The organism is Hymenobacter sp. 5516J-16 (assembly GCF_022919335.1).
In the GTDB taxonomy this organism is placed as follows: domain Bacteria; phylum Bacteroidota; class Bacteroidia; order Cytophagales; family Hymenobacteraceae; genus Hymenobacter; species Hymenobacter sublimis.
This window is the reverse complement of the sequence record NZ_CP095058.1, coordinates 2,373,827-2,457,500: the sequence shown is the minus strand read 5'-3', so window position 1 is coordinate 2,457,500 and position 83,674 is coordinate 2,373,827. Positions and strand designations below refer to the sequence as shown.

Below are 83,674 nucleotides of genomic sequence, written 5' to 3'. Positions count from 1 at the left end.
AGCCGCACCGCGTGTTCGCTCAGGCCCCACCGCGTTTCGGTTTGGGAGTGCAAAAGTGGCGCTTCGAATCTAGTTATCCAAACCCTGCCCACACTTTTTTCGTTTAAGCCCCCTCTTTTCAAACAAAGCTGTACTTAGACGACAGTTAAGCAAACACTTAGCGATTGAGAATTTGTTCCAACAGAATGCAAAAAGGCTTCTACCTAAAGTAGAAGCCTTTTAAAACAAGTTCAAGGCTGTTGTTCAGGGGCGATATGTGTCCACGTATTGCTGCACCTCCTTGATGCTGGACTGGTATTGCAGAGCCTCGTACACCCGGTAAAAGTTCTGGCGGTCAGCTACCCGAGTGTACATGTACTTAGCTAGTTCTATTCGATTACGATCAAATGTCATTGAAGCCACAAATCGACGAGCATCATCAGCGGGTATGCTGGCTTCACGTAAGGCTTCCCGGATAATAGCCAACTTATTATCGTCGAAAGATTGCCGTTGTACGGTCTGCCATAGTGCATCGACTTCTTGCGGAGCCATTACATAGGAGTCCGCGGAATACCCATCACTACCGCGAGGATACCTAGGCTCATTGCCATAGTCAGGTAGTGGAGTTGGTGGAGTGACAGGGGGATAATTGCCTCTAGGCCCGTTGCCATAGCCTCCGCGGGTGATAGGGAAGGCAGATACTTTCCTTAATACTGGCGGATACCCGTTACGGGCTACCAGCACAAAACTAGTTTCGAGGCCTCCATCTAAGAATACTTGCGTGCGATAGGCAATACTGCGGCCATATCCGGTGGGAATTAGAAACTCAGCTTGGTGGAAGCCTGGAGCAAGTCGGTCGAGGGAGATATGCTGGGCACCGACGCGGGTAAGAGCCCGGCCATCAAAAATCAGTTGAAATAGCATGCCGCGCTCCGCAGTAAAATTAGCATTGGCGGGAGCCGCCTGTGCGTAAGCAGCCAGCAGTAGGAACAGCACAGTACAGAATAGTAAAGTCTTTTTCATGGCAGTAGCAGTAAGCTGGTCCGAAGTGTAACCTGCTACTGCCAAAGCCAAGGATTATGCCAACTCTCCACTTATTATATATAGGAGTTGCCTAGTGCCTATTCAGATGTACCCTAGTAGTGCGTTTAGAGCACACTTGCTTAGCGTGAACACGAAAAAGCCCGAGTTACTACAGTAACTCGAGCTTTTATAGTTTTTTACCTTGTCTACTCAGCTATTCGGGTGACTTTGAATTCCGTCCGGCGGTTACGCTGGTAGTCTTCCTCTGTTTTCGCGCCTTTGACTACGGGTAAGGATTCGCCGTAGCCTTTAGCTGTAATACGGGATTTATCGATGCCTTTTGACACGATATATGCTACCGCTGACTCAGCCCGACGCTGGGAAAGAGCCAGGTTGTAGGCATCCTTACCACGGGAGTCAGTGTGGGAGCTCAGCTCAATGGTGATTTTAGGATTGTCGTTGAGGGTTTGCACTAGCTTGTCCAACTCCACTGCCGCGTCCGAACGAATATCTGCCTTGTCGTAGTCGTAGAAGATGTTGTCGACTACAATGGCTTTGTTTTTCACGATTTTCGTGAGCGTCAGGGTCACGGGCACTCGTACGTCGTTCATCAGATCTGGCAGGGCATCTTGGGCCGGCCGCTTGCCTATGGTGCTTAGCGTATTGCGGGCAGCAAAGTAACCCGGCCGATCAGCTATTAGGGAATAGCTAGCAGTAGCAGTGTCGAGCCGCATGCTGAACTTGCCATCGGCAGCAGTTGTCACTTCCTGTAATTTCTGCCCGTTGCTGCCGTATAGGGTTACGGTTTCGTTGGCAATAGGAGCTGTTTGCCCGGTTCGGTCGTTGCGCTCTACCAGCGTACCGTCGGCGTAGAAGGTTACGTACTTATATGGCCGCTCCCGAAACAAATAAAGGTCGTCGGAGCCTTTGCCACCAGCACGGTTTGAAGCGAATACGCCTACCCGCTGACCAGTGAAAAAGGGCGCGAAATCGTCGCCGTTACTGTTAATAGGTGCACCCAGGTTGGCAACTTTGCCTTTCTGCACCTTGAATATGTCGAGCTTACCAAAGCCGGGATGCCCGTCGGAGGAGAAATACAAGGTGCCGTCCGGAGCAATGGCGGGGAAGTTCTCGTTACCGGGCGTATTGATTTGGTCGCCCAGGTTTTCGGGAGAAGAAAAGCGGCCGGGGCTTTCCATAGTCGACTTATAAAGGTCGTTGCCGCCGAGGCCCCTTTGCGCGTGGAAGTGAAGTAAAGCGTTTGGCCATCGGGCGAGAAGACCGGCGAGAACTCATCGGCAGTGCTGCTGTTTACACCGCGCAGAATTTCGGGCTCACTCCATGCGCCGTTCTTATAGTAAGAAGCCCAGAGGTCAACGCTGAGGTAGCCTTTCTTGGACCCGTCGTTGGAGCGGGCGAATACCATCATCTTGCCATCGGGCGAGTAGGTTGCGCTGGCTTCATGACGGTCTTCGGAATTGAAGATGGACTCAAGCTTCCGAACCGTGCCGCCCGTAAGCTTCTGCTCATCTTCAAATTTGATGGCGTACAGGTCATTGAACCCTTCCCCATTGCCTTGGAACACTTTGCCCTCACGGCCAGAAGCAAATACCAGCTCCTTGGTTTCGGGCATGCGCGTGGCGCTGAACTCAGCTGCCGACGTGTTTATCTGATCCAGAGGAGTTACTTCATCATTGGTGCGCATGGCCAGCAAGGCCGTAGAGGCTCGGGCCGTACGGGCGGCTGCTTCCGCCTGCTCGGCTAGGGTGCGGTTGCTACCCGCCTGGGCGTAGGCCTCGAATTGGGTGGCTGCTTCCTCGGTTTTGCCGGAGGCCCGCAGGGCCTGCGCGTAGCGGAAACCTGCATCCGGGGCCTTGGCTTTGCCATCCAGCGCTGCCTTATAATATGGTTCAGCTAACTCAAGGCGGTTGGAAAGGCGGTAGGACTCGGCAATGCGGTAGTTCGATTGCGCGATGTTCCGGCCCTTGGTCACATCCTTTTTATATAAGGCAATAGCGGTTTCGTACTCGCCCTGGGTAAAGCGCTTATCGGCTTTGCTTACGCTGCCAGACGTGGCGCAGCCAGTAAGCAACGCGGCCGAAGTAGCTACGGCACCTAGTAGGATATAGGTTTTCATGAAGGACAGGAATGGGATGGGTACGATACCAAAACGAATAACGAACATTTTGGTGTCAAGTATATCAAGATACAACCAGTAGCGGGAAAATCCGCTTAGGAAACGACCGGCTGAAAGTAGCGTGCCAGCCAAGTAGAAGCTGCCGGCGCGGGCCAGGCCGCACGCAGCTGCCCTACCGTGCTAATAGTGTTATCGAAGTACAAGGTAGTAGCCTGTATAGTACCAGTGGCTACGGCCGAACGAAGCTCCCGACGATCCAGCAGCAGTAGCTGCTCTGACCCCAGAAACGCCAGCTTCGATTTATCTAGTAGCTGCAGGCCTAGTTCCTCCTCTATGCTACGCACAAAGCGTACGGAAGCATCAATGGAGCAGCCACTGGCGTCTGCTACGGCTTCATTGAGGCCAATTACTAAGAACTGGCGGTGCAGTATATCAGCTGATGCGGCTAGCGTGCGGCCGTGGCTGGTCCAATCGGCTGCAAACTGGCGCAGAGCGGGCTGTAGAGCCGTTAGTTCAGCGTCAGTAAACGGGCGGTTTGCTTGGTAAATCCAGAGGCGAGCCGAAGCAGGCAATTCATCAAACGGTACGTACATACTAAAATTCACAAGAGAACGACATCAGCAAACCGCTTAGCAACTGCTACGCTGCGTTGGGCTGGTATAGCTACAAAGAAACAGCCCGCCCGGAAGTTCCGGCGGGGCTGTGTTACTACGTGTCCGCAGGCACGAATAACTTTCTACGCATTAAGTCCTTCGGCCGAGGCAATTAGTTCGGCTAAGTCAAAGACCTGCACATCGGCTTCGCGCTCCTTGTTCTTTACGCCGTCTGCCATCATAGTCATGCAGAAGGGGCAGGCTACGGCAATAACGCTACCGCCGTGGTTAGAGCCCGCCGGCAGTGCTGGCGCTGTGCTTTCTGCGCCTTGCAGGTTGCGGAGCACTTCAGCGTTACCATCGAGCGTAGCTAAGGCTTCCTCCGCGCGCTCAACGTTTACATCCTTTTTGCCTGGTTCCGGCTCTTTCCACATCTGCGCCCCGCCAGCCCCGCAGCAGAGGCCATTGGTTTTGCAGCGCTTCATTTCCAGCAGGTCGGCGTCCAGCACTTCCAGTACAGCACGCGGGGCCTCGTAAATGTTGTTGGCCCGGCCTAGGTAGCAGGAATCATGGAAGGTAATGCGGCGCCCCTTGAACGACTCCCCTCCTTCGGCCGTGACCTTGCCTTCGTTGATAAGCTGCTGCAGGAAGGTGCTATGATGGATTACTTCGTACTCACCACCCAAGGCGGGGTACTCGTTTTTAATCGTGTTAAAGCAATGCGGGCAAGCCGTTACTACCTTCTTGATGCCGTAGCCATTGAGGGTAGTAATGTTCTGCATGGCCTGCATCTGGAACAGAAACTCGTTGCCGGCGCGCTTAGCCGGGTCGCCGGTGCAGGACTCTTCCATACCCAGCACGGCGTAGTTTACGCCCACATGTTCCAGAATGCGGACGAAAGCCCGCGTTACCCGCTTATATCGGTCATCGAAGGCACCGGCGCAGCCTACCCAGAACAATACTTCCGGAGTTTCGCCCCGGGCTGCCAGATCGGCCATCATCGGTACGTTGATTTGACGTTTTTCCATTAGAAACTAGAAGTGAGAAGCCAGGAGCTAGAAGCTACTACCGACTCTCAAAGGTAAATTGAAGGTAGAAAAGAGGGAAGCGTAGCACCATGCGTTAGCGCTGGGCTACCACAGCCTTATCGGTCACGAACAGATCATCGGCCCAGTTAAAGCGGTCGGAGGGCGAGAAGGCCCAAGGTGCACCGTTGTTCTCGATGTTGCTGAACATCACGTTCAGGGAGTTTGGGGCCGCCGACTCTTCCAGCACTAGGAAGCGGCGCATTTCCACGATGCTTTCCAAGGGGTTGATATTTACTGGGCAGGCTTCTACGCAGGCATTGCAGGTGGTGCAGGCCCATAACTCTTCGGGCGTCACGTAGCCGCGCAGCAGGGTGTGGTTTTCCTTATCCAGCTGTTCCTGCTCGCTGTGTTTAGCCTCTTTGCCGTACAGGTTCGGGCTAAAAATCAGGGGCGAATTGTACTTCTCCTCCACCCGGTCGCGGGTGTCCATGATGATCTTACGCGGGGAGAGCAGCTTGCCAGTGAGATTGGCGGGGCACACGGAAGTGCAGCGGCCGCACTCCGTGCAGGAATACGCGTTCAGCAGATTGGTCCAAGCCAGATCGTCCACGTCCTTGGCCCCGAAAGGGGTAGGCGCCGCCGCCGAGCCGTCGGGACCCACTGCGGGAGCCGGTACTTGATAACTGGGGTCCATCATGGCTTTTACCTCATGGGTGATGCTCTCTACATTCGAGAACTGTCCCTGCGGCACCAGGCGTGAAAAGTACACGTTGGGAAAGGCCATGATGATGTGGAAGTGCTTGGAGCTAGGTAGGTAGTTCAGGAAGAGCAGAATACCCACAATGTGTGCCCACCACCCAATGCGCTCCAGTACGTGCAGCGCGGCCGGACTATTGGGCAGCAAGCCAGTTAGGAACTGACTAACGGGGTAAGCGCCCGGCAGGTCCGCACCGTGTAGTTTTAGGTCGGCGGCATTCATCGTGAACAGAGCCGTCATGAGAATTACCTCGATGTAGAGAATAACGTCGGCATCGAGGCGGGGCCAGGCCCGCATTTCGGGACCCGTAAAGCGGCGGACGCCCTTCACGTTGCGGCGCCACCAAAAGGCTGCTACGGCCAGAATAACCAGAGCACCCAGCACCTCGTTGGTGGCGGTAAGTGCCGAGTACAGCGGGCCTAAGAACTGCAGAAAACGGTGAGTGCCGAAGATGCCATCTACCAGTATTTCAATGACTTCAATGTTAATAACAATGAAGCCGACGTAGACAATCAGGTGCAGAATGGCCGGCGTGAGCCGCTTGAACATCTTCTGCTGGCCAAAAGCTACGAGCAGCGTTTTCCACAGCCGCTCGTTCACATTGCCACTCATATCCCGGTCGCGCCCGACCAGAATATTGGCGCGAATCTTCCGCGCCTGCCAGAAGAACAGGCCGAAGCCCGCTACTGCTACCAGCAGGAAAAGAATGTTTTGAAAGGAAAAGTGCACGGGAATTGGGTAGGTTTGGGTTTAGGCCGAAATATACTCGTTATGCATAACAAATTATAGAATTTGCCTGCCTACTTTCCGGCTGAAATATTTTTTCAGATACGATTTGCAGGTTAAAAATGGTTTACTACTTTTGTGCTCCCCAACGGCTACAACGCCTCTGGGGACCTAAGAGCTGGTAATGTAGCTCAGTTGGTAGAGCACAGCACTGAAAATGCTGGTGTCGTTGGTTCGATTCCAATCATTACCACAGAAAACGCCCTTCATGCTACATGAAGGGCGTTTTTGTTTTTATTTCAGCCGCTTAGTTCCAGTAAGAAGCTGGCTTGTCCGTGGCTGGCCAACTCAGGGGCGCTCGGCCGCCGTGCTGCCGAAAAAACTCTTCTACCTGCAGCCGTAACCCGATTGGGTCGTCGGTTTCTAGCTCCGCTACAATATGGTCTGGGGCGGACAAATGACGCTCAGTGCTCAGCAGGTAGCCCGGCTCCTGCACCCAAGAGTAGGCATAAAGCCTCGCGCCATCGGAGGCAGCCGACTGATGCAGATAACGAACATCAGTAGCGGGAATGAACGAGGCCTCCAGAGCGCCCATTGGGTAATCCCAGGACCAGTAAAGCGAGAGACGAACGAACCCAAGCTGACACAGGTAGGCTTCTTTAAGGTCTGAGGCAAGCATAAAACACTAGCGCTAGCAACGGGCAAGATTACCCTAGCTACTAGCAGCAAGTTGCACCACAACCCAACGATGGAAAAGGACCAAACTGCAGTCGTTGTGACTTCGTTTTTGTCCGTCAGGTGGTCATGATATCGTTTGCTAGTCTTCCCTAGCGGTTATTACATGGCTGTTATTCTACTGTGTTTGTGACATCAGATAGAGTAAGAATTATGGCCTGCTCACTGGGTTTGGCAGTAGCCTCCCTCCCACTTTCAGCAAACAAATTGCCAGGGGCTAGGGGATTTTGTTCATTATGGCTATTCTTCCGGCGGATTCTGTACTCGCTGGCTTCACCTGTTTTTCTGACTATGGACACTGCCGCTCAGTTGCGGGCCGAGCGCCTGCCCACTACCATTTACGCTGACTCTGAACAGGCATCGGTAGCGGTGGCCCAGCAGATTGCCGCGCTAGTTCGGCAGAGGGCCGCCGAGGGGCGCATGTGCGTGCTAGGATTGGCAACTGGCTCCACCCCTACTCGCCTATATGAAGAGTTGGTGCGGCTGCACCAGCAAGAAGGGCTGAGCTTTCGGAACGTCATCAGCTTCAACCTCGATGAATATTACCCGATGGCTCCGGACTCCTTGCAGAGCTACGTGCGCTTTATGCGGGAGTACTTATTCGACCACTTGGACATACAGCCCGAGAACATCCACATCCCCGACGGAACGGTGCCACAGGAGCAGGTAGCGGAGTTCTGTCGGCGGTACGAGGAACAGATTCGCGCGGCGGGCGGCATCGACTTGCAAGTGCTGGGCATTGGTCGCACGGGGCACATTGGCTTTAACGAGCCCGGCTCGGGGCCACCTCCCGGACCCGCCTTATTACCCTCGACCACATTACCCGCACTGACGCCGCCTCTGACTTCTACGGGGAAGAAAACGTGCCCCGGCGTGCCATTACCATGGGGGTAGGCACCATTCTGGAAGCCCGCCATATTGTGCTGCTGGCCTGGGGCGAAGGCAAGGCGGCCGTGGTAAAACGGATGGTAGAAGGCGACCCGACGGACTCAGTGCCCGCCACCTACCTGCAGCAGCACCCCCACGTGCAGGTAGTGCTGGATGAGGCCGCCAGCGCCGAGTTGACCCGAGTAAAAACGCCGTGGCTGGTGGGTAGCGCCCTAAACTGGCAAGATGCTGCTACTGTGCGCAAAGCCGTAACGTGGCTGGCCCGCACCCTGCAAAAACCCATTCTGAAGCTTACAGACGAAGAGTACAACGAGAACGGCCTGTCCACTCTACTAGCAGAATCGGGGCTGGCGTATGACATCAACATTCGCGTGTTCCGGCAGCTGCAGCGCACCATTACGGGCTGGCCGGGCGGCAAACCCAACGCCGACGATACCGACCGGCCCGAGCGGGCTACCCCCTTCCCGAAGCGGGTACTTATCTTTTCGCCCCACCCCGACGACGACGTTATTTCCATGGGCGGCACGCTACTGCGGCTGGTAGACCAGGGCCATGAGGTGCACGTAGCGTATCAGACCTCGGGCAACATTGCCGTATTTGATGATGAGGCTATCCGGTTTGCGGAGTTCGTGGCTGACTACGACGAAGCCTTCCGGCTTGATGAGCAGCCGGCCGAAACGCTATACCGCCGGGTAGCCGATTTTCTGCACCAGAAACACCCTGGACAGGTAGACTCGGAAGAGGTGCAGCGGATTAAGGGCCTGATTCGGCGGGGCGAGGCCAAGAGTGCCTGCCGCTACGCCGGCGTCCCGGCTCAGAACGCGCACTTCCTGGATTTGCCTTTTTATGAAACCGGCCGAGTTCGTAAAAAGCCCATAGGAGAAGAAGACATTCGCCTGACCATCGACCTGCTCCAGCGTCTGCAACCCCAGCAGATTTACGCCGCCGGCGACCTTTCCGACCCGCACGGAACGCACCGAGTGTGCTTGGCTGCTATTTTTGAGGCCATCCGACGTCTGCAGGCAGCGGAAACGGCCTGGCTCTCCGACTGCCGGGTGTGGCTGTACCGCGGGGCCTGGCAGGAGTGGGACATCGACCAGATTGAAATGGCCGTTCCGCTTTCGCCCCAGGAGCTTACCCGCAAGCGTCGGGCTATTTTTAAGCACCAGTCGCAAAAAGACCGGCCGCTGTTTCCGGGAGCCGATCAGCGGGAATTCTGGCAGCGGGCCGAGGAGCGCAACCGCACCACCGCCCGACTCTACGACCAGTTGGGCTTGCCGGAATACGAGGCAATTGAAGCCTTTGTCCGTTGGAAGTTTGAGCTAATGCCTCATCAGGAACCGGAAAAGGGCAACAAGTAGAACCCATTGCCGCTGCTACGTCGGTGCTAGGTTATGCCGCTGGCTGCCTACGCCACGTTAGGGTAAGTATGAGGTAACTCACGGCTACCGTAGGGCGGCATCAGTTGCTTTATCAAGCTGGGCCAAGTACTTTTAACTAAAGTATTCTCATGGCTGCCGCTACCCCCGCCACCGAAGAGTTAGTACAACGCATGGCTGCCGACGACCGGCAGGCTTTTGCGCTGTTCTTTACCCGCTACCACGGCAAGCTGGTTACGTTTGCTACCCTCTACGTCCGGTCGAGAGAGTTGGCGGAGGAGGCGGTTTCGGATGTGTTTCTAAAGCTATGGCAGAAGCGGGCGGCGCTGGTTGAGGTAAAGAACCTCAACAGCTACCTCTACATTGCTGTTAAAAATCAGGCGCTGAACTACCTGCAGAAAGCCGAAAACCAGCCGAGCCTAGCCCTGGACGAAGTGCCCACGGCCCTGACCGTAGAGCTGATGACGCCTGAGCGGGAGCTGCTAACCTCGGAGCTACAGGCGGAAATTCAGCGGGCTGTAGATAAGCTACCCCCCAGTGCAAAATCATTTTCCGCCTGATTCGGGAAGATGGCCTCAGGTACAAGGAAGTAGCCGACATCATGGGTATTTCCGTCAAAACAATTGAGGTGCAGATGGGCATTGCCATCAAAAAAATCAGCGTAGAACTGCAGGATTATCTGCGCATGCGTTCCTCAGCTTCTGCTTCGGCGGCTAACCGCGTACTGCGCATTGCCCTGAGCTTGCTGCCGCTGTTGCTTAGCGCCTAGGGTAGCAACTCACCGGCGCGTTGGCAGGCGAAGCAGCCCGCTCTTTATAGCGTTGTTAAATTTTAAGGGTATCCTTTTAAGGGGATTCTCTGGTATTTATGTCTCTACACTATACAGGGGTTACCTAACCCATAGCGAGTACATGGAGCTTTCCGCACTACACGAACTTATTGGCAAAGAGCTAGCAGGCGAGCTTTCGGGCGCCGAGGGCGAAGTGCTGCACGCCTGGCTGGCCCAGGCCACTGCCGAAGAGCGTCTGGTGTACGAGGAAACCAAGCGCTACTGGCACACTCCCGCTCCTGCCACCGTAACGGCCGCTGATACGGCTGCCGCCCTGGAGCAGCTGCTAACTCATATTGACGCGGCCGAAGCGCAACCCCAACCCCGCATTATCTCCTGGCAGCCAACCTCGTCCGCGCCGTGGTGGCGCACGCGGGCAGCAGCGGCCCTTGCGGCGTTGGTAGTAGCAGGTGGGGCGGTTTTTAGCTACTGGAGTTTCCAGCGTGCCACTCCCGAAACGGGTATTCCTCTCGCTTTCGAAGAAAAAACAACGGCTCGCGGTGCTTCCGCTAAAGTGCTACTGGCGGATGGTACGGCCGTGTGGCTGAACGCCGACAGCCACCTCTGGTTCCCGAAGTCTTTCGAAGGAGCTCAGCGGGAGGTGTACCTGGAGGGTGAGGCTTTTTTTGAGGTGACTCCTAATAAGCGGCAGCCATTCGTTATTCACTTGGGGGCGGAACAGGTGCGCGTGCTGGGTACCTCTTTCAATGTCAAGGCCTACCAGGAAGACGAAACCATGGAAACGGCCGTTGTCACCGGCCGGGTAGCTTTTATCCGGAGTGGCGCTGAGGACGCTACCTCCTCCGACACCTTATATATAACTCCTGACCAACGGGCGGTCTACTCAAAAAGCACGGCTGCTCTGCGCCGGGAAACCATCAACAGCCAGGATTATGCCGCTTGGAGCCGGGGCGGATTCGTGTTTCAGAGCACTTCGCTGGCAGAAGTGGCCCGCACTCTGGAACGCCACTACGATGTGAAAGTGCAGTTTGCCAACGAGCAGCTGCGCCACTGCCGGCTTACTGGCCGATTCCGCGACCAAACTCTGCGCGAGGTAGTGAGCGTATTGGCCCTAACGGGAAGTTTTGGATTTGAACTGACCGATGACCAGCTTCTGATTACTGGCCCGGGCTGCGAGCCTACCTTGACGGCACCTGCCGTTGCGCCTTCCTTATAATACAGGAAGCAGTGTATATTAGAGGGCTTAATTTCCACCCTCGGTATTCGCGTTTTTGGTTGCATGAAGTATCGGCTTCAGTCCTGCGTGGCCTGTGCACGGCTTGGAACGAGAGCAGAATACAGCGCTTATGCAAAGCTGGTAGTGCTGGCAGGGCTACTAACCTTTGCAGTGCCAGGGCGGGCCCAAACATCCATCCCGCCAACAACTTCTCCGCTGGTCACCATTCAAACCCACGGGCGCGACCTGCCAACGGTTCTGCGGGAAATTGAGCGGCAAAGCGCCTACACCTTTGTGTATAGTGATGGTCAGGCCCGCAGGCAGCTACCAGCCCTCACCTTTACAAAAGTCCCACTGGAGCAGGTACTGCACCAACTCTTACCCCCGCTTGGGCTGAGCTACCGCACAGTAGGCCAGCAGATTATTCTGATTCCGCGGGTAGTCCCTGCTACCAGCAGCCCGGCGGCGGTTCCCCCGAGCGTAGCGCGGGGCTATACGGTGCAGGGCCGCGTTACGGCCCGCAATACTGCCACGGCCCTGCCCGGCGCCAGCATCCTGATTAAAGGCACTACCAGAGGCACCATTGCTTCCGCTGAAGGGCAGTTTTCTTTGGCGCTCGGCCCCGCTGATACCGTGTTGGTAGTCTCTTCCTTGGGATTTATCAGCCAGGAAGTACGTTTCCGCGGCAGAGGGCGGCTGGAGGTTGCCTTGCCGGAAGACACCCGCACCTTGGCCGAGGTAGTAGTAACTGGCTACGGCCTGGAGCGGGAGCGTAAATCGTTGGGTTACTCCGTGCAAGAGGCGCAGGCGGCGCAATTGGTGGAATCACGGGAGCCGAATTTTATCAACTCCGTTAGTGGCAAGTTGGCGGGCGTGCAGGTAAGCCGTAGCGGCTCCGGGCCCATGGGTTCTACCAACATCATCATTCGGGGTTACACCTCCCTTACCCGCGACAGTCGGCCGCTGGTGGTGGTGGACGGGGTGCCCATTGACAACCGAAACCCGCTCCAAGCCACGCGCTTCGGCGGCTACGACTCCGGCGACGGACTATCAGCCGTTAATCCGGAAGACCTGGAAAGTGTATCGGTGCTGAAAGGCGGCAATGCGGCGGCTCTGTACGGCAACCGGGCCGCCAACGGGGTCCTCGTTCTGACCACCAAAAAAGGCAAGCCCGGCCTGGGCCTGACCGTCAGCTCCACTACTACCTTCGACCGGGCTCAGGTACTCACGGAGTACCAAAACGAGTACGGCCAGGGCACCCAGGGCCGGTTTCTGGTTGATGCTGCCGGCAAACCGCTGCTAACCCCGGAAGGGTACCCGCAGGTAGAGGAAGCACTGGAAACCATCGGGAGCTGGGGGCCTCGGATGCAGGGCCAGCTGGTACGGCACTGGAATGGGAAGGTACAACCCTTTGTGTCCCAACCACATAACATCCAGGATTTCTTTCAGCTGGGTTACACTACGGCCAACAACGTCGCCCTTTCTATGGGCACTGACCGCTCCACCCTGCGCATATCGGTGGCCGACCTGCGCAACCGGGGCACTTATCCCAACAGCCGCCTGGCCCGCAACTTCCTAACGTTGCGGGGCACCCACCAGCTAACGAGCCGACTATCCGTTGATCTGAAGGCCAGCTACATTTACTCCCGCAACTTCAACCGTCCCACGCTCGGCGCCAACCCCGACAACGTGATGGTGCAGTTCCAGCATCTGCCCCGCAGTACTGATGTGGACGACCTCCGCCCCTTCCGCGACCCGCTGACGTTGCAACCTGTGCTCTGGAACCAGAACTCCGGCGCGGCATTTCGTACCACCATGCGCCAGAATCCGTTCTGGGCGGCCTACCTCAATACCAACCAGGCGATTCAGCACCGGGCCAACGGCTCCATATCGGCGCGCTACGACTTCACCGATTGGCTGTGGTTGCAGCTACGGGCCGGCACCGACTTTTATGCTTCCGACGTGGGCTACCGCTACGCTAGCTATACTGCTTGGAATACTACCGCCGTGCCCGACCGGGGCGGGGTAGCGCAAAGCCGGCTCACGATGCGGGAAGACAACTTCGACTTTATCCTGAGTGGCACTCGTCGGCTGGGCCCACGCTGGAACCTAACCAGCCAAGCCTTCGGTAGCCTGCTGCAGAAGCGCAACGAAACCACGGGAAGCACTGGCCAGGGCCTGCTCGTGCCCAACGTGTTTACCCTGGCAAATGCGGCCAGCAAAACGCCCGTGTACTCCTTTTCCCGCTACGAGGTGCAGTCCTTATTCGGGCGTAGCTTGCTGGCCTACCGCGAGGCCGTGTTTCTGGAAGTTACCGGCCGCAACGATTGGGATTCTACCCTGCCAGCCGGTAGTTGGTCGTACTTCTACCCGAGCACGTCCCTGTCCGCGGCCTACACCGATTTGTTGGGCTGGCATTCCCGCTGGCTTACGCTGGGCAAGCTGCGAGCCTCCTGGGCCAAAGTGGGCAAGGGCGCGGGCCCCTACGAGTTGGCCACGCAGTACGATTTGGGCTCGGGCGTGCCAAACGCTCCTGGCGTGGGCTCATCTCACCTGGGTCAACCCTTTGCCAACCTGCAAGATCAACTAGCCTTGCTTCGGCTGAAGCCGCAGATTACCCGCTCGGTGGAGTTGGGTTCCGAAATGCGTTTTGGCCGCAACCGAGCCAGCCTAGATGTTACCGTATACCGCACCAACACGTTTAATCAGGTTACCAGCGTGCCGGTTTCAGCTACGTCCGGCTTCCGGACCCAGCTTATCAACGCGGGCAACATTCAGAACCAGGGGTGGAGGTAGTGGCCGCTGCTACCCCGCTTCCCACCGCCAGCCGCCTGCGCTGGGATGTCAGCCTGAACTGGGCCGCGAACCGCTCCAAAGTAGTGCAGCTAAACGAAGGCGGCACTACCTACCAGCTGGGCACCGAGTCCAACAACGTGGCCATAGTGGCGCAGGTAGGCCGGCCCTTCGGTGACATTGTCGGCCCCCGCCTCCAACGTGCCCCCGACGGACAGCTGCTGGTTGGCCCCGACGGCCTACCCGTAGCACCTAGCCCAACTTTGGCTAGGCTGGGCAACTTCCAGCCTAGCTGGTTTGGCGGTATAACCAATCGGTTCAGCTACAAAAACCTAACTCTCAGCACCTTGCTCGATGCCCGGTGGGGCGGGCAGATTTATTCGGTTTCGCAGCAGCAGGCGGCTTTGTTTGGCAACGCCCGCGCCACGGTGGCAGGCCGCGCCGGCTGGTATGCCTCCGAAGAAGCTCGGGAAGCCGCTAACGTTAGCCCGGCAAATTGGACTGCTACGGGCGGCGTGCTGGTGGAAGGCGTGATCCGCAACCCCGACAACACCTACACACCGAGTCGGCGCTATGTGAACCCGCAGGCGTATTGGGCCCGGCTTTCCACCGCTGCTGAGCCGTTCGTATACGATGCTAGCTTCATCAAAATTCGGGAGGTAGCCGTTACGTACCGGTTGCCCGTGCCCCTGCTAGCCCGCCTTGGCAAACTCAAGGGCGGCAGCGTGGCCGTTGTTGGGCGCAACCTGGGCTTTCTGAAGCGTGCCACGGAAGGATTTGACCCAGAATCGGCGTACAACCTTTCCCGGGCCCAGGGGCTGGAATCGGGCGGCTATCCTAACAGCCGAACGCTGGGATATTATCTTACCCTCGATTTTTAACCAGCAGCTTTTTCGGTTATGCTACCCCGCGGCCTTTCCCGACACTTCTTTCTTGCCTGGGGGCTAGGCATGGTGTTAGCGGCCGGCGCAACGAGTGGCTGCACGGACCGGTTTGCGGAAATCAACACGGACCCCACCAAAACCGGGGCCGCCTCCGCCGATATGTTGTTTGCCCGCGCCCTTAAGTACGGGGCGCTCTACGACAACGACCAGCAAGTAGGTGAACACCTGCACGCCAACATGTGGGTGCAGTACTTTGCCAACTCTACTCCAGGTTTCGTGACGGACCGGTACGAGAGTAATGACCAGTGGGCCACTACCTTCTGGAATGATTTCTACTCGGGCTATGGCATGGACCTGCAGGAAGCTATCCGCCAGGTGCAAGGCAAGCCCGCTGACGTGAACAAGCTGAGCCAGGCGCGAATTTGGCGGGTTTTCCTGTTTCAGCGCATGACGGATTACTGGGGCGACGTGCCCTACTTCTCCGCCTTTCAAGGAGCCACCGACCAGCTGCGCCCGTCCTACGACGACCAGCGGGCCATTTACGCCGATTTTCTGCGGGAGCTGAAAGCCGCCGCTACGGCCCTCGACGATGCCCAAACCAGTGCTTACGGCCCCGCCGACTTACTGTACGCCAACCCAGCAGTTGCCTTCCCTACTCCGACGGTGGCCGCCGCCAACCAGCGGTGGCGTCACTTTGCCAACTCCCTGCGGCTCCGCGTGGCCCTGCGCCTCAGCAAAGCCGACCCCTATCTGGCCGAGCTGCACGTGCGGGAGGCCCTAGCCGCCGGCGTAATGGAAAGCAACGAGGAATCGGCCATTATGCGGAACACGGGCGGCAGCATCCGGATTAACCAGAACCCGCTGGCCGTGGTGCTAGGCTTCGGCGACAGTCGAGTGAGTGCCACACTTATTGACTACCTAAGCCGCTACCACGATCCTCGACTGCTCATTTTCGCTGACCCCGTTTCGGCTACCAACTCGGCGCGGGTGGGGTTGCCCAACGGCCTTTCCACCGTGGAGCTGACCCAACGCCAGTACAATCCCGCCAACTTTTCCAAGGGTGGGGCCCGCTACCGTTCCATCACCAACGACCAAAACCTGCTTACCTACGCGGAAGTCTGCTTTCTGCGAGCCGAGGCCTGCCTGCGGGGCTGGGACGTGGGGTCGGCCCAACGGTGGTACGAAACCGGCGTGCGCGAAGCCCTTGCCCTGGCTGGCATCTCTGAGCCGAATGTTGCCACGAGCTATTTGCAGGAGCCGGAGGTACGCTTCGTGGCAAGTACCGGTCTTCAGCAGATCATGACCCAGAAGTGGCTTTCTTTATTCGGGCACAATGGCTTTGAGGCCTACTCGGAATACCGCCGCACGGGCTTTCCGGTGCTGCGCCCCATTGCGGGCCTAGGCGAAACCAACGGGCAAGTACCTCGGCGTCTGCGCTATCCGCAGTCGGAGCAGCGCCTCAACGCAGCCGCCTACCAAGCCGCCATCAGCCGCCAAGGCCCCGACCTAATGACCACGCGCGTGTGGTGGGATAAATAAATTTCAAATTTCTAGAGCTGGACTTAGGGGGTAGTGTTCCGTGGCCCGTCTTCTATCTGAAAGCCTACCCTGCCTTCCCGAGCGCAATTATTGGGCATTGTGTGTGCAGTGCAACTAGAAGTCAATTTCTACCCATTATTCCTAGTGAACAAAAACCCTCTCCGGACGCGGAGGGGTTTTTGCTTTTCTACTTCGGGCAAGATGTGGCCCGTGCCTGCTCTGCGAAACGGTAGCCCTGTACCACAGCCCGGCGGAAAAACTCGCAGGCTTCCGCAGTGTTGCCTTCCTGCTGCGCAATGCGCCCCAGCAGAAAATATACTTGCCCCTGATTAGGGTAGGAAGCCAGTACCTGCCAGTAGTCGGCGCGGGCGGCCCGCAGGTCATGCTCCTTGAAGTTGGCCAAGCCCCGGTACAGCAGCAGCCGGGCTCCAATGAAGGCAGGCTCCTGGCGAGCGTGTCGTAAGCCCGCAGTGAAGTCGCGGCGGGCGGCAGAATAGCGGTGCGAGAAAAGTAGCGCCTCCCCGCGCAATAGCCGGGCGTGCGCCAAGGTAGAATCCTGAGCTAGCGCCTGCTGGGTAGTAGCTTTTACTAGATCTGGCCGCTGTAGGGCCCGGTAGCACAAGCTTAACCGCAACAAAAGCTCCGCGCGCTGGCGTGGACTTTCGGCCGTTGCTAGTGCCGCTTTATAGTCCGTAACGGCCGCCAAGGGATTATGATAGAACAACTCCTCTATTTCTGCCCGGCGGCGCAGGGCCGCCGCGTAGTCGGGCCGGAAGCGCAGAGCATCAGAAAAGAAGCTATGAGCAGCGCTCCACTCCCGGCGAGTGTAGGCTTCTAGGCCGCGCTGGTAGTTGCTGGTGGCCGTCAGGCGATACATGGAAATACGCACGGCCAGTACGAACAATACAATACCCCCTATCACCAATAAAATCAGGCGCAAGTCGTGGCGCGTGAACTTGGGACGCTGCTTGGGAATGGTACGATAATGCCGCTCATGAGAACCCGCCGGCCGCCGGGTCCGGACGGGAGCCGGCGGTGGCATAGGCACCCCGTAAATGTGTTGGCCCTGATTGCGAAACTGCTGTTGCCGCCGCGCTTCCTCGGCCCGACGAGCCGCTACCTGGAGCTGAAAGTCATATTGAGCCCGGCGGCCCGGGTCGCCGAGTACTCGGTACGCCGCTGCTGCTGCCTTGAATAACTCCTCGTATAAGGGGCTGCCGCCGTGCTTATCCGGGTGGTATTTCACGGCCAGCTGCTTGTAAGCCAGCTTTATTTCCCGGGCCGTAGCCGTGGTAGCAACGCCCAGTACCTGGTAGTGATTTTGGCTCAACCTATGACATTATATAGTAAAAGTACGTCAATTTTCAGACACGCTACTAGGTTTTCCGTAAGAAAGGGCTATCTGCAAAACTGGCTCCGGCGTGGTTTTCAGACTTATGCACCCGTAACATTGTTCCTCGCAAAAATTCTCCCCTATGGGCCTGTTCTCCACTGAAGATGACGCCACCAAAACGCCCCGCACGGATAATCTGATGGGCAACGTGATGGGCTACCTGGATACCCGCATTGATCTGGTGCGCCTGGAAACTCAAGAAAAAGTAAAAACGGCCTTTGTTGGCACCCTGCACGGGGTAGCACTGGCTACTATTGGGCTACTATTTTTTCTGTTTCTGAACATATTTCTGGGGCTTCTGCTCAACGACGTTCTGGACAGCCCGTATTGGGGCTTCGGTATTGTGGCCGGCTTTTATCTGGTGCTGCTCGTCGTCTTTGTAATAGGCGTTGATAAAAAGCTTTTCCAGGGCCTAGCCGACAAGCTCCTGAACAATACCATTTATAAATCTGACAAACGCCAAGCCTAACCCATCGTATGGCCGATCTGCATAACCCGCTGTTTGAGGACGAAAAGGAGTTTCTGGAGCGCCAGAAGCTGGAATATGAGCGCGCCCTGATGGGCGACGTGGAAGGCATCAAGGCCAAAACGCAGGAAGTCAGCAAGTACGTAGCCATTGGTGCTGGCGTACTCGGTGGCATCTGGCTGCTATCGAAGGCTTTTGGCGGAAAAAAAAAACACGCCGACCTCCACAACGAGGATGATTACGCCCGCCACCTAAGAAACGGCAATAGCCGCCCTCGTCGTTCGCAGGCCTCTACGGCCGTGGACACGGCCGTAGCAGATGATCTGGGCTTTGGCACGGGTCATCATCACTACGACCGTGGTCGTAAGCAGCCTTACTCAGAACGCGCCCACATCGCGCCCGATGTGTACCACACGGATAATGATCCGTTTCAGCCCCTGGGTTTTGATGAGCCGGCGCCTCGTCGTTCTGTGCCAGCTCCGCGTCCGGCCAATCATCAAGGGGAGGCTTCTTCGGTCTTGGCTTCGGCAGTAAAAGCCTTTATGCAGTCAGATACTGGCAAGATGCTGATAGCACAGGCATCGGCGGTGCTGATGGCCTATGTAGCCAAGAAAGCCAGCGAGTATTTACCAATCATCAAAAATCCCGACCTTGCGTCTTCGGCTACGGTTCACACTGAACCAGAAACCCGGGACATTGAATTTACCTACCACCACGACGACGCGGATGCGCCTCACCAGCCTGTATGATGCCCTAAGCAAACGCCGGATTCACGGCCAGAAGTCTCTGGCCGTGTTGCTGGACCCCGATAACCTGGATGAAGTCAGCTGCCGGCAGTTGCTAGAGCTTAGTGAACAGCATACCGTAGAATACTTTTTTGTGGGTGGCAGCTTGGTGATGAACTCTCGCCAGGCTGCCCTCATTCGTTTTATCAAGAGCCGTTCCAGCATTCCGGTTCTGCTTTTTCCCAGCCATAGCCTGCATCTGGATGACCAAGCCGACGGTATTCTTCTGCTGTCTTTAATTTCCGGGCGCAACCCTGACTTCTTGATTGGTCAGCACGTTATTGCCGCGCCGCTGCTGCGCCAGAGCAATTTGCAGATTCTACCAACAGGTTATATGCTCGTGGATACGGGCCGCCAAACCACGGCCAGCTATATCAGTGGCACTACCCCCTTGCCCCACGACAAACCAGGTATTGCGGCCTGCACGGCCATGGCAGGTGAACAGCTTGGCCTCCGTCTCATGTACCTGGATGGGGGTAGTGGCGCCCTATACCCGTAGCCCCAGCCATGATTCGGGCCGTGCGCCAAGCAGTAGATGTGCCTTTGATAGTGGGAGGTGGCATCAACACCACGGAGAAGGCCCAGGCCGCACTAGCCGCTGGCGCTGATGTCATTGTGGTAGGAAACCAAATTGAAAAATCGCCGGAGTTTCTGGCCGAGATGTCGAAAATTGTGCGCAGCTTCAACAGTGTTGCCACCAAAACCGTGTAGCTCCAAGACACCATAGTAGTTACACTCAGCTACACCTAGCAAAGCAAAAGGCACCCGATATCGGGTGCCTTTTGCTTTGCTAAAGAAGTCTAGCGCAAGTTTAAGCCAAGGCTAATACGCTGCTAGATGTTCATAGCTGACTCACGGCGGCGCATTTTGCCGGCCGGAATGCCAAACATCATTTTAAAACGGCGGCAGAAATAAGCGGTGTCCTTATAGCCTACCTCTTTACCAATGTCGCGGATACTCTTTTTGGTCGTGCGAAGCAGGAACACGGCGCGCTCCATGCGCTGGTACTCAATGTAGTCCTGAGGGTTAATACCCGTCAGCATCTTGAAGTACTGACCCACGTAATCCTCGCTCACATTAGCTACACCCGAGAGGACCTTGTTCGACAAGTCGCCGCCGATGTTTTCCTTAATGTAGTTGAATAGGTCGATGAGGCGCGGATCTTTGAAATAGGTGCTGTTGGTAGCCAGTTGCTCTACGAACATCTTGTTTTTCAAGATGTAGCGCACGATTTCCACCACAATGTTCTCGGTGTAAATCGTAATAAGACGCTCCCGGCCCGGCAATTCCTGCAGGCTTTCTTCTACTACCTTAATAACCAAGTTTGCCAGCTTGGAATTGCCCGTAATCAGGAAGGCAGGCACGTCCAGAGACGCGAAGAAGTTTACCGAGTCAAACACCTTGGCCTCAAAGCTCACAAAGGAGTGGCTTTCCTCGGCGTCACCAATCAGGTCGAGGTCGGAGTTAGAGTGGAAGAACTTGTCCTTATTCGTTATCAGGTCATCGTTGGTGATGCTCTTGCTGGATGGCTCACCGTACGTCACTTTCGTGGCCCGACCTCCCGGAATGAACAGCATTTCGCCCTCTTCCACTACCTGGTCCTCGTCGCCGAAAGAAACCCGGCCCTTATGCAGCAAAATAAGGTTGTTGCCCACATCGTAAGAATTGCGCACCGTAAAAGGCTGCTGCAATACCAGATTTTTCGCCTTGATGTACCGAACACCAAGCGACTCAATTACTTTATTATAATCTTCCATCTTCGACGGGTATTTTAAAACTCAGGTGTGGGTGGAGAAATAGTACCCCTGACTTATGTAATGCAAAATAACATATAAAAATTCACACAAACACAAAACCCAGCCTAAAAAAGGCTGGGTTTTGTGCAATACTTCTGACTTTTAGGCAATTCAAGTCTTACTTAAGAATTTCCCGAGAGATTACAATTTTCTGAATCTCAGAAGTTCCCTCATAAATCTGGGTGATTTTAGCGTCGCGCATCAGGCGCTCTACGTGGTATTCTTTCACGAAACCGTAGCCTCCGTGAATCTGCACGGCTTCCACGGAAGCATCCATGGCCGTTTTGGAAGCGAACAGCTTAGCCATAGCGCCTGACTTAGCGTAGTCCTGATGCGCGTCCTTGTCGTGGGCGGCTTGCAGGCACAACAGACGAGCAGCGTCAATGTTCGTGGCCATATCGGCCAGCTTAAATTGAATAGCCTGGTGCTGGGCAATTGGCACGCCGAAGGCTTTGCGCTCCTTTGAGTATTTCAACGCCAACTCATACGAGCCGGAAGCAATGCCCAAAGCTTGCGCGGCAATGCCAATCCGGCCGCCAGCCAGCACCTGCATGGCGAATTTGAAGCCGAAGCCATCTTCCCCGATGCGGTTTTCCTTGGGAACCTTCACATCATTGAACATGAGGGAACAGGTATCAGAACCGCGAATACCGAGCTTGTTTTCCTTCGGGCCGGTCTGGAAACCTTCCATGCCTTTCTCCACGATAAGCACATTAATGCCGCGGTGCTTTAGCTCGACGTTGGTTTGAGCAACTACCAGGTATACCGAAGCGGTAGTACCGTTGGTAATCCAGTTCTTGGTGCCGTTCAGCAGGTAGTAGTCCCCTTTGTCTTCAGCAGTGGTGCGCTGGCTGGTAGCATCGGAGCCAGCTTCCGGTTCGGAAAGAGCAAATGCGCCGATGATTTCGCCGGAGGTCAGGCGGGGCAGATACTTGCGCTTCTGCTCCTCCGTGCCGTACTTCTCCAGACCCCAGCATACCAGCGAGTTATTCACCGACATGATAACGGAGCAGGAGGCATCTACTTTGCTGATTTCCTCCATGGCCAGCACGTAGCTCACGGTATCCATGCCGCCGCCACCGTACTCGGGGCTAACCATCATGCCCAGGAAGCCCAGCTCGCCCATTTTTTTGATCTGCTCGGCGGGAAACTTTTGGTGATCATCCCGTTCGATGACGCCGGCCCACAATTCATTCTGGGCAAAGTCGCGGGCAGCGGCCTGAACGGCCAGTTGTTCTTCGGTGAGCTGAAAATCCATGCGGTATAATGGGTGGGGTGGGAAAAGCAAAGAAGTGTTACACAGCGGGGCGTAAATTCGCTGTCGGGCCTCAAAATTAACCGACAAGTTTGCAGATTACGCAGATGGCCCGCATTTTTTTAGTAGGCTAGCAGCATAAGGTATCCTGCTCGTTTTTTGTTTCCTCCCACGCCTAGTTTCTGCTACTGAATTACCAGAGCTTCAAGCGGCATTTCACCTACCGTCACTTACTGCTACGGCTTCGTACTGAGAGAATACTGCCTGGTTCAGAGTAATGAAGTATGAGAGCCGATAAGACACAAACAGCCGCCCTTTTGCAAGAGCGGCTGTTTGTGATGTAGAAGCGTTTTTAGCGTATGACCATCTATCGACGGTCGCGGCTACCTAGGAAAATGCTTACGTAGTAAAGCAGGGTAGCCAAGGAGCTGAGGGCTGCTACCACGTAAGTCATGGCGGCCCACCACAGAGCGTCTTTGGCCATGGCGTGTTCTTGCGGGGTCACGATGCCGCGCTTGTCAATCCAAGCCAGCGCCCGCTTGGAGGCGTCGAACTCAACCGGCAAGGTCACGAAGGAGAACAGCGTGGTCAGGGAGAATAGCACAATGCCTACCCCCAACGGAATGAGCGTTGTACGAATCATGAACACGCCAGCTAGCAGCACGAAAGGCATAAACTTCGATACGGCACTCAGGGCCGGCACCATGGCAGAGCGGAACTGCAGGGCGCTGTAGGCGGTGGCATGCTGTACGGCGTGGCCACATTCGTGGGCGGCTACGGCCGCGGCGGCGGCGCTGCGCTCCTCATACACGGCCTCGCTGAGGTTTACAGTTTTATCGGCAGGGTTATAGTGGTCGGTCAGGCGGCCTTCGGTGCTGATAACGCGCACGTCGGTAATGCCGTGGTCGGCGAGCATCAGCTCGGCAATCTGCCGGCCGGAAAGGCCCGACTGTAGTCCGATTTGAGCGTACTGGCTGAACTTGCTCCGTAGCCGCCACTGAATCAGCCAGCTGACTATCATAGCCAGAATGACGATAAAGTAGATGGGGCTTGAGTTGTAGTACATGGTAGTGATGGTTAGTGTGAGAGGCCTAAGCTGAGCTCTTCGACTAACGCACGGATGGCAACACCTGCCTCCTACCTCAGCCTTTCGCTCAGCTACTACCTAAAATTCGCTCGACGATGCGCGTGGTGCTGTAACCAGTTACCAGGGTACGGTTAGCACCTGCCCGCCGTTTCGTAACACTACTTCGTGGCCCACAATTCCACTGATCTGATAGTCGTCGCCCTTGACCAGAATATCGGGTTGGATGGCTTCTATCAGGTTCAGCGGGGTTTGCTCACCGAAGAGTACTACCGCATCCACAAACAAAAGGGAGGCCAACACCCGCGCTCGTGACACTTCGTCTTGCAGGGACGCCCCGGCTTTAAGCAACTTACGGAAGCATCAGTGTTTAACCCTACAACTAGGCGTTGGCCCAAGTGGCGGGCTTTCTCAAGGTAGTCGACGTGCCCCAAGTGGAGCAGGTCGAAGCACCCGTTTGTAAATACAACCTTCTCTCCGGCAGCTTTCCAAGCCGCTACCTGGTCTAGCAATTCTGGCAACGGCAGTATTTTATCTTTTGCCCACATGTACTTGCCGCGTTAGGTTAAGGCTACTTGCGGGGTAGCTTTTCCTGATTTGACCATGCTGGCCACAAAACTGATGCCGCCCATCAGCACTACCAGCAGGGTTTGGGAGCCGTGCACTACCAGCGCGTAAGCAATGCCGGCTTCTTTGCTGATGCCGTACACCAGCAACGTGCTTTGCACCATTAGGTGGAAGGCCCCGAAGCCGCCCTGCACCGGCGCCGCCATGCCAAAAGCCCCGAACGTCAGCACGGCCAATCCGGCGGCCGGCGTTAGGCCGGCCGTGGCTGGAAAGGCGAAGAAAGCTAGATAATCCATGAGGTAGTACACCAGCCAGGTGAAGGCCGTATGCAGCAGAAAGAGCCCAGGACTGCGCAACTTTCGCACACTAAATACGCCGTCGAGCATGCCCCGCACAAAGTTTTCGAGCTTTACAAATAGCGCGCGCTGCCGCAGCTTTTCCAGGTTGCGCAGTAACAAGTAGCCCGACAAAAGCAGCAACACCACTGTAATGGCCGCTAGCAGCAGCAATAGGTTCTTGTGCGCGGCCAAGGATTCGTACCGGTCGGAGAACAAGCTCACCACAAAGGCCCAAAACTTATGGAAATCCAGCAGAAGCGTCAGGCCCAGCAAGCTGGCCAGAATCAGTAAATCGATTACGCGTTCCGTAATAACGGCTCCTAGCGACACCTGCACCGGAACCCGGTCGGTGCGGTTGAGCACGGAGCACCGAATGACTTCACCCATGCGAGGTAGCACCAGATTAGCGAGGTAGCCTACCATCATAGCGTGGTACACCTGCCAGTAGCGCGGATTTTGTCCGCTGGCCTCCAACTGCATCTGCCAGCGGTGGGCCCGGCTGAAGTAACCTAGGGCTGAAAGCAATACCGTCAGGCCCAGCCAGCCGTAGTTAGCTTCACGCATGTATTGGCCCACCAATCTTAGCTCCTGACCACGCAGGGCGTACCACATCAATAACCCCGACAATACCAGCAGCAAGCCGTATTTCAGAACGTTCAGCAGTTGCTTCATGGCAGTAAATAGGTGAATGTCTGCTCCCCAAACAAGAAAACAGCTGGCGGGCCACGCGCGGAAGCCTGTTTATCTGGGGCTATTCCGGCACTGGTCCGCCAGCACTATTTCTGGGTAAAACCCAATTAACTAATGCGATTATGCTGATCTGGGAAGATAACCGTGGGCTTGTGAGCCCGCGCCTCCGCAAAGTCAATGAGGGCGTAAGAAATAATAATGATGATGTCGCCGACGGCTACGCGACGGGCGGCTGGACCGTTCAGGCAGATCATTCCGGAGCCTCGCTCGCCCTTAATGGTGTAGGTTTCGAACCGTTCCCCGTTGTTAACATTAACGATGGTCACCTTCTCATTTTCCACCATGTTGGCCGCATCCAGCAGGTCTTCATCAATAGTGATGCTGCCCACGTAGTGCAATTCCGCCTGCGTAACCTTTACGCGGTGAATCTTCGACTTGAGAATTTCGATGTGCATGGGTGAAAAAGCGGTGAATTTTGGGCCGCAAAGATAGTAAACCCACCTTGAAGCGCCGGGGTGCTACCCGCATCAAGGTTGGGTTACCACTACGTTATCAATCAGCCGAACGCCGCCCAGATGTGCTGCCACGCACACTGCTACCGTACGGCCCGGCTGCCACTGCTGCAGCGGCTGCAAGGTTTGCGCATCCACCAACTCCAGGTATTCCAGCTCAAGGCCGGGCGCGGAACTAAGCGAAGCACGAGCCGCCGTCCGGACCTCATCAACGGAAGCTTGCCCACTTAGCACCAGTTTTTGAGCCAGCTGCAGGGCCTGATATAAGCGCGGAGCCACGGCCCGGGCTGCCGCGTCCAAACGCCGGTTTCGCGACGACATAGCCAGTCCGTCGGCCTCCCGCACGGTAGGAAACGCCACTAGCTCCAGATCAAACGACAAATCCGCTATGAGCTGTCGTACAATAGCTACTTGCTGAAAGTCTTTCTGCCCAAAATACACCCGGTGGGGTCGGCTTAGGTGAAATAGTTTGCTCACTACCGTGGCTACCCCATTGAAGTGCCCCGGGCGGTGCGCCCCTTCCATTACATGCTCCAGGGGCCCAAAATCGAAACGTAGCACGCTGGGCTGCGGGTACATATCAGCGGCCGTAGGCAAGAACAACGCTGTGCAGCCCGCCGGAGCCAGCAGTGCGGCGTCGGCTTCGGGCAGGCGTGGGTACAGACGGAAGTCTTCGGGGTTATTGAACTGGGTAGGGTTCACGAAGATGCTGGCTATGACCACATCACACTCCTGGGCTGCCGCCCGCACCAGCTGCAAGTGGCCTTCGTGCAGGGCACCCATGGTGGGCACTAGGCCAATGCGCTTCCCTTCTCGCCGCCAAGTTTCGGTATGGGCTTGCAACGCAGCGACGGTATTCAGTATCTCCATAGAGTAAAAAGGCCCCTACGGCGAGTGGCCAGATGGGTTAGGTTGAAATTTCCCTCAAAAATGTTTAATTTTGTGCATCCCAAAGTGTTGCCCATTCCTAATCACCCCAACTGACTCTATATGTCCAAGTTGAGAATACTCTATGCTGCCACGGAAATCAACCCGTTTTTGCAGACCACCAAGGTAGCGGAGTTTTTGCGGCGGCTGCCGCAGGGAATGCAGGAAATGGGGATGGAAATCCGCATTTTCGTGCCCCGTTTCGGCATCATCAACGAACGTAAGAACCGCCTGCACGAGGTAGTGCGGCTCTCGGGCATCAACATTGCCGTGGGCGAGGACGAAAAGCCGCTCATCATTAAAGTGGCGTCTATTCCGAACGCTAAGTTGCAGGTATACTTTATCGACAACGAAGACTACTTCCACCGCAAGTCCGTGTTGGTTGACAAGAACGATAAGTTTCACGCCGATAATGACGAGCGGGCTATCTTCTTCTGCAAAGGGGTGCTAGAAACGGTAAAGAAGCTGGGCTGGGCACCTGACATTGTGCACTGCAATGACTGGATGACAGGCTTGATTCCGATGTATCTGAAGACGACCTACAAAAAGGACCCAATCTTCAAGGACGCCAAATCGGTGTTTACCATCTACAACAATGAGTTCGACCACAAGTTTGAGGGCGACATCATTGAGAAAGCCAAGATGCTGGACATTGAAGACGACATGCTGGCCGCACTGAAAACTGCCGACTTCGGCGGTTTCATTAAGGTAGGTATGGAGTATTCTGATACGGTAGTGAAATCAGACGAATCGTTCAGCGAAAACCTGAACACGCTGTTCACCGAGTACTCGACCAAGAAACAAATTGAGCAGGTTGGCGCCGACGACAATTTGCTGACTTCTTACTACGCCCTCTATAATGAATTGGCCAGCTAGCGCCAGCCGACTCGCTTCGGTTTCCCTTTTTGCCGTTTCCCTGCTGGGCCTCACAACCAGCTGCGAAGAAGCTAACGACCTTGGTCTGGAGCTACCCGGCACTTCGCCCATCAGCTCACAATTCCTTGACCTGCCGATTGCTACGTATACCGTACGGCAGCAGCCTGTTGAAACGGTTAACAGCAATCAAGTGCTGGTTGGTCGGCTGCGCGATACTAAGGTTGGCACCACTACTGCTCAGGCCTATCTAAACCTGCAGTACAACTCCTACTTGAGCCCAGCAGATTCCTTGCCCAGCAAATTCACAGGAGTTAAGCTGGATTCCGTGGTGCTTAGCATTGGTTTCGACAAGGTGTATGGCACTACGTCTCAGCCATTGCGGTTCGACTTGGGTGCACTCAATCAGCCACTGGACGACCGTACCGTATACAATTCGGCCTCCGCTGCTCCGGCTAGCAGTGTGTTGCTCACAAATCTTTCAGCTCCGCTTAACCGCGCTATCCAAGTTAAGCAGCGGACGGTGGCTTCTAGTACCACGGATACCACTACCCGCCTCATCACTACCACTGTGATAGATAGAGTATTGCGGGTGCGGCTGCTGAAATATGCAGCTACTACAGCGCTGGCAAACTCGGTTTTTACCGCCTTGCAGAGTGCTTCCTTTAACCAGGAGAAGCTGGATGCCGTCTGGAAAGGTATAGCTCTAACACCCTCCGCTGGATTCGCAGATAACATTGTAGCATTTAACCGCTCGTACAATTCTAGAGTGGTATTTTATTTCAGTGGCACAAATGCCAGCGGTTACAAGAGCAAGTTTCACTCTTACAGCGTAGTAGCGGGTCCCTTGCCTACCGATGCGCGCACTACCGGGCCGAAGTATTTCACCCAGCTCACCACTGACTTTTCTGGTACTGCCCTAGCAAGCCTGAGCTCAGCCGGTCAGCAGATTAACTCTACTGCTACCGATGGCTACACTTATCTACAGGATGGCACTGGGTTAGCTACCCGCCTGGAATTCCAAGGCCTAGAAACCCTCCTGAATAATAAGGAACAGGCAGTGAACCGGGCCGAGTTGCTGTTGCCAATCAAGCAGAACACCAATGGTCTGTTTCCTTACTTGGGGAACAGAGCTAACGAAAACGCTGGCAACAACCCTAGAGACAGGTCGGACCCTCGGATAAACAGCATACAGCTCTACGAGGTAGATGCCAGCAATCAACCCTTGACGCGCATTGTTGGAGCTACCAGCTACGAGCGGCTTGTGCAGGAGGAATTATCGAGCCAGAATGGACAGTCAATGGTAACCAGCGTAGGCAATCCGGCTGCAGCTAGGTTATACCCGAGCTATGATATGTTGGAGTACTACAGCATCCCGTTAACTGAATATCTGCAGGCCTACTTGCAAAATCGGTTGGACGGTGAGCGGCCTTCGGCCCTGCTGTTGTCTCCCATCCTGCGTGATAACCCCAACCTGACCTTGAACCGCGCTCAGCTCGATACGAAGGGAATTAAGCTCCGCGTATATTATTCTAAGCTTCGTTAAACAGCATTTTGTGCTGTAGGATCCTATCAACAAGGGCGGCACGGCTTTTGCCGATGCCGCCCGTTTTTAACTTTCATTTTCGGAAAGTTTCTGCTCTGTCACAATCAAACAACTTATGTGCGGAATTGTCGCTTACATTGGGCACCGTGAGGCCTGCCCCATCATCATCAAAGGCCTACGTCGCCTGGAATACCGTGGCTATGACTCAGCTGGCGTAGCCCTGCTGAATGGCCAACTCAGCGTTTACAAGAAAAAGGGCAAAGTAGCTGACCTCGAAGCCTATATTGCTGAGGTCGACACGCATGCTCATATTGGCATGGGCCACACCCGCTGGGCTACCCATGGTGAACCCAACGACGTAAATGCGCACCCGCACTACTCTACCTCAGAGCGGATTGCTATTATCCATAATGGCATCATTGAAAACTACGCCGCGCTAAAGCAGCACTTGCAGCAGCAAGGTCACGTGTTCCACTCTGACACGGACACTGAAGTGTTTGTCAATCTGATTGAGGAAATCCAGAAGCAGAATAGCTGCTCCCTGGAGGAAGCCGTCCGTTTGGCCCTGCACGAAGTAGTAGGTGCATATGCCATTGTGGTACTGAGTAAGGATAACCCCAACCAGCTAATTGCCGCCCGTAAAGGCTCACCGTTGGTAATTGGGGTAGGCGAAAATGAGTTCTTCCTCGCCTCCGATGCTACGCCCATCATTGAGTACACCAACGAAGTAATCTATGTAAACGATTACGAGTTGGCAGTAATTAAGGATGGTCAGCTGGAGATCCGCAGCAAGGAGGACGTAAAGCAGACCCCCTACATTCAGACCCTGGAGTTGGAGCTAGACCGCATTGAAAAAGGCGGCTACGAGCACTTCATGCTGAAGGAAATCTTCGAGCAGCCTCGCTCTATCCTTGATTCGATGCGGGGCCGCTTAGAACTGGAAGCTGGCCACTTAAACATGGGCGGCGTGCGCGCCTACGAACGGAAGTTTGTAAACGCGGACCGCATCATTATTGTAGCCTGCGGTACTTCTTGGCACGCGGGCTTGGTGGCTGAATACCTGCTGGAAGACCTAGCTCGTATTCCGGTAGAAGTAGAATACGCTTCAGAATTCCGTTACCGCAACCCCATTATCACGGAGCGCGACATCGTAATTGCTATTTCGCAGAGCGGTGAGACGGCAGATACGCTAGCCGCAATTGAGCTGGCAAAGAGCAAAGGCGCTACTATTTTCGGTATCTGCAACGTAGTGGGCAGCAGCATTGCCCGGGCTACTGATGCCGGTGCTTACACCCACGCGGGCCCCGAAATCGGGGTGGCTTCTACCAAGGCCTTCACGGCTCAAGTAACGGTACTGACGCTGCTGGCCATGATTGTGGGCCATAAACGCGGCACGCTCTCCGACACGAAGCTGCGGGAATTGATGATGGAGCTGAACACTATTCCGGCGAAAGTGGAAAAGGCGTTGCAGCTAGACACGGAAATCAAACAGATTTCTGAAATCTTCAAGGACGTTTCTAACTTCCTGTACCTGGGCCGCGGCTATAACTTCCCCGTGGCTTTGGAGGGAGCTCTGAAGCTAAAGGAAATCAGCTACATCCACGCCGAGGGATACCCCGCTGCGGAAATGAAGCACGGCCCGATTGCCTTGATCGACGAGAACATGCCGGTAGTTGTTATTGCAACCAAGGACAGCTCCTACGAAAAGGTAGTAAGCAACATTCAGGAGGTGAAAGCCCGCAAAGGCCGGATCATTGCCGTGGTAACGGAAGGCGACACGGTGATTCCAGAAATGGCGGAATTCACCATTGAAGTACCCGCTACAAGCGAAGTGCTGATGCCGTTGGTATCAGTAGTGCCGCTGCAGCTGCTCTCCTACCACATTGCCGTGCTACGTGGTTGCAATGTTGACCAGCCCCGTAACCTGGCTAAGTCGGTAACGGTAGAGTAACCGACACTGCTAAAATAGAAAAAGCCGCCTGGGTGTTCCTCGGGCGGCTTTTTCTGTTACTTCTATTCACTAGCCTACCTCAAATAGCTCCCGCGCAGGTGCATTCTTTTAAGTAAGGAACAAGGGTTGTAGCGTGGCTCGCGCGTGTCCTGGTACGCACCTTCCAGCGCTTCGTAGACGCGGCTCAAGCCTATTCTATTGGCCCGTGTTAGCAAGCCAGCCCCGCTTCCTGGTAGCAACTGGTTGACAGCTAAAACGGAGGCCGCTCCTTCCTGCAAGGCGTAACAGGCTTCATTGATGGCTTGACAGATGACCCGCGGGTTAGCAACCCCACCCGATCCTGCACTACGTGGCAGTGCGTGCCGAGCAGAGCACAAACTTCAGGAAGGGGAAGCAGGTCGGCGGCGCGGTAGGTGCTCACTTCCCAAACCGGCACATCAACAAACGTAGGTAGGCCGCAGAACCCGAACATGGGCCAAAAGGAAGGGCTTCGCCGTGGAAGAGCTGAGCTAAGCTACGGGTAGTAGTATTGTAAAAAAGAGGCTGCCGGGGTTGCTCGTAATGCAGCTCGGGCCAGTCGCGCAGGTCGAAAGCAACGTCCGCCGCTCCGAGGCGGGTGAGCAGGTCGGGCGCACCGGCCGGGCAGAAGTCATAGGTGGGCGCTGCCCCAAACTTGCGGCGAAATTCGGCCTCCACCTGCTGGCCTTCAACAATGAACAGATGCATCGTTTTTTCAGCTTACTTTGGCGTAAGATAGTCTCCTTTCCCCCGAATTTTCCGTTTTATGGCAAACACCATCGTTTATTCAGCCCAAGCTCCCGCTCCCATTGGCCCCTATAGCCAAGCCATTCAGGCCGGTAACACCGTGTATGTTTCGGGTCAGATTGCCCTTGACTCCGATACGGGCCAGCTCGTCGGTGACGGTGATGTGGTTCAGGAAACGCACCAAGTAATGCGCAACCTCCAGGCCGTGCTGGAAGCAGCCGGTTACACCCTACGCGACATTGTGAAGTGCAGCATCTTCGTGAAAGACCTCGGCAACTTTGGTTTGATCAACGAAATTTACGGTAGCTATTTTTCCGCCGATTATGCTCCGGCCCGCGAAACCGTGGAGGTAAGTCGCCTACCCAAAGATGTGCAGGTGGAAATTTCCTGCATTGCCGTCAAATAGTGCGCTCCTACGTGGTGCGTCAAGTTTATTAGCTCACTATCCTACTTGTTGACTTATGCGAGAGTTAGGGATTTTTCTGTTTCTGGCCGGGCTGGTAGCCATGCTAGCGCCGCTGCTGTTGCCGGCCAACTTTCGGTTCCCGCTACTGGACTGGATCAACAACTGGGGTCCTACCACGGCCTGGCTGATTCGGGTGGAGCGGTTGTGCTAGGCTAGTGCTCTGGCTACGCTTTAGAAATCAGGAATAAATGCGCCGGCCTACCTCTCGCAAAACAGTCAAACTTCATCATAAGCCTGCCTACTTTCCGCCGGAACGGGTGCTGACCCGCGCCCTCCCCCGGAACTGGTGGGCGAGCGGGAGTTTGAGAACTACCACTTCCTGAATTTTGACTTTAGCCAGAGCAATCTGGCCGGTCGGTTATTCAGTGAATGTCGGTTTGAGAACTGCAACCTGGCGGGTACGAGCTTGGCCAACACGTCCTTGCAGAATGTGGCCTTTGATGGCTGTAAGCTGCTGGGGTTGCCGTTTGAAGCCTGCCGCGACATGCTGTTCAGCGTCCACTTCGACCGGTGCCAGCTCGATTACGCGTCCTTCGCTGGCAAAGCCATGCCTAATACCCGATTCGTGGACTGCTCCCTCCGCGAGGCCAGCTTCACCCAGACCGATCTAACCGGGGCCCTGTTTCAAAATTGCCAGCTGGAACGGGCTGTATTTCTGCATACCACGCTTAGCGGAGCTGACTTCCGGACGGCGCACAACGTGCTGCTTGACCCCGAGGTAAATGAGCTAAAAGATGCCCGCTTTGCCCTACTCAGCTTGCCCGGACTCCTGGCCCGGCACGGTCTGATTATCGAGTAGAATACTGGCCTCGAAGGCTGATGAGCCCATCTTTTATCTACTTCCGAGGTCAATTTTATATCCCACGCCTCCCCGGCGAATTACCTACCTTTGCGGCGCGTTTCGGACCTGAATCGGGCGCAAATCAGCTGTTTGTATGGAAAGAGAAGTACGGGTGCGTTTCGCGCCCAGCCCCACCGGCCCGCTGCACATCGGCGGCGTGCGCACTGCGCTGTATAACTACCTGCTGGCCCGCAAGCTAGGCGGCAAGATGCTGCTGCGCATCGAAGACACCGACCAGAACCGGTTCGTACCCGGCGCCGAGGACTACATTCGTCAGAGCCTGGAGTGGTGCGGCATTGAGCTAGATGAAAGCCCTTGGAACGGCGGCCCCCACGCCCCCTACCGCCAGAGCGAGCGGAAGCCCATGTACCGGCAGTACGCCCAGCAACTCATTGACAGCGGCCACGCCTACTACGCCTTCGACACACCCGAAGAACTGGACGCCATGCGCGCCCGCCTCACGGCTGCCAAGGTACCTAACCCGCAGTATAACAGCATCACGCGCGCCCAGATGCGCAATTCCTTGACCCTACCGGCCGAGGAAGTGAAGCAGCTCCTGGAGGCCGGAGAGCAGTACGTTATCCGGCTGAAAGTGCCCCGTAAAGAAGAGGTTCGCTTCAACGACCTGATCCGCGGCTGGGTGGTAGTACACTCATCGAGCATTGATGACAAGGTGCTGATGAAGTCGGATGGTATGCCGACGTACCACCTGGCCAACATCGTGGATGACCACCTGATGGAAATCACCCACGTAATTCGAGGCGAGGAGTGGCTACCCTCGGCGCCTCTGCACGTGCTGCTTTACCGCTATTTGGGCTGGGAAACGACTATGCCAAACTTCGCCCACTTGCCCCTTCTGCTCAAGCCCGACGGCACAGGCAAGCTCAGCAAACGCGACGGTGACCGGCTGGGCTTCCCGGTATTTCCGCTGGAATGGCACGGCAAAGACGCCGAAACTGGTGAGCCAACCGTCAGCAGTGGCTACCGCGAATCGGGCTACCTGCCTGATGCCTTCATCAACTTCCTGGCTTTCCTGGGCTGGAATCCTGGCTCCCAGCAAGAGCTGTTCACGATGGACGAGTTGATCGAGGCCTTTTCGATTGAGCGCGTAAGCAAGTCGCCAGCCCGCTTCGACCAGAACAAGGTACGCTGGTACAATGAGCAGTATCTGCGGGCCAAGCCCGACGCTGAACTAGCCCAGTACCTGACGGAAAGCCTGCAGGGCCAGGGCATTACGGTGCCCGCCGACAAAGCTGAGCAGATAGCCGCCCTAGTGAAAGAGCGGGCTACTTTCCCGGCTGATTTGGCCCGGGAGGCGCAGCTGTTCTTCCAGCGTCCTACCACCTATGATGAGCAGGTAATCAGCAAGAAGTGGAACGCGCAAGTAGCCGGTGCCCTTGCCGAGTTTGCCAAACAGCTGCCCACCACCGCCGACGCTACCCCCGACGGCATTAAGGCCCTACTTACGCAGGTGCTGGAAGCCCAAGGCATCAAAATCGGCCAGGTACTGCAGGCTCTACGCGTGGCCGTCACGGGTGCTGGCGCTGGCCCCGACCTGATGCACATCATGAGCATTCTGGGCACCCAGGAAACGGCCGAGCGGATTGAGCAGGCCGTGGCCCAGCTACCGGCCGCTTAATCGGTTCAAGGCTTGTTATTAATTCTAAACGCTTGGCTGACGGCACGTTAGCCAAGCGTTTTTTCTCGCCCAAACGCCAGAAAAAGGACACTTGCTACCCATAGCTTCAACCGACGCCGGGGTGGGGCCGTACTACAGGGCTCAGGGTTGCCTGCCTGCGCTGGCGGCCTGTCGTTGAACTGACTTTAGCTGCCCGCATTATGGCCAAGAAACCCGTTAGCCCGAAAAAGAAAAAAGCCGACCCGGAGAAGAAAGCCCGCGTCCATAAGGAATTGGAAGGCTTTGAAATCAAGGTGAATCCCCTGGGCGAAATCACCTCTAACTACTCTATCGAGGACATTAACCAGTTCTTGAACCGCCACGTGCGCGACAAGAAACTCGTGAACCGCGACGGGCAGTTTGGCGAGAAAGAGGAGGAAGAGGATGATTTCCCGCTGGAAGAGGGAGCCCAGGAGCCCGAAGAATCGGATGAGGACTTCATGCGTCGCACGAGCAAGGAAGCCAAAAAGAAAGGCCCTAAAGCTGAAGCCGACCCCGAAGAGGAGTTAAGCAAAGAATCAGAAGACGAGTAAGCTGGCCCTTGCCAGATAGACAACAGGTCCTACCCTAGTAATGCAAGTACGCATTGCTGAAGGTAGGACCTGTTGTCTATCTGGTAAGGACGGCTACAGAGCGGTGTTAATTCGCGTTTTGCTATACTTGGGCAGTATTTCACCTCACCTTTCGTTTCGTTCCTATGCGCTCCCACGACGTTGACTACAAAATACTAGGCACTGATATTCAGGTGCTTGAAGTTGAGCTTGACCCCAACGAAACGGTCATTGCGGAAGCAGGAGCCATGGTGTACATGAGCGAGGCCATTGCTTTCGAAACCAAAATGGGCGACGGCTCGGAGCCTGAGCAGGGCTTCATGGGCAAGCTATTCTCGGCCGGTACCCGTCTGATTACCGGCGAATCGTTATTCATGACGCATTTCACCCACCGGGCGGCTACGGCAAGGCTCACGTGGCTTTTTCGGCGCCCTACCCTGGTACCATTATTCCCATTGATTTGGGCGAACTACCCCAAGGTCTGATTGTGCAGAAAGATGGGTTTCTGGCCGCGGCCCGGGGCACAAAGATGAACATTCACTTTAACCAGAAGCTGGGCGCGGGCTTTTTTGGTGGGGAAGGCTTTATTCTGCAAAAGCTTACCGGCGACGGCAAAGCCTTCATTCACGCCGGGGGCACCATCATTGAAAAGCGCCTTAACAACGAGCTGCTGCGCGTTGACACGGGGTGCGTAGTGGCTTTTGAGCCCGGCATTGATTTTAGCATCGCCCAGGCCGGGGGCTCAAATCAATGATATTTGGCGGAGAAGGTTTGCTGCTGGCCACCCTGCGCGGTACGGGCCGCGTGTGGCTACAATCCATGCCCGTCAAGAAACTGATTCAGGCATTGTCCCCTACCGGTGGCAACGGGCAAAAAGAAAGTGGCGGTGTATTCGGCAGGCTGGTAGGGGGCGTTCTAGACGAGTAAGCCGTTTTCCTACCTATAAGTACGCCCCCTGACCGGAAGTCACCTTCGGTCAGGGGGCGTGTTTAGTTTGTCTGAGCAATACGTTATTGGCTGGCAGTAGCGGCAATGACGCCCAGACTAGCCAGCAACGCGAGAACCAGCAGCCCCAGGAAGCCGGCAGTAACGCGCATTTTCCGTACGGATACGGTATCATCTTTTTTCAAGCTGCGACGACGACGGCTTTTGCCCGAGCGGTGCGTAGAAGAAGTAATGGCCGACATTAGGGATAGTGAAAGTTTAGGACAGAATTGATAAACGAATCTATAGCTACCCCTGTAAAAATTCTGGAGTACTCGACCATCTGTTTCGTGCGCCCGGTAAACAGTCGAGATTAGCAGCTGCATAACCAGCTAACAGAAGCACTTATACCCGAAATCCGACGAAGCTACTCCCTACGGCAACACGGCGCGGCAATGCCCGTGTTGGATAATTCTGGCTTAAGGCAATTTTGTTGTAGTTCCGGGATACGGCTGCCCAACTGGCGGTGCTATCTGCTTGCCATCCTGATACCATTCCGACGGCAGGGGCTGCCCATCTGGGGTGAAGCGCTGCCATTGGCCAAACCAGAAAAAGTGGGCTCCTGTGGGTTCAGCACGGTAGCGGGCCCGCCCACGCTTAGCGAGCCTCCCGTTGGGGTGGTAGTAAGCCAGCGTAACAAGCCCGTAGGGAAGCCGGTAAAACCGTTCCGTGTGCTCTAGCTGGCCGCTAGGGTTGTAATTGCGCCACAGGCCCACTGGAAGGCCGTGCCGGTAGCGTCCTCGGTTGGCCAAGTGCTTTTCCTCATTGTCGAAATACTCCCGCCAGGGCCCGTGCCGCTGCTCCCCGCCCCTATCATAGCGGTTACGTGACCAAAACCCTACTGGGCCGTGGCGCAGACTGGTGCAGGAACTGACCCCGAAGCCGGCTACCAGCAGCCCAAGTGGTGCGAACCACCTCACGCTATGGAGTAACAGGTAGGCAGCTATTCGCTTGCGGAAGTACATCGGAAGGGAAAAATGATGACTTCCGAATATAAACTATTTTTTTAGTTGATCAAGAATTTCGTCCAGCAGCTCTCGGGAATTGCTTAGCCGCGGCACTTTGTGCTGGCCGCCCAGTTTGCCCCTACCCGCTAGCCACCGCTCAAACGTGCCCGCGGGGGCCACGGTCAGTTCGGGGGGGTTAGCGCAAGGTTGCGGTGGCGCTTGGCGTCGTAGTCGGAGTTAAGCTGGCGCAGGGTGTGGTCGAGCACCTGCACAAACTGCGCGACATCGGCTGGGGGCTGAGTAAACTCCACTAGCCATTGGTGACTGCCGCGGGAAGCGCCATCCTGCGAGGAAAAGTAGATGGGCGCGGCCGTATAGTCGCGGACTGTGGTGCCGGTGGCCTGGCAGGCGGCGGCAATGGCGGCATCGGCGTTTTCTACTACTACTTCTTCCCCAAAGGCATTCAGAAAGTGCTTGGTTCGGCCGGAAATTCGGATGCGGTAGGGTGCCAGGCTGGTAAAGCGCACTGTGTCGCCGATTTTATAGCGCCACAAGCCCGCATTGGTACTAATGATGAGGGCGTAGGTTTTGCCTAGTTCCACGGCATCTAGGCCAATGGCTTGGGGCTTCTCTGCTTCCCACTGATCCGGGGGTAGAAACTCGTAGTAAATGCCGTGGTTGAGTAATAGCAGCAAGTCTTCGGAGTTGGGCTCGTCTTGGAGGGCTAGGTAGCCTTCGGAAGCGTTATAGATTTCCAGATAGTGCATCTGCGGGCTCGGAATTAGCTGCCGGAATAGCTCCCGGTAGGGCCCAAACGCTACCGCTCCGTGCAGAAACAGTCCTAGCTTTGGCCACACCTCCAGAATGGAACTGGCACTGGCCATTTCCGTCACGCGGCGCAGCAGCACAATCATCCAAGTGGGCACACCGGCCAGCACGCGCACGTCAGCGTGCAGTACGTGGCGGGCAATACGCTCAATCTTTTCCTCCCACTCATCTAGCAAAGCCAGCTCCAGGGCGGCGTGCGCACGAACTCCGCCCAGGCCGGCAGGTTCTGCATGATAACGGCCGAGACGTCGCCTACCCGCGAGCCAGCCTCCGACGAGCGGAACGGATTGGGGCCGTGAGTACCACCGAGCGAAAGGGTTTTGCCGCCCAAAATATTCACCTCGGGGTAGTAAAGCGTAGCTAGGGCTGTCATGTCGCGGCCGGCGCGGTAGTGGCCCTCCTGCAACGACTCGCGGGTGACGGGAATGTACTTGCTGCGGGCGTTGGTGGTGCCGCTGCTCTTGGCAAACCACTGCACTACCCCGGGCCAGAGCACGTTGGCCTCACCACGCAGCACCCGCTCAATTTCCGGGTACAGCTCTTCGTAGCTGCTAATGGGTACGCGCTGGGCAAACTCCCGGGCCGTCAGCCCTTCCCCAAAGCCGTAGCGCCGGCCCCATTCAGTAGCGCGCGCCGTGTGCAGCAACTCCCGCAACACCTGCTGCTGCACCTCGTGGGGGTACTGGCGGATGTGCTCCACTTGGGCCAGGCGTCGTTGAACGGCCCAGGTCAGAACGGTACTAATCACAGCGGGAGAATAGGTAAAAACATACGGTACTTGTGGGAAAGGGCTTGTCTCTACCCTTGCACGCCCCGGAAAGTTACCAGACTGCCACGAAATCTGTGGCGGAACCAGCGGAACCGAAAAAGGGCGAGGCACGGCCTCGCCCTTTCTGGCGGTGAAAGTAGCAGGGTTATTACCTGCTTCGCCGGTTAAATCTTACGCTTCAGCTCGAAGTTCTTGCCCAGGTACACGCGACGCACCATTTCATCTTCGGCCAGCTCCTCCGCGGTGCCGGCTTTCAACAGCTTGCCTTCGAAGAGTAGGTAGGCGCGGTCCACGATGGCCAACGTTGAGTTAACGTCGTGGTCGGTGATGAGGATGCCGATGTTCTTGTGCTTGAGCCGGGCCACAATGCTCTGAATTTCCTCGGTGGCAATGGGGTCAACACCGGCGAAAGGCTCATCCAGGAGCACAAACTTAGGGTCCACGGCTAGGGCGCGGGCAATTTCGGTGCGGCGCCGCTCGCCCCCGCTCAGCACCCGGCCCAGATTTTTACGCACGTGGGTGAGGCTGAATTCATTGAGCAGTTCCTCCACTTTGTCGCGCTGGGCCTGCTTGGGCATGTTGGTCATTTCCAGCACCGACAGCACGTTTTCCTCCACGCTCAAATCCCGAAAAACGGAGGCCTCCTGGGCCAGGTAGCCTACCCCCAGCCGCGCCCGCTGGTAAATGGGCATTTTGGTAATCTCCTGCTCATCCAGGAACACGCGGCCAGCATCGGGCTTCACCATGCCTACCGTCATGTAGAAGGAGGTAGTTTTGCCGGCCCCGTTCGGGCCCAGCAGCCCCACAATCTCGCCCTGCTCCACGTGCAGCGACATGTCGTTCACCACCGTGCGCGACTTGTATTTCTTGACCAGGTGTTCAGCTCGCAGAATCATGGGATAAAGGTACGCAGGGTGGCAAGTATTGGCTACAGGCTGGAGGCAGGTAGGCGCTTGTGGCCCTACCCCTTTAGCAGGGCATCTTGCAAGGCCTGCTGGGCGGGAGTTGGGGTTGGCACGGCCTCTACCAGGTTCTTTACTTCTACCTCAAACTCACGAGGGTAGCCTGGCGCTCTTGTTCGGGGCCGGTGGCGCCGTCGCGGAACTTCACGCGCACGGGGTCGGCGGTTTTGGGCTCCACCAGGGGCGCAGCAGCTTCTCGGCGTTCTGCATGGTCACGGCCTGTCCGTTCACGGCCACAATCACGTCGCCTTCTTTCAGCCCGAAAGCGTTTTCGTCGGCCTTGGTTTTCACGGCCCGGAACTGGTCTTTGCCCTGGTCGTAACCGAAGCCTAGGTTGCCAAAGGCTTTCACGCGGGTCTGGCCCACCGGCGCGTACACCCACCCGATTTTACCGAAGTATTCGGCCAGGGGTAGCGGTTCCTTGCCTACCACATAGCGGTCGAAGAAAGGCCGAAGCTCGGGGCTGGTCAGGGCCACGATTTCAGGAATAAGCTGGTTGTCTTCGAAGGAGCGGGTAGGGCCGTACTTCTCGCGCAAGGCCAGTAGCACGTCGCGTAGGGTTTGGCGGCCCTGGCTCAGCTCCCGAATGCGAATATCGAGCAGCAGCCCAAGCAGGGCCCCTTTTTCGTACACGTTCGGGTACATATCCTTGTAAGGAGCCTCCAGAATCCGGCGGCTCATTTCCGTGAACGACACATTCTCGAACTTGCTGGCGTTGTCAATTTTGGTTTTCATTCGTTCCCGAAACTCCACGGGGGTAATCAGGCCGCCACGCACCTGCACCAGCTGCGAAACGTACTCCGTAACGCCCTCATACAGCCACAGGTGCTGCGACATTTTGGGGTCACGGAAGTCAAACTCCCCTATTTCGCGGCTGTGGATGTTGAGCGGGGCCAGCATGTGCAAGAACTCGTGCGAGGCCACCTCCAGCACCATGCTGCGCAGGCGGTCCGGGTCGGGCATTTCGGGCAAGAAGTACAGGGAGGAGTAGCTGTGCTCCATGGCCCCGTAGCCGCCATTTTTACTGTTTAGCGGGGAGTTCAGGCCCGGAAAATAGAACAGAAACTGGTACTTCGGTACGGGCATTTTACCGAAGAACTTGGTGAGGGCCTCCGACATGGGCCGCAGCATCTGGCTGACTTCTGCGGCCTTTACCACGCCCGTTTCCGAAAGTACCGCCACCGAGATGCGCGCCCCGCCGGTGCTGAAACTGGCCGTATCGGGCTTGGCGTACAGGATGGGCCGTCGGCCAGGGTTACATAGTTGGGGGCCGTAAACACGTCCTTGGTAGCCGATTCGCGTCGCACATCAAGGGCAGTGGCCCCGTAGAGAGCTGCGGGTTTCAGGACGCTCACCTGGTAGGGCTCCATTTTGTAGCCTTCAAGGTAGCCGTAGAAGCCGTAGTGGTTGATGGTGAAGTTGCGGCCAGCCTCGATGTTGGTGCCGCCGGGCTGGAAAATGAACGAGTCGTCCTGTTTAGCATCCCAGGTATCGTCCACGAGGTATTCCAGGCGGGCTAGCTTTTTGGCGTCGTCAATTAGGAACAGGTTGGGGCCGCTGTTGCGTGTCTTCAAGCGCTTGCCTTGCTTGTCGAAGGCCTTAAAATCGGTTACGAAGCGGCCGTAATCCTTCTTGGAGTACGAGCCCGGCACTACCGACGGGATGACGTAGGTAGCCTGCTGCTCCTTAATAGCGGGCGTGTTGATTACGACCCGCACCCGGTCGTTCTGAACGTTCTGGAGGTCGAGATTAATTTGATAACCAATGGGCTGCTGGGCAGCGGCTCGGCTAAGAGTGACCAGACCGAGTCCGAGCGCCAGATAAATCGTTTTCATGGCAGATACATCAGGATGGAAGGCGACTAACGCCCGCACGAAGGTACGCATTGCGGTTCAGGCGTAATTTCGCGGCCACGCCGGTAGGGGAGGTAATGTCGCTTACCACGCCGCGCAGCTTACGTTGGCAACACTCGGGGCGCCGCCTGCCTTCTACCCCTGCCCGCGTCAAACCCGGAAACCTGCTCTCATGCGCTACCTCAAACACTATAGCCGCTACGTGCTGGCGTTGCTTTTCTTCGGGGCTGGCGTTTTGCACTTTCTCTCCCCCGGCCCGTTCATGCGCATTGTGCCGCCCTACCTACCCGCTCCCCTCCTACTGGTGTACCTAAGCGGGGCCGCAGAAATAGCCGGCGGACTTGGGTTATTGCTACCTGCCACCCGCCGCCTAGCCGGCTGGGGCTTAGTGCTGCTGCTGGTAGCGGTGTTTCCGGCCAATGTGTACATGCTACAAACTCACGGCGCTGGGCTGGCTGTACCGCTATGGGCGTTGTGGCTGCGCCTACCCCTGCAACTCGTGCTAATAGTCTGGGTGTGGAAGGTGAAGCAGTGAATGAGTGAGGTAGCTGTGTCATGGCGAGGCTGAGCCGAAGCCATCCTTCCTGCTCAACCTACTACTCCCAGCGAATATCCTTTATCCGCAGCTGCAGGTTTTTCGCGCCTCGGAACTCGTTCATTTCCACGGTATAGCAGACGCTAAATGGCTGGCCCTGCCGGATTTGTTCGTGGTACTCGCCGAGGCCGAATCCAATGGCGTCTACAGCGTGGCGGCCATCTTGGGTAAGGGTGAGTTTCAGGTGGGAGTTACCCACAATACGTGCCGAATCGGGGTAGCGTACACCTTTTCGGAGGCAAATACCGGGTTAGGGTTGCCGGGGCCGAAAGGCTCCATCTGGCTTAGCAGTCGGAAAAAGGATGGCGTAATATCCGTGAGCTGCAGCACATGGTCAATTTCCACGGGCGGAATCAGTTGCTCCGGTAGAATGCGGCCGGCCACAATGCGCTCAAACTTTTCGCGGAAAGCGGGCACGTTCTCTACGGGCAGCGTGAGGCCGGCGGCGTACATGTGCCCCCCAAATTGGTCCAGCAGCTCGGCGCATTCCTCAATGGCTTGGTGTACGTCAAACCCCACCACGGAGCGGGCTGAGCCAGTAGCCTTGCCGTTGCTTTCGGTGAGAATGATGGTGGGCCGGTAGTACTTATCGAGGCAGCGCGAGGCCACAATGCCTACTACGCCCTTGTGCCAATCTTGCTTGAAGAGGACGGTGGAGCTGGCCGTGCGCAGCAACGCATCCTGCTCAATCATTTCCAGAGCCTCCTTGGTAATACTGGTATCGAAGCCGCGGCGCTCCTGGTTGGTCTTGTCGACGACTCCGGCTTTTTCCTTGGCTTCGTCGGTGCTCTGGGCCAGGAGCATGGCCACGGAGCGCTTGGCATCACCCATGCGGCCGGCGGCATTGATGCGCGGCGCAAAGCCAAATACCAGGCTGCTGATGTTAAGCTCGGCTGTCTGTAGTCCTGCCAGTTCCCGTAGCGCGTCCAGGCCCGGGCGCTGGGGGCGCTGCCGGTCATTGATGAGACGCAGACCGTGATACGCTAGCGTGCGGTTTTCACCGTAAATGGGCACGATATCAGCGGCAATACTAACGGCTACTAGGTCCAGCAGCTCGTACAGGTCATCCTCAGGCCAGCCCTGGTGCTGGGTAAAGGCCTGCATCAGCTTAAAGCCTACCCCACACCCGACAGTTCTTTGAAGGGTAGGCGCAGTCGGCACGCTTGGGGTCCAGCACAGCCACGGCCGCCGGCAGTTCAGTACCGGGCAAGTGGTGGTCACAGATGATAAAGTCAATACCACGCTGGTTGGCGTAGGCGATTTTGTCCACGGCCTTCACCCCGCAGTCGAGGGCAATAATCAGCTCGTAGCCAAAATTAGCCGCAAAATCGATGCCCGCCTCCGACACCCCGTAGCCTTCCTTGTAGCGGTCTGGAATGTAGTAGTCCACCCGCTCAGGCCCGAAGTATTGCCGCAGGTAGCTGTACACTAGGGCCACGGAGGTTGTCCCATCCACGTCATAGTCGCCAAACACCAGTACCCGCTGGCCCAAGTGCAGGGCCTGCACCAGGCGCTCCACGGCGCGGTCCATGTCCCGCATGAGCAAGGGGTCGGGCAAGGAATCCAGACTGGGGCGAAAGTACGCGCGGGCCTCCTCGAAGCTGCAGACGTGGCGCTGGCACAGCAGAGAAATGATAGCCTCGTTGACGCGCAGGGCGTCGGCCAAATGCCGGACTTTTTCAGCGTCGGGCGCGGGCTTGCGAATCCATCGTTTTTCCATACTTATGCCAGGGCCACCGGGGGCTATATCTTCAAAAGTACAAAGAAAAATGGCGCCTCCTGCTGCCCCCATGGCCCAGCGGGGGCTAATATTTCCGGGCCTACCATACCGCCCGGAAGCCACCCAGCTGCATAACCCGCAAACGTTCAGATACTATCATTTTATTGGTCGGTCTTCACGGGCAACCACCAGAAACACCCCTCAAACGACTACTTACAGTGTAGCCATTTACCTTGCTTTACCTTTTATTAACGCACACTATATATAAAGCATCAAACTTTGGTTCTTACCCCAAAACCCTTGCTTTACATATCTTTTATATTTCAATGTGTGAAGCAATCAAACTACCTGCCTTGATTGCTCTAAAACGGCCCATACATGCGTCATTCCGAGGGGAGCGAGAGAATCCAGCTTGCCTATAAGAGGCTAACTCAGATTTTTCGCTCCCTCGGAATGACACGCAGGCTTTTTCAAGCAAGCTCAATTAACTACATCACCTCGAAGCTTGCGGAACCGCTTGCGCGCTTCGGCTACGTAAATGCTACCGGGGTATTTTACTAGCACTTGGTTGTAGAGCTGCTGAGCCTTGCTTACATCGCGCAGGTTCTCCTCCTGAATGCTGGCGGCTAGGAATAGGGCATCATCACTGAGCACGTCATACTTGGGGTTAGCTGTAATGCTTTCCAAGGCCGTAAGGGCCCCATTATAGTCGCCGGTGCGGCGCAGTAGCTGGGCTTTCAGGAGCCAGGCTTCATCCTGCAGGGCGTGGCCGGGGTATTTATGAAGTAGGCCGTCGAGGCCCCGTAGCGCCTCCGGAATCTTGTTCTGGAATACAAGCTGCTCCACTACCGCGTAGTCGCGCAGGGCCAGGCCAGCAGTATCCGTGGCCGTATTGTCGGTGATGAGCAGGCTGAGCTGCATGGCATCGTTGGCAATTTCGCGGCTGGTAGCTTGCTTGAGAATGTCCAGGTGACTTTGCGCCAGCTTAAAGTCGCCGGCGAAATAGCTCAGGCGCGCGTTGCGCAGCTTGGCATCGTAGCCCAGTGGGGTATCTTTGTGGGACTTCTCTACCTGTGAATACAGTAGGGTAGCTTCCCAGGGCTCAGCCCGCAGCAGGAAGATATCCGCTAGGTCAATCTTCGCCTGATCTACTACGTCGAGGCTGGCACGAGGCATTCCAATTACCTCATTCAGGAGTTTGATGGCACTTTCTTTTTCATCGAGCTGGAAGGCCAGCAGGGAAGCCATGCTGCGCAGCACCGGCGCCGTTTCTGGGGTGCGCCCCAGGTCCTGTAGTACCTGCTGGTAGTCTTGGAGTAAGCTGCGCAGCTGGGCTACGTTTACGGGGTAGGTAGTGCGCACTTGGTCCTCACGGGTTTGCACGAGGCGCTGCCGGGCCAGGGCGTAGTAGGGCCGGCCCCGGTACTCCCGCACCACGTAGTCGTAGCCCTGAATGGCGCTTTCGTAATCCTTGTTGCGGCGGGCAATTTCGGCCACTTCCAGCACCCGCTGCCCATCGGTACGGCCGCGGCGGTCCAGGGCCTTGGCTTGCACCAGGGCACCGGTAAAGTCGCGGCGCTGCACCTGCAGCCACAGTAGCAGCTCACTATACACGCCTCGCTCCGGGTTTTTCTGAACCATGCTCAGCAGCTCCTTTTCCAGGGCCGCGAAGTCTTTATCGTCCTGCAGGCTGTTCTGGAGCATGTTGCGCACGAAGGGTAGCTGCTGCTCATTATCCTGCACCAGACGCAGGGTTTCGCCCATCAGTTTATCGGTTTGGCCGCTTTGGGTGTAGAGCTGAATTAGCTGGGGCGCAAATTCCGTTTCGTTTTTCGCTAGCTCCCGCCCTCGTAAGTACACGCGGGCGGCCCAATCAGGTAGGGCTGCTTTCTGGAATTCCGTCGCTACGGGGGCTACCTGTGCACTAGTCAGCTGACTTACGACCCGCTCCCACTGCTTCTGGGCCGCGGGCTGGTCGCCGGACTTGGCGTATACCTGGCCCAGCGTCACGCCCAGGGTAAGGTCGTCGGGGCGCTGCCGTTGAGCCCGCTTCACCAGCTTTTCGGCGTCTTTGTCGCGCTTCAGGGCCTGGAGGGCGGCCAGGTAGTCGGGCAGGATATTCGGCGAGGTCTGCTCCTCGGTACGCAGGCGGCCAAACAGATAGGCGGCTTTTTCGTGCTCCCCGTGCGCTCATACTCGCGAGCCAGCTGCACCGCATTGTCTTCCGCTTGTTGAGCTACGGCTGGCCCAGCCAGCAGCAATAGCCCCGCCAGCGTACTTTTTCTTAAACCCGAACGCAACGACTTCTTCATAAGCGCTATAACGAAAAGAACAGCCCGGGAGTGCCGGATAGTAAAACGGTGAAACAGTGAAATAGTAAATGGGTGATTGAGGTGGGAAGAAAGCACCTCATCCTGACAAGGGAAGGACTCTTTCTCGCTGGAGCGAATCGTTGTGACGAGGTCGTGCTGACGTGACAAGGGCCTTCGGCTGCCGCCTCCCGATGACGTGCTACTACCTCACTCAATCACTCATTTACTGAATCCCTAGTTCACCATGAAAAGCAAAAGGGCCGCACCCTAAGGTACGGCCCTTTTGCTTGTGCTAGACAGCGCGCGGCTTAGAAGAATTTCGTGCGGTTGTCCTTGATGTTGGCGTGCTGCTTGATGGCTTCGTAGGTGAGGCCATCGGTGCGGGCCGTGCGCTGGGCCGTCAGTTGCTGGCGTACCGCTTTCACGTCGGTAGCAGCCGGGGCGGGCTGTACGCTCACTGGCTCCACAATCAGGACGCCCTGCTCTCCGGCAAAGGGAGCCGACTTCTGACCGGGCTTCAGGCCGAAGGCTTTACCCACGGCTACGGGCTCGTTGCCGAGGCCAGGAATCAGGCCCTGGCCCAGTACTACTCCTTCCGCCGTTTTCACTTGGGCGCCGTTGCCGTAGGCCTGGGCAATCTGCTCCAGCGTGCCTTTCGAGGCGTTCAGCTTCTTCATGATTTGCTCGGCTTTCAACTCGTTGCGCACCAAGGCCGTAATTTCCGGCTTCACGCTGGCTACGTCGGCGGTGCCTTTGGTCCGCTCGCCGGTCAGGACGGCAATAACGTACTGGTCACCGATTTCAAACACCTCCGATACGTCACCTACTTGGGTAGGCTCACCCTCGGGGTTTACACCGTAGGCCCAGCGCACCAACTGGCGGGCGCCCTGGAGGTTGTTTACGGCCTGGTCGCCGCGGCCGAGGCCCTTGGCTTCCACTTTCTGTAGGCTCTTATCCTTGGCTACAGCCGTGCGGAACGTTTCCAGGCTGGTGGCTTCGCCTTTCAGGGCCTGAGCCTTCTGGTAGGCAGCGTCGCGGGTAACGTCGGTGGGCTGGATGCTCTTCTGCACCGTAGCAACCTGGTAGGTTTGCGTGGTTTTCGGAGCCGTGATGTTGATGATGTGGTAGCCAAACGAGGTCTTTACCGGGGCGGGTAGTAAACCAGCGGAGGTAGCCCCGAATACGGCCTTCTCAAACTCAGGCACCATGCGGCCCTGCTGGAACCAGCCCAGGTCGCCGCCGGTAGCGGTGGTGCCGTCGGTGCCGTACTGGCGCGCCATGGCGGCAAAGTCAGCGCCGGCTTTGATCTTGTTCAGCACTTCCGTGGCCTTGGCTTTGGCCGCGGCATCGGCCTCGGGCGTGGTGCCCTCGGGCTTGATGAGAATGTGGCTGGCGCGGGCCGCGGCCTGGGCACCGGCTTTCTGACCCGATACTTTATAGAGCGAGTAGGTGCCGTTTTCGGCGTAAGGACCGTACACTTTACCTACTTGCAGGGGCAGTTGGGCGCGCAGCTTCTCGGGCATATCGGCCGGCGAGAGGAAGGCAGGGCTGGTGGGCTGGTCGGAATTCAGCTTCACGAAAGCGGAGTCAACCGGAGCCGAAGCAAACTGGGTAGCCAGCTCGTCCACGGTCTTGCGCACGGTAGCGCTGTCTTCGGCGGAGGCCGTTACCGGAATCGAAACGTACTCAATGGTGCGGCCATCTTCTACCTTGTAGCGGCCTTTGTTCTTGTCGAGATAAGCCTGCAGCTGCTCGTCGCTTACTTTCACGCTTGAATCAGAGAGGGCGAAGTACGGTACCATCAGGTAGCGGACGGTAGCACGCGTGTTCTGGCCCTGGTCGAAACGCTTGGCTTCGGCCGAGGTTACGTAAGTGCTCAGCTTCAGTAAGTTGTTATACTTGGCAGCCATGCGCTCCGGGCCCAAGTTGGCTTCGAAGTTGCGGAACGCATCCTGCGCCTGGGGCGGCAGCTTGTCGAGGTTGCGCAAGTACTCAATCACCTTGGTGCGGTCGAACTGGCCAGTAGCCGGATCGGTGAAGGCCTGCCGGATGCTGGGGTGCACGTTGTTGCCCTGCACCATGTCGGTGAGTTCTTCATCCGACACTTTCAGCCCCAGCTTATCGAACTCCTGCTGAAAAGCAATGCGGAAAATAGTCTGGTTCCAGGCCTGGTCGCGCAGGTAGCCCATGGCTTGCTCGTCGGGCTGGCGCTGCTGTTGCTGAATGAAGGCCTGCTTGGCCTGCTCCAGCGTGGCATTGAACTGGTCGTACTCCACCTTCTCACCGGCTATTTCGCCGACCGTCAGATCATTCTTACCGAAGATGCTGCTGCGGCCATACAGGAAGTCGCCCCCCAGCATGAAGAGCAGCAGGCCGATGATGATGGCCCCGACTGCCCAGCCCGATTTTTCTCGAATCGTGTTAATTAATGCCATTTACTTGAAAAAAGCGCAGGTAGAAAAGTGGAATGAGGTGCAAAATAACCAAAAAAGATGGTCAATAGATAATGAAAGTCCCCTAGGTCAGTTAGATAACCTGGTGGTGAAAGTCAGAAGGCCATAAAAAGCAAAAAAGCCCTCCCGTAAATCACAGGAAAAGGCTTTTCTGATTGATTAATACTGCCCAGCCGACACCTTACTTTCAGGGCAGCTCACTACTAGGCAGCTACGGCAGGACTTGGCACCTAGCGCTTATTTTTCGGTTGCTTTTTGGCGGGCTTTCGGGTGGCGGCCTCAGCCGTTTTGCGCGCTGCCTCAGCTTCGGCGGCCGCAACTTTGTCGCGCTGGCGCAGGTAGCGCAGCCCAATTACCAACCCGAAGGAAAGCATGAACAGCCAGTAGTTCTGGTACAGGCCCTCCATGTTGCCCACTACCAGCGTTTGGTAGACGGCAATGACAAAGGTCATAACGGCCAGGACGAGTAAAATGGTGCGGCTGATGCCAGGGTCCCAGAAGCGTTTCATGCGGTACTTAGCGGGTAGCGGCCGGAGCGGCTGCGGGCGCGTTTTTGAGAGTGAAAATACCCGTGGGATTCAGGATGTCGTAGCGCGAGAAGTCCTGGTTGGCTGTAAGCCCTCGGCCCGTCAGCACTTCCGTGGGGGTAGTTACCCGAATTTCCGTTTGCTCTTTGGTGTAGATGAGGGCCTTGGTTTGGTCGAAAAAAGCTTCCTCCGTATTCATGCTCTGCTGCTGGGGCACGTTGGTTACGCGCACGTTGCCGCGCAGGGTGTAGAGGTTCGTGTTCTTCTCGTACAGCCCGTAGTTGCCCACAATGGTGTTGACCACCGTTTGGCCGTCCTCATCCAGAAAAGTAATCTTCACTCCTTTGGGGTAGAGTTGGTTGCTGTTCTCGAAGTCTTGCCGCAATGGGGCCGTCAGCCGGATGCGCAGCTTGGCCGAGTCGCTCACAATCATGAGTAGGTTCTCGGTTTCCATGATGGGCCCGGTGTAGGTAGTTTTCTTAGCAACTACCTCATCTGCCTGCTTGCGGCAGCTCACTAGCGTACCCGCCAGCAGCAGCCCCATCAGTAGAGAACGACAATGGCCCAGCTTCATGGCAGCCTTATTCGATACGACGCTTGATAAACCAGCGGTTATTGAGCGTTACGCCCAACTGCATCCGCACGTAGTCTTCCTTTACGTTACGCTCCAAGGAGCCATCGGCGAGTTGCCGCACGTCGGTGTTGCCCCGCTGTCCGTACATGAACGCCAGGCTGATGGTCGTGGCATCCAGAGGGGTAGCAGTAGGCAAGGGGAAGGCAAAGCCCCAGCTAACGGAACGGTCGTAGAGAGCTTTGCCACCCGGCCGGTAGGGCATTTGCGCTAGGCTCAGGCCGGCCCGGTACGTTACCCGCTTGAAGTAGCTGTCGACGGACGCGGCATCGGGAGTAAGCTCCCCGCCCAGAGCTACGCGGTAGGTGTCGCTGAGCGGAATGCCCGAGGAGCCGCCCTGCTCGTCAAAGGCCCGGAACTGAGACCATTCTTGGCGAGTACCTTCCAGGCTGGCACTCCAGCTCCGGTTGTTGTCGAGGCTGATGCCAACCTGGCTGAGGGCGGGCACCTGAGCTTTGCCGGGAGCATCCGTCTCGATGGCCGTGGTGGAGGACTGAATTCCCTGAAAGTCTTGCCGGATCAGGCTTAGGCTCCGGTCTCCGTTCAGGTTCGACCGGAAGCTGTGGGTACCACCAATGTTGTAGTTCAGCTTGTCGGTAAACTTGCCCCGGTAGTGCAGCCCGGCCCGAAACGTGAAGTCAGAATAATAAATATGCTGCTGATAGATGTCCTTGCTGGACAGCTCCACCGGAATGGTTGCGGTGCCAATGCGGGTACCGGCCTCCTGATCAATGCTGCCGAAGACGTAACCAACCGACACACCGGCCGTCAGACCAGTTGCCAGCCGCACGCCGTGGCTCATGTAAGCCTCGGCCAGCCCGCCACTGCCCTTGTACTGCTTTTCTACCTGAGCCGTGAGGTCGCCAACGACGCTGTTATCGAGGGTCGTTGATTCGTAGTCAACTGTGCTGTAGGGCTTCAGGCCAATGGCCCGGCCCAGCGCCGGTTGATGGGCACGGCCAAGGCCAGGTAGCCCAGGTTAGCGGAACCCGTGCGCTGTCGGCTAACCGTGTTGCGCAGCGTTTTGAACTGCCCGGTGTAGCCAGCCTCGAAGGTTGTCCGGGCCGTGTAGTACAGCAGCGCCGGATTAATCTCGTTGACGTTTATGCTGTTGGGAGCCGCTACTCCAATGCCGCCCATGCCCATTTGCCGCACCCCGCCCGCGTTCAGGCTGGCGTCGCCCAGGCCCAGGCGCGAGTAAGGCGAGTTACCGAGGCCCTGGCCCAATACGGCCGGCGCAGCCACCAGCAAGCCCAGCAGCGAAAGACCACCGGCCAGGCCGGTGAAGTTAGGTTGAGACATGGTGTACTAAAATTCGGTGGAGCCCAATCAGCACGAGCTCCGGAACAACAAAGATAGGCCCTTTCAACCGGGTGCGGAAAAAAGCGGCATCCCCACCGGCCAATACTACGGCCAGCTGCGGAAACTGCGCGGCGTATTCGGCCAGCAACCCCTGTACTTCCGCCACCGCCCCATTCACTACCCCACTCCGGATAGCCGACTCCGTGTCAACTCCGGTCAGGGGAACGGTGGCCGTGGCCTCGGGTAGGTTGGCTACCAACGGCAGGCGGCCGGTAAACGTATGCAGGGCCTGAAAGCGCATAGCCATTCCCGGAGCAATGCTACCCCCCGAAAGGTATGCCCGCCTTCTACTAGGTCGCACTTAATAGCCGTGCCCGCATCCACTATCACCACATTCCGACCCGGTAGCAACCAGGCCGCTCCCACGGCCGCTGCCAAACGGTCGGCACCCAGCGTGTGTGGAGTGGCATACCCGTTGCGAATGGGTAGGGTGGTAGTAGCCGGCACAAATTCCAGCACCTTACCCGTCACCAGCGCCCGGAGTTCAGCGGCCCACTGCGCCGTAGGCTCCGCCACGGAAGCGACTACCGCGTGTTCTGGACGCAGCCGAGCCACAGCCGCTCGGACCTGATCAGGGTTCTGCCCCGTAGCCGATTCCACCAATATATCAGCTTCAAAGCAGCCGTATTTAACCGCCGTGTTGCCAATATCAAGGGAAAGCGTGCGCACTGAACAGATAAGAATAAGATGGTGAGCTAGTGCAATGGTGAACTGGTAATGGTTGACGTTTCAGCGGCGCAGATTGCGCCAGTAGCGCGGGCTAGGCCACTACACCATCTAACTCACCAGTTCACCATCATTCACTTCACCACTAGGAGCCGGCAGCCAGGCTGACGGTTGCGTGCTTACATGAAATACTTGAGACGAATTACTTCCTTCTCGTTGAGGAAGCGCCACTTGCCGCGGGCAGGTCCTTCTTCGTCAGACCAGCGTACTGCACTCGGTCCAAGGTTACTACGTCGTAGCCCAAGTGTTCAAAGATGCGGCGTACAATGCGGTTGCGACCAATGTGGATTTCCACGCCCACGAAGTGCGGGTTGCCAGCCACTACAGCTACGTCATCTACCTCGGCTTTGCCGTCTTCCAGCTCCAGGCCTTCCGCAATCTGCCGCAGGTGCTCTTCCGTTAGGGGCTTGTCCAGCTCCACTTGGTAGATTTTTTTGTTGCGGTGGGAAGGGTGCGAGAGTTTCTGAGCTACTTCCCCATCGTTGGTGAAGAGCAGCAGGCCCGTGGTGTTCCGGTCGAGGCGGCCCACTGGGAACACCCGCTCCTTAGAGGCACCTTTTACCAACTCCATCACGGTGCGGCGACCCTCTGGGTCATCCGTCGTCGTGATGTAGTCCTTGGGTTTGTTCAGCAGCACATACACCAGCTTCTCACGGTTCAGGTTGGTTTTGCCGTACTGTACCGTGTCGGAGGGCTGTACTTTGTAGCCCATTTCGGTAACTACTTGCCCGTTAACTTTGATTTCACCAGCGGCAATCAGGGAGTCAGCTTCGCGGCGCGAGCAGATGCCGGCGTTGGCGATGTAGCGGTTCAACCGCACCTCATCCGCCCCCAAGTCATCTTCCTCCCGCCGGCGCTTGTTGCCCCGAGATTTATCCTCTTCGTAAAACTTCAGGTTCTTATAATCCGGCGCCTGGCCTTCTACTTCCCCAAACTTGCGCTTGCCGGCTTGGTTGGGGTTTGGGGTTTGCGCGCCACGTCCAACGAACTCGTCGTGAGCCCGCTTGGGGCGCTCCTCGCGCGGCTGGCGGAAGCCTTCCGAGCGTTCGGCGCCAAAGGAACGGCCTTCGCGCTTGTCGCCGTTGAAGCTGCCGGGGCGGGCCGTGCGCTTCTCACCGAAGCTGCCACCACCAAAGCCACCTTCCCGACGAGCGGGCCGGTCGCTACCAAAGTCGTTGTCGCGGCGGGCGGGCCGCTCACTGCGGCGGTCATTGCCACTGCGGTTCTCTCTGCTCTCGCTGCGGTCAGCGGGTAGGTCTTCGGGCCGGCCGCGGTAGTCGAAGGGCCGGGCCGCCCGTACTTCCCGCTCACCACCAAAGCCAGTGCCGCGGTCCGCGTCGGGGCGAGATTCCCTTGGCCGGAAGTTCTCGGGCCGGGGTTGGTCTTGTTCGTTGGGATTCAGCTTTACAAACCGACGGTTCCGCTCACCGGGCAGGCCGCGGGGCACCGTGGGTTTACCTTCCTGGCTGTACGGCTGGCCACCCCAGGATTTCTTGGGCTCGAAGGGCCGCACCGGACGCTCGTCCCGGCGCTCCTCGCCCCCAAAGCCACCGGGCCGGCGGTTGTCACCTTCGAAGCGACGGTTGTTGCCGCCAAAGTCACGGTTGCCATTGCGCTGCCCAAATCCGCCGGGCCGGCCTTCGCCGCCGCGGTTGAAGCCACCGCTATTTCCAAATTTCTTCGGACCACCGGCATTGCTGGTTCCAAACTTTTTGGGTCCTGTGAAGCTACCCTCAGCCGGCCGGCCGAAGGAAGGGCGGTCGGAACCGCGCGCCTCGTCCCGCCCCCAAAACGGGGGGTATCACCGGCACTTCGGTCGTCGCGGTTGCGGCCAGGCTGAGAAAATTTGCGGAAGCCCTCAGGGCCGTTGGAGTTGCCGGTCGGGCGGCCAGTGGAGCGGCCACGGCGGCCGGGCGTATCGCCGGAGAAGTGTTTCTTGCCCATATGGAAGAAGCGTGCGTGCCGTATCGCTACGGTACAGTAAAAAATCAGGTTGAGTATGCAGGAAGCCAATAACCACTGGCCTCTGAAAACAGTGCCCGGACCAGCAACTCAGCTCCGCGTTAACGGATGCCGGTCACAAGTCCGGGCAACGGGTAGGCGGGCGGCGGGGTTAGTCGCGGCGAGCCATTTTGGCTTCAATGGAATGCTGCGTGTGCGGCACGGCGCGCAGGCGTTCCTTAGGAATTAGCTTGCCGGTACCAATGCAGACCCCATAGGTGCCATTCTTGATGCGGATCAGCGCATTCTCGAGTTGCTGAATGAACTTCATCTGGCGCGAAGCCAGTTGGTTCAGGCTTTCTTTCTCAGCCGTATCAGCCCCGTCCTCCAGCACCTTCGATGAAGAAGCCGTGTTGTCGGTGCCCGTGTCGTTTTTACGGCTCAGGGTTTCCTTGATGAACGCCACTTCCTTGCGAGCCGCGGTGAGCTTATCCTGGATGATTTGCTCAAACTCCGCCAGTTCTTCCCTGGAATAGCGTAGGGGTTCTTCACTCATGTTGGTGCAGGGAGAGGTTAGTAAGAATGATGTGTAGCTAGATTGGCCGTTGCAGGAGCCACAGACTAGCAGTTACGCCCCAACAGCCGCCCGTACGAATAAGTTTACCTTCTCGCGTAGCGGCAATTGCTTGGCCTTCCTGCCTGCCCCGGAAGCATCCCGATGACCAAGCATATTCGGGCGCAAAGCTACGGTTTTGTCCGCTAATCAGCATGCTACCATACTGGTTGCCCACGTTCCCTTTATCCGCCGTCTTGTAAGCTTGGCGGTTGGCGATGGCTAGAAGCCGAGCATGTGAATGGCCGCTACTGCTCCCTCCACTCCTTTGTTGCCGTGCTGCCCCCGGCCCGGTCCCAGGCCTGCTCCAGCGTGTTGGTAGTTACCAAGCCGAAGATGACGGGCTTGTTGAACTTCAGGCCTACGTTGGTGATGCCGCTGGCTACGGCGTGGCAGATGTAGTCGTCGTGCTTGGTCTCGCCCTTGATAACTACCCCCAGGCAAATTACGGCGTCAATTTCTTCGTGCTGGGCCAGCAACTGGGCGCCCAGGGTCAGCTCGAAGCTACCCGGCACAGTGTTGCGGAAAATATTCTCGGGTTTGGCTCCGTGCTTGATCAGCGTATCGTAAGCACCGCGGGCCAAGGTATCAGTGATTTCCCGGTTCCATTCGGCTACTACCAGCCCGAAGCGCTTTTCGGAAATGTCAATAAAATTATCGGAGGTGTAGTCGCTCAGGTTTTTTAGGGAGGTAGCCATGGGCCAGGAGTGCGGTTGAGGTAAAAGACGAATGGTAACAAAGGTACGACGCCTACCCTCTTCAACGCTCTTGGGTTGACTGGAAGCATTGCTACCCACCGAAAACAAAAAGGACGGGCTAGCCCGTCCTTTTTTATTACGCTTAATAACTATAGCTATTTACCAGCCAATGCCTCAGCGCGGGCCTTGTATTGCTTAGCCTCACTTGCTTCGGCTGCAGTAGGGTAGTCCGTCAGAATTTTGTCGTAGGCGGCAACCGCACCGGCATTGTCCTTGGCCAGTTCACGGGCCGTAGCTTCCTTTAGTAGGTAGCCCGGCGAGAACTGCTCATTGGCATTGTGGTTGGCTGCCTTGTTGTAAAAGTCAGCGGCTTCCTTGGCCTGGTTCAATTCCAAGTGCGCGTCACCCAGCAGGGAGTAAGCCCGGGCCTGCACCAGATAGTCATCCGAGCTGAAATCTTCGAGGTAGTCGATGGCCTGCTTGTACTGGCCTTGCTTCAAGGCAGCAACCCCAGCGTAGAAGTTAGCCAGGTTGCCAGCAGCCGTACCGCTGTACTCTGAGGCTACCCGCTCCAAGCCGAGGTTCTTGCCGTCACCTTTCATGGCTTTCTGCAAAGAGTCAGCTTCCCAGTAATTCACCGCTTGGAACAGGGCGGCCTGTCCTTTGGTGTCCTGGGAACCCCGCCACAGGTAGTAACCGAAGCCACCAGCCACGGCCAGCACTACCAAAGCCAGCAGGCCCAGCAATACGTTTTTGTTGCGGCGCAGGAAGTCTTCTGATTCGGCCAAACGAACGGCCAGAGCATCGGGGTCTTCTAACAGTGGGTGCTCCGGGTTGTATGCTTCCGCTGGTTGCAGCGGATCCGAGGACACGACGCGCTGCGGTTGCGGCTGGCGAGCCTGTTGGCTTTTACCTGTGAAAGGAATCTTTGACATGAGCGTTACTCAAAAAGGCGGCCTTGTTAGAGCCTGATAAACTCCCGCGCTACTAGTCGCGGATGTAAGGGTAGTCCTGCTGCACGTACACATCCTTGTACAGCTCATCGGCCGTAGGATAGGGCGAGCTTTCCGCAAACTCCACTGACTCCTGCACCTGCGCCTTGATTTTTTCATCGATGGCGGTCAAGTCTTCCTCCGTGGCCATGTTATGGGTCAGGATGGTATGACGAACGGCTTCGATGGAGTCGCGGGAGCGGTAGTCTTCCAACTCTTCCTTGGTGCGGTACTTGGCGGGGTCACTCATGGAGTGGCCCTTGTAGCGGTAGGTTTTGAACTCGAGGAAGGTGGGGCCTTCGCCAGCGCGGGCACGCTCGGCAGCGCGGGCTACGGCGTTGTGCACGTCCTCTACATTCATGGCATTCACCGGCTCGGAGGGCATGTCGTAACTTTCGCCCAGGGTGTACAGCTCCGTCACGTTGGAGGTACGCTGCACCGAGGTACCCATGGCGTAGCCGTTGTTTTCTACCACGAAGATGACAGGCAGCTTCCAGAGCATGGCCATGTTGAAGGCTTCGTGCAATGCTCCTTGGCGAACGGCACCGTCGCCCATGTAACAGATGCAGAGGTTACCCGTCTTGTTGTACTTCTCGGCAAAGGCAATACCAGCTCCCAACGGAACCTGGCCACCCACGATGCCGTGGCCGCCAATGAAGTTTACTTCCTTGTCGAAGATGTGCATGGAACCACCTTTGCCTTTGGAGCAGCCGGTAGCCTTGGCAAACAACTCGGCCATGATGGCGTTGGGCGAGGTGCCCAGGGCCAGTGGGTGGGCGTGGTCACGGTAGGCGGTAATCCACTTGTCGTCCTTGGTTAGGGCCGACACGGCTCCGGCTACGCACGCTTCCTGTCCGATATAGAGGTGACAGAAACCTTTGATCTTTTGCTGACCGTAGAGCTGGCCGGCTTTCTCTTCAAACTTGCGCATGAGCTGCATTTGCTCATACCACTGCAGATAGGTCTCCTTCGGAAATTCCGGCTGGGCCGGAGTAGTTGCTTTAGGAGCGCCGGTAGCTGCTGCGGCCTCGCTATTTGCGGGGGGCAACACCGGATCGGGCTGCTTTACCGTATCGGTAGCAGCCTTGCCCTTGGGGCAGCTTTCGGGGCCGACGATTTGTTCGTCGAATTGGAAGCCTTGGGGCAGCCTTTACTTTCGTCTCCGCCATCTTGCTTTCGGTTGTTCGCGTTTGGGATGCGAAAGTACGTAAAAGGATTGCAATTCCGAACCCTACGCATGATACTCGAAAGCCTCCACTTACTGTTCTTCAAAAACTATGAAGAAGCCAACTTAGGCCTCTCGCCCCACATCAACTGTTTTGTGGGTGACAACGGAAGTGGCAAGACGAATCTGCTGGATGCCATCCACTACCTCTCCCTGACTAAAAGCGCTTTTACTACCTCTGATGCCCAGAGCATCAAGCAGGGGGCGGAGTTCTTTGTGGTGAAAGGCCGGTTTCGGACGGAGCCAGCTGAGAAGCCCGAAACTATCCAGTGCAGCTTGCGCCAGGGTCAGAAGAAAACCTTAACCCACGACAAGCAGCCCTACGAACGAATCTCGGACCACATTGGGCGCTACCCGGTTGTGCTGATTTCTCCTTACGATACCGACCTGATTAGGCAGGGTAGCGAGGAGCGCCGCAAGTACTTCGACAGCCTCATCTCTCAGCTCGACCATGAATACCTAGAGAACTTGATTCGCTATAGCCACTTGCTCAAGCAGCGCAACTCCTTGCTTAAGTTGGCCGCTGACCGGCAAGCTGGTTACGACCGGGACTATCTTCTGGTGCTAGATGAACAATTGGCGCCCATTGGAGAACAATTGGTGAAACGGCGACAAGAATTCTTAGCTGAGTTCGAGCCGGTTTTTCAGCGCCACTATGAGCAGCTGGCCGATGCTCGTGAGCAAGTAACCCTAGCGTATAAAAGTGAGCTACCCGATACAGATTTTTTGAAGTTACTCCGGTTAAATGAGCGCAAGGACCTTTCCCTGCAGCGGACCAGCGCGGGTCCTCACCGCGACGATGTGACGTTCCTGATGGATGGGTTGGCAGTGAAAGGCTACGGCTCGCAAGGCCAACAAAAGTCATTTGCTATTGCTTTAAAGCTAGCTCAGTTTGAGGTGCTGGCCCAGCACAAACACCATAAGCCCTTATTGCTGCTCGATGACATTTTTGACCGTCTCGATGAAAAGCGCATTACCCGGCTTATGCAGTTGGTTGCTAATCACACCTTCGGGCAGATCTTCTTGACCGATACCCATCTGGAGAGAACTGACCGGGTGCTGGCGACCCTCTCCGACGATATCCGCCGATTCCGGGTTGAATCTGGTACTGTCACGCCGCTTTAGCAGCAGGGCCGCAGTACCTTTGAGGAAGCAACAACAAGCTGCTTCTTCGCGCGTTAAGTAACACAATGGCCTTCAAAAAACCTTTCCCATCCGAAAATTCCCGCAAGTCTGACATCGTTCCTTTGAAGGATGGCATTACGGCTTTGCTGCGCGCCTACCGGCTGCAAGGAAAGCTGAATGAAGTGACGGTAGTTGCCAGTTGGGAGCGAGTTATGGGCAAAGCCATTGCCATGAAAACTCAGGAGGTTTACGTTAGTAACCACAAGCTTTTTGTGCGCCTTACTTCCGCCCCGCTCAAGCACGAACTCATCATGGCCAAAACCCGAGTTCTAGAGAACCTGAATGCCGAGGTAGGAGAAGATATTATTACGGAGGTAGTATTCTTGTAAGTAGCGTCCGTTTCGGTATTACTGCTCCTTACTACTAGGTGAGCTAAGCCTGATAACGCAGCCATCCACTAGGCTTACTTCTACTCAAGCGGCAAGTTTTTCGGTTCCGCGTTTAGCTGAACAAGCGTCTCCCCTACCCCTTCTAGATTTTTACGTGCGCTTAGTACCCCAGCTGACACCGCTCCTGTTGCAGGAGGTGGAGTTGCTGCTCCGTGGCAAGCTTGGTACGAGCATTGTCAAACTCCCGACCATATTGCTCCTTGAACTCACGCCGCTTAATGGCTTCTACAAAGCGACGGGTATCCTCGGCTGTTTCCAGCAATAAGCCTGGTACCGGTGTTGGCTTCCCGTTGTCGTCCTTAGCCACCATCGTGAAGTAGCAGGTATTGGTGTGTTTCACGCTACCATTCCGAACGTCTTCGGCTATCACCTTGATACCAACCAGCAGAGAAGTACGGCCCACATAGTTCACCGACGCTAGCAAGGACACTAGCTCACCTACCTCCACAGGCTGCAGAAAATTGACTCCATCTACACTCACTGTCACGCAGTAGTTGCCGGCATGTTTTGAAGCGGCGGCATATGCTACTTTGTCCATTAGCGAGAGCAAGATGCCACCGTGAATCTTCCCTCCGAAATTGGCATAGGAGGGAATCATTAACTCCGTTAGAGTTACTCGGGAATAGGACACCGGGCGGTACTCGGGCAGGCTGTTGGGAACCATAAAAATTAAGGGACAGACTATGGTAGTTGTAGCGTACAGGTAGTCTCACTTCATATGCTGAGCTGCTCGTTACGTTGGAGCTTTCCCTCCTATCCTGCCCATCGTTTCCAACGAATATTTGAGGCTACAAGTCGCTTGCTTTTTCTTTTTGCGGCTCTTGTTTCTGCTAAGTCTGCTGCTGTTAAGTAACCTGAATTAGTAACGGGTAGAACTGCCGTTGGGTGAACAAATATGTTTCACGTGGAACGTTTTTGTCACTTTGGACCATACATCTTCAACAGGAGCTCATTATAGGCCTCTAGCAAGGCTATATACTTCTGCTGAAGCACTAGAAGCTGTTTTGCTAGGTCCGATTCTGTTACAAGAGGGGCGGCATTACGTGATGTTACAACTCTGTCTGACGCAGATGTAACATTATTTACAGCAACAGGTGTTACAAATGATAAAACAGACTGTTGTGTAACTGTAAAGTCTTGAGAAAAGTCGTGAGATATTACATCTCCTACTCGCTTTACAAAAGCGTAATCAAGTGTCTCTTCTTTAAACTTACGATAGATGGTAGGGCGTGTAATACCCAGCTCATCCACGATCCGCGTAATTGATATTCCGCTGCTTTTGATGGCTTCCTGCAGTATTTCGCCCTGGTGTGGCATAACGTGTAATATGACAAAGGATGGGTCTGTAAATATAACATAGTGTCACATGTACACAATACACATGCTACAAATACGATTCATGATGAAAACATATTACACGTGTATTATTGTAACTATTGTATACTGATACATGTTACAAAATCATATTTGTTACAAGTATCAACCTGTTAACTGTAACAAACAGTGTACACGTAATACAAAGGAGCTGCAGTAGGGCTGCAGAGCCCAGACAGCAATAGTTCTAGCTACTAAGTGTTATAAGCGCTTAAGGCTGCCGAAATAGCCGAGTACACTACAGTACAAGGCTCCGTAGTGCCAGCAGTCGGTCCGGGTAATCAGTTGTAATTCCCTTGGGCTGATAGGCCAACATATGGCGTAAATCTGCTGGCTCATTTACTGTCCAGGGCACTAGGTCGATGTGCTGCTGACGCAGTACAGTAACCAACTCTGGAGTAAGCAAGCGGAATTCGGGACCATATAGGGAGGGGATGAAACCTAGCTCCATTAGGTGGGCTGATAGCGGCTTTTCATCTTCAACCAGCAAGCATAAAGGCAAGGTGGGGAGCAGCTGTCGGGCGGCTCGTAGTACGCGCTTATCAAAGCACAGAAGCGTGGTGCGAGCCAGTAAAGACAGGGCACTTAATTCAAGAAGAACCAACTCTAAAAAGCGCGAGGGAGCTGGGTGATATATCCCATCCCCCTCGGGCGTACTCTTGAGTTCAATACTGAAGCGAACCGGCCGACGACCGAGCTGAAATGCCAGCTTGTCGAGCGCCTGCACAACCTCACGCAACAAAGGCTTGTAAGCGGGCTCAGGCGTTTGCTCAGGGTAGTACGGATGCAGGGTAAGGCCACAGTCGTACTGCCGGATGGTGGCGTAGGGTAGCTGGTATACGTTGTGCTGCTTCTGCTGCTCGAAAGGAATTGGCTGGCCAGCAGGAGTGCGGCAAATAGCGGCCGACATCCAGGGCTCGTGCGATACGACTACCTGATTATCGGCCGAAATAACCACATCCAGTTCCACTACATCTACTCCTAAAGTAAGCGCATGCAGGAAGGCAGGAATAGTGTTTTCGGGGCGCAGACCGCGGCAGCCACGGTGCCCATGTACTTCAGGAAAAGGCAGGAAAGCCATATGAAGAGGAAGTGAGATAAAAAGTATAAGGGCCAGACTCCGGCAGCTTTGCCTAAGGGAAATAGTCTTGAACCAGACAAAAACCCTCTATTTTTACCCATGTACGGCTTTTTCCTACCTACCTCCTTCCTCATGAAAAAAACGATCCTGAGCCTGCTACTTATCGGCTTGGCAATTGGCGCCTACCTCTACTATAAGAACCTGACTACGGGACCGGAATACTCGCTTCTGCAGGCCGCAAAAGCAGTGCAGGACCACAACCCAGCGGCGTTCGAGCGCTACGTAGATGTGAGCAGCGTAACCAGCAATCTGGTTGATCAGGTTACGGCACAAAGCTCGGTTCTGGGAATGCTAAACCCCGGTGGCCTGGCTATGAAGGGAGCTCTGCGCCTACTGAAGCCGCAGCTGGCCCAGGCAGCCCGCCAGGAAGTGCAGCGCTACGTTGAGACGGGCTCAGTAGAGGCCGTAGCAGCCACGCCCAAGCCGATGGGCGTATCCGTGCTAGGTGTAGTGGGCAAAGTAGTGGGGCCCGATACCAAGTTTAAAGGAGTCAAATACACCCATGAGGAAGGCGAGCAAGCCTTGGTAGGTTTGGAGTTTACGCAGCCTCGCTACGACACAACGTTGGTGCTAGAGGTGAAGATGCGCGACCAAGGTGACCATTGGCAGGCCACGGAAATCACTAACACGGCCGACATTCTAAAGCAGGTAGCACGCTTGGAAAAGCAGCGGCTGGTAGGCAAGTAAACGTGCGCGTTACCTAATCGGCTTACACGAAGAAGCCCCGATCCTCAGTGAGAATCGGGGCTTCTTCGTATAAGCTATGTGCCTACTACTTGTCCTTACCAAATAGTAGGAAGGCCAGCGAGCCAAGGAAAGGGAAGAAGAAAATGATCAGACCCCACACGATTTTCTTACCGAGTGACCACGGCTGCTGGAACAACTTGAACAGGGCGTACACAGCCAGAATCAAGTGAATAACGCCAGCGGTAGTCAAGGAGCCATCGGCATTGCGGGTGCGGCCGCAGCTGCTCAGGGCAAACGACATTAACAAAGCCAGAATACCGGTCAGGGTGAAAGAACGGTTGCTGGTGAGTGAAGAAACGAGCTTATTCATGGTGCAGGGAGTGTGTAGAATGGTAGAGAGTATGCCGCTCTGTACGCACAACACCTAAAATGGATATTATCAGACAAGTATTACATCAATAAATATCTGACAATCAATTACTTAGTTAATAAATTCTTGGATTTTATCAAAGAACAGAGGTCCGACTCGTGGTAGCAAGATGAGGGTCAGCACGATACCGTACAGGGCTCCGTAGAAGTGGGCGTCGTGGTTGATATTGTCGCCCCGACGGCGGCCCATGTAGTAGGAATAGGCCAGATACAGAAAGCCGAAGATGAAGCCCGGAATGGCAACGGGGATTGGAAAAATTCGGATGCCGGCCGTGGGGTTGAACAGAATAGCCGAAAAGACAACCGACGCTACCCCGCCGGAAGCCCCGAGGCTGCGGTAATTCGGATCGTCGCGGTGGCGGAGATAGGTAGGAACATCTGAAAGAACAATGCCGCCCAGGTACAGCAGCAGAAAGTACAGCAGACCCGTCGTCGGTCCGAACACGCCAAAGAATACGGTTTCCACTATCTGGCTGAAGGAGTAAAACGCCAGCATATTGAACAGCAGGTGCCCAAAGTCGGCGTGCAGAAACCCAGAGGTAATGAAGCGGTAGTAATCGTGGTTACGCTTGACGCGGTAGGGCTCCAGAATCCAGCTTTCCAGGAAGGCAGGATTCGACCAGGCGTAGAGGGAGATGCCTGCCGTCAGCACGGTCAGGATCAGGGTAGGAGACAATTCCATAGAAGTTGAAAGAAGTCAGAAAAGAGTGGTAGCACTACTGCTCCCGTTCCATGAGTTGCATGGCCAAGTGACGAAGAGGTTTTTTACGCGTTTCAGGGGCCGCTACGCGTTCCAAATGCTGTAAGGCGTCCAGGAAGTAGTCGTTGATGAGAGCTTCCGTCTGAGGGCGGATTTCGAGCTCATCGTAGATGGTGCGCACGGCCTGCACCTTCGCTTCGGCATCGGCTACGGGCTGGCCGATATGCTGAAGCAGCGTAATGCGTTGCGATTCGCTGGCCTGGGCCTGAGCCGTGAGCAGAAGGTAGGTTTTTTTGTCGCTGAGGATGTCGCCGCCCACGCGCTTGCCGAAGGTGGCCGCGTCGCCGTACACATCCAGCAGGTCGTCGCGGAGCTGGAAGGCTACCCCAATACCGACGCCAAACTGGCGCAGGTGGTCGGCATCCTGGCGGGAGGCGCCGCCGAGCAGAGCGCCCAGCTCCAGGGCAAAGCCCAGCAGCACGGCCGTCTTCAACCGAATCATATCCAGGTACTGCGCAATGCTGACCTCCGTTTCCGTCTCGAAGTTCATATCCCACTGCTGGCCCTCGCACACCTCGGCGGCCGTTTGGGAGAAGCGGCGGAGTACGTGGGGTAGTAGTTCAGGAGGCACGTCCAGAAACAGCTCGTAAGCCCGCACCAGCATGACGTCTCCGCTCAGGATGGCCACGTTGGGGTTCCACTTTTCGTGCACAGTCGCCTGACCGCGGCGCAGGGGCGCTTGGTCCATCAGGTCGTCGTGGAGGAGGGTGAAGTTGTGGAAGACTTCGGTAGCCAGCGCAGGTTTCAGAGCGGGCTCCAGCTCATCGGTAAAGATATGAGCACCTAGTAAGGTCAGCAAAGGCCGAATGCGCTTGCCGCCGAGGGCCATGATGTAGCGAATGGGCTCGTAGAGGGCCGTGGGCTGCTCGCCGTATTGCAGGGGCGCCAGGGCGGTATTGATGCGGTCAGTGAGTTGGGACAGATCCACGGAATGGGGTAAAAGTTCGGATGGGAAAGGTACGGAAGAGTAGGTGATGGGGTAGTGAGGTGAAAGGTGATGAAGTGAATACCGACGGATGACAGAGCCGGCAGCCTATAAAAAAAGCCTGTCATCCTGAGCAAAGCGAAGGACCTTACTACCCCAGAACAGCTACCGTGCTAACGGTTTGTTCCGATGTGGTAAGGTCCTTCGCTTTGCTCAGGATGACAGACTAAGTATTGACAAGCTTGATTTACCTACCGGCGGCGCTTGCTCTCGCCTCCGGGGCGGCCACCTTTGCCGCCTTTGTGGCCTCCGCCGCTGCGCTCAGGGCGGTAGCCACGGCGGCTTTCCCGACCAGCGTCGCGCTCCTCCCGCTCCCGGTTCTTCACGGCATCGGGGCGATTGTCCACCAACTCAAAGTCGATGGTGCGGTCCAGTAGGTTGGCCGATTTGACCACCACCTGCAGCTCGTCGCCGAACTGGATGATGCGCTTGCTACGCTGGCCTACGAGGCGGTAGTTGTCCTTGTCTAGCTCGAAGAAGTCGCCGGGGATGTCGGCTACCCGTACCATGCCCTCGCACTTGTTCTCCTCGATTTCGACGTAGAGGCCCCACTCCGTCAGGCCCGACACCACGCCCGTAAATGTGTCGCCGATACGGTCCTGTAGGAACTCGACTTGCTTGTACTTGATGCTGGCACGCTCGGCATTGGCGGCCAGCTTCTCGCGCTCCGAGGAGTGCTTGCACTCTTCCTCAATGGGCTCCACTTCCACGTTCTTGCCGCCCTCTAAGTAATGCTCCAGCAGGCGGTGGGCCATCATGTCGGGGTAGCGGCGAATCGGCGAAGTGAAGTGCGAGTAGTGCTCGAAGGCCAGGCCAAAGTGCCCGCGCGGATCGGTGGTGTAGGTGGCCTTGGCCATGGTCCGGATGGCGAGCGTCTGGATGACGTTCTGCTCGGGCCGGCCGACTACCTCGCTGCTCAAATCGTTCAGCTCCGTGCTCAGCTTCTTCGGATTCGAAAGGTCGAGTTGGTGACCAAACTTCTGGGCGAAGAGGGCAAAGTTAGCCAGACGTTCCTCGTCGGGAGCATCGTGCACACGGTACACCATGGTGAAGCGCGGCTTCCGATTCTTGAGCTTAAACACGAACTCGGCCACCTTGCGGTTGGCTAGCAGCATGAATTCCTCAATCATCTTGTGGGCGTCCTTGCGCTCTTTCACATACACGCCCAGCGGCTTACCCTGCTCATCCAGCTTGAACTTCACCTCCTGAGTTTCGAAGCTGATGGCGCCCTGCTTAAAGCGAGCGGCGCAAAGCTTCTTGGCAATGTCGTTCATCAACTGAATCTCGGCGGTGTAGTCCGCCTCCAGCCCTTCGATGCGCTCTTGAGCCTCTTCGTAAGCAAAGCGGCGGTCGGAGTGAATGATGGTTTTGCCAAACCAGGAGTTGTACAGCTTGCCTTTTTCGTCGAGCTCAAACACGGCCGAGAAGGTGAGTTTGTCTTCGTGCGGGCGCAGGGAGCAGAGGCCGTTGCTGAGGCGCTCGGGCAGCATGGGAATCACACGGTCCACGAGGTAGACGGAGGTAGCACGGTAGCGCGCCTCCTTTTCCAAGGCCATGCCGGGCCGCACGTAGTGCGTCACGTCGGCAATGTGCACGCCAATTTCCCAGTGCCCGTTCTCGAGTTTCTGAATAGAAAGCGCGTCGTCGAAGTCCTTAGCATCAACCGGGTCGATGGTAAAGGTGGTGATGTGGCGGAAGTCGCGGCGGCGCTCCATCTCGCTCTGCGGAATCTCCAGCGGAATGCTTTCCGACTCTTCCTCTACCTCGGCGGGAAACTCAAACGGCAGCCCAAACTCCGCCATAATGGCGTTGATTTCGGCCTCGTTTTCGCCAGCCTTGCCGAAGCTGCGCACGACCTGGCCCACGGGCAACTGGCCGGCGTCACCCTCGGGAAACTCGGCAATGCGCACCAGCACCTTCTCGCCGTGGTTGGCGCCGTTCAGGTTCTCGAAGGGCACGAACACGTCGAAGTAGATTTTGCGGTTATCGGGCTTCACGAAGCCGATGCCGCCCTGCATGTGCAGACGTCCCACCAGCTCCGGGCGCACCCGATTCACTACCTCCACCACGTCGCCAACGGGGCGGCCGTCGCGGGAGCCGCGCAGGCGCAGGCGCACCGTGTCGCCGTGCATGGCAAACTTCAGCCGGTCGGTGAAGACGCGCACGTCCTGTTCGCTTTCTTCTGAAATGACGAAAGCGTATTTGTCGGTAGCCAGGGCCACGGTTCCGGTGATGGTTTCACCACCGCCTTCCTGCCGCGGGCGGCGAGGGGTAGCAGGGCCGTCAGCATCAGGGAAGTCGAAACCAGCCTCCCGGCGGCGGTGCACCACGGGGTCCTGACCGAACTCGGTTTCCACGGGTCGGCCCCCACCGCGGCTCATGCCGGCAAAGGGCTCCCGCTCGTTGCGGCGCGTTTTGCGGCCACTGGCGGGCTCGGTGGCCGCTTGGGCAGCGGCGGCATCCGTCAGGCGGTAGTCGTCGTTCTGCAGCAGTGTGAGCAGGCCGCTTTTCTTGAGGCTTTTCAGGTGTTCAAAAATGTCTTCGCGCTGCTCCTTAGTCGTCACGCCCAGGCGGCGGGAGAGTTGGCGGTAGGAGAAGACTTTGCCCGGATTGTCGCGGAAGACGCGAAACACTAGGTCTTTGGAAATGGAGGCCACAGCGGCATCGTTGCGGCGGGCTGCCTTCGCGCGAGGGGCGCGGGGGCGGCGGATTCGTCTTTTTCTTTCATGTAGAAAAGGGGCCGCCAGTGGTTGTCTTTTTCGCAGGCGGCGGGGTTGAATGAGTGGGAAACTGGTAGTACTACGAGGTTTCCCGGGTAAAGTAATCCAGCCCGGAATCGGGCTTCGAAAAGATGATACGGAATATATCGGGGAATAACTATTCCTAGTCGAAAAAGGGAGGTTAAGCTTGGGTTGCGGCGGCTAGGGCACCCAGTACCGTACGGCCAAAATCGGCCACATTCCATTCTTTCAGGTCGGACACTTGTCCGTCGCCTACCTCCACGATGATGGGATGTCCAGCTGCGGTAAGGGCTACATCCAAACTATAGAACAAACGAGGGCGCAGCTGAAAAAGTGCCGGCCGCAACTGATTAGGTAGCGGTGTACCTCCCGCGCCATACGCAGTACCAGCCACCACGAAGTAGCGACGCTCGGAGTCGGGCTGGAGCTCCGCATACTGCCGCACGAACAGCAATTCATTGTTCGGAATCCCATGTTTACGCAGCAGCTCCTGCCACTCCGCTGCCGAAGCTACCGTGGAGTTGGGCCCAAACGACTTTACGAGCCCTTTCACGAAATAGCGTTGGCCTGCAAAGAAGTCGGGCAACTGACCGGCGGGCTGAAACGTGCTGGCGAAGGTGTACTCCCGAATTGCCGCGTACCAGCCCGAGGCAAGATGCGAGGACAGGTAGGACTCGATGCCACTAAGCAGCGGAGCCAGTTGCTCCAGTAGCTCGTATTCCGGACCTGTCAACATCCAACCGCGGTATAAGGCCGGGGTTGTCGGCGTACGAGGCCATACCCGAGCCGTTTCTATATCAAACAGCCCAACAGTAAAACCAGCTGCCGATGCCCAGGTATACTCAGGCTCCCAAAGCGGATCAACCGTCCGGGGTTCATAGGGCAATGAAGGGTAGAGAATGTGCATGCCCTAAAGATGCGTACTTCCCTCCTAGGCCCGGCTGGCTACGGCGGCGCGGATGTCGGCGGGCTCGTCTTTGGGAATGGCGGCCAGCAGCTGCCGGGTGTACTCGTGCTGGGGGTTGGCGTACAGCTCGGCGGCCGGGCCGCTTTCCACAATCTGCCCTTGGCGCATGACCAGCAGCCGGTCGCTCATGAAGCGGGCCACCGACAGGTCGTGGGTGATAAAAAGGTAGGTGATGCCGAACTCGCGCTTGAGGTCGTTGAGCAGGTTGAGCACCTGGGCCTGCACCGACACGTCGAGGGCCGACACGGACTCGTCGCAGATGATGCACTTGGGCTGCAGGGCCAGGGCCCGGGCAATGCAGATGCGCTGGCGCTGCCCCCCGCTGAACTCGTGGGGGTAGCGCTGGTAGTGCTCCTCCTTCAGCCCTACGGTGCGCAGCAGCTCCAGCACCCGGTCCTTCTGCTGCTGGCGGGTGCCGCCCACGTGGTGCACGCGCATGGGCTCCAGGATGGCCTCACCCACGGTCATCATGGGGTTCAGGGCAGCGTAGGGGTCCTGGAACACCATCTGAAACTCCCGGCGCTTCCGGCGCAGCTCCTCAGCGGGCAGTGTGGCCAGGTCTACCCCTTCGAACAGGATGCTACCCGAGGTGGGCTCCACTAGCCGCAGCAAGGTTCGGCCCAGCGTGGTTTTGCCGCAGCCCGACTCCCCCACCAACCCCACCGTTTCGCCAGGATAAATGTCGAAGCTTACCCCGTCCACGGCGCGTACATACTCCTTCTTCCGGTTGAAAAAACCTTTACGAATGGGAAAGTGCACGTTCAATTCTTTCACGCTTAGTAAAGGTCCATCGGCGGTGGTCCGACCAATTCCCGCAGGGTTGGTCGAACCACTCTCATTGCTGAGGTTGCTGACGGCTGGGCTGCCTTCGTTCAACGAGAGTGGTCCTACGAACCCTGCGGGGAATTCGTAGGACCACTTGCTTCTAGCGGCAACGGCTGGCCAGATTCCAGGCCGGGGGCAGCATCCAGACCAAATTGTGGTTCCGAAGGGCGTGAAACAGAATGTTCCACGGGGAACGTTTTGGTGGTTTCAGAGTTGTTTTGAGAGTTTAGCTCTTGGAGGCCACCAATTTCATTAGTAAGCAGTTGCGCAGGGTCATTTTCAGTGACAATAAAGTTTCCATCGGCTGTTTCACGCATGAAATCAGCTACCACGGGCAATTTTTTCTGGCCAACAGAAAGTTTTGGCCGGCAGGCCAGCAGACCCTTGGTGTACGGGTGCTGGGGTTGGTGAAGATGTCGAGAACTGAGCCCTGCTCTACCACCCGGCCCCGGTACATCACCAGAATCCGGTCGGCTATTTCAGCTACTACTCCTAGGTCGTGGGTGATGAAGATGACGGCGGTATGGTGCTGGCGGCGCAGGTCGTCGATAAGGCGGAGCATGCGGGCTTGCACCGTAACGTCGAGGGCGGTGGTGGGCTCGTCGGCAATGAGGATGGCCGGGTTGCAGGCCATGGCCATGGCAATCATCACGCGCTGTTTCTGGCCCCCGCTGATTTCGTGGGGTAGCTGGTGAAGATTTTCTCGGGGCGGGGCAGCTGGGCCATGGTGAACAGCTCCACGGTGCGGGCTTGCACTTCCTTTTCCGTAAGCGGGGTGTGCAGGCGTAGGGCTTCCACTACCTGGCTGCCGCAGGTGTATACCGGGTTCAGGGACGTCATTGGCTCCTGAAAAATCATGCTGATGTCGTTGCCCCGCACCTGCCGCAGCTGCTGGTCGGTGAGTTGGAGCAGGTCAACCTCCCCTAGCGCCTCCGACTGAAACCGCGCCTGCCCGGATACAATCTGGCCGGGCGGCAGCGGAATTAGCCCCATCAGGGCCAACGACGTTACTGACTTGCCTGAGCCCGACTCGCCCACAATGGCCAGCGTTTCGCCCCGCCGCAAATCGAAGGAAATATCGGCTACGGCCCGCGTGTTGCCCCGATGGCTCTGGAAATCAATGGTCAGGTTGCGGACGGAGAGGATGGGCTGGGACACGGCGGGCAGAGGCAAGGCGGAAAAAAGTAAAGATAGGCAGGCCGGCAGTAGCTTGCCCGGCGCATTTGGCGTACACAAAAGTTGTTATTCCGAGCAGGGCAAGGAATATGGGTTATCCTCCAAAAAACTTACTCAGATTCCTCGCCCTGCTCGGAATGACAGCTTAGCTGGCTCAGTTCAACACGATTCAACCTACTTTCCTACCTCATGCAGTACCGCAAACTTGGTAAAACCGGCTTTAATGTCTCTGAAATCAGCCTTGGCACCTGGCAGGTAGGCGGCAAGTGGGGCGACCCGTTTAGCCACGAAACCGCCGATTCCATCCTCAACGCCGCCGTCGACTCCGGCATCAACTTCATTGACACCGCCGACGTGTACGGCGACGGGGAAAGTGAAAAAGCCGTGGGCCGGCTGGTACGTAGCCGCTCCGAGCGGGTGTATGTGGCCACCAAGTGTGGTCGGCAACTCCAGCCCCACACCAACGAAGCCTACCAGCCAGAAGCCCTGCGGAAGTTCGTAGAGGCCAGCCTGCGCAACATGCAGCTCGAAACCCTGGACCTGATTCAGTTGCACTGCCCGCCTACGGAGGTGTACTACCGTCCCGAAATCTTCGAGCTATTTGACCGGCTCAAGGAAGAAGGCAAGATTCTGAACCTGGGCGTGAGCGTGGAAAAGGTGGAAGAAGGCCTCAAGGCCCTTACTTTCCCTAACGTTACGAGCATTCAGCTTATCTTCAACATGTTTCGGCAGCGCCCGGCGGAGTTGCTGTTTCAGGAAGCGAAGCGCCACGATGTGGGCCTGATTGTGCGCGTACCGCTGGCCAGCGGCCTGCTCACCGGCAAATTCTCGCCCCACACCACCTTCTCCCCCGACGACCACCGCCAGTTCAACCGCGACGGGGCCGCCTTCGACAAGGGCGAAACCTTTTCCGGCGTAGACTACGAAACGGGCCTGGCTGCGGTAGAAGAGCTGAAAAAAGTGTTTCCCAATCAGCCCAATCTTGCTCCCATTGCCCTGCGCTGGGTGCTCATGTTTGACGAAGTCAGCTGCGTAATTCCCGGCGCCTCCCGCCCGGACCAGCTCACCTCAAACCTACAAGCCGCCGAACTACCCGCCCTCACCGCCGAGCAAATGCAAGCCGTACGCGCCATTTATGAGCAGCGCATCAAGCCGCTGGTGCATCAGGTTTGGTAAACTAGCTCAGGCTTTCTAGCGCCTGTGTTAGGTAGGCAAAAGTTTGGGGCGCCCGTTGCTGAAGCTGGGCTAAGCCCGTTCCCAGTCCATCCTCGGGTAGAACTACTGTTCCGCCAGTAGCTAAATGCTGTCGTACAGGTACTAAATCTTCGTCAATCATGCGGCAGTTCGCTGCCAACGTTTCGTCCGTCCAAAAATCGGCATCTTTCAAACGCGGGCGGCGCTTTGTCCTAACTCCTATAGCGTTCGGCTCACCCCGCATTTCAATAGCTTGGCCGCCTAATCCGCGTCGTTCTTCATTGTCACCAAACAGGTAGAGCACGTCAGGATGAGCTTGCAAATCGGTACGGTAGATTCTTTTCTGTTTTAAGATCATATCTAACTGGTTTTTTAGAAAGATAAGAAAGGGCTTCTTTGATTTACGATAAGGAGGAGTTCATAAAAAGGGCCCGCTGGAGCAATTCCAGCGGGCCTTTTTCTGCTTTCGAGTAATACTTATTACACAGCTTCCGAGGCTTCGGCGTCGCGGCGGGCCTGGGCCGCGGCGGCATCGTTGGCGGCTACGGGGTGGGCTTCCTCCAGGTGCTGGCTGTAGAAGCGGTTTTGGAAGATAAGAATCAGCACGACCCCAATGAAAATGCAAGAGTCAGCAATGTTGAAGATGGGAAAGTCGGGGATAATTTCTCCGCCCACAAAAGGCCAGGAAGCCGGAAAAAACCCGTCCGGGAAGTCCACAAACAGCATGTCAATAACTTGGCCGTGCAGCCAGGGGGTAGGCGCATTGAAGGGCGCGTTGTTGTAGAGGACGCCGTAGAAGATGGAATCGACCAGATTGCCAATGGCCCCGCCCAGAATCATGGCAATGCAGATGAGCAGGCCGCTGGGGGCGTGCTGCTTCCAAAGGCGGTAGATATAGTAACTAATACCCGTAACGGCTACCAAGCGAAACAGCGTGAGAATAACCTTGCCGTAGGGCGCCGGCAGTTCCACCCCGAAGGCCATGCCAGGGTTCAGGGTGTAGTGCAGCTTAAACCAGTCGCCGAACACGGGAACTTCGCCGGGCATGCCCATGGGCATGTAGCGGTGTACCGCCCATTTCGAGAGCTGATCGATGACGATGACTAGCAAGGCCACGAGGTAGTATTTCCAATACTTCATAAGTACAAAGTGACGCAGAATTTTTGACTTTCTGGCGTAGGAGCCTACTGCATCCTTCTTGCCGCCGGTATATATCTGAAAGGGCTTTTGTGCCGATTTAAACCCGATTTTAGGGGATTTGTACGACGTTATGCCAAACGCCCCTTGAAAAGGCAGACGTACCGCTCCTGATTTTTCTGGGCGGCCAGCTGCGCGCAGCCTACCCGTGCAGCTTACAACTGCAATCAATTCCTAGTTAAGCGGCCGCTGTAGTGGCTCAATTCTTCCTGCTTTGCTCTTGCGACCTGCTACATAGCGGGAGTAAGTCATTGAAACTAGATATTTAGTTATACATTTCTAACCTTCCTACTTAAACTCTATTCCTATGTCAGCCACGCATCCTAGCCGCGCTTATTCTGCTGTAACCCGCTTATCTATCGTGGGTGTAGCCGCCCTCAGTGCCTGCGCCGCGCCGCACCCGCTTACCCAGGCCAATGAGCAGCAGCAAACCATGACGACGACCGTTTATAACCGCCAGCTCAATACCAGCCTGTTGCTCAACGGCGACTATGATATAAATCTACAGCCTCGCAACAAGCCGGATGAGGTAACAAAGGCGCGGCTGAAACAGCTTGGCTTCTCGCGCCGCCAGTCGGCGCTGCTGTTTACTGGTCAAACAAACCTTGCGCCCACGTACCGGCTGCGCGGCCTGCGCATAACCGGCAATCCTAACTGGCGGGCCCTGGGGTTCCAGGAAAACGGCGTCGGACGCTACCAGCACACGGGTACGGCTGGCCACGATTTGCTGATGGAATACGCCGCGCCCCTACCCGACCAGCAAGGTTGGCTCTATCTCATTGCTACTGATGAAGCCAGCTCGCGCGCCGCTACCTCCGTGCGGGACCGTGGCGTTGAGATGGATGCGGAATTTGTCACGTTCACGTTTCCCTCGGTGCAGCAAGGCCGGTGGCCGCGCACGGTGTCGCCGGTACGGCTGGCCAACGAGGCCTTTCTGAGTCGTCCCAACGGTGATTATCTGGCTCCGCTGTCTGCCCTGGCCCAGAGCCGCCACGCCCCCGCCACGGGCAACGACCCCAGTAGTGATGGAATACTGTGGCAAATGCTGCAGCAGTACCACGCCATGGCTGGCAACACTGATTCGGTAGCGTATTTTCAGCGTCAGGGCCCGGAGGTAGTGCGCCTTCCGGCTACTACGTCAACCACAGGTACCCCACGCCGGCCAAACCCCACGCCGACCGACACGCTAGTCAGCCTGGAAGCAGTACCCGAAATTCTGCGCCAATCAGTCGGTGTGCGAGCCGTGTTGCTGAATGAGTCGCACACGTACAGCAGGCACCGGGCGCTGGCGGCGGTGCTGCTACCCGGCTTGTATCAGCAGGGGTTTCGGTACCTAGCCCTAGAAACGCTCGAAGACTCCGCGAGCAGCGCCTTGAATCCGCTACCCTTGAAAGCCGGTTTCTACACGCGCGAAGCCACGTTTGCCAACCTGGTGCGCACGGCCCGGCGGCTGGGCTTTACCCTAATTTCCTACGAAGCGGGACGGGGCCAAACAGAACGGGAGTTAGCCCAGGCCACGAACCTGCGCAATGCCCTGCGCCACGACCCCCAGGCCCGGGTGCTGGTGTACGGGGGCGGGGCCCACGTCAACCTCCTGACCATGCCCGGCAAGCCCCAGGCAAAATGGATGGCCCAGCACTTAGTTGACCTCACCGGCTGGCCCGTTCTCAGCATCAATCAGGCGCGTCTGGGCAACGAAGCCCGCAGTGGCCTAGCGGCTACGCCCGCAGGCAAGGCCGAAGTGGTGTACCAGCTTCGCAACGGCCAGCGCCGCTCGCCCTACCCTGAAAACAATCTGGTAGTGCGCAACAACCTCGACCTAAACCGGCTGACCCTTCCCTACTCCGATGCCACTGACGCCCAACTGGTTTCTCTGAATGTTAGTGCCTACCAACCTACCGCCGCTACGGGCCGCCGCATGGTACAACTCTACCTGCAGTCGGAACTCACCGTGCGAGAGGACATAGCACCCATCTATATCCACGAATTGCGCCCGTCAGACGACGTTCTATCCTTGCGCCTGGTTCCGGGCCGCTACGTCTACCGCGTGCTGTCAGAGAAGCAAAAAGAAGAAGTTCGGAAGGAGTTGGTAGTGAAGTGAGTTAATGATTCTATAAACGCACGTTGCAATAGCCTTCACATCCACTCGTCATCCTGAGTATTGCGAGAAAATGCACGGCATGAAAAAGGCCGCGAAACGTAAGTTCTGCGGCCTTTTTGGCTTTAAGAATAACCTATGCTACTAGCTATTGGCTACTTCTAGTTGCACTGGCACAGTGTACTCGTCAAATTCCAGCACTGAGCCGCCGCTGATTTCCGGGGCAAAGTTTAGGGCTAGGGCCTGTACTTCTTCGCGGATGTAGCCACCGAAGGACTGCACGGCAGCTTCCAGCTCGGCCTGCTGGCCCAAGGTCACCCGGATTTTGTCCTGCACTTCCAGGCCGCTGTCTTTGCGCAGGTTCTGGAGGCGGTTCACCAGCTCGCGGGCCACACCTTCCTGGCGCAGCTCGTCGGTCAGGGTCACGTCGAGGGCTACCGTTAGGGGGCCGTCGGTGGCTACCAGCCAGCCGGGCAAGTCGTCGGTGCGGATTTCCACGTCATCCGGAGCAAGCGTAATCGGCTGCCCTTCGACTTCCACGGCCAGCTGGCCGGTCTTTTCGAGGGTGCTGATTTCCTCCGGGGTCATTTGCTGAATCCGGGCACCTACGGCTTTCAGACGAGCACCGTATTGCTGACCCAAACGCTTGAAGTTCGGCTTCACCGACTTTACTAGTACGCCGCTGGTGTCGTCCAGGAACTCCACGTGCTTCACGTTCACCTCGGCGCAAATCAGGTCTTCTACCTTGCCTACCTGCTCACGGGTCGTCTCATTGAACACCGGCACCAGAATGCGCTGCAGGGGCTGGCGCACCTTCAGCACCGATTTCTTGCGTAGGGAGTGCGTAAGCGAGGAAATCCGCTGAGCCAGTTCCATGCGCTCCTCCAGGGCCTTATCGATACGGTTCGTTTCGGCTTCAACCAGCAAGGTGAGGTGGATGGATTCGGGAGCTAGTGGCGTATTCCGCTCAATAGCTTCGGCGCGCATGCCGTCGGTCATGTTCTTATAGAGCCACTCGGCGAAAAAGGGCGCAATGGGGGCCATGAGCTGGGCTACTACCACCAAGCATTCCTGCAAAGTCTCGTAGGCGGCTTTTTTGTCCTGGGTCAGCTCGCCTTTCCAGAAGCGGCGGCGCGAGAGGCGCACATGCCAGTTAGAGAGCTGATCGGTCACGAAATCCTGGATGGCGCGGGCCGCCTTCGTGGGGTCGTAGGAGTCATAATGGCCGCGCACTTCTAGAATCAAGGACTGCAGCTTGCTTAGAATCCAGCGGTCCAGCTCGCTTAGCTCACTGTGGGGCACCCGGTCGAACTCGCGGGCCTGGAAGCCGTCGAGGTTGGCGTAGAGGGCGTAGAACGAGTAGGTGTTGAACAGGGTGCCGAAGAAGCGGCGCTGTACCTCCGTGATGCCGCTGAGGTCGAACTTGAGGTTGTCCCAGGGCTGGGCGTTGGCAATCATGTACCAACGGGTAGCGTCGGGGCCGAACTGCTCGATGGTTTGGAACGGGTCGATGGCGTTGCCGAGGCGCTTGCTCATCTTGTTGCCGTTCTTGTCCAGCACCAAGCCGTTGGCCATCACGTTCTTATAGGCCACTGAATCTTCCAGCATCACGGCCAGGGCGTGCAGGGTAAAGAACCAGCCGCGGGTCTGGTCCACGCCTTCGGCAATGAAATCGGCGGGGAAATTCTTCTGGAACTTCTCGCCGTTTTCCAGGGGGTAGTGCCACTGGGCGTAGGGCATGGCGCCGCTGTCAAACCACACGTCAATGAGGTCGGTTTCGCGGTACATGGGCTGGCCGGAGGGCGACACCAGGAAGATATCGTCCACGTAGGGCCGGTGCAGGTCGATTTTTTGGGAGCTATTAGCTGATGGCTGTTGGCTGTTAGCTTTTTCGTCGGACGAAGAGCTATCCGCCATTACCCAATTACCATCCACCTTTTGGTAGGGGTTGTGGGTCATGACTTCAGCCGCTACGGCCTTATCGATTTCGGCGACGAGTTGCTCGATGGAGCCGATGCAGATTTCCTCCGAGCCGTCCTGGGTGCGCCAGATGGGCAGGGGCGTGCCCCAGTAGCGGGAGCGGCTCAGGTTCCAGTCCACGAGGTTTTCCAGCCAGTTGCCGAAGCGGCCGGTACCAGTGCTGGCGGGCTGCCAGTTGATGGTTTTGTTGAGTTCGATGAGCCGGTCTTTTACCGCCGTGGTCTTGATAAACCAGGAGTCCAGGGGGTAGTACAGCACGGGTTTGTCGGTGCGCCAGCAGTGGGGGTAGGTGTGCTCGTACTTCTCCACTTTGAAGGCCGTGCCGTCGCCTTTCATGCGGATGGCAATGCTTTCGTCCAGGGTCTTGTAGTCGGCGCCCGACTGGTCGTGGCCGTCGTAGTTTTTCACCCAGCGCCCGCCAAATTCGCCCATCTGGGGCACGTAGCGGCCGGTACGGTCCACGATGGGCGTGGGCTTGCCTTCGGCATCCAGCACAATCAGGGCCGGAATATCGGCCTGCTGAGCCGCCCGGAAGTCGTCGGCGCCAAACGTGGGCGAGATGTGCACAATGCCGGTACCGTCCTCCGTCGTCACAAAGTCGCCGGGAATCACGCGGAAGGCGCGCTCCTCTCCTTCAAACGCCGGAAAGCCTTTGTCCTGGCCGAACAGCCGCTCGTAGCGGATGCCTACCAGGTCAGCGCCTTTGAACGTGTTTTCAACGCGCCAAGGCAGCACCTTGTCGCCGGCTTTGTAGTCTTCTAGCAAAGCCTCTTGGCCTTTCTCCGAGAAGTAGCGGTTCATCAACGCTTCCGCCAGCACTACCCGGATGGGTGCACCCGTGTAAGGGTTGAAGGTGCGTACCAGCACGTAGGGGATGTTTTTGCCAACCGCTAAACCCGTGTTAGCAGGCAAGGTCCAAGGTGTGGTCGTCCAAGCTAGGATGTAAGTCGGCACCTCATCAGTCCCGGCAAACAGCTTCGCCGAAGCCTCATCCCGCTTCACCTTGAACTGGGCCACGATGGTCGTGTCCTTGACGTCGCGGTAGGTGCCGGGCTGGTTTAGCTCGTGCGATGACAGGCCAGTGCCGGCGGCTGGGGAGTAGGGCTGAATAGTGTAACCTTTGTAGAGCAAGCCCTTGTCGTAGAGCTTCTTGAGCAGGGCCCAGCAGCTCTCGATGTACTCGGGCTCAAAGGTGATGTAGGGGTCGTCGAGGTCTACCCAATAGCCCATTTTCTCGGTGAGGTCGTCCCACTGGGCTTTAAAGCGCATCACGGTTTCGCGGCAGCGCTGGTTGTAGTCCTCAATGCTGATTTTCTTCCCGATATCCTCCTTCGTGATGCCCAGCTCCTTTTCTACCTGCAGCTCAATGGGCAGGCCGTGGGTGTCCCAGCCGCCTTTGCGGTTTACCTGCTTGCCCAGCAGGGTCTGGTAGCGGCAGAAAATGTCCTTTACCGTCCGGGCCATGACGTGGTGAATGCCGGGGGCGCCGTTGGCCGAAGGCGGACCTTCGTAAAACACGAACGTAGGCTGCCCTTCGCGGGTGCTCACGCTTTTCTCGAAGATGCCGTTCTGCTTCCACCACGCCAGGATATCGGTGCCGACCTGGCCGTAGTTGAGCGGCTGCTTGAATTCGGGGTAGTTCATTTGTGGGGTCGTTGTATCAGAACGTCATGCTTGATCTTGCGTCCGCTTGCCGAAGCATCTCTACCGCTTCGTTGCAGTAGTAATTCAGCGAAGCGGTAGAGATGCTTCGGCAAGCGGACGCAAGATCAAGCATGACGGTGGTATAAAGGGTGGTTTTAGCCGTTCAGTTTGGGCTGCCGCTTCATCCGGTTAAGGTTGAGTTCCAGGTCGTCGTCTTCCTCGTGGTAGTTGTCGTCGTAATGGCGAATACCGGATTGGTCGATAACATCCTCGTCCTTGCCGTGCTCGAAGGTAACGAGTAAGCAGGGCAGCAGAATCAGGTTAGAGAAGTTGGTGATGAGTAGGCTGGCCGACATGAGCAGACCGAGGGCCTTGGTGCCGCCAAATTCCGAGAAGGCAAACACCGAAAAGCCCAGAAACAGCACAATGCTGGTGTAAATCATGCTGGTGCCGGCCTCCGAAAGCGTAGTGCTGATGGCGGCCTTTACGCGGCGGCCGTTGGCGGCCATTTCCTGCCGGAACTTGGCCAGCAGGTGAATGGAATTGTCGCCGTCGATGCCCAGGGCAATGCTGAAAATCAGGGCGGTGCTGGGCTTGAGCGGGATGCCGAAGTAGCCCATAATACCGCCCGTGAGTAGCAGCGTAAAGAAGTTGGGCAGTAGGGTAAACGCCACGGCCCGCACGCTGCGGAACAAGATCAGCACGACCAGCCCGACCAGCACGAAGGCAATAACCAGGCTTTCCTTGAGCGTACCAATCAGGTACTCATTGCCTTTGGTGAAGATGATGGTGGTACCGGTCAGCTTCACCTTCATATCCGTACCATTGAAAATCCGGTTGATTTCGGGCTTGATGCGGTTGTTTATCAGCGTATCGAGGTTGTGGGAACCTACGTCGGCAATCTTCAGGGAAATGCGCGCCCGCTGCATGCTGCTGTCGGTGAAGGAGCGCAGCAGTTTGCTAGTCAGCTGGCCCTCTGTGCCCTCCGTGGACTGCGAATGGGCCAGGTAGCTGAACACGTAGTTTTTCTCGGAGTTGTCGGGTAGGCGGTAGAACTCGGGGCTACCGTTGTAGAAGGCCTGGGTCGAGGCCTTCAGAAAGGTAACCACGCTGACGGGGGTAGTCAGCACGGGCTGGGTGCGCAGAAAGTTTTCGAGGCGGTCAATCCGCTCCAGGTTCTTGAGCTTGAGCAGGCCTTTGGGGCGGCCGGTGTCCACTACCATTTCCAAAGGCATTACGCCGTTGAAGTGCTGCTCAAAGAACTTCAAATCAGAATTTACCGACGAATCCTTGGGCAGATCATCCACCATGTAGCTCACCGATTTCACCTTCATTACCCCAAACGAAGCCAGCACCATCAGGGCCAGGGCGGTGAGGTACACCGTGCGCCGGCGCTCCAGCACCAGGTAGTCGAAAAACTCCAGCAGCTTGGTCAGGGGCTTGGCCTCCAGGTGCTCCAACTGCTTAGGGGTAGGCGGCGGCAGAATGGTGAAGATGATGGGCATCAGGATAAATGATACCGCAAACGCCACGAAAATATTAACCGTAGCCACCAGCCCAAACTGATACAGAATGGCAATGTTGGTGAAGCAAAACACCACGAAGCCGATGGCCGTGGTGGTATTGTTCATGAGCGTGACCAACCCAATTTTGCGCACCACCCGCGCCATAGCCAGCACCTGGTTGCCGGATTTGCGGTAGTCGTAGTGGTAGCGGCTAAGTAGGTAGGTGCAGTTCGGGATGCCGATAACGATGATAATGCTCGGAATCAGGCCCGTAAGCAGGTTGATCTTGTAGCCCAGCAGCACCATGGAGCCAATGCACCAGGTTACCACAATCAGCACAATTAGCAGCGGGAACACCACCGCCGACCAGGTCCGGAAGAACATGAGCAGGGTCACGGCCATCATCACAATGGTCAGGGCCACGAACAGCTTCATTTCCGAGGCGACCTTGGTGGTCATGGTGGCCCGCACGTAGGGCAGGCCGGCGTAGTGCATCCGAATGCCCGTTTTCTGCTGGAAGCGTTCAGCGTGGCCCAGAATCTCCTGCATCACGGCCTCGCGCCGGCTGGAGTTCAGGTACTTGGGGTCCATGGTGAGGGCCAGCAGCGTAGCCCCGGTGGTTGGCGAAATTAGCTGGCCTTTGTAGAACTCCTGGGCATTCACTACCCGCATTAGGGAGTCCAGTTCGGGCTGGGTTTGGGGAAGTTGCGGAAGATAGGTTCGGCCCGAAAGGTTTGGGTAGCCGTGTCCTTTACCAGCCGGGGTAGGCGCGTTACGCCCAGAATGCCATTTACGCCCTCCACTTTGCTGAGCGTATCCGTGAGGGTGCGCAGCTCATTGAAGTTGCCGAGCTGGTACACCGAGCTGTCCTGCATGCCCAGCACCAGCACGTTGCCGTCCTCCCGAAGGTTTGCTTGAACTGCTGGAAGTACACCATGTCCGGGTCGTCGGGCGACACGACCTGGGCAAAATCGTAGGTCATCTGCACCTTGCGGGCTTCCCAGGCCATAAACACCGTAATAAGGGCCAGCAGCCCGACGAGCAAGCGGCGGTTCTTGATGACGAATAGGGCGAGGTTTCTCCACATAGGCTGCTAAAATGCAGCAAAGGTACGCAACCCCGGGCAGGTATGCGGTGAGCCTCAGTCAGTAAACCCCACCCCTACCTCGACTACCAGTAGCCAGCCAAACAAGTGCGCTTGGTTGACAAACTCATTTTTTCTTCAGAATATAGGGAACAAATTATGCACTATTCAACGTAAATAGTCACACTTCAAGGCGTTGCGACCGTAACTACTTGTATTTTCCCGCGCCTTGCTGCTATTTTTCTATTATAATGACATTGTACAATTCCCCTGATGCGTCCCTGACGTATAACTCGCTGTTGGATACCCTACACTTGAGCTACAATGCTGCTCACTTGTCGGGGTCGTTCGGGGAGGCTTACCACCGGGCACTAGAGGAAATGCTGGCCCAGAACGTGGACAAACTTCTGGTAGATTTGAAGCGAAATGCTCCCCCAACCGACGAAGCAGACGCTTTACTTCAGCCCTGACCAGCATCCTGCCCGGTCATTTGCAGCGCCCGTTGTTTATTGCCGCCGTGGTGTCAGAAGGCCAATACCAATACCAGGTAGGCAACTCCCTTGCCTCGGCCAGCCTGCCTCCGTCCCAGGTTGAGTTCAATTACTTTACCTCCCGCCGCGACGCTACCCAGTGGCTGAGCGAGAACTAAGAAAGAACTCACCAGCCCTACCTCAAAACGCCAACAGGCCGCCGGATTGCTCCGGCGGCCTGTTGTGTTATAGCCCCGTAGAAACAGCGGGGCGCTACAGCTTTTCGAAGACGCGCGAGAAGCTCACGGCCTCCCCGATGTAGGCGCGCAGCTCGGAAATTGGCATGCGGGTTTGCTCACGGGAGTCGCGGTGGCGCACGGTCACGGTGTTGTCTTCCAGGGTCTGGTGGTCGACGGCAATGCAGAAGGGCGTGCCGATAAGATCCTGGCGGGTGTAGCGCGTCCCGATGGAGTCCTTCTCCTCCACTACCAAGCGGAAGTCGTGGCGCAGGGAGTTGTAGATTTCGTTGGCTTTGTCGGGCAGGCCATCTTTTTTAACCAGCGGGAAGATGGCGGCTTTGATGGGCGCCACGGCCGGGTGCAGGCGCAGCAGCTTGCGGGTTTTGGTTTGCTGCTTGTCGCCCTCGCCTTCGGTAATGGTTTCCTCCTGGTAGGCTTGGCAGAGGGTAGCCAGAAACAGGCGGTCGGCACCCACGGAGGTTTCCACTACATAGGGCACGTAGTTGCCGTAAGGCTTGCCGGTTTCGGGGTTAATGTCGTTATCGAAGTACTGCTGCTTCTTGCGGCTTAGGTTCTGGTGCTGGGTCAGGTCGAAGTCGGAGCGGGAGTGAATGCCCTCGATTTCCTTGAAGCCGAAGGGGAATTCAAACTCGATGTCGACGGCGGCCTTAGCATAGTGGGCCAGCTTGTCGTGGTCGTGGAAGCGGAGCTTGTCGGCGGGCAGGCCCAGGGCCTCGTGCCAGCGGCGGCGGGTTTCCTTCCACATGGTGTACCACTCGCCTTCGGTACCAGGACGCACGAAGAACTGCATTTCCATCTGCTCAAACTCCCGCATGCGGAAGATGAACTGACGGGCCACAATTTCGTTGCGGAAGGCCTTGCCGATCTGGGCAATACCGAAAGGCACCTTCTGGCGCGCCGACTTCTGCACGTTCAAAAAGTTGACGAAGATGCCCTGGGCCGTTTCTGGGCGCAAATAAATCTGCGAGGAGTCGCCGGCCACGGCGCCTACCTGCGTAGAGAACATCAGATTGAACTGGCGCACATCGGTCCAGTTGCCGGTTTTGGAGACGGGGCAGAGAATCTTCTCGTCGATGATGAGCTGTTTAACGCCGGCTAAGTCTTCAGCGGTGAGCAGGCGGCCCATTTCGGCCAGCAGAGCATCGGCACGAGCTTGGTCGCCAGCGTTTTCGTACTCGGCGGCTTTTTCTTCGAGCAGCACATCGGCGCGGTAACGCTTCTTGCTGTCGAGGTTGTCAATCATGGGGTCCGAAAAGCCATCGACGTGGCCGGAGGCTTTCCAGGTGAGCGGGTGCATGAAAATGGCCGCGTCAATGCCTACCACGTTCTGGTTGAGCTGGGTCATGGCCCGCCACCAGAGCTGCTTGAGGTTGTTTTTGAGCTCTACGCCGTTGGGGCCGTAGTCGTACACGGCCGCCAGGCCGTCGTAGATTTCCGAAGAAGGGAATACGAAACCGTATTCCTTGGCGTGCGACACGATATCGGCCAGGGTATTTTCAGCCGTGGCGGCGGGTTTCTGCTCGTTGCTCATGAGGGGGAGGTTAAATGGAATACAGCTGTCCTGCCGAGCGCCGCGAGGAATTTGGAGTAGGAAGTATATGCCTGCCCCAACTTGCGCCCTGCCCTCGGAACGACAGCAGCTTCTCGGCAAAAGTAGCCAAAGCTTTAGCTTACAGCCTACCCAAAGGCCCATAAATAGCGCTGAACAACTGTTAGTCACTATTTTACTGTGCTGCCACCGTTCAGTCCTAACCTGACGCTACTTCCTGCGTTTAGCGGCTCAGAAGCACGCAACCGGCCGGTCCGGTAACAATTTCATAATCTTGCGCCCCCTTTGGGCGGTCCTACCTTTGGTTACCGAAACTGAATCCTCACCAATCCCCCTCTATGTTTGGCTTAGAGCCTCATGTGCTGTTGCTGCTCGTTGCCTGTTTGGTAGCAGCTTGCGCGTTTGAATTTGTCAACGGTTTCCATGACACGGCCAACGCCGTGGCCACGGTTATCTACACCAACACCCTGCGGCCCTGGGTGGCCGTTATCTGGTCGGCGTTCTGGAATTTTTTGGGCGTACTGACGGGTGGTATTGCCGTGGCCATGGGCATCGTGTACCTGCTGCCCGTGCAAAGCCTGGTTGATCAGAATGTATACCACGGCATTGCCATGGTAGGCGCTCTGATTCTGGGCGCCATCATCTGGAACGTGGGCACCTGGTACTACGGCCTGCCTTCTTCCTCCTCGCACGCCCTGATTGGGTCCATTCTGGGTGTGGGCATTGCCTTCAGCTTTCTGCCTGGCGCCGATAATGCGGCCGTAAACTGGGGCAAGGCCGGTGAAACCGGGGTAGCTCTGCTTACGGGTCCGCTGTTCGGCTTCACGCTGACCATCGTCATGATGTTCCTGCTGAAGCGCTTCGTCCGCAACAAGGCCATCTTCAAGGAGCCGCACAAGCGCAAGCCGCCACCCCTCTGGATCCGGTTGATTCTGATTGCTACCT

Annotated in this window: 77 protein-coding genes, 1 tRNA gene and 8 pseudogenes (1 of these 86 only partly in view); 30 read left to right on the top strand and 56 right to left on the bottom strand. The window is 56.7% G+C overall.

What is annotated here, in order from left to right; translation table 11 throughout:
- Positions 1 to 243 precede the first annotated feature (243 nt).
- The 6 genes from MUN84_RS12175 to MUN84_RS12150 form a co-directional block, all read right to left on the bottom strand.
- Positions 244 to 1,002: a DUF4476 domain-containing protein gene (locus MUN84_RS12175; RefSeq protein WP_244694344.1), complete on the bottom strand. Its 759-nt coding sequence runs from the start codon at positions 1,000 to 1,002 to the stop codon at positions 244 to 246.
- A gap of 206 nt (positions 1,003 to 1,208) precedes the next feature.
- Positions 1,209 to 2,048 (bottom strand): OmpA family protein, encoded by an 840-nt coding sequence (locus tag MUN84_RS12170; RefSeq protein WP_244694343.1) that lies wholly within the window; start codon positions 2,046 to 2,048, stop codon positions 1,209 to 1,211.
- Positions 1,961 to 3,139, bottom strand: coding sequence for a hypothetical protein (locus tag MUN84_RS12165; protein ID WP_244694342.1), 1,179 nt, complete (start codon positions 3,137 to 3,139; stop codon positions 1,961 to 1,963). The genes MUN84_RS12170 and MUN84_RS12165 overlap by 88 nt, the downstream gene beginning before the upstream one ends.
- 95 nt (positions 3,140 to 3,234) lie before the next feature.
- Positions 3,235 to 3,732: a hypothetical protein gene (locus MUN84_RS12160; RefSeq protein ID WP_244694341.1), complete on the bottom strand. Its 498-nt coding sequence runs from the start codon at positions 3,730 to 3,732 to the stop codon at positions 3,235 to 3,237.
- A gap of 143 nt (positions 3,733 to 3,875) precedes the next feature.
- Positions 3,876 to 4,730, bottom strand: a complete 855-nt coding sequence (locus MUN84_RS12155; RefSeq protein WP_410780101.1) for a (Fe-S)-binding protein — start codon at positions 4,728 to 4,730, stop codon at positions 3,876 to 3,878.
- Positions 4,731 to 4,854: 124 nt separating this feature from the next.
- On the bottom strand, positions 4,855 to 6,246 hold the full coding sequence (locus tag MUN84_RS12150) for a 4Fe-4S dicluster domain-containing protein (RefSeq protein WP_244694339.1): 1,392 nt from the start codon (positions 6,244 to 6,246) through the stop codon (positions 4,855 to 4,857).
- 177 nt (positions 6,247 to 6,423) lie between these two features.
- On the opposite strand from MUN84_RS12150, the gene MUN84_RS12145 reads away from it, so the two are divergent.
- Positions 6,424 to 6,496: transfer RNA gene (locus MUN84_RS12145), tRNA-Phe, on the top strand.
- Between the two features lie 54 nt (positions 6,497 to 6,550).
- Here the strand turns inward: MUN84_RS12145 and MUN84_RS12140 are convergent.
- On the bottom strand, positions 6,551 to 6,922 hold the full coding sequence (locus tag MUN84_RS12140) for a hypothetical protein (protein WP_244694338.1): 372 nt from the start codon (positions 6,920 to 6,922) through the stop codon (positions 6,551 to 6,553).
- Between the two features lie 347 nt (positions 6,923 to 7,269).
- On the opposite strand from MUN84_RS12140, the pseudogene nagB reads away from it, so the two are divergent.
- From nagB to MUN84_RS12105, 8 genes and pseudogenes are all read left to right on the top strand, one after another.
- Positions 7,270 to 9,227: pseudogene (nagB, locus tag MUN84_RS12135) on the top strand (glucosamine-6-phosphate deaminase).
- 149 nt (positions 9,228 to 9,376) lie between these two features.
- Positions 9,377 to 9,805 carry a sigma-70 family RNA polymerase sigma factor gene (locus MUN84_RS12130; protein ID WP_244694337.1) on the top strand — a complete coding sequence of 143 codons (429 nt, stop codon included), beginning with the start codon at positions 9,377 to 9,379 and terminating at the stop codon, positions 9,803 to 9,805.
- Positions 9,790 to 9,843 (top strand): annotated as a pseudogene (locus tag MUN84_RS24590) (hypothetical protein); the annotation flags it as partial. The gene MUN84_RS12130 and the pseudogene MUN84_RS24590, both read left to right, overlap by 16 nt.
- A 3-nt stretch (positions 9,844 to 9,846) precedes the next feature.
- Entirely contained in the window at positions 9,847 to 10,014 is a 168-nt protein-coding gene (locus tag MUN84_RS12125) for a hypothetical protein (protein ID WP_244694336.1), read from the top strand.
- 142 nt (positions 10,015 to 10,156) lie between these two features.
- Complete coding sequence (locus tag MUN84_RS12120; RefSeq protein ID WP_244694335.1) at positions 10,157 to 11,251, top strand: FecR family protein; 1,095 nt, start codon at positions 10,157 to 10,159, stop codon at positions 11,249 to 11,251.
- Positions 11,252 to 11,422: 171 nt separating this feature from the next.
- Positions 11,423 to 14,047, top strand: a complete 2,625-nt coding sequence (locus MUN84_RS12115) for a SusC/RagA family TonB-linked outer membrane protein (protein WP_244694334.1) — start codon at positions 11,423 to 11,425, stop codon at positions 14,045 to 14,047.
- Positions 14,038 to 14,925, top strand: coding sequence for a hypothetical protein (locus tag MUN84_RS12110; RefSeq protein WP_244694333.1), 888 nt, complete (start codon positions 14,038 to 14,040; stop codon positions 14,923 to 14,925). The genes MUN84_RS12115 and MUN84_RS12110 overlap by 10 nt, the downstream gene beginning before the upstream one ends.
- An 18-nt stretch (positions 14,926 to 14,943) precedes the next feature.
- Positions 14,944 to 16,467 (top strand): SusD/RagB family nutrient-binding outer membrane lipoprotein, encoded by a 1,524-nt coding sequence (locus tag MUN84_RS12105; protein WP_244694332.1) that lies wholly within the window; start codon positions 14,944 to 14,946, stop codon positions 16,465 to 16,467.
- A 187-nt stretch (positions 16,468 to 16,654) separates the two neighbouring features.
- Here the strand turns inward: MUN84_RS12105 and MUN84_RS12100 are convergent, their stop codons facing one another.
- A complete protein-coding gene (locus tag MUN84_RS12100) occupies positions 16,655 to 17,797 on the bottom strand; it encodes a J domain-containing protein (RefSeq protein ID WP_244694331.1) in 1,143 nt (380 codons plus the stop codon).
- 145 nt (positions 17,798 to 17,942) lie between these two features.
- On the opposite strand from MUN84_RS12100, the gene MUN84_RS12095 reads away from it, so the two are divergent.
- From MUN84_RS12095 to MUN84_RS12085, 3 genes and pseudogenes are all read left to right on the top strand, one after another.
- The gene (locus MUN84_RS12095) at positions 17,943 to 18,329 is read left to right on the top strand and encodes a phage holin family protein (RefSeq protein WP_244694330.1); all 387 of its coding nucleotides are present in this window, start codon (positions 17,943 to 17,945) and stop codon (positions 18,327 to 18,329) included.
- An 8-nt stretch (positions 18,330 to 18,337) separates the two neighbouring features.
- Positions 18,338 to 19,075 carry a hypothetical protein gene (locus MUN84_RS12090; protein ID WP_244694329.1) on the top strand — a complete coding sequence of 246 codons (738 nt, stop codon included), beginning with the start codon at positions 18,338 to 18,340 and terminating at the stop codon, positions 19,073 to 19,075.
- Positions 19,053 to 19,822 (top strand): annotated as a pseudogene (locus tag MUN84_RS12085) (geranylgeranylglyceryl/heptaprenylglyceryl phosphate synthase). Before MUN84_RS12090 ends, MUN84_RS12085 begins: the two are co-directional and overlap by 23 nt.
- Before the next feature lie 122 nt (positions 19,823 to 19,944).
- Here MUN84_RS12085 and MUN84_RS12080 read toward each other — a convergent pair.
- The 7 genes and pseudogenes from MUN84_RS12080 to panC all read right to left on the bottom strand — a co-directional run bounded on the left by MUN84_RS12080 (position 19,945) and on the right by panC (position 26,223).
- Positions 19,945 to 20,868, bottom strand: a complete 924-nt coding sequence (locus tag MUN84_RS12080) for a helix-turn-helix domain-containing protein (RefSeq protein ID WP_188557287.1) — start codon at positions 20,866 to 20,868, stop codon at positions 19,945 to 19,947.
- Between the two features lie 157 nt (positions 20,869 to 21,025).
- Positions 21,026 to 22,165, bottom strand: a complete 1,140-nt coding sequence (locus MUN84_RS12075) for an acyl-CoA dehydrogenase (RefSeq protein WP_244694328.1) — start codon at positions 22,163 to 22,165, stop codon at positions 21,026 to 21,028.
- A 364-nt stretch (positions 22,166 to 22,529) separates the two neighbouring features.
- A complete protein-coding gene (locus tag MUN84_RS12070) occupies positions 22,530 to 23,228 on the bottom strand; it encodes a zinc metallopeptidase (protein WP_244694327.1) in 699 nt (232 codons plus the stop codon).
- 88 nt (positions 23,229 to 23,316) lie between these two features.
- A pseudogene (rfaE2, locus tag MUN84_RS12065) lies at positions 23,317 to 23,794 on the bottom strand (D-glycero-beta-D-manno-heptose 1-phosphate adenylyltransferase).
- 12 nt (positions 23,795 to 23,806) lie between these two features.
- A complete protein-coding gene (locus MUN84_RS12060; RefSeq protein WP_244694326.1) occupies positions 23,807 to 24,823 on the bottom strand; it encodes a lysylphosphatidylglycerol synthase transmembrane domain-containing protein in 1,017 nt (338 codons plus the stop codon).
- A gap of 125 nt (positions 24,824 to 24,948) precedes the next feature.
- Positions 24,949 to 25,296: an aspartate 1-decarboxylase gene (gene panD, locus MUN84_RS12055; RefSeq protein ID WP_244694325.1), complete on the bottom strand. Its 348-nt coding sequence runs from the start codon at positions 25,294 to 25,296 to the stop codon at positions 24,949 to 24,951.
- A gap of 72 nt (positions 25,297 to 25,368) precedes the next feature.
- Entirely contained in the window at positions 25,369 to 26,223 is an 855-nt protein-coding gene (gene panC, locus MUN84_RS12050) for a pantoate--beta-alanine ligase (RefSeq protein WP_244694324.1), read from the bottom strand.
- A 120-nt stretch (positions 26,224 to 26,343) separates the two neighbouring features.
- Here panC and MUN84_RS12045 point away from each other — a divergent pair, with 120 nt between their 5' ends.
- The 3 genes from MUN84_RS12045 to glmS all read left to right on the top strand — a co-directional run bounded on the left by MUN84_RS12045 (position 26,344) and on the right by glmS (position 30,650).
- The gene (locus tag MUN84_RS12045; protein WP_244694323.1) at positions 26,344 to 27,156 is read left to right on the top strand and encodes a glycogen/starch synthase; all 813 of its coding nucleotides are present in this window, start codon (positions 26,344 to 26,346) and stop codon (positions 27,154 to 27,156) included.
- Positions 27,140 to 28,699, top strand: a complete 1,560-nt coding sequence (locus tag MUN84_RS12040; RefSeq protein WP_244694322.1) for a DUF4270 family protein — start codon at positions 27,140 to 27,142, stop codon at positions 28,697 to 28,699. The genes MUN84_RS12045 and MUN84_RS12040 overlap by 17 nt, the downstream gene beginning before the upstream one ends.
- Before the next feature lie 115 nt (positions 28,700 to 28,814).
- Positions 28,815 to 30,650 (top strand): glutamine--fructose-6-phosphate transaminase (isomerizing), encoded by a 1,836-nt coding sequence (gene glmS / locus MUN84_RS12035; protein ID WP_244694321.1) that lies wholly within the window; start codon positions 28,815 to 28,817, stop codon positions 30,648 to 30,650.
- Positions 30,651 to 30,724: 74 nt separating this feature from the next.
- Here glmS and MUN84_RS24585 read toward each other — a convergent pair whose 3' ends face one another.
- Both MUN84_RS24585 and MUN84_RS12030 read right to left on the bottom strand, forming a co-directional pair.
- The gene (locus MUN84_RS24585; RefSeq protein WP_410780048.1) at positions 30,725 to 30,928 is read right to left on the bottom strand and encodes a hypothetical protein; all 204 of its coding nucleotides are present in this window, start codon (positions 30,926 to 30,928) and stop codon (positions 30,725 to 30,727) included.
- Between the two features lie 139 nt (positions 30,929 to 31,067).
- Complete coding sequence (locus MUN84_RS12030) at positions 31,068 to 31,376, bottom strand: hypothetical protein (RefSeq protein WP_244694320.1); 309 nt, start codon at positions 31,374 to 31,376, stop codon at positions 31,068 to 31,070.
- A 58-nt stretch (positions 31,377 to 31,434) separates the two neighbouring features.
- Here MUN84_RS12030 and MUN84_RS12025 point away from each other — a divergent pair, with 58 nt between their 5' ends.
- The 6 genes and pseudogenes from MUN84_RS12025 to MUN84_RS12000 all read left to right on the top strand — a co-directional run bounded on the left by MUN84_RS12025 (position 31,435) and on the right by MUN84_RS12000 (position 35,878).
- On the top strand, positions 31,435 to 31,821 hold the full coding sequence (locus MUN84_RS12025; RefSeq protein ID WP_244694319.1) for a RidA family protein: 387 nt from the start codon (positions 31,435 to 31,437) through the stop codon (positions 31,819 to 31,821).
- A gap of 55 nt (positions 31,822 to 31,876) precedes the next feature.
- Positions 31,877 to 32,032, top strand: a complete 156-nt coding sequence (locus MUN84_RS12020; RefSeq protein ID WP_244694318.1) for a hypothetical protein — start codon at positions 31,877 to 31,879, stop codon at positions 32,030 to 32,032.
- Between the two features lie 135 nt (positions 32,033 to 32,167).
- Entirely contained in the window at positions 32,168 to 32,680 is a 513-nt protein-coding gene (locus MUN84_RS12015; RefSeq protein ID WP_244694317.1) for a pentapeptide repeat-containing protein, read from the top strand.
- A 136-nt stretch (positions 32,681 to 32,816) separates the two neighbouring features.
- On the top strand, positions 32,817 to 34,361 hold the full coding sequence (gltX, locus tag MUN84_RS12010) for a glutamate--tRNA ligase (RefSeq protein ID WP_244694316.1): 1,545 nt from the start codon (positions 32,817 to 32,819) through the stop codon (positions 34,359 to 34,361).
- 200 nt (positions 34,362 to 34,561) lie between these two features.
- Positions 34,562 to 34,933, top strand: a complete 372-nt coding sequence (locus MUN84_RS12005) for a hypothetical protein (protein ID WP_244694315.1) — start codon at positions 34,562 to 34,564, stop codon at positions 34,931 to 34,933.
- Between the two features lie 164 nt (positions 34,934 to 35,097).
- Positions 35,098 to 35,878 (top strand): annotated as a pseudogene (locus tag MUN84_RS12000) (TIGR00266 family protein).
- 83 nt (positions 35,879 to 35,961) lie between these two features.
- Here the strand turns inward: MUN84_RS12000 and MUN84_RS11995 are convergent.
- The 6 genes and pseudogenes from MUN84_RS11995 to MUN84_RS11970 all read right to left on the bottom strand — a co-directional run bounded on the left by MUN84_RS11995 (position 35,962) and on the right by MUN84_RS11970 (position 41,276).
- A complete protein-coding gene (locus MUN84_RS11995) occupies positions 35,962 to 36,138 on the bottom strand; it encodes a hypothetical protein (protein WP_244694314.1) in 177 nt (58 codons plus the stop codon).
- Between the two features lie 216 nt (positions 36,139 to 36,354).
- On the bottom strand, positions 36,355 to 36,855 hold the full coding sequence (locus MUN84_RS11990; protein WP_244694313.1) for a toxin-antitoxin system YwqK family antitoxin: 501 nt from the start codon (positions 36,853 to 36,855) through the stop codon (positions 36,355 to 36,357).
- 78 nt (positions 36,856 to 36,933) lie between these two features.
- A pseudogene (locus tag MUN84_RS11985) lies at positions 36,934 to 38,458 on the bottom strand (GH3 auxin-responsive promoter family protein).
- A gap of 185 nt (positions 38,459 to 38,643) precedes the next feature.
- Positions 38,644 to 39,375, bottom strand: a complete 732-nt coding sequence (lptB, locus tag MUN84_RS11980; protein ID WP_244694312.1) for an LPS export ABC transporter ATP-binding protein — start codon at positions 39,373 to 39,375, stop codon at positions 38,644 to 38,646.
- Positions 39,376 to 39,585: 210 nt separating this feature from the next.
- Complete coding sequence (locus MUN84_RS11975; protein ID WP_244694311.1) at positions 39,586 to 40,623, bottom strand: hypothetical protein; 1,038 nt, start codon at positions 40,621 to 40,623, stop codon at positions 39,586 to 39,588.
- Complete coding sequence (locus MUN84_RS11970) at positions 40,593 to 41,276, bottom strand: hypothetical protein (protein ID WP_244694310.1); 684 nt, start codon at positions 41,274 to 41,276, stop codon at positions 40,593 to 40,595. The genes MUN84_RS11975 and MUN84_RS11970 overlap by 31 nt, the downstream gene beginning before the upstream one ends.
- Positions 41,277 to 41,466: 190 nt before the next feature.
- Between MUN84_RS11970 and MUN84_RS11965 the strand changes: the two genes are divergently transcribed.
- Positions 41,467 to 41,829, top strand: coding sequence for a MauE/DoxX family redox-associated membrane protein (locus MUN84_RS11965; protein WP_244694309.1), 363 nt, complete (start codon positions 41,467 to 41,469; stop codon positions 41,827 to 41,829).
- 61 nt (positions 41,830 to 41,890) lie between these two features.
- On the opposite strand, the gene MUN84_RS23820 is transcribed toward MUN84_RS11965, so the two are convergent.
- The 15 genes and pseudogenes from MUN84_RS23820 to pdhA form a co-directional block, all read right to left on the bottom strand.
- Positions 41,891 to 42,088 carry a hypothetical protein gene (locus MUN84_RS23820; RefSeq protein ID WP_317238919.1) on the bottom strand — a complete coding sequence of 66 codons (198 nt, stop codon included), beginning with the start codon at positions 42,086 to 42,088 and terminating at the stop codon, positions 41,891 to 41,893.
- Positions 42,070 to 42,993, bottom strand: a complete 924-nt coding sequence (locus MUN84_RS23815) for a single-stranded-DNA-specific exonuclease RecJ (protein WP_317238918.1) — start codon at positions 42,991 to 42,993, stop codon at positions 42,070 to 42,072. Before MUN84_RS23815 ends, MUN84_RS23820 begins: the two co-directional genes overlap by 19 nt.
- 4 nt (positions 42,994 to 42,997) lie before the next feature.
- Positions 42,998 to 43,609: a DHH family phosphoesterase gene (locus tag MUN84_RS23810; protein WP_317238917.1), complete on the bottom strand. Its 612-nt coding sequence runs from the start codon at positions 43,607 to 43,609 to the stop codon at positions 42,998 to 43,000.
- A 480-nt stretch (positions 43,610 to 44,089) separates the two neighbouring features.
- Complete coding sequence (locus MUN84_RS11955; protein WP_244694308.1) at positions 44,090 to 45,664, bottom strand: tetratricopeptide repeat protein; 1,575 nt, start codon at positions 45,662 to 45,664, stop codon at positions 44,090 to 44,092.
- Positions 45,665 to 46,229: 565 nt separating this feature from the next.
- Positions 46,230 to 48,356: a peptidylprolyl isomerase gene (locus tag MUN84_RS11950; protein WP_244694307.1), complete on the bottom strand. Its 2,127-nt coding sequence runs from the start codon at positions 48,354 to 48,356 to the stop codon at positions 46,230 to 46,232.
- A 248-nt stretch (positions 48,357 to 48,604) separates the two neighbouring features.
- Positions 48,605 to 48,883, bottom strand: a complete 279-nt coding sequence (locus MUN84_RS11945) for a hypothetical protein (protein ID WP_244694306.1) — start codon at positions 48,881 to 48,883, stop codon at positions 48,605 to 48,607.
- Between the two features lie 7 nt (positions 48,884 to 48,890).
- Positions 48,891 to 49,445, bottom strand: a complete 555-nt coding sequence (gene lptC / locus MUN84_RS11940; RefSeq protein ID WP_244694305.1) for an LPS export ABC transporter periplasmic protein LptC — start codon at positions 49,443 to 49,445, stop codon at positions 48,891 to 48,893.
- 37 nt (positions 49,446 to 49,482) lie between these two features.
- A complete protein-coding gene (locus tag MUN84_RS11935; RefSeq protein WP_244694304.1) occupies positions 49,483 to 50,334 on the bottom strand; it encodes an outer membrane protein transport protein in 852 nt (283 codons plus the stop codon).
- 116 nt (positions 50,335 to 50,450) lie between these two features.
- Positions 50,451 to 50,834, bottom strand: a complete 384-nt coding sequence (locus MUN84_RS11930; protein ID WP_244694303.1) for a hypothetical protein — start codon at positions 50,832 to 50,834, stop codon at positions 50,451 to 50,453.
- Positions 50,821 to 51,494 (bottom strand): annotated as a pseudogene (locus MUN84_RS11925) (type III pantothenate kinase). Before MUN84_RS11925 ends, MUN84_RS11930 begins: the two are co-directional and overlap by 14 nt.
- Positions 51,495 to 51,762: 268 nt before the next feature.
- A complete protein-coding gene (locus tag MUN84_RS11920; protein WP_244694302.1) occupies positions 51,763 to 53,133 on the bottom strand; it encodes a pseudouridine synthase in 1,371 nt (456 codons plus the stop codon).
- A 600-nt stretch (positions 53,134 to 53,733) separates the two neighbouring features.
- Positions 53,734 to 54,117 carry a TraR/DksA family transcriptional regulator gene (locus MUN84_RS11915; protein ID WP_188557257.1) on the bottom strand — a complete coding sequence of 128 codons (384 nt, stop codon included), beginning with the start codon at positions 54,115 to 54,117 and terminating at the stop codon, positions 53,734 to 53,736.
- Positions 54,118 to 54,396: 279 nt separating this feature from the next.
- Positions 54,397 to 54,872 (bottom strand): annotated as a pseudogene (gene ribH / locus MUN84_RS11910) (6,7-dimethyl-8-ribityllumazine synthase).
- A 155-nt stretch (positions 54,873 to 55,027) separates the two neighbouring features.
- Positions 55,028 to 55,744 carry a tetratricopeptide repeat protein gene (locus tag MUN84_RS11905; protein WP_317238916.1) on the bottom strand — a complete coding sequence of 239 codons (717 nt, stop codon included), beginning with the start codon at positions 55,742 to 55,744 and terminating at the stop codon, positions 55,028 to 55,030.
- Between the two features lie 115 nt (positions 55,745 to 55,859).
- Positions 55,860 to 56,912 (bottom strand): pyruvate dehydrogenase (acetyl-transferring) E1 component subunit alpha, encoded by a 1,053-nt coding sequence (pdhA, locus tag MUN84_RS11900; protein ID WP_244698838.1) that lies wholly within the window; start codon positions 56,910 to 56,912, stop codon positions 55,860 to 55,862.
- 189 nt (positions 56,913 to 57,101) lie between these two features.
- On the opposite strand from pdhA, the gene recF reads away from it, so the two are divergent.
- Positions 57,102 to 58,214, top strand: a complete 1,113-nt coding sequence (gene recF, locus MUN84_RS11895; RefSeq protein WP_244694300.1) for a DNA replication/repair protein RecF — start codon at positions 57,102 to 57,104, stop codon at positions 58,212 to 58,214.
- Between the two features lie 65 nt (positions 58,215 to 58,279).
- Entirely contained in the window at positions 58,280 to 58,603 is a 324-nt protein-coding gene (locus tag MUN84_RS11890; RefSeq protein WP_244694299.1) for a DUF721 domain-containing protein, read from the top strand.
- 160 nt (positions 58,604 to 58,763) lie between these two features.
- On the opposite strand, the gene MUN84_RS11885 is transcribed toward MUN84_RS11890, so the two are convergent.
- The 3 genes from MUN84_RS11885 to MUN84_RS11875 form a co-directional block, all read right to left on the bottom strand.
- Positions 58,764 to 59,261, bottom strand: coding sequence for an acyl-CoA thioesterase (locus MUN84_RS11885; protein WP_244698835.1), 498 nt, complete (start codon positions 59,259 to 59,261; stop codon positions 58,764 to 58,766).
- Between the two features lie 320 nt (positions 59,262 to 59,581).
- Positions 59,582 to 59,980 (bottom strand): helix-turn-helix domain-containing protein, encoded by a 399-nt coding sequence (locus MUN84_RS11880; RefSeq protein WP_244694298.1) that lies wholly within the window; start codon positions 59,978 to 59,980, stop codon positions 59,582 to 59,584.
- Positions 59,981 to 60,275: 295 nt separating this feature from the next.
- Entirely contained in the window at positions 60,276 to 61,118 is an 843-nt protein-coding gene (locus MUN84_RS11875; RefSeq protein ID WP_244694297.1) for a glycerophosphodiester phosphodiesterase family protein, read from the bottom strand.
- Between the two features lie 132 nt (positions 61,119 to 61,250).
- On the opposite strand from MUN84_RS11875, the gene MUN84_RS11870 reads away from it, so the two are divergent.
- Positions 61,251 to 61,865 carry a DUF2939 domain-containing protein gene (locus MUN84_RS11870; RefSeq protein WP_244694296.1) on the top strand — a complete coding sequence of 205 codons (615 nt, stop codon included), beginning with the start codon at positions 61,251 to 61,253 and terminating at the stop codon, positions 61,863 to 61,865.
- Between the two features lie 85 nt (positions 61,866 to 61,950).
- On the opposite strand, the gene MUN84_RS11865 is transcribed toward MUN84_RS11870, so the two are convergent.
- From MUN84_RS11865 to MUN84_RS24565, 9 genes are all read right to left on the bottom strand, one after another.
- On the bottom strand, positions 61,951 to 62,235 hold the full coding sequence (locus tag MUN84_RS11865; protein ID WP_244694295.1) for a PLD nuclease N-terminal domain-containing protein: 285 nt from the start codon (positions 62,233 to 62,235) through the stop codon (positions 61,951 to 61,953).
- Positions 62,236 to 62,346: 111 nt separating this feature from the next.
- The gene (locus MUN84_RS11860) at positions 62,347 to 62,976 is read right to left on the bottom strand and encodes a rhomboid family intramembrane serine protease (protein ID WP_244694294.1); all 630 of its coding nucleotides are present in this window, start codon (positions 62,974 to 62,976) and stop codon (positions 62,347 to 62,349) included.
- A gap of 34 nt (positions 62,977 to 63,010) precedes the next feature.
- Complete coding sequence (locus MUN84_RS11855; RefSeq protein WP_244694293.1) at positions 63,011 to 63,982, bottom strand: polyprenyl synthetase family protein; 972 nt, start codon at positions 63,980 to 63,982, stop codon at positions 63,011 to 63,013.
- A 248-nt stretch (positions 63,983 to 64,230) separates the two neighbouring features.
- A complete protein-coding gene (rnr, locus tag MUN84_RS11850; protein ID WP_244694292.1) occupies positions 64,231 to 66,696 on the bottom strand; it encodes a ribonuclease R in 2,466 nt (821 codons plus the stop codon).
- Between the two features lie 244 nt (positions 66,697 to 66,940).
- Entirely contained in the window at positions 66,941 to 67,516 is a 576-nt protein-coding gene (locus tag MUN84_RS11845) for an ATP-grasp domain-containing protein (protein WP_244694291.1), read from the bottom strand.
- Between the two features lie 195 nt (positions 67,517 to 67,711).
- Positions 67,712 to 68,521 carry an ABC transporter ATP-binding protein gene (locus tag MUN84_RS24580; RefSeq protein ID WP_410780047.1) on the bottom strand — a complete coding sequence of 270 codons (810 nt, stop codon included), beginning with the start codon at positions 68,519 to 68,521 and terminating at the stop codon, positions 67,712 to 67,714.
- A gap of 113 nt (positions 68,522 to 68,634) precedes the next feature.
- Positions 68,635 to 68,904, bottom strand: coding sequence for a hypothetical protein (locus MUN84_RS24575; RefSeq protein ID WP_410780046.1), 270 nt, complete (start codon positions 68,902 to 68,904; stop codon positions 68,635 to 68,637).
- Positions 68,898 to 69,221 (bottom strand): hypothetical protein, encoded by a 324-nt coding sequence (locus tag MUN84_RS24570; protein WP_410780100.1) that lies wholly within the window; start codon positions 69,219 to 69,221, stop codon positions 68,898 to 68,900. Before MUN84_RS24570 ends, MUN84_RS24575 begins: the two co-directional genes overlap by 7 nt.
- Positions 69,221 to 69,745: an ATP-binding cassette domain-containing protein gene (locus MUN84_RS24565; RefSeq protein WP_410780045.1), complete on the bottom strand. Its 525-nt coding sequence runs from the start codon at positions 69,743 to 69,745 to the stop codon at positions 69,221 to 69,223. Before MUN84_RS24565 ends, MUN84_RS24570 begins: the two co-directional genes overlap by 1 nt.
- 192 nt (positions 69,746 to 69,937) lie before the next feature.
- Between MUN84_RS24565 and MUN84_RS11835 the strand changes: the two genes are divergently transcribed.
- Positions 69,938 to 70,924 carry an aldo/keto reductase gene (locus tag MUN84_RS11835; RefSeq protein WP_244694290.1) on the top strand — a complete coding sequence of 329 codons (987 nt, stop codon included), beginning with the start codon at positions 69,938 to 69,940 and terminating at the stop codon, positions 70,922 to 70,924.
- Position 70,925: 1 nt separating this feature from the next.
- Here MUN84_RS11835 and MUN84_RS11830 read toward each other — a convergent pair whose 3' ends face one another.
- The gene (locus MUN84_RS11830) at positions 70,926 to 71,300 is read right to left on the bottom strand and encodes a hypothetical protein (RefSeq protein ID WP_244694289.1); all 375 of its coding nucleotides are present in this window, start codon (positions 71,298 to 71,300) and stop codon (positions 70,926 to 70,928) included.
- Between the two features lie 122 nt (positions 71,301 to 71,422).
- Positions 71,423 to 72,082: a lipoprotein signal peptidase gene (locus MUN84_RS11825; RefSeq protein ID WP_244694288.1), complete on the bottom strand. Its 660-nt coding sequence runs from the start codon at positions 72,080 to 72,082 to the stop codon at positions 71,423 to 71,425.
- A 364-nt stretch (positions 72,083 to 72,446) separates the two neighbouring features.
- Here MUN84_RS11825 and MUN84_RS11820 point away from each other — a divergent pair, with 364 nt between their 5' ends.
- Positions 72,447 to 74,240 carry a hypothetical protein gene (locus MUN84_RS11820; protein ID WP_244694287.1) on the top strand — a complete coding sequence of 598 codons (1,794 nt, stop codon included), beginning with the start codon at positions 72,447 to 72,449 and terminating at the stop codon, positions 74,238 to 74,240.
- Positions 74,241 to 74,381: 141 nt separating this feature from the next.
- On the opposite strand, the gene ileS is transcribed toward MUN84_RS11820, so the two are convergent.
- The 3 genes from ileS to MUN84_RS11805 all read right to left on the bottom strand — a co-directional run bounded on the left by ileS (position 74,382) and on the right by MUN84_RS11805 (position 80,256).
- Positions 74,382 to 77,861, bottom strand: a complete 3,480-nt coding sequence (ileS, locus tag MUN84_RS11815) for an isoleucine--tRNA ligase (protein ID WP_244694286.1) — start codon at positions 77,859 to 77,861, stop codon at positions 74,382 to 74,384.
- A gap of 155 nt (positions 77,862 to 78,016) precedes the next feature.
- Complete coding sequence (locus tag MUN84_RS11810) at positions 78,017 to 80,038, bottom strand: efflux RND transporter permease subunit (RefSeq protein WP_244694285.1); 2,022 nt, start codon at positions 80,036 to 80,038, stop codon at positions 78,017 to 78,019.
- Positions 80,038 to 80,256 (bottom strand): hypothetical protein, encoded by a 219-nt coding sequence (locus MUN84_RS11805; protein WP_244694284.1) that lies wholly within the window; start codon positions 80,254 to 80,256, stop codon positions 80,038 to 80,040. The genes MUN84_RS11810 and MUN84_RS11805 overlap by 1 nt, the downstream gene beginning before the upstream one ends.
- A 445-nt stretch (positions 80,257 to 80,701) precedes the next feature.
- Between MUN84_RS11805 and MUN84_RS11800 the strand changes: the two genes are divergently transcribed.
- Both MUN84_RS11800 and MUN84_RS11795 read left to right on the top strand, forming a co-directional pair.
- A complete protein-coding gene (locus MUN84_RS11800) occupies positions 80,702 to 80,920 on the top strand; it encodes a hypothetical protein (protein WP_244694283.1) in 219 nt (72 codons plus the stop codon).
- A gap of 20 nt (positions 80,921 to 80,940) precedes the next feature.
- Complete coding sequence (locus MUN84_RS11795; protein ID WP_244694282.1) at positions 80,941 to 81,099, top strand: hypothetical protein; 159 nt, start codon at positions 80,941 to 80,943, stop codon at positions 81,097 to 81,099.
- A gap of 94 nt (positions 81,100 to 81,193) precedes the next feature.
- Here MUN84_RS11795 and MUN84_RS11790 read toward each other — a convergent pair whose 3' ends face one another.
- Positions 81,194 to 82,711 (bottom strand): glycine--tRNA ligase, encoded by a 1,518-nt coding sequence (locus tag MUN84_RS11790; protein WP_244694281.1) that lies wholly within the window; start codon positions 82,709 to 82,711, stop codon positions 81,194 to 81,196.
- Between the two features lie 356 nt (positions 82,712 to 83,067).
- On the opposite strand from MUN84_RS11790, the gene MUN84_RS11785 reads away from it, so the two are divergent.
- Positions 83,068 to 83,674, top strand: the 5' end (the start) of a protein-coding gene (locus tag MUN84_RS11785; protein WP_244694280.1) for an inorganic phosphate transporter. Its footprint extends 800 nt past the window's final position; only the first 607 of its 1,407 coding nucleotides appear in the window; it begins with the start codon at positions 83,068 to 83,070; the stop codon falls past the right edge of the window.

Coding starts and splice junctions, on each gene's coding strand:
- MUN84_RS12175 (WP_244694344.1), bottom strand. CDS start 1,002: ATGAAAAAGACTTTACTATTCTGTACTGTGCTGTTCCTACTGCTGGCT.
- MUN84_RS12165 (WP_244694342.1), bottom strand. CDS start 3,139: ATGAAAACCTATATCCTACTAGGTGCCGTAGCTACTTCGGCCGCGTTG.
- MUN84_RS12160 (WP_244694341.1), bottom strand. CDS start 3,732: ATGTACGTACCGTTTGATGAATTGCCTGCTTCGGCTCGCCTCTGGATT.
- MUN84_RS12155 (WP_410780101.1), bottom strand. CDS start 4,730: ATGGCCGATCTGGCAGCCCGGGGCGAAACTCCGGAAGTATTGTTCTGG.
- MUN84_RS12140 (WP_244694338.1), bottom strand. CDS start 6,922: ATGCTTGCCTCAGACCTTAAAGAAGCCTACCTGTGTCAGCTTGGGTTC.
- MUN84_RS12130 (WP_244694337.1), top strand. CDS start 9,377: ATGGCTGCCGCTACCCCCGCCACCGAAGAGTTAGTACAACGCATGGCT.
- MUN84_RS12125 (WP_244694336.1), top strand. CDS start 9,847: ATGGGTATTTCCGTCAAAACAATTGAGGTGCAGATGGGCATTGCCATC.
- MUN84_RS12120 (WP_244694335.1), top strand. CDS start 10,157: ATGGAGCTTTCCGCACTACACGAACTTATTGGCAAAGAGCTAGCAGGC.
- MUN84_RS12105 (WP_244694332.1), top strand. CDS start 14,944: ATGCTACCCCGCGGCCTTTCCCGACACTTCTTTCTTGCCTGGGGGCTA.
- MUN84_RS12095 (WP_244694330.1), top strand. CDS start 17,943: ATGGGCCTGTTCTCCACTGAAGATGACGCCACCAAAACGCCCCGCACG.
- MUN84_RS12090 (WP_244694329.1), top strand. CDS start 18,338: ATGGCCGATCTGCATAACCCGCTGTTTGAGGACGAAAAGGAGTTTCTG.
- MUN84_RS12080 (WP_188557287.1), bottom strand. CDS start 20,868: ATGGAAGATTATAATAAAGTAATTGAGTCGCTTGGTGTTCGGTACATC.
- MUN84_RS12075 (WP_244694328.1), bottom strand. CDS start 22,165: ATGGATTTTCAGCTCACCGAAGAACAACTGGCCGTTCAGGCCGCTGCC.
- MUN84_RS12070 (WP_244694327.1), bottom strand. CDS start 23,228: ATGTACTACAACTCAAGCCCCATCTACTTTATCGTCATTCTGGCTATG.
- MUN84_RS12060 (WP_244694326.1), bottom strand. CDS start 24,823: ATGAAGCAACTGCTGAACGTTCTGAAATACGGCTTGCTGCTGGTATTG.
- panD (WP_244694325.1), bottom strand. CDS start 25,296: ATGCACATCGAAATTCTCAAGTCGAAGATTCACCGCGTAAAGGTTACG.
- panC (WP_244694324.1), bottom strand. CDS start 26,223: ATGGAGATACTGAATACCGTCGCTGCGTTGCAAGCCCATACCGAAACT.
- MUN84_RS12045 (WP_244694323.1), top strand. CDS start 26,344: ATGTCCAAGTTGAGAATACTCTATGCTGCCACGGAAATCAACCCGTTT.
- MUN84_RS12040 (WP_244694322.1), top strand. CDS start 27,140: ATGAATTGGCCAGCTAGCGCCAGCCGACTCGCTTCGGTTTCCCTTTTT.
- glmS (WP_244694321.1), top strand. CDS start 28,815: ATGTGCGGAATTGTCGCTTACATTGGGCACCGTGAGGCCTGCCCCATC.
- MUN84_RS12030 (WP_244694320.1), bottom strand. CDS start 31,376: ATGCATCTGTTCATTGTTGAAGGCCAGCAGGTGGAGGCCGAATTTCGC.
- MUN84_RS12025 (WP_244694319.1), top strand. CDS start 31,435: ATGGCAAACACCATCGTTTATTCAGCCCAAGCTCCCGCTCCCATTGGC.
- MUN84_RS12020 (WP_244694318.1), top strand. CDS start 31,877: ATGCGAGAGTTAGGGATTTTTCTGTTTCTGGCCGGGCTGGTAGCCATG.
- gltX (WP_244694316.1), top strand. CDS start 32,817: ATGGAAAGAGAAGTACGGGTGCGTTTCGCGCCCAGCCCCACCGGCCCG.
- MUN84_RS12005 (WP_244694315.1), top strand. CDS start 34,562: ATGGCCAAGAAACCCGTTAGCCCGAAAAAGAAAAAAGCCGACCCGGAG.
- MUN84_RS11995 (WP_244694314.1), bottom strand. CDS start 36,138: ATGTCGGCCATTACTTCTTCTACGCACCGCTCGGGCAAAAGCCGTCGT.
- lptB (WP_244694312.1), bottom strand. CDS start 39,375: ATGATTCTGCGAGCTGAACACCTGGTCAAGAAATACAAGTCGCGCACG.
- MUN84_RS11970 (WP_244694310.1), bottom strand. CDS start 41,276: ATGAAAACGATTTATCTGGCGCTCGGACTCGGTCTGGTCACTCTTAGC.
- MUN84_RS11965 (WP_244694309.1), top strand. CDS start 41,467: ATGCGCTACCTCAAACACTATAGCCGCTACGTGCTGGCGTTGCTTTTC.
- MUN84_RS23815 (WP_317238918.1), bottom strand. CDS start 42,993: ATGCAGGCCTTTACCCAGCACCAGGGCTGGCCTGAGGATGACCTGTAC.
- MUN84_RS23810 (WP_317238917.1), bottom strand. CDS start 43,609: ATGGAAAAACGATGGATTCGCAAGCCCGCGCCCGACGCTGAAAAAGTC.
- MUN84_RS11950 (WP_244694307.1), bottom strand. CDS start 48,356: ATGGCATTAATTAACACGATTCGAGAAAAATCGGGCTGGGCAGTCGGG.
- MUN84_RS11945 (WP_244694306.1), bottom strand. CDS start 48,883: ATGAAACGCTTCTGGGACCCTGGCATCAGCCGCACCATTTTACTCGTC.
- lptC (WP_244694305.1), bottom strand. CDS start 49,445: ATGGGGCTGCTGCTGGCGGGTACGCTAGTGAGCTGCCGCAAGCAGGCA.
- MUN84_RS11935 (WP_244694304.1), bottom strand. CDS start 50,334: ATGAGCCACGGCGTGCGGCTGGCAACTGGTCTGACGGCCGGTGTGTCG.
- MUN84_RS11930 (WP_244694303.1), bottom strand. CDS start 50,834: ATGTCTCAACCTAACTTCACCGGCCTGGCCGGTGGTCTTTCGCTGCTG.
- MUN84_RS11915 (WP_188557257.1), bottom strand. CDS start 54,117: ATGAGTGAAGAACCCCTACGCTATTCCAGGGAAGAACTGGCGGAGTTT.
- recF (WP_244694300.1), top strand. CDS start 57,102: ATGATACTCGAAAGCCTCCACTTACTGTTCTTCAAAAACTATGAAGAA.
- MUN84_RS11890 (WP_244694299.1), top strand. CDS start 58,280: ATGGCCTTCAAAAAACCTTTCCCATCCGAAAATTCCCGCAAGTCTGAC.
- MUN84_RS11885 (WP_244698835.1), bottom strand. CDS start 59,261: ATGATTCCCTCCTATGCCAATTTCGGAGGGAAGATTCACGGTGGCATC.
- MUN84_RS11880 (WP_244694298.1), bottom strand. CDS start 59,980: ATGCCACACCAGGGCGAAATACTGCAGGAAGCCATCAAAAGCAGCGGA.
- MUN84_RS11875 (WP_244694297.1), bottom strand. CDS start 61,118: ATGGCTTTCCTGCCTTTTCCTGAAGTACATGGGCACCGTGGCTGCCGC.
- MUN84_RS11870 (WP_244694296.1), top strand. CDS start 61,251: ATGAAAAAAACGATCCTGAGCCTGCTACTTATCGGCTTGGCAATTGGC.
- MUN84_RS11865 (WP_244694295.1), bottom strand. CDS start 62,235: ATGAATAAGCTCGTTTCTTCACTCACCAGCAACCGTTCTTTCACCCTG.
- MUN84_RS11860 (WP_244694294.1), bottom strand. CDS start 62,976: ATGGAATTGTCTCCTACCCTGATCCTGACCGTGCTGACGGCAGGCATC.
- MUN84_RS11845 (WP_244694291.1), bottom strand. CDS start 67,516: ATGTTGACAGGTCCGGAATACGAGCTACTGGAGCAACTGGCTCCGCTG.
- MUN84_RS24570 (WP_410780100.1), bottom strand. CDS start 69,221: ATGATTGCCATGGCCATGGCCTGCAACCCGGCCATCCTCATTGCCGAC.
- MUN84_RS11835 (WP_244694290.1), top strand. CDS start 69,938: ATGCAGTACCGCAAACTTGGTAAAACCGGCTTTAATGTCTCTGAAATC.
- MUN84_RS11830 (WP_244694289.1), bottom strand. CDS start 71,300: ATGATCTTAAAACAGAAAAGAATCTACCGTACCGATTTGCAAGCTCAT.
- MUN84_RS11825 (WP_244694288.1), bottom strand. CDS start 72,082: ATGAAGTATTGGAAATACTACCTCGTGGCCTTGCTAGTCATCGTCATC.
- MUN84_RS11820 (WP_244694287.1), top strand. CDS start 72,447: ATGTCAGCCACGCATCCTAGCCGCGCTTATTCTGCTGTAACCCGCTTA.
- ileS (WP_244694286.1), bottom strand. CDS start 77,861: ATGAACTACCCCGAATTCAAGCAGCCGCTCAACTACGGCCAGGTCGGC.
- MUN84_RS11810 (WP_244694285.1), bottom strand. CDS start 80,038: ATGCGGGTAGTGAATGCCCAGGAGTTCTACAAAGGCCAGCTAATTTCG.
- MUN84_RS11800 (WP_244694283.1), top strand. CDS start 80,702: ATGACATTGTACAATTCCCCTGATGCGTCCCTGACGTATAACTCGCTG.
- MUN84_RS11790 (WP_244694281.1), bottom strand. CDS start 82,711: ATGAGCAACGAGCAGAAACCCGCCGCCACGGCTGAAAATACCCTGGCC.